At 66.0% G+C, this 113,933-nt stretch carries 102 protein-coding genes (1 of these 102 running past the window's edge); 59 read left to right on the forward strand and 43 right to left on the reverse strand.

Going from position 1 to position 113,933, the window contains the following annotated elements:
- The 7 genes from AC1DZY_RS18750 to AC1DZY_RS18780 all read right to left on the reverse strand — a co-directional run.
- Positions 1-167: helix-turn-helix domain-containing protein (locus AC1DZY_RS18750; RefSeq protein ID WP_476821786.1), on the reverse strand; the 167-nt coding region annotated here is incomplete at its 3' end.
- Positions 168-286: 119 nt separating this feature from the next.
- Entirely contained in the window at positions 287-1,027 is a 741-nt protein-coding gene (locus AC1DZY_RS18755) for an SDR family NAD(P)-dependent oxidoreductase (protein ID WP_476821660.1), read from the reverse strand.
- A gap of 16 nt (positions 1,028-1,043) precedes the next feature.
- Entirely contained in the window at positions 1,044-2,516 is a 1,473-nt protein-coding gene (gene purF / locus AC1DZY_RS18760) for an amidophosphoribosyltransferase (protein WP_476821661.1), read from the reverse strand.
- A gap of 44 nt (positions 2,517-2,560) precedes the next feature.
- Positions 2,561-3,247, reverse strand: a complete 687-nt coding sequence (locus AC1DZY_RS18765; protein WP_476821662.1) for a CvpA family protein — start codon at positions 3,245-3,247, stop codon at positions 2,561-2,563.
- A gap of 106 nt (positions 3,248-3,353) precedes the next feature.
- Positions 3,354-4,751: a DNA repair protein RadA gene (gene radA, locus AC1DZY_RS18770; protein WP_476821663.1), complete on the reverse strand. Its 1,398-nt coding sequence runs from the start codon at positions 4,749-4,751 to the stop codon at positions 3,354-3,356.
- A gap of 117 nt (positions 4,752-4,868) precedes the next feature.
- A complete protein-coding gene (gene alr / locus AC1DZY_RS18775) occupies positions 4,869-5,999 on the reverse strand; it encodes an alanine racemase (RefSeq protein WP_476821664.1) in 1,131 nt (376 codons plus the stop codon).
- The gene (locus AC1DZY_RS18780) at positions 5,996-7,483 is read right to left on the reverse strand and encodes a replicative DNA helicase (RefSeq protein ID WP_476821665.1); all 1,488 of its coding nucleotides are present in this window, start codon (positions 7,481-7,483) and stop codon (positions 5,996-5,998) included. Before AC1DZY_RS18780 ends, alr begins: the two co-directional genes overlap by 4 nt.
- Before the next feature lie 221 nt (positions 7,484-7,704).
- Between AC1DZY_RS18780 and AC1DZY_RS18785 the strand changes: the two genes are divergently transcribed.
- Positions 7,705-7,956, forward strand: coding sequence for a plasmid stabilization protein (locus AC1DZY_RS18785; RefSeq protein ID WP_476821666.1), 252 nt, complete (start codon positions 7,705-7,707; stop codon positions 7,954-7,956).
- Positions 7,953-8,366: a PIN domain-containing protein gene (locus AC1DZY_RS18790; protein ID WP_476821667.1), complete on the forward strand. Its 414-nt coding sequence runs from the start codon at positions 7,953-7,955 to the stop codon at positions 8,364-8,366. The genes AC1DZY_RS18785 and AC1DZY_RS18790 overlap by 4 nt, the downstream gene beginning before the upstream one ends.
- A gap of 64 nt (positions 8,367-8,430) precedes the next feature.
- Here the strand turns inward: AC1DZY_RS18790 and rplI are convergent, their stop codons facing one another.
- From rplI to rpsF, 4 genes are all read right to left on the reverse strand, one after another.
- Entirely contained in the window at positions 8,431-8,994 is a 564-nt protein-coding gene (gene rplI / locus AC1DZY_RS18795) for a 50S ribosomal protein L9 (RefSeq protein WP_476821668.1), read from the reverse strand.
- A gap of 31 nt (positions 8,995-9,025) precedes the next feature.
- On the reverse strand, positions 9,026-9,967 hold the full coding sequence (locus AC1DZY_RS18800; RefSeq protein WP_476821669.1) for a DUF2232 domain-containing protein: 942 nt from the start codon (positions 9,965-9,967) through the stop codon (positions 9,026-9,028).
- Positions 9,968-10,147: 180 nt separating this feature from the next.
- Positions 10,148-10,393, reverse strand: coding sequence for a 30S ribosomal protein S18 (gene rpsR / locus AC1DZY_RS18805; protein WP_038367644.1), 246 nt, complete (start codon positions 10,391-10,393; stop codon positions 10,148-10,150).
- A gap of 3 nt (positions 10,394-10,396) precedes the next feature.
- Positions 10,397-10,879, reverse strand: a complete 483-nt coding sequence (gene rpsF, locus AC1DZY_RS18810) for a 30S ribosomal protein S6 (RefSeq protein ID WP_476821670.1) — start codon at positions 10,877-10,879, stop codon at positions 10,397-10,399.
- Positions 10,880-11,207: 328 nt separating this feature from the next.
- Here rpsF and fabD point away from each other — a divergent pair, with 328 nt between their 5' ends.
- The 7 genes from fabD to gmk all read left to right on the forward strand — a co-directional run bounded on the left by fabD (position 11,208) and on the right by gmk (position 17,946).
- Positions 11,208-12,152, forward strand: a complete 945-nt coding sequence (fabD, locus tag AC1DZY_RS18815; protein ID WP_476821671.1) for an ACP S-malonyltransferase — start codon at positions 11,208-11,210, stop codon at positions 12,150-12,152.
- Between the two features lie 31 nt (positions 12,153-12,183).
- The gene (fabG, locus tag AC1DZY_RS18820; protein ID WP_476821672.1) at positions 12,184-12,921 is read left to right on the forward strand and encodes a 3-oxoacyl-[acyl-carrier-protein] reductase; all 738 of its coding nucleotides are present in this window, start codon (positions 12,184-12,186) and stop codon (positions 12,919-12,921) included.
- 258 nt (positions 12,922-13,179) lie between these two features.
- Positions 13,180-13,413 carry an acyl carrier protein gene (locus tag AC1DZY_RS18825; protein WP_476821673.1) on the forward strand — a complete coding sequence of 78 codons (234 nt, stop codon included), beginning with the start codon at positions 13,180-13,182 and terminating at the stop codon, positions 13,411-13,413.
- Between the two features lie 71 nt (positions 13,414-13,484).
- The gene (fabF, locus tag AC1DZY_RS18830) at positions 13,485-14,750 is read left to right on the forward strand and encodes a beta-ketoacyl-ACP synthase II (RefSeq protein ID WP_476821787.1); all 1,266 of its coding nucleotides are present in this window, start codon (positions 13,485-13,487) and stop codon (positions 14,748-14,750) included.
- 151 nt (positions 14,751-14,901) lie between these two features.
- A complete protein-coding gene (gene mltG, locus AC1DZY_RS18835) occupies positions 14,902-16,293 on the forward strand; it encodes an endolytic transglycosylase MltG (RefSeq protein ID WP_476821788.1) in 1,392 nt (463 codons plus the stop codon).
- A 117-nt stretch (positions 16,294-16,410) separates the two neighbouring features.
- Positions 16,411-17,292, forward strand: coding sequence for a YicC/YloC family endoribonuclease (locus AC1DZY_RS18840; protein ID WP_476821674.1), 882 nt, complete (start codon positions 16,411-16,413; stop codon positions 17,290-17,292).
- Positions 17,293-17,298: 6 nt separating this feature from the next.
- Positions 17,299-17,946: a guanylate kinase gene (gene gmk / locus AC1DZY_RS18845; RefSeq protein WP_476821675.1), complete on the forward strand. Its 648-nt coding sequence runs from the start codon at positions 17,299-17,301 to the stop codon at positions 17,944-17,946.
- Between the two features lie 9 nt (positions 17,947-17,955).
- On the opposite strand, the gene AC1DZY_RS18850 is transcribed toward gmk, so the two are convergent.
- The 6 genes from AC1DZY_RS18850 to lptF are packed head-to-tail and all read right to left on the reverse strand — an operon-like array spanning position 17,956 to position 25,757.
- On the reverse strand, positions 17,956-18,945 hold the full coding sequence (locus AC1DZY_RS18850; RefSeq protein WP_476821676.1) for a Bug family tripartite tricarboxylate transporter substrate binding protein: 990 nt from the start codon (positions 18,943-18,945) through the stop codon (positions 17,956-17,958).
- A gap of 56 nt (positions 18,946-19,001) precedes the next feature.
- Complete coding sequence (gene rsmA, locus AC1DZY_RS18855; protein ID WP_476821677.1) at positions 19,002-19,850, reverse strand: 16S rRNA (adenine(1518)-N(6)/adenine(1519)-N(6))-dimethyltransferase RsmA; 849 nt, start codon at positions 19,848-19,850, stop codon at positions 19,002-19,004.
- Positions 19,847-20,854 (reverse strand): 4-hydroxythreonine-4-phosphate dehydrogenase PdxA, encoded by a 1,008-nt coding sequence (gene pdxA, locus AC1DZY_RS18860; RefSeq protein ID WP_476821678.1) that lies wholly within the window; start codon positions 20,852-20,854, stop codon positions 19,847-19,849. Before pdxA ends, rsmA begins: the two co-directional genes overlap by 4 nt.
- A 34-nt stretch (positions 20,855-20,888) precedes the next feature.
- On the reverse strand, positions 20,889-23,420 hold the full coding sequence (locus tag AC1DZY_RS18865) for an LPS-assembly protein LptD (protein WP_476821679.1): 2,532 nt from the start codon (positions 23,418-23,420) through the stop codon (positions 20,889-20,891).
- Between the two features lie 58 nt (positions 23,421-23,478).
- Positions 23,479-24,567 (reverse strand): LPS export ABC transporter permease LptG, encoded by a 1,089-nt coding sequence (lptG, locus tag AC1DZY_RS18870; protein ID WP_476821680.1) that lies wholly within the window; start codon positions 24,565-24,567, stop codon positions 23,479-23,481.
- Positions 24,567-25,757: an LPS export ABC transporter permease LptF gene (gene lptF, locus AC1DZY_RS18875; RefSeq protein ID WP_476821681.1), complete on the reverse strand. Its 1,191-nt coding sequence runs from the start codon at positions 25,755-25,757 to the stop codon at positions 24,567-24,569. The genes lptG and lptF overlap by 1 nt, the downstream gene beginning before the upstream one ends.
- A 167-nt stretch (positions 25,758-25,924) precedes the next feature.
- Between lptF and AC1DZY_RS18880 the strand changes: the two genes are divergently transcribed.
- The 4 genes from AC1DZY_RS18880 (at position 25,925) to AC1DZY_RS18895 (ending at position 28,927) form a co-directional block, all read left to right on the forward strand.
- Positions 25,925-27,418, forward strand: coding sequence for a leucyl aminopeptidase (locus AC1DZY_RS18880; RefSeq protein ID WP_476821682.1), 1,494 nt, complete (start codon positions 25,925-25,927; stop codon positions 27,416-27,418).
- Positions 27,419-27,467: 49 nt separating this feature from the next.
- Positions 27,468-27,920 (forward strand): DNA polymerase III subunit chi, encoded by a 453-nt coding sequence (locus tag AC1DZY_RS18885; RefSeq protein WP_476821683.1) that lies wholly within the window; start codon positions 27,468-27,470, stop codon positions 27,918-27,920.
- Positions 27,917-28,327 (forward strand): hypothetical protein, encoded by a 411-nt coding sequence (locus AC1DZY_RS18890; RefSeq protein ID WP_476821684.1) that lies wholly within the window; start codon positions 27,917-27,919, stop codon positions 28,325-28,327. The genes AC1DZY_RS18885 and AC1DZY_RS18890 overlap by 4 nt, the downstream gene beginning before the upstream one ends.
- A gap of 111 nt (positions 28,328-28,438) precedes the next feature.
- Entirely contained in the window at positions 28,439-28,927 is a 489-nt protein-coding gene (locus AC1DZY_RS18895; RefSeq protein ID WP_476821685.1) for a nuclear transport factor 2 family protein, read from the forward strand.
- A gap of 14 nt (positions 28,928-28,941) precedes the next feature.
- On the opposite strand, the gene AC1DZY_RS18900 is transcribed toward AC1DZY_RS18895, so the two are convergent.
- Positions 28,942-30,810, reverse strand: coding sequence for an ABC-F family ATP-binding cassette domain-containing protein (locus tag AC1DZY_RS18900; RefSeq protein WP_476821686.1), 1,869 nt, complete (start codon positions 30,808-30,810; stop codon positions 28,942-28,944).
- A 362-nt stretch (positions 30,811-31,172) separates the two neighbouring features.
- On the opposite strand from AC1DZY_RS18900, the gene AC1DZY_RS18905 reads away from it, so the two are divergent.
- The 25 genes from AC1DZY_RS18905 (at position 31,173) to lpxB (ending at position 60,004) form a co-directional block, all read left to right on the forward strand.
- Positions 31,173-33,308, forward strand: a complete 2,136-nt coding sequence (locus tag AC1DZY_RS18905; protein WP_476821687.1) for a methyl-accepting chemotaxis protein — start codon at positions 31,173-31,175, stop codon at positions 33,306-33,308.
- Positions 33,309-33,355: 47 nt separating this feature from the next.
- Positions 33,356-33,856, forward strand: coding sequence for a pantetheine-phosphate adenylyltransferase (gene coaD / locus AC1DZY_RS18910; protein ID WP_476821688.1), 501 nt, complete (start codon positions 33,356-33,358; stop codon positions 33,854-33,856).
- A gap of 130 nt (positions 33,857-33,986) precedes the next feature.
- Complete coding sequence (gene proS / locus AC1DZY_RS18915) at positions 33,987-35,318, forward strand: proline--tRNA ligase (RefSeq protein ID WP_476821689.1); 1,332 nt, start codon at positions 33,987-33,989, stop codon at positions 35,316-35,318.
- Complete coding sequence (locus tag AC1DZY_RS18920; protein ID WP_476821690.1) at positions 35,315-36,619, forward strand: lipoprotein-releasing ABC transporter permease subunit; 1,305 nt, start codon at positions 35,315-35,317, stop codon at positions 36,617-36,619. Before proS ends, AC1DZY_RS18920 begins: the two co-directional genes overlap by 4 nt.
- A 7-nt stretch (positions 36,620-36,626) precedes the next feature.
- Positions 36,627-37,316 carry an ABC transporter ATP-binding protein gene (locus tag AC1DZY_RS18925; RefSeq protein ID WP_476821691.1) on the forward strand — a complete coding sequence of 230 codons (690 nt, stop codon included), beginning with the start codon at positions 36,627-36,629 and terminating at the stop codon, positions 37,314-37,316.
- A gap of 756 nt (positions 37,317-38,072) precedes the next feature.
- On the forward strand, positions 38,073-41,546 hold the full coding sequence (gene dnaE / locus AC1DZY_RS18930) for a DNA polymerase III subunit alpha (protein ID WP_476821692.1): 3,474 nt from the start codon (positions 38,073-38,075) through the stop codon (positions 41,544-41,546).
- Between the two features lie 114 nt (positions 41,547-41,660).
- Complete coding sequence (locus tag AC1DZY_RS18935; RefSeq protein WP_476821693.1) at positions 41,661-42,410, forward strand: FkbM family methyltransferase; 750 nt, start codon at positions 41,661-41,663, stop codon at positions 42,408-42,410.
- Positions 42,411-42,419: 9 nt separating this feature from the next.
- Positions 42,420-43,046: a bifunctional nicotinamidase/pyrazinamidase gene (gene pncA, locus AC1DZY_RS18940; protein ID WP_476821694.1), complete on the forward strand. Its 627-nt coding sequence runs from the start codon at positions 42,420-42,422 to the stop codon at positions 43,044-43,046.
- 22 nt (positions 43,047-43,068) lie between these two features.
- Positions 43,069-43,761, forward strand: a complete 693-nt coding sequence (locus tag AC1DZY_RS18945; protein ID WP_476821695.1) for a helix-turn-helix transcriptional regulator — start codon at positions 43,069-43,071, stop codon at positions 43,759-43,761.
- Between the two features lie 67 nt (positions 43,762-43,828).
- The gene (locus AC1DZY_RS18950; RefSeq protein ID WP_476821696.1) at positions 43,829-44,200 is read left to right on the forward strand and encodes a VOC family protein; all 372 of its coding nucleotides are present in this window, start codon (positions 43,829-43,831) and stop codon (positions 44,198-44,200) included.
- A gap of 10 nt (positions 44,201-44,210) precedes the next feature.
- Positions 44,211-44,654 carry an EVE domain-containing protein gene (locus AC1DZY_RS18955; protein WP_476821697.1) on the forward strand — a complete coding sequence of 148 codons (444 nt, stop codon included), beginning with the start codon at positions 44,211-44,213 and terminating at the stop codon, positions 44,652-44,654.
- Positions 44,655-44,910: 256 nt separating this feature from the next.
- Complete coding sequence (locus tag AC1DZY_RS18960) at positions 44,911-45,918, forward strand: 30S ribosomal protein S2 (protein WP_476821698.1); 1,008 nt, start codon at positions 44,911-44,913, stop codon at positions 45,916-45,918.
- Between the two features lie 179 nt (positions 45,919-46,097).
- Positions 46,098-47,021: a translation elongation factor Ts gene (tsf, locus tag AC1DZY_RS18965; protein WP_476821699.1), complete on the forward strand. Its 924-nt coding sequence runs from the start codon at positions 46,098-46,100 to the stop codon at positions 47,019-47,021.
- A gap of 124 nt (positions 47,022-47,145) precedes the next feature.
- Complete coding sequence (pyrH, locus tag AC1DZY_RS18970) at positions 47,146-47,853, forward strand: UMP kinase (protein WP_476821700.1); 708 nt, start codon at positions 47,146-47,148, stop codon at positions 47,851-47,853.
- Between the two features lie 151 nt (positions 47,854-48,004).
- Positions 48,005-48,568 (forward strand): ribosome recycling factor, encoded by a 564-nt coding sequence (frr, locus tag AC1DZY_RS18975; RefSeq protein ID WP_476821701.1) that lies wholly within the window; start codon positions 48,005-48,007, stop codon positions 48,566-48,568.
- 114 nt (positions 48,569-48,682) lie between these two features.
- Positions 48,683-49,444, forward strand: a complete 762-nt coding sequence (locus AC1DZY_RS18980) for an isoprenyl transferase (RefSeq protein WP_476821702.1) — start codon at positions 48,683-48,685, stop codon at positions 49,442-49,444.
- Positions 49,441-50,271, forward strand: coding sequence for a phosphatidate cytidylyltransferase (locus AC1DZY_RS18985; RefSeq protein ID WP_476821703.1), 831 nt, complete (start codon positions 49,441-49,443; stop codon positions 50,269-50,271). Before AC1DZY_RS18980 ends, AC1DZY_RS18985 begins: the two co-directional genes overlap by 4 nt.
- A gap of 6 nt (positions 50,272-50,277) precedes the next feature.
- On the forward strand, positions 50,278-51,456 hold the full coding sequence (gene dxr / locus AC1DZY_RS18990) for a 1-deoxy-D-xylulose-5-phosphate reductoisomerase (RefSeq protein WP_476821704.1): 1,179 nt from the start codon (positions 50,278-50,280) through the stop codon (positions 51,454-51,456).
- Between the two features lie 23 nt (positions 51,457-51,479).
- Positions 51,480-52,628 carry an RIP metalloprotease RseP gene (rseP, locus tag AC1DZY_RS18995; protein ID WP_476821705.1) on the forward strand — a complete coding sequence of 383 codons (1,149 nt, stop codon included), beginning with the start codon at positions 51,480-51,482 and terminating at the stop codon, positions 52,626-52,628.
- Positions 52,629-52,924: 296 nt separating this feature from the next.
- On the forward strand, positions 52,925-55,378 hold the full coding sequence (bamA, locus tag AC1DZY_RS19000) for an outer membrane protein assembly factor BamA (RefSeq protein WP_476821706.1): 2,454 nt from the start codon (positions 52,925-52,927) through the stop codon (positions 55,376-55,378).
- Between the two features lie 39 nt (positions 55,379-55,417).
- Entirely contained in the window at positions 55,418-56,479 is a 1,062-nt protein-coding gene (gene lpxD, locus AC1DZY_RS19005) for a UDP-3-O-(3-hydroxymyristoyl)glucosamine N-acyltransferase (protein WP_476821707.1), read from the forward strand.
- A gap of 181 nt (positions 56,480-56,660) precedes the next feature.
- Positions 56,661-57,134: a 3-hydroxyacyl-ACP dehydratase FabZ gene (fabZ, locus tag AC1DZY_RS19010; RefSeq protein WP_476821708.1), complete on the forward strand. Its 474-nt coding sequence runs from the start codon at positions 56,661-56,663 to the stop codon at positions 57,132-57,134.
- Positions 57,135-57,168: 34 nt separating this feature from the next.
- Complete coding sequence (gene lpxA, locus AC1DZY_RS19015) at positions 57,169-57,978, forward strand: acyl-ACP--UDP-N-acetylglucosamine O-acyltransferase (protein WP_476821709.1); 810 nt, start codon at positions 57,169-57,171, stop codon at positions 57,976-57,978.
- Positions 57,975-58,838: an LpxI family protein gene (locus tag AC1DZY_RS19020; protein ID WP_476821710.1), complete on the forward strand. Its 864-nt coding sequence runs from the start codon at positions 57,975-57,977 to the stop codon at positions 58,836-58,838. The genes lpxA and AC1DZY_RS19020 overlap by 4 nt, the downstream gene beginning before the upstream one ends.
- Positions 58,835-60,004: a lipid-A-disaccharide synthase gene (gene lpxB / locus AC1DZY_RS19025; RefSeq protein ID WP_476821711.1), complete on the forward strand. Its 1,170-nt coding sequence runs from the start codon at positions 58,835-58,837 to the stop codon at positions 60,002-60,004. Before AC1DZY_RS19020 ends, lpxB begins: the two co-directional genes overlap by 4 nt.
- A 54-nt stretch (positions 60,005-60,058) precedes the next feature.
- On the opposite strand, the gene gltA is transcribed toward lpxB, so the two are convergent.
- Complete coding sequence (gltA, locus tag AC1DZY_RS19030; protein ID WP_476821712.1) at positions 60,059-61,348, reverse strand: citrate synthase; 1,290 nt, start codon at positions 61,346-61,348, stop codon at positions 60,059-60,061.
- 298 nt (positions 61,349-61,646) lie between these two features.
- Complete coding sequence (gltX, locus tag AC1DZY_RS19035) at positions 61,647-63,065, reverse strand: glutamate--tRNA ligase (protein ID WP_476821713.1); 1,419 nt, start codon at positions 63,063-63,065, stop codon at positions 61,647-61,649.
- A gap of 184 nt (positions 63,066-63,249) precedes the next feature.
- Here gltX and AC1DZY_RS19040 point away from each other — a divergent pair, with 184 nt between their 5' ends.
- Positions 63,250-65,511 (forward strand): ComEC/Rec2 family competence protein, encoded by a 2,262-nt coding sequence (locus tag AC1DZY_RS19040; protein WP_476821714.1) that lies wholly within the window; start codon positions 63,250-63,252, stop codon positions 65,509-65,511.
- Here AC1DZY_RS19040 and lexA read toward each other — a convergent pair.
- From lexA to AC1DZY_RS19080, 8 genes are all read right to left on the reverse strand, one after another.
- Positions 65,505-66,209 (reverse strand): transcriptional repressor LexA, encoded by a 705-nt coding sequence (lexA, locus tag AC1DZY_RS19045; protein ID WP_476821715.1) that lies wholly within the window; start codon positions 66,207-66,209, stop codon positions 65,505-65,507. The two genes, AC1DZY_RS19040 and lexA, sit on opposite strands and share 7 nt — an antisense overlap.
- Before the next feature lie 103 nt (positions 66,210-66,312).
- Positions 66,313-67,524 carry a molybdopterin molybdotransferase MoeA gene (locus tag AC1DZY_RS19050; RefSeq protein ID WP_476821716.1) on the reverse strand — a complete coding sequence of 404 codons (1,212 nt, stop codon included), beginning with the start codon at positions 67,522-67,524 and terminating at the stop codon, positions 66,313-66,315.
- Positions 67,524-68,006, reverse strand: a complete 483-nt coding sequence (gene moaC, locus AC1DZY_RS19055; RefSeq protein WP_476821717.1) for a cyclic pyranopterin monophosphate synthase MoaC — start codon at positions 68,004-68,006, stop codon at positions 67,524-67,526. Before moaC ends, AC1DZY_RS19050 begins: the two co-directional genes overlap by 1 nt.
- Entirely contained in the window at positions 68,003-68,818 is an 816-nt protein-coding gene (gene trpC / locus AC1DZY_RS19060; protein WP_476821718.1) for an indole-3-glycerol phosphate synthase TrpC, read from the reverse strand. Before trpC ends, moaC begins: the two co-directional genes overlap by 4 nt.
- A 4-nt stretch (positions 68,819-68,822) precedes the next feature.
- Complete coding sequence (gene trpD / locus AC1DZY_RS19065; RefSeq protein ID WP_476821719.1) at positions 68,823-69,836, reverse strand: anthranilate phosphoribosyltransferase; 1,014 nt, start codon at positions 69,834-69,836, stop codon at positions 68,823-68,825.
- A gap of 16 nt (positions 69,837-69,852) precedes the next feature.
- Entirely contained in the window at positions 69,853-70,470 is a 618-nt protein-coding gene (locus AC1DZY_RS19070; RefSeq protein WP_476821720.1) for an anthranilate synthase component II, read from the reverse strand.
- 73 nt (positions 70,471-70,543) lie between these two features.
- Complete coding sequence (gene trpE / locus AC1DZY_RS19075) at positions 70,544-72,061, reverse strand: anthranilate synthase component I (RefSeq protein ID WP_476821721.1); 1,518 nt, start codon at positions 72,059-72,061, stop codon at positions 70,544-70,546.
- Between the two features lie 2 nt (positions 72,062-72,063).
- Positions 72,064-73,977: a peptidylprolyl isomerase gene (locus AC1DZY_RS19080; protein WP_476821722.1), complete on the reverse strand. Its 1,914-nt coding sequence runs from the start codon at positions 73,975-73,977 to the stop codon at positions 72,064-72,066.
- A 204-nt stretch (positions 73,978-74,181) separates the two neighbouring features.
- On the opposite strand from AC1DZY_RS19080, the gene tpiA reads away from it, so the two are divergent.
- The 3 genes from tpiA to AC1DZY_RS19095 all read left to right on the forward strand — a co-directional run bounded on the left by tpiA (position 74,182) and on the right by AC1DZY_RS19095 (position 77,341).
- Positions 74,182-74,943 carry a triose-phosphate isomerase gene (gene tpiA / locus AC1DZY_RS19085; protein WP_476821723.1) on the forward strand — a complete coding sequence of 254 codons (762 nt, stop codon included), beginning with the start codon at positions 74,182-74,184 and terminating at the stop codon, positions 74,941-74,943.
- Between the two features lie 141 nt (positions 74,944-75,084).
- Positions 75,085-75,483: a preprotein translocase subunit SecG gene (secG, locus tag AC1DZY_RS19090; RefSeq protein ID WP_476821724.1), complete on the forward strand. Its 399-nt coding sequence runs from the start codon at positions 75,085-75,087 to the stop codon at positions 75,481-75,483.
- Between the two features lie 229 nt (positions 75,484-75,712).
- Positions 75,713-77,341 (forward strand): CTP synthase, encoded by a 1,629-nt coding sequence (locus AC1DZY_RS19095; RefSeq protein WP_476821725.1) that lies wholly within the window; start codon positions 75,713-75,715, stop codon positions 77,339-77,341.
- 31 nt (positions 77,342-77,372) lie between these two features.
- On the opposite strand, the gene AC1DZY_RS19100 is transcribed toward AC1DZY_RS19095, so the two are convergent.
- Positions 77,373-77,828, reverse strand: coding sequence for a hypothetical protein (locus AC1DZY_RS19100; RefSeq protein ID WP_476821726.1), 456 nt, complete (start codon positions 77,826-77,828; stop codon positions 77,373-77,375).
- 209 nt (positions 77,829-78,037) lie between these two features.
- On the opposite strand from AC1DZY_RS19100, the gene AC1DZY_RS19105 reads away from it, so the two are divergent.
- From AC1DZY_RS19105 to AC1DZY_RS19125, 5 genes are all read left to right on the forward strand, one after another.
- Complete coding sequence (locus AC1DZY_RS19105) at positions 78,038-78,439, forward strand: DUF350 domain-containing protein (RefSeq protein ID WP_476821727.1); 402 nt, start codon at positions 78,038-78,040, stop codon at positions 78,437-78,439.
- Positions 78,440-78,452: 13 nt separating this feature from the next.
- Positions 78,453-79,073 (forward strand): DUF1190 domain-containing protein, encoded by a 621-nt coding sequence (locus tag AC1DZY_RS19110; protein ID WP_476821728.1) that lies wholly within the window; start codon positions 78,453-78,455, stop codon positions 79,071-79,073.
- A gap of 4 nt (positions 79,074-79,077) precedes the next feature.
- Positions 79,078-80,247, forward strand: coding sequence for a glutathionylspermidine synthase family protein (locus AC1DZY_RS19115; protein WP_476821729.1), 1,170 nt, complete (start codon positions 79,078-79,080; stop codon positions 80,245-80,247).
- A 94-nt stretch (positions 80,248-80,341) separates the two neighbouring features.
- Entirely contained in the window at positions 80,342-81,226 is an 885-nt protein-coding gene (locus AC1DZY_RS19120) for a VOC family protein (protein WP_476821730.1), read from the forward strand.
- Positions 81,227-81,270: 44 nt separating this feature from the next.
- Entirely contained in the window at positions 81,271-81,675 is a 405-nt protein-coding gene (locus tag AC1DZY_RS19125) for a DUF350 domain-containing protein (RefSeq protein WP_476821731.1), read from the forward strand.
- Positions 81,676-81,681: 6 nt separating this feature from the next.
- Here the strand turns inward: AC1DZY_RS19125 and mdoH are convergent, their stop codons facing one another.
- Both mdoH and AC1DZY_RS19135 read right to left on the reverse strand, forming a co-directional pair.
- Complete coding sequence (gene mdoH / locus AC1DZY_RS19130; protein WP_476821789.1) at positions 81,682-83,874, reverse strand: glucans biosynthesis glucosyltransferase MdoH; 2,193 nt, start codon at positions 83,872-83,874, stop codon at positions 81,682-81,684.
- Positions 83,862-85,409, reverse strand: coding sequence for an OpgD/OpgG family glucan biosynthesis protein (locus AC1DZY_RS19135; RefSeq protein ID WP_476821732.1), 1,548 nt, complete (start codon positions 85,407-85,409; stop codon positions 83,862-83,864). Before AC1DZY_RS19135 ends, mdoH begins: the two co-directional genes overlap by 13 nt.
- A gap of 291 nt (positions 85,410-85,700) precedes the next feature.
- Between AC1DZY_RS19135 and glmU the strand changes: the two genes are divergently transcribed.
- Both glmU and glmS read left to right on the forward strand, forming a co-directional pair.
- The gene (gene glmU, locus AC1DZY_RS19140; protein WP_476821790.1) at positions 85,701-87,074 is read left to right on the forward strand and encodes a bifunctional UDP-N-acetylglucosamine diphosphorylase/glucosamine-1-phosphate N-acetyltransferase GlmU; all 1,374 of its coding nucleotides are present in this window, start codon (positions 85,701-85,703) and stop codon (positions 87,072-87,074) included.
- Positions 87,075-87,194: 120 nt separating this feature from the next.
- On the forward strand, positions 87,195-89,021 hold the full coding sequence (gene glmS / locus AC1DZY_RS19145; RefSeq protein WP_476821733.1) for a glutamine--fructose-6-phosphate transaminase (isomerizing): 1,827 nt from the start codon (positions 87,195-87,197) through the stop codon (positions 89,019-89,021).
- A gap of 3 nt (positions 89,022-89,024) precedes the next feature.
- Here glmS and AC1DZY_RS19150 read toward each other — a convergent pair whose 3' ends face one another.
- The gene (locus AC1DZY_RS19150; RefSeq protein WP_476821734.1) at positions 89,025-89,417 is read right to left on the reverse strand and encodes a YbaN family protein; all 393 of its coding nucleotides are present in this window, start codon (positions 89,415-89,417) and stop codon (positions 89,025-89,027) included.
- Between the two features lie 138 nt (positions 89,418-89,555).
- Here AC1DZY_RS19150 and AC1DZY_RS19155 point away from each other — a divergent pair, with 138 nt between their 5' ends.
- Entirely contained in the window at positions 89,556-90,287 is a 732-nt protein-coding gene (locus AC1DZY_RS19155; RefSeq protein ID WP_476821735.1) for a DUF502 domain-containing protein, read from the forward strand.
- Here the strand turns inward: AC1DZY_RS19155 and recG are convergent.
- Positions 90,265-92,367, reverse strand: a complete 2,103-nt coding sequence (gene recG, locus AC1DZY_RS19160) for an ATP-dependent DNA helicase RecG (RefSeq protein WP_476821736.1) — start codon at positions 92,365-92,367, stop codon at positions 90,265-90,267. The genes AC1DZY_RS19155 and recG overlap by 23 nt on opposite strands.
- A gap of 150 nt (positions 92,368-92,517) precedes the next feature.
- Between recG and AC1DZY_RS19165 the strand changes: the two genes are divergently transcribed.
- The gene (locus tag AC1DZY_RS19165) at positions 92,518-92,814 is read left to right on the forward strand and encodes an FAD assembly factor SdhE (protein ID WP_476821737.1); all 297 of its coding nucleotides are present in this window, start codon (positions 92,518-92,520) and stop codon (positions 92,812-92,814) included.
- Between the two features lie 227 nt (positions 92,815-93,041).
- The gene (gene mfd, locus AC1DZY_RS19170; RefSeq protein ID WP_476821738.1) at positions 93,042-96,587 is read left to right on the forward strand and encodes a transcription-repair coupling factor; all 3,546 of its coding nucleotides are present in this window, start codon (positions 93,042-93,044) and stop codon (positions 96,585-96,587) included.
- Here the strand turns inward: mfd and AC1DZY_RS19175 are convergent, their stop codons facing one another.
- Entirely contained in the window at positions 96,588-97,607 is a 1,020-nt protein-coding gene (locus tag AC1DZY_RS19175; RefSeq protein WP_476821739.1) for an AMP-binding protein, read from the reverse strand.
- Positions 97,608-97,615: 8 nt separating this feature from the next.
- A complete protein-coding gene (locus AC1DZY_RS19180) occupies positions 97,616-99,454 on the reverse strand; it encodes an extracellular solute-binding protein (protein WP_476821740.1) in 1,839 nt (612 codons plus the stop codon).
- Positions 99,455-99,711: 257 nt separating this feature from the next.
- Here AC1DZY_RS19180 and AC1DZY_RS19185 point away from each other — a divergent pair, with 257 nt between their 5' ends.
- Positions 99,712-100,506 carry an invasion associated locus B family protein gene (locus AC1DZY_RS19185; RefSeq protein ID WP_476821741.1) on the forward strand — a complete coding sequence of 265 codons (795 nt, stop codon included), beginning with the start codon at positions 99,712-99,714 and terminating at the stop codon, positions 100,504-100,506.
- An 89-nt stretch (positions 100,507-100,595) separates the two neighbouring features.
- Here the strand turns inward: AC1DZY_RS19185 and hspQ are convergent, their stop codons facing one another.
- From hspQ to AC1DZY_RS19200, 3 genes are all read right to left on the reverse strand, one after another.
- Positions 100,596-100,925: a heat shock protein HspQ gene (hspQ, locus tag AC1DZY_RS19190; protein ID WP_476821742.1), complete on the reverse strand. Its 330-nt coding sequence runs from the start codon at positions 100,923-100,925 to the stop codon at positions 100,596-100,598.
- 126 nt (positions 100,926-101,051) lie between these two features.
- Positions 101,052-102,101, reverse strand: a complete 1,050-nt coding sequence (locus AC1DZY_RS19195) for an HpcH/HpaI aldolase/citrate lyase family protein (RefSeq protein ID WP_476821743.1) — start codon at positions 102,099-102,101, stop codon at positions 101,052-101,054.
- Between the two features lie 223 nt (positions 102,102-102,324).
- Entirely contained in the window at positions 102,325-103,179 is an 855-nt protein-coding gene (locus tag AC1DZY_RS19200) for a hypothetical protein (RefSeq protein WP_476821744.1), read from the reverse strand.
- 198 nt (positions 103,180-103,377) lie between these two features.
- On the opposite strand from AC1DZY_RS19200, the gene AC1DZY_RS19205 reads away from it, so the two are divergent.
- Both AC1DZY_RS19205 and AC1DZY_RS19210 read left to right on the forward strand, forming a co-directional pair.
- Entirely contained in the window at positions 103,378-104,349 is a 972-nt protein-coding gene (locus tag AC1DZY_RS19205; protein ID WP_476821745.1) for an AEC family transporter, read from the forward strand.
- A 44-nt stretch (positions 104,350-104,393) separates the two neighbouring features.
- Entirely contained in the window at positions 104,394-105,524 is a 1,131-nt protein-coding gene (locus AC1DZY_RS19210; RefSeq protein WP_476821746.1) for a CaiB/BaiF CoA transferase family protein, read from the forward strand.
- Between the two features lie 7 nt (positions 105,525-105,531).
- Here the strand turns inward: AC1DZY_RS19210 and AC1DZY_RS19215 are convergent, their stop codons facing one another.
- On the reverse strand, positions 105,532-106,704 hold the full coding sequence (locus AC1DZY_RS19215) for a UbiH/UbiF family hydroxylase (protein ID WP_476821747.1): 1,173 nt from the start codon (positions 106,702-106,704) through the stop codon (positions 105,532-105,534).
- A 168-nt stretch (positions 106,705-106,872) separates the two neighbouring features.
- Here AC1DZY_RS19215 and AC1DZY_RS19220 point away from each other — a divergent pair, with 168 nt between their 5' ends.
- The 3 genes from AC1DZY_RS19220 (at position 106,873) to AC1DZY_RS19230 (ending at position 109,491) form a co-directional block, all read left to right on the forward strand.
- Entirely contained in the window at positions 106,873-107,847 is a 975-nt protein-coding gene (locus AC1DZY_RS19220; RefSeq protein WP_476821748.1) for a quinone oxidoreductase family protein, read from the forward strand.
- 99 nt (positions 107,848-107,946) lie between these two features.
- Entirely contained in the window at positions 107,947-109,005 is a 1,059-nt protein-coding gene (locus AC1DZY_RS19225; protein ID WP_476821749.1) for a hypothetical protein, read from the forward strand.
- A gap of 99 nt (positions 109,006-109,104) precedes the next feature.
- Positions 109,105-109,491 carry a hypothetical protein gene (locus tag AC1DZY_RS19230; protein WP_476821750.1) on the forward strand — a complete coding sequence of 129 codons (387 nt, stop codon included), beginning with the start codon at positions 109,105-109,107 and terminating at the stop codon, positions 109,489-109,491.
- 5 nt (positions 109,492-109,496) lie between these two features.
- Here AC1DZY_RS19230 and rimO read toward each other — a convergent pair whose 3' ends face one another.
- On the reverse strand, positions 109,497-110,816 hold the full coding sequence (gene rimO / locus AC1DZY_RS19235; RefSeq protein WP_476821751.1) for a 30S ribosomal protein S12 methylthiotransferase RimO: 1,320 nt from the start codon (positions 110,814-110,816) through the stop codon (positions 109,497-109,499).
- Between the two features lie 219 nt (positions 110,817-111,035).
- Here rimO and AC1DZY_RS19240 point away from each other — a divergent pair, with 219 nt between their 5' ends.
- Positions 111,036-111,503, forward strand: a complete 468-nt coding sequence (locus AC1DZY_RS19240) for a hypothetical protein (RefSeq protein ID WP_476821752.1) — start codon at positions 111,036-111,038, stop codon at positions 111,501-111,503.
- A gap of 22 nt (positions 111,504-111,525) precedes the next feature.
- On the opposite strand, the gene AC1DZY_RS19245 is transcribed toward AC1DZY_RS19240, so the two are convergent.
- The 3 genes from AC1DZY_RS19245 to AC1DZY_RS19255 form a co-directional block, all read right to left on the reverse strand.
- Positions 111,526-112,392: a sulfurtransferase gene (locus AC1DZY_RS19245; protein WP_476821753.1), complete on the reverse strand. Its 867-nt coding sequence runs from the start codon at positions 112,390-112,392 to the stop codon at positions 111,526-111,528.
- Positions 112,389-112,826, reverse strand: a complete 438-nt coding sequence (locus AC1DZY_RS19250; protein ID WP_476821754.1) for an OsmC family protein — start codon at positions 112,824-112,826, stop codon at positions 112,389-112,391. The genes AC1DZY_RS19245 and AC1DZY_RS19250 overlap by 4 nt, the downstream gene beginning before the upstream one ends.
- 71 nt (positions 112,827-112,897) lie before the next feature.
- On the reverse strand, positions 112,898-113,933 hold the 3' portion of the coding sequence (locus AC1DZY_RS19255) for a sulfate/molybdate ABC transporter ATP-binding protein (protein ID WP_476821755.1). It continues 11 nt past the right edge of the window; only the last 1,036 of its 1,047 coding nucleotides appear in the window; its start codon lies beyond the right edge, outside the window; it ends in the stop codon at positions 112,898-112,900.

Consider the following 113,933-nt stretch of genomic DNA (forward strand, 5'->3'; position numbering starts at 1 on the left):
GCCGGGCCGTCTTGCCGGGCCGTCTTCAAACGCAAGACCCTTTGCAGCAGCTTGACCGCAAAGCTCTCGCTCACCCCGAAATGCCGGGCCGCAGCCCGACGCGAATGCCCTGCTTCGACAAAACCCACGACGCGCGCACGCAAATCATCCGAATAGCTGCGACCCATGATCCACCTCCAGAAACGGTGAATCACAAAGCAGCCCTCAAGGGAATCCCACGATTCCAGTTTTCAGTCCGACGCTCTAGGGCATCGCGCAGCGATGAACCTGAAACGCGCGACCGGGATCAGCCCGGCATCTGCGGCGTCAGCACTTTCCCTTGAGGGAAATCGAAAATCTTCCCCGTTTCGTTCCAGTCCGGCGACGAGAACCTGACCAGATGCGGCGCGAGGTCTTCCGGCGTGCGCAGCGTCTGCGGGTCTTCGCCGGGCATTGCCTCCGCCCGCATCTTGGTGCGCAGCGGCCCCGGATTGACCATCATGACCCGTGTCGGCGTCGTCACGGTCTCGGCCGCATAGGTCCGCGCCATCGCCTCGACGGCGGCTTTCGAGATCGAATACGGCCCCCAATAAGCCAGGCACCGATGTGCGGCGCCCGACGACATCAGGATCACGCGCGCCGCATCCGACGCCTGCAGGGCCGGCTCGACCGATTTCAGCAGCCGCCAGTTGGCCGTGACATTGGTGTCGAAGACGGTGGCCCACTCCTTCGGCGTGACATGGGTCAGCGGCGTCAGCGGGCCGAGCATCCCGGCATTGGCCAGCAGGATGTCGAGCTTGCCCCAGCGCGCCAGCAGCGCCGGTCCAAGCTTCTCGATCGCGGCGGCATCGCCGAGATCGACAGGCACGAGCGTTGCGGTGCTGCCGAGCGCCTGAATCTCGTCGTCGAGTTCCTCGAGCGCACCCGTGGTGCGCGCCAGCGCCACGACATGCGCGCCGGCTTCCGCATAGGCGAGCGCGGCAGCCCGGCCGATCCCGCGCGACGCGCCGGTGACGAGCGCGACGCGCCCTGCGAGAGGCTTGGTCATTGAGGGCCCTGAAGGCTCAGCCGGCTTCGGCCAGCAGCGAGATCTGCTGCTTGGCGCTCTCGCCGATCACGTCGGTCAGCGAGGTCGGATAGTCGCCGGTGAAGCAATGGTCTGTGAACTGCGGCCTAACCGGGTCGCGGCGCTCATGGCCCATGGCGCGATAGAGCCCATCGACCGACAGGAAGGCAAGCGAGTCGGCGCCGACGAACTGGCGCATCTCCTCGAGCGAATGCGTCGCCGCCAGCAGCTTTTCGCGATCGGGCGTATCGATGCCGTAATAATCGGGATGCGTGATCGGCGGCGAGGAGATGCGGAAATGCACCTCGCGAGCGCCGGCCTCGCGCATCATCTTGACGATCTTCAGCGACGTCGTGCCGCGCACGATCGAATCGTCGACCAGCACGATGCTCTTGCCCTCGACGACCGAGCGGTTGGCCGAGTGCTTCAGGCGCACGCCGAGTTCGCGAACCTTCTGCGTCGGCTCGATGAAGGTGCGCCCGACATAATGGTTGCGGATGATGCCGAGCTCGAAGGGGATGCCGCTCGCCTGGGCATATCCGAGCGCGGCGGGCACGCCGGAATCGGGCACGGGCACGATGACGTCGGCGTTCGCCGGAGCTTCGGCGGCGAGCTGTGCGCCCATGCGCTTGCGGCGCTCATAGATGCTCTGGCCCTTCACGATCGAATCGGGCCGGGCGAAATAGATGTATTCGAAGATGCAGGGCCGCTCGACCATCGGCGGGAACGGCTTGTGGCTCTCGATCCCGCTTTCCGAGATCACGACGACCTCGCCATTCTCGACCTCGCGGACGAATTTCGCGCCGATGATGTCGAGCGCGCAGGTTTCCGAGGTCAGGATCGGGCAACCGTCGAGCTCGCCCAGCACCAGCGGGCGGATCCCGAGCGGGTCGCGCGCGCCGATCAGCTTCTTGTTGGTCATGCCGACGAAGGCATAGGCGCCCTCGATCTGGCGGATCGCCTCGACGAAGCGCTCGATGAAGCGCGCCTTGCGGCTGCGCGCGACGAGTTGAAGAAGAACTTCGGTGTCGGAAGTCGACTGGTAGATCGCGCCGTCCCGCACGAGGTTGCGGCGTAGCGTCAGCCCGTTGGTCAGGTTGCCGTTATGGGCGACGGCGAAACCACCGCCATGCAGTTCGGCGAAGAGCGGCTGGACGTTGCGCAGGATGGTCTCGCCAGTCGTCGAATAGCGGACATGGCCGATCGCCTGCGTGCCCTTCAGCTTCTCGATGACCGAGACCTCGGAGAAGGCGTCGCCGACAAGGCCGAGCCGGCGCTCCGAGTGGAAACGCTTGCCGTCGAAGGTGACGATGCCGGCCGCCTCCTGTCCGCGATGCTGCAGGGCATGCAGACCCAGCGCCGTCAGAGCGGCGGCGTCGGCATGACCAAAGATGCCGAACACGCCGCATTCCTCCCGCAGCCGGTCGGCATTGGGATCGAAGGCGGTGTCAGGCTCTGACTGAAACGTCATCGCAGGCTCCAGGCGCTGGGACAGGCTTTGTCTCTACGCGCGAATTACGGACGGGTTTGGGCAGGCGTCGCGGGCTTGGTCGAATCGATCACGCGCTGAAGCGCCTGACGGTCGTTGGCGTTGGGCACCTGGGTGCGTTTTTGCGGGTCGGCGGTCGGGCTCACCGGGGGCGTCTTCGGCTCTTCGGCGGGCGCCTCGGTCGGCTCGTCGCCGGTCTTGGGCTTCAGCATCTTCTTGATGATGTCGGAGTTGATGTCCTGGGGCAGCATCGTCAAGAGCGAGCGGCCGGTTTCTTCCAGGATCGGTTTGGCCTTTGCCTCGCGCGCCCAGGCGGGCTGAAGCTTCTCGGGCACCAGGGCCGTGAAGAAGAGATAGCCGATCACGGCGAGCAGCAGCCCGCGGCCGGCGCCGAAGATGAAGCCGAGCGTGCGGTCGAGCGCGCCGATGCGCGAATCGAGCACGAAATCGGAAATCCGGGCCGTGATCAGCGAGACGATGATCAGGGTCACTAGGAACAAAACCGCGATAGCCGCGATCAGCGAAACCGTCTTGTTGGGGATGTACTGCTCGGCCAGCGGCAGAAGCTGCGGATGGAACACCCAGGCGACGGCCGCAGCCGCGACCCAGGAGGCGATCGCAAGAACCTCACGCGTCAATCCGCGCACGGCGGCCAGCAATGCCGAGATCAGAACCACGCCGACAACGACGAGATCGAGGATGGTGACTGGCATTGAAAGGCCGCTTCGCTAAGATCGCAGGAAGGCCGGCCCTAAATGGGTTGGCCGCATCGATTTTGCTATACGCGTTTGCAGGCGCGGCGTCACCCTCGCGACCGCGTCATTTCACATCTCTGCGAGGCGCGCGGGCGGCGATATCGGCAACAAGTTCCGTGACATGCCCGAATCGGCGCAGGGCCAGGCCGCCGCCATCGCCGAAATCCGCTCCGCCAGACGGCATCAGCGCCTGCTCGAAGCCGAGCTTGGAGGCTTCGCGCAGCCGCGCCGCCGAAACCGAGACCGGCCGAATCGCCCCCGATAGCGCGATCTCCCCGAAATAGACCGCCTCGGACGGCAGGATCGCGCCGCTCAGCGAGGAGACCAGTGCAGCGGCGACCGCAAGGTCCGCCGCCGGCTCGTTGACCCTCATGCCGCCGGCGACGTTGAGATAGACGTCATGCTGACCGAGCCTCAGACCACCATGCGATTCCAGCACCGCCAGCACCATGGCGAGGCGGCTGCTTTCCCAGCCGACGACGGCGCGGCGCGGCGTGCCCAGCGATGTGGCTGAAACCAGCGCCTGGATCTCGACCAGCACCGGCCGCGTGCCCTCGATGCCGGCAAACACCGCCGCACCCGGCGCAGCCTGATCGCGCCCCGCCAGGAACATCGCCGAGGGATTTGTGACCTCGGACAGACCCAAGCCAGTCATCTCGAACACGCCGATCTCGTCGGTCGGCCCGAAACGGTTCTTCTGGGCGCGCAAGATGCGGAAGGCGTGGACGCCTTCGCCCTCGAAGGAGAGCACGGCATCGACCATGTGCTCGACCACGCGGGGACCGGCGATCTGGCCGTCCTTGGTGACGTGCCCGACGAGGATCAGGCAGGCGCCGCTGGTCTTGGCGTAGCGGATCAGCGACTGGGCCGAACCGCGCACCTGCGTCACGGTGCCAGGCGCGCTCTCGACATCGCCCGACCACATCGTCTGGATCGAATCGATGATGACCAGCGCCGGGCGCTTGCCCTGGCTCAGCGTCGCGATGATGTCCTCGACATTGGTTTCGGCCGCAAGATCGACAGGCGCTTCGGCCAGCCCCATGCGCTCGGCCCGCAGACGGACCTGTCCGGTCGATTCCTCGCCCGAGACATAGACGACGCGCTGGCCCGACGAGGCCAGCGCCGCGCAGGCCTGCATCAGCAGCGTCGACTTGCCGATGCCGGGATTGCCGCCCATCAGCAGCACCGAACCCGGCACGAAGCCGCCGCCCGTCACCCGGTCGAGTTCGCCGATGCCGGCCTTGATGCGGGGCGCGTCCTGGGTGTCGCCCTTCAGCGTCTCTAGCGCGAAGACACGTCCTCTGGGTTTGCCGCCGGAAGCGCCTCGCGCACCGGGAACGGGCGCAGCCTGCGCCTCCTCGGACAGCGACGACCAGGTGCCGCATGAATCGCACTTGCCCTGCCAGCGATGATAGACCGCGCCGCAGGCTTGGCAGATATAGGTGGGGCCGCGCTTGGCCATCCTCGTATTTCCTCCCCCGCCGCCGCGGGCGTCATTCTCGGGCTCGCCCCGAGAATCTTATGACCAGCTAGCATGTGCGAGAGATGGCCGGGTCAAGCCCGACCATGACGGACCGGGTCAAAGCCCGACATGGCGGCGCGCATGCCGCCGGCCGAGGCTGGTCAGTATCTCGTAACCGCTGGTCTTTGCGCCCGCGCCGACCACGTCGAGATCGAGCGCGCCACCGATCAGCGTGACCGGCGCACCGCGCGCCACCGCGCTCGCCGGCGCGTCGCTGACATCGACGATGATGAGATCCATCGAGACGGTGCCGACGAAGGGGCAGATCACGCCACCCACCAGCGCCGAGCCGCCGGTGACCCTGTCGGTCCAGCTCGCATTGCGCGGATAGCCGTCGGCATAGCCAAGGCAGATCGTCGCGAGCTTGCGCTTTCCCTTCGCGGTCCAGCGGCCGTTATAGCCGACCTGTGTCCCGGCCTCGACCTCGCGCAACTGAATGATGCGGGCGTCCAGCCCGATGACGGCTTTCATCGGATTGGGCTTTCCCGGCGTCGGGTTGCCGCCATAGAGCGCATAGCCCGGCCGGGTCAGCTGATAGGACGGGCAGCCGCTCAGAAAATGCCCCGACGAGTTCTTCAGCGAAGCCGGCAGGTCGGGCAAGGCGGCGGCAATCTCGGCAAAGGCCGCGATCTGGCGGGCATTGGCCGGATCGGCCTCGTCCTCGGACGAGGTGAAATGGCTCATCACCAGCCCGATCCCGGCTGCCGCGATGGCGCTGCCGCGCTCGCGCGCCAGGCTCAGGCCTTCGCCGGGCCACAGGCCGAGCCGGTTCATCGCGGTATCGACATGCAGGGCCGCAGGCCGGACATTCGCGCCGCTCTGCCGGAAAGCGGCCCATTCCAGCAATTCCTCCTGCGAGCCCAGCACCGGGGACAAGGCATGAGCGGCATAGGCGCCACAGCTCCCCGGGAGCAGACCGTTCAGAACGTAGATCGTCGCGTCGGGAGCCACCGAGCGGGCGCGGACACCCTCCGACAGATGCGCGACGAAGAACGTCGTGCAGCCGGCGTGGCCGAGCGCCGTCACGGTTGGCTCGATGCCGGTGCCGTAGGCGTTCGCCTTGACGACCGCGCCGGCTTGCGTGCCCGCGCGCGCGCCAAGCGCACGCCAGTTGGCGACCAATGCGCCGAGATCGATCGTCAGGATCGAGCCGGCCGTCCCGGCGTCTGGCGTGTCGAAGGGGTTCACATGCGCTCCGGCAGATGGTCGTCCTGGGCCCGGTCGGAGAAGCGCGTGACCTCCGCGTCGAACTGCAACTGCACGGTCCCGGTCGGGCCGTGGCGCTGCTTGCCGATGATCAGCTCTGCCTGCCCGTGCGCCGCTTCCATCTCGACCTGCCACTTGTTGTGGTCCTCGGTTCCCGGCCGCGGCTCCTTGCCCTTCAGATAATATTCCTCGCGATAGACGAACATGACGACGTCGGCGTCCTGTTCGATCGATCCGGATTCACGCAGGTCCGAGAGCTGCGGGCGCTTGTCGTCGCGGCTTTCCACCTGTCGCGAAAGCTGCGAGAGCGCGATGATCGGCACGACGAGTTCCTTCGCCAACGCCTTGAGGCTGGTGGTAATTTCGGTCAGTTCCTGCACGCGGTTCTGGCCGTTCTTGTTCGAGCCCGACAACAGCTGCAGGTAGTCGATGAACAGGACGTCGAGCCCCTTCTGGCGCTTGAGCCGGCGCGCGCGCGCCATCAACTGCGCGATCGAGATGCCGCCGGTCTGGTCGATATAGAGCGGCAGCTTCTCGATCTGCGCCGCGACATCGGTCAGCCGGGCGAAATCGCCTTCGGTGATGCGACCCTGCCTGATCTTGTAGGACGAGATGCCCGACTGCTCGGCGACGATACGCGTCGCGAGCTGGTCGGACGACATTTCGAGCGAGAAGAAGCCGACGATGCCGCCATCGACCGACTTGATCGAACCATCCTCCTGCCGCTCGCCACGCCAGGCTTTTGCGATGTTGAAAGCGATGTTGGTGGCAAGCGAGGTCTTGCCCATGGCCGGACGGCCGGCGAGGATGATCAGGTCGGAACCCTGCAGGCCGCCCATGCGCTGGTCGAGATCGCGCAGACCCGATGATATGCCCGACAGACCGCCGGCGCGCTGATAGGCGTTGGCTGCCATATCGATCGCGGTGCGCAGCGCCCCGTCGAACTTCTGGAAGCCGCCTTCGTACCGACCCTTCTCCGCGAGTTCATAGAGCTTGCGCTCGGCCTCCTCGATCTGCTCGCGCGGCGGCATCTCGACTGGCGCGTCATAGGCGACGTTGACCAGCTCTTCGCCGACGCCGATCAGCTGACGGCGAATGGCAAGATCATAGACCGTGCGGCCATAGTCCTGCGCATTGATAACGGTCGTCGCCTCGGCTGCGAGGCGGGCGAGATATTGCGAGGCTGTGATGCCGCCCAGATCCATTTCGCCGACGAAGGTCTTCAGCGTGATCGGCGTCGCAATCTTGCCGGCCCTGACCAGGCTCGACATCAACTCGAAGACACGCTGGTGGATCGGCTCGAAGAAATGGTCCGGCAGCAGGAAGTCGGAGACGCGATAGAAAGCGTCGTTATTGACCAGGATCGCGCCGAGCAAAGCCTGCTCGGCCTCGATGTTGTGAGGCTGGACGCGATATTCCGCCTCGCGGTTGTCGAGACGGGCGACGAGGGCGGTTGCTGTGGCCATGGGCTCCGGCGCTCGGATCACATTGAGCATGTGTCAGTATCCAGATTCGACGGCGACGCGAGTCGGGAATCAGATTTGCACTGTAATCCACAAGGCTGGTCGAGATTGACAGGAGCGAATGGCGTTGTTTGCCATCTTGCCATCAACTGCCATCTTGATGGCAGGCGTTTCGCGGCCTATTGCTCTTTGCCCGGTGCCCCTGCTGTACCGAGGAGATCGACATGGCCGAACCACAACTCTCCGTTCGAAGCGCGCGCGCGCGCGATATCGCCCATAGGCTTGCGCAGCGCGAAAAACGCACCGTGGCGCAGATCGTAGAAAGGGCACTGGAGCGTTACGAGGCAAGCCAGGCCGTTCGTGAGCCTGCAGCGGAGTTTTATGCGCGGATGCGAGCGCCGAGCGACGAAGACGACATCGATCTGGAGGCGGTCATCCGAGAGAATCGGAAGCCGCATCGCGGCATCGATCTGTGATTTTCCTCGATACAAACGTCATGTCGGAAACGGGTCGGCGGCGGCCGGATGAAGCCGTCTTGGCTTGGCTGGATCGGCACGATGGCGACCTCGCGCTTTCGACGGTTGCCCTGGCCGAAACCGTTTTCGGAATTGAACGCATCAGGCCGGATCAACGCGCGCAACGGCTTGAGCGAGATCTCGACCAATGGCGCAGCCGCTTTGCGGGTAAAATTTTCAGTTTCACGGAGGACGCTGCTCTCGTCTACGGCTCGATCATGGGCGAAGCACTGCGTGAAGGGCGTTCGACGAGTGCGCCTGACGGCATGATTGCAGCGATCGCGCGCGTCAACGGAGGGCGACTCGCAACGCGAAACGTCAAGGATTTCCGAGGCTGCGGAATCGAACTTATCGATCCTTGGATCAGCTGAATGAGAAAGGGCGCCGCGATCCCTCGCGACGCCCTCGATCACTTTGGCCGAAGCCGGCTTTGTCTCAGCGATCGTCCTCGCCGGCTTCCGCCAGCGCCGCGCCGACTTCCAGGCCGAGATCGTCGAGGTCGAACTCCTCGCGGGCCGTGACGTTCTCGCCGCGAACCTGGCGCTCGGCCTCTTCCTTCGAGCGGGCGACGTTGACGGTGACCGTCACCGAAACTTCCGGATGCAGCACGACCGGAACGGTGTGCAGGCCCAGCGTCTTGATCGGGGCGTTCAGCGTGACCTGGCCACGCCCGACATGGAAGCCGTCGGCGGTCAGCGACTCGGCGATGTCGCGGGTCGAGACCGAGCCGTAGAGCACGCCGGATTCGCCCGACTGGCGCAGGATCACGATCGAGTGGCCGTTCAGCGTCTCGGCGACCTTGTCGGCCTCGGACTTGAGTTCGAGGTTGCGGGTCTCGAGCTCGATCTTCTGGCTCTCGAAGCGCTTGCGGTTTTCGTCGGTGGCGCGCAGCGCCTTGCCGCGAGCCAGCAGGTAGTTGCGGCCGAAGCCGTCGCGGACGCGGACGACTTCGCCCATCTGGCCGAGCTTGGCGACGCGTTCGAGCAGGATCACTTCCATGGTCTTCTCCTATCAGGTCAGGGTTTGATGGTCAGGCATTGGGTGGTGGAGGCAGCGCGGCCCGCTTGCGCAGGCCAAAAAGGGTGTCGAGGAGGCCAGCGAGCGCCAGCAGAGGCGTCAGCAGCGCCTGCATGATGACCAGCGCGACATAGACGGAGACCAGCATTGGCGTGCGCCAGGCTTTCCCGCGTGAGATGTCGTGCAGCATCGCCAGGCCGGTGAACATGAAGGCAGCGAGCAGTGCTCCGGTCATGGCCGCGCCGGCGACGCCGATGAAGCCGCCGAGCAGGGAGATGACGCCCGACAGCGCCAAAAGCACCAGCGCCTGACGCGGCAGCACCGTCGCGGGAATGGCGGGCCAGGGGCGCGGCAGACGGCCGGAAATCTTGACCGCCTTCGCGGCGAGCCAGAGATTGGCGGCGATGGTCGTCACGAAGGAAGCGCCGATGCCGACCGGCACGGCCGGGGCGAGGCTCTGGGCGAGTTCCGGAAGTCCGGTGTTGCCGGGCAGCGCCAGCAGCTTCGCCTTCACCATCTCCGAGAGCAGGTTTTCGATGATCCGGGCGATGACGGCGCGATAGGCGTCGTAATCGGTCGTCATCACCAGCGCGCTACCGACGGTGACGAGCGCTGCGGTCGCGGCGATCCAGAGCAGCAAGCGCCCGAGCGGATACCACTCGACGCCGGAGGTCTCCTCGCGCGCCAGCAGGGCGAGATAGGCGATCCACCACGCCGGCACCGCGATGATGACCGCAAAGCCGATGCCGGCGGTCGGGCTGAGCGCGGCGACGACGGCAAGTGTGCCGGCCGCGATGGCGACGAGCCCGGCGCGGTGGTTCCAGCCGAGCGCGGCGATGAAGATCGGGAGTGGGGCGGCCGAATACAGCAATGCCGACAGCGGCGATCCCATGATCACCACCGCGAAGAGCAGGGCCGATACCAGGCCCGCGCCGATGCCTACGATCGGAAGCATTCTCTCGTCCTGCTGTCCCGCTGCTCGCAGGCCTTTCGGGCCGGGCAGGGTGAGAGGCTCATCGCCTCAACGAACCCGGTGGAGTCTCACCATCGGGCGACTGTTAGATCCGGGACCGATTCGGCCTCGGGGTGGATTGTCCGGCGGCGATCGCTCGCCGCCGGACAATGTCAGATCCGCTCAGCGGATGACGTAGGGCAGCAGGCCGAGAAAGCGGGCGCGCTTGATCGCCTGGGCGAGCTCGCGCTGCTTCTTGGCGGAGACCGCCGTGATGCGCGACGGCACGATCTTGCCGCGCTCGGAGATGTAACGCGAGAGCAGGCGCACATCCTTGTAGTCGATCTTCGGAGCGCCCTCGCCCGAGAAGGGGCAGGACTTGCGACGGCGGAAGAAGGGGCGGCGAGCGCCGGCTGATGCAGTCGACATGGCTCAGGCCTCCGCGCCGGTTTGGGTTTCGGTGCCTTCGTCGTCGCGACGCGGACGATCGCGACGGGGAGCGCCGCGGTCGCCGCCACGGTCGAAGCGGTCACCACCGCCACCCGGGCCTCCACGGTCGAAGCGGTCGCCCCGCTCACCCCGGTCGTCGCGATCACGCTTCTGCAGCATGGCCGACTGGCCTTCCTCGAGTTCCTCGACGCGAACCGTCAGGAAACGCAGGACATCTTCGTTGATGCGCATCTGGCGCTCCATCTCCAGCACCGCGGCGGAGGGGGCGTTGATGTTCAGGAGCGAGTAATGGGCCTTGCGGTTCTTGTTGATGCGGTAGCCGAGCGACTTGACGCCCCAGTACTCCACCTTGGGAACCGAGCCGCCATTCGCCTCGATAATGCCCTTGAACTGCTCGACAAGGGCTTCGACCTGCTGAGCGCTGACGTCTTGTCGCGCGAGCAGGACATGCTCGTACAATGCCATGGATTGGCCTCTCTCTTTTCACCCTGCTTCACCCGGCGCGGAGCCCTCCGAGCCCTGGAAAGGCCCGACAGGATTTCATCGAAGGCGGAGACACGGGATGACGGTTCGACAAAGAACCTGCCGGGTTTGATCCCGGCCATCCGTTCAGCCTCCGGCCGAACAAGCAGGAGGCGGTCGTTACAGGCTCGAAGCTGTCCGCGCAACCAAAATCCGTGCAAGGAACCGGCCAGAACGCCAGAAATGTCGCTTCGCTCGCTTGACGTGACATCGCAAGCAATGTGACAGCGCCGTCGTGATCACCATGGCGTGACGATCGAGGTTTGCTGCAATGACCACCGCGTTCATCTTTCCCGGCCAGGGCTCGCAGTCCGTCGGCATGGGCAAGAGCCTGGCCGAAGCCTTTCCCGCCGCCCGCGCCGTCTTCGACGAAGTCGATGCCGCGCTCTCGCAGAAGCTCTCCACGCTGATGTGGGAAGGACCGGCCGAGGAACTGACACTGACCGCCAACGCCCAGCCGGCGCTGATGGCCGTGAGCCTCGCCGTCATCCGCGTGCTCGAGGCCGAAGCCGGGCTCGACCTGAAGCGCGACGCCGCCTTCGTCGCTGGGCATTCGCTTGGCGAATACTCGGCGCTCGCTGCGGCTGGCACCTTCAGCATCACGGATACGGCCCGCCTGTTGCGAATTCGTGGCGACGCCATGCAGCAGGCCGTGCCGGCGGGGCAGGGCGCTATGGCGGCCCTGCTTGGATCGGAACTCGACCTCGCGCGCTCGATCGCTTCTGATGCGGCTCAGGGCGAAATCTGCCAGGTCGCCAACGATAATGGTGGCGGCCAGGTCGTGCTGTCGGGCGCGAGAAGTGCGATCGAGCGGGCGATCGCCCTGTCGGCCGAACGCGGCGTCAAGCGCGCCATGCTGCTGCCCGTCTCCGCTCCGTTCCATTGCGCCCTGATGCAGCCGGCGGCCGAGGCGATGGGCGCGGCCCTCGCAGAGGTCGCGATGCAGGCTCCCGTCGTGCCTGTCATGGCCAATGTCGGCGCGGAGCCGCTGAGCGATGTCGAGGCCATCCGCGCCTCGCTGGTGGCGCAGGTCACCGGCACTGTGCGCTGGCGCGAATGCGTGCTCGCCATGGCCGCTGCCGGCGTCACGGACTTCGTCGAGGCTGGAAGCGGCAAGGTTCTCGCAGGCCTCGGCAAACGCATCGCCGCCGGCGCGACGACCATCTCGGTGGGAACGGCCGAGGACATCGCGAATTACAAGACCCGGAACGGGTGACACGGCAGAACGCCGAAAACGGGGAGACAGAATGTTTGATCTGACGGGCAAGAAAGCCTTGGTCACCGGCGCGACCGGCGGACTGGGTGGTGCAATCGCGCGCATGCTTCATCAGCAGGGGGCAAGCGTCGCCCTGTCGGGCACGCGCATCGAGGCGCTGGAGGCGCTGGCCGCCGAACTCGGCGAGCGCGCCGTCATCGCGCCCTGCAATCTTGCCGACCGGGACTCGGTCGAGGCTCTGGTGCCCTCGGCGGAAGAGAAGCTCGGCGGGCTCGACATCCTCGTCAACAATGCCGGCGTGACGAAGGACAACCTGTTCCTGCGCCTCAAGGACGAGGACTGGGACAGCGTCATCGCGGTCAACCTGACTGCCGCCTTCAGGCTCTCGCGCGCCGCCGTGAAGTCGATGATGCGCCGGCGCTATGGCCGCATCATCGCGATCGGTTCGGTGGTCGGCACGACCGGCAACCCCGGCCAGGGCAATTATGCCGCCTCAAAGGCCGGGCTCATCGGCATGTCAAAGGCGCTCGCGGCCGAGGTCGCCAGCCGCAACATCACCGTCAACGTCGTCGCGCCGGGCTTCATCGAATCCCCTATGACGCAGGCGCTGAACGAAAAGCAGCGCGAGGGCATCCTGTCGGACGTGCCGATGGGCCGGCTCGGCTCGGGCGCCGACGTTGCCGCGGCGGTTGCTTATCTGGCGAGTGCGGAAGCGGCCTACGTGACCGGGCAGACGCTCCACGTCAATGGCGGAATGACAATGATCTGAAAGGGTTACCAGGCTTTCAACGGAATGCTTCGCAACTGCGCCGCGCTCTCGCCAGCCCTTGTCGGCTGTGCTAACTAGCGCCGTGCGGTCAGGCTGCGGGTGCCGGGGGGACTTGACGCGACCCCGGTTGTTGCGTTTGTGCAGGCTTTGAGAGTTCCGGCTCGCTGGCGCCATTTCGGCATGGCGGGAAGCAGGAATGAGGTTCCATATACGCGTCGCGATCCAGCGGTGTGTTTTCAAGCTTTAAGGAAGAAACCCATGAGCGATGTCGCCGAGCGCGTGAAGAAGATCGTGGTCGAGCATCTCGGCGTCGAGCCGGAGAAGGTCGTCGACGGCGCGAACTTCATCGAGGACCTGGGTGCGGACAGCCTCGACACCGTCGAGCTGGTGATGGCCTTCGAGGAAGAGTTCAGCGTCGAGATCCCCGACGATGCGGCCGAGACGATCGTGACCGTGGGCGACGCCGTCAAATTCCTGTCCAAGGCCGCCTGAGCGGCCTTCGGTCGGCCGTCTCAGAAAGTCCCATGGCTTCACGCAGTCTTACGATGCCAAGCAGCCTTGCGATGCGACGCGTCGTCGTCACCGGCCTCGGCATGGTGACGCCGCTCGGCTGCGGCGTCGAGCCGACCTGGTCACGCATCCTGGCCGGCGACAGCGGGGCTGGCCCGATTACGAGCTTCGACGCGAGCGATCTGCCGGCGCGCATCGCCTGCAACATCGTTCGCGGCGACGGCTCCGCCGGCAGCTTCAATCCCGACGACTGGATGGAGCCCAAGGAGCAGCGCAAGGTCGACGACTTCATCGTCTTCGCGATGGCTGCAGCCAAGCAGGCGCTGACCGACGCGAACTGGGCGCCCGAAAGCTATGAAGACCAATGCGCGACCGGCGTCGCTATCGGCTCCGGCATCGGCGGCCTTGGCGGCATCTACGAAGCGTCGATTCTGCTCAAGGAGAGGGGGCCTCGCCGGCTCTCGCCCTTCTTCATTCCCGGCCGCCTCAGCAATCTCGCGGCCGGCTATGTCTCGATCGAGAATGGGCTGAAAGGCCCCAATCACGCCGTCGTCACGGCCTGCTCGACTGGCGCGCATGCCATCGGCGACGCCGCTCGCATGGTCGCGCTAGGCGACGCCGATGTGATGGTCGCGGGCGGCACCGAATCGGCGATCAATCGGCTCGGCATCGCCGGCTTCTGCGCTTGCCGCGCGCTATCCACAGGTTTCAACGACACGCCCGAGAAAGCTTCGCGGCCTTACGACAAGGACCGCGACGGCTTCGTCATGGGCGAGGGCGCCGGCGTCGTCGTACTGGAAGAGCTCGATCACGCCCTGGCTCGCGGCGCGCGCATCTATGCCGAGGTCGTCGGCTACGGCATGTCGGGCGACGCCTATCACATCACCTCTCCGGCCGAGGATGGCGACGGCGCCTATCGTTGCATGCAGGCCGCGCTGAACCGGGCCGGCCTGGCGGCGTCGGACCTCGACTACATCAATGCGCACGGCACCTCGACGCAGATGGGCGACGAGATCGAGCTGCGCGCGGTCGAGCGCCTGCTCGCCAATGCGCCCAAGCGTCCGGCCATGTCCTCGACCAAGTCGGCCACGGGCCATCTGCTCGGCGCGGCCGGCTCGATCGAGGCGATCTTCTCGATTCTCGCGATCCGCGACCAGATTGCTCCCCCGACCATCAATCTCGACAATCCCTCGGTCGAAACGGACATCGACCTCGTGCCGCATGTCGCCAGGAAGATGCCGATCGATATCGTGCTCTCGAACTCCTTCGGCTTCGGCGGCACCAATGCTTCACTGGTGCTGCGGCGTTTCGTGGCCTGAAAGCCTGCGGGAAAAGCGCGCTTTCGCCATAATTTTCGCTAGTCTGCCGGAGCAAATCGCGACAAGTTCGGCAGGCAAGTTCCGGCAGGCTTGTCGATCGACGGTCGGGCCGGCTGATGCGATCCCCGACGACCCAAAAAGTGCGAGTCCGATCTCCGTGAATCAACCGCCCCGCGTCGCACCGAAGAGCCCGAGGGAAGCGCTGAAGCCGGTCGCTCCCCCGGCTCCGCCGCCCAAGGCGCGCCGCCGCCGTCGCAGCCCGTTTATCGCCATGCTGAGCGGGCTTTTCACCGCGCTGCTCGTGTTGGCCGGCGTCGTGGGAGCCGGCATCGCCGTCGTCGGCAGCCAGAGCAAGGCTCCGGGTCCGCTTGCCAGCGACCGCGTCCTGATCATTCCCAAGGAGAGCGGGCTGACCGAGATTGCCGACCTGCTGCAGCGCGAAGGTCTGATCGAACACCCATGGGCTTTCCGGATCTCGGCGCTTGTGACCGGCAACTGGACCAAGCTCAAGGCCGGCGAATTCCTGTTCAAGGCGCGCGCCAGCCAGCAGGACATCCTCGAGATTATCGCCGACGGCAAGGCCGTCGAGCATTCGATCACGGTGCCCGAGGGCCTGACCAGCGAGCAGATCATCTCGCGGCTCAAGGACAACGACCTGCTCTCCGGGGACGTGATCCAGGTGCCGCGCGAGGGCTCGATCCTGCCCGACACCTACAAATTCCAGCGCGGCTCGACGCGTCAGGCCATCGTCGACAGAATGACGCGCGACCAGCGCATCGCGCTCAACGCGATCTGGGCCAAGCGCCCGGCCGACCTGCCGATCAAGACGCCGCAGGAACTGGTGACTTTGGCCTCGATCGTCGAGAAGGAGACCGGCCGCGCCGACGAGCGCCCGCGCGTCGCCGGCGTCTTCATCAATCGACTCAACCGCCGCATGAAGCTGCAATCGGATCCGACTATCGTCTACGGCATCGTCGGCGGGAAGGGCACGCTCGGCCGCTCGATCCAGCGCAACGAGATCACGCAGGCGACGCCCTATAACACCTATGTCATCGATGGCTTGCCGCCGGGACCCATCGCCAATCCCGGCCGGGCGGCGATGGAAGCCGTCGTCAACCATTCGCGGACCAAGGATCTTTATTTCGTCGCCGATGGCAGCGGTGGCCACGCCTTCGCGGAATCGCTTGAGCAGCACAACCGCAATGTCGGCCGCTGGCGCCAGATCGAGACGATCCGCCGCGAGCCGGGCAAGCCGCCCTCCGAGGCTTCGGTCGACAAGGTCGAGCCGCCGCCGGCGCCCGATACCCGCAGCGAAGCGCCAGCGCCGCAACGCGCCGTGACCGAAACCGGCGATGTCGAGAGCTTCCCGGTGCCGGCGAACCGCCGCGCCGGTGCGGCTGTCGCCCCGCCTGGTGGAGCCGTCCAGGCTGGCACGGTACGCGCGCGCGCCTTTGACGCCTCCGAGGGCACGACGAAAGATCCGCTGCTCAACCGCTCGTTTGATCTGAACTCGCCGAAGCAGGTGCCCGCGCTGCGGCCCTGAACCGACAGGCGCGACCATCCACATCCGCAGGCCGCGCACGTCGCGCACGCCCTTGCCCGTCGCTGCCGCCGTCACTACGGTCCCGCCGGGTTGCGCAGGTGGAGACGAAAGACAGCCATGGCCATCGAAAGCATGACCGGTTTTGCCCGCGCCACGGGCACATCGGGCGTTCACGCCTTCGCGTGGGAAATCCGCAGCGTCAATGGCCGCGGTCTCGATGTCCGCGTCCGCGTTCCGCCTGGCTTCGAGAGCGTGGCCGAGGCCGCCCGCAAGCGCATCACGGGTGCGTTTTCGCGCGGTACGCTTCATGTGAACCTGTCGGTATCAAGCGACGCCGGCCCGCCGCGCCTGCGCGTCAATGAAGCGGCGTTGTCGGCGCTGCTGGAGGCCGTCGCGCATCTGCCGGCCTCGCCGACGATCCGGCCGGTATCCTATGACGGCCTGCTCGGCCTTCGCGGCGTCGTCGAACTGGCCGACGAGACGCAGGATGCCTTCAGTGCGATCGAGACGCCCGTGCTGGCGGGACTGGAAGCCGTCGTCGTCGCGCTGAAGCAGGCGCGCGAGAGCGAGGGACGGGCGCTGGAGGCCATCATCGCCGGACATATGGACATGATCGCCCGGCTGGCGACGGAGGCCGAGCGCCACCCCGCCCGTAGTGCCGATGCGATTCGCGAGCGCCTTGCCGCCCAGGTCGGCGCGCTGCTGGAGGCAAGTGCCGCGCTCGATTCGCAACGGCTGCATCAGGAAGCGGCGCTGCTGGCGGTCAAGGCCGATATCCGCGAGGAACTCGACCGGCTGCATGCCCATGTCGCGGCTTTGCGTGCGCTCCTGGTGCAGGGCGGCGCGATCGGCCGCAAGCTCGATTTCCTGTCGCAGGAATTCGGCCGCGAAGCCTCGACGCTCTGCGCCAAGGCCGGCGATGCCGGGCTGTCGCGGATAGGGCTCGATCTGCGCACCGTCGTCGACCAGATGCGCGAGCAGGTCCAGAATGTGGAGTGAGCCCTGATGGCTGATGTCGTTCGCCCGGCGCGCCGCGGCCTGATGCTGATCCTGTCCTCGCCATCGGGCGCGGGCAAATCGACGCTGACCCGCAACCTGTCCCAGAGCGAGAACAATCTCGATTTGTCGATCTCGGTGACGACGCGGCCCAAGCGCCCCTCCGAGATCGACGGCGTGCATTATCGCTTCATCGACCGTGCCAGCTTCGACGCCATGCGCCTGCACAACGATTTGCTGGAATGGGCCGAGGTCCATGGCAACGGCTATGGCACGCCGCGCAAGGACGTCGAGGCGTCGCTGATCGAGGGTCGCGACGTGCTGTTCGACATCGACTGGCAGGGCACGCAGCAGATCGTCAAGAAGGCGCGCGAGGACGTCGTCACGATCTTCATTCTGCCGCCCTCGATGGCCGAACTGCGCTCCCGGCTCGTGCGGCGCGCGGAGGATGCGCCCGAGGTCATCGCCAAGCGCCTCGGCAACGCCCGCGACGAGATCGCCCGCTGGGAGAAATACGACTACGTCATCGTCAATGACGATCTTCAGGCGGCCTATGAATCGATCAGAGCGATTCTGACCGCCGAACGGCTCAAGCGCAGCCGCGCTACGGGCCTCAAGGATTTCGTCGACCGCCTGCTTGGCGAGACGCAAGCATAGCGTTCCGGCTCAGTTTGGCTGGATGCCGGCCTCCCGGACGACCTTGGCCCAGCGCGCACTGTCGGCGGCGATCACGGCGGCAAGTTCAGCCGGCGAATTGCCGATCGGCCTCGCCCCTTGCGCCTCCATCGCCGCAGCGACATCGGGTGCTCTGACCGCCTGCGCCACCGCCTCGTTGAGTTTTGTGACGACCGGCGCGGGCGTTCCGGCCGGAGCCATCAGCGCATACCAGGACACTGCCTCGAAGCCGGGCAGCGCCAGCGCTTCCGCGATCGTCGGCAGAGCCGGCATCACGGCGCTGCGCTGGCTGCTGGCGAGCCCCAGTGCCCGCAACTGACCGCCGTCGATCAGGGGCTTGGCCGTCGAAAGCTGCGCCACGATCAGGTCGACATCGCCCCGCATCACGTCGGTCAGAGCTGGCGCGACACCGCGATAGGGCACATGCGTCATGGCAAAGCCCGCCGAGCGCGCGAGCAGTTCGGCCGCCAGATGGGCAAGGCTGCCGGCGCCGGGCGAGGCATAGGTCAGCTTGTCCGTGCCGGCCCGCCCGCGCGCGACCAGATCCTGCAGCGAGGCGATCCGCGAAGAGGCAGCGACCACCAGCACGTTCTCGACGCTGGCAATCTGCGTGATCGGCGCGAAATCCTTGACCGGATCGTAGGGCAGGTTGGCGAAGAGCGCCGGATTGACGGCTGCATTGCCGACCGGCATCAGCGCCAGGGTGTATCCATCCGGCTCGGCCTTGGCGACGGCCGCCATCGCCGTGTTGCCTTGCGCGCCGACACGGTTCTCGACCACGACGCCCTGTCGCCAGCGCTGCGAGAGCTTCTCCGCTACGATGCGCGCCAATGCGTCGGGCGCGCCGCCAGCAGCAAAACCGACGACGATGCGGATCGGCTTTGCCGGAAACTCTGCGGTCTGAGCCAGCGCGGGTGAAGCTAACGCGAGATTTCCGGCAACGAGGAGCGCTCCGAGGACACGCAGACTGACACGAAGCATCGGATCGTTCTCCTGAAGTCGGCGCTGATGCCGCAAGCCGTCGCTATCCGGCCCGCTCAGCGGAGCGCGGCCAAGGCGTTGGCCAGACGCACAAATCCTGCCACGGACACCTCCTCGGCGCGCGCCGTCGGCGAAAGCTCGGCCGCTTCGATGATCGGCAGCGGATCGGAGAGTACGCCTTTGAGACTCTGGCGCAGCATCTTCCGGCGCTGGCCGAAGGCGGCGAGTGTGATCCGCTCCAGCAGCCGTCGGTCGCAAGGGTCCGGCGCGGCGCGCGGCACGAGATGGACGATCGAGGAGGTGATCTTTGGCTGCGGCACGAAAGCGGTGCGCGGCACATCGAACAGGATTTTCGCTTCGCTGCGCCAGCCGGCAAGGATGGCGAGCCGCCCGTAGTCGGCGCGCTGCTCGGGCGTCGCCACGATGCGTTCGGCGACCTCGCGCTGGAACATCAGCGTCAGCGAGGTCCACCAGGGCGGCCAAGGCTCGAGGCTGAGCCAGCCGACGAGCAGCGGCGTGCCGATGTTATAGGGGAGGTTTGCAACGATCCGCGCCGGCGCGCCGCCGAGATGCGGCGTCAGGTCGACCGCCAGCGCGTCGCCGTCGATCACCTCCAGCCGGCCGGGGTAATGCGCGGCGATTTCCGCCAGTGCCGGCAGGCAGCGCCGGTCGCGCTCGATCGCGATCACGCGCCCTGCGCCATTGGCGAGCAGCGCCCGCGTCAGCCCGCCCGGTCCCGGCCCGATCTCGACCACGGTCTCTCCTTCGAGCGGCCCGGCGGCGCGTGCGATGCGCCCGGTCAGGTTGAGATCGAACAGGAAATTCTGGCCGAGAGCCTTCTGCGCCATCAGGCCATGGCGCTCGACCACCTCGCGCAGAGGCGGCAGATCGTCGATCTGGCTCATATGGCGGCTCGCGCCGCCATTCGCGCCGCCAGGCGCAGGGCAGCGCACAGGCTGTCGGGCCGGGCTATACCTTGTCCAGCGATGTCGAAAGCCGTGCCGTGGTCTGGCGACGTCCGGATGAACGGCARGCCGAGCGTGACATTGACGCCCTCGTCGAAGGCGATCGTCTTGATCGGGATCAGCGCCTGATCGTGATACATCGCCAGCGCCGCGTCGTAGCCGGCTCGGGCCCGGGCATGGAACATGGTGTCGGCCGGGTAGGGGCCGCGCGCGTCGATGCCGAGTGCCTGTAGCGTCGCGATCGCTGGCGCGACGATGGCGTCGTCCTCGGCTCCCAGTGCGCCGCCCTCTCCGGCATGCGGATTGAGCCCGCTGAGCGCGAGCCTCGGCGCGGCCACGCCGAAATGGCGCTTTAGCCCGTCGGCCACGATCTGCGCGGTCCTGACGATCAGATCCTGCGTCAGCAGTTCCGGCACCGACTTGAGCGGCACGTGGATCGTCACCGGCACGACCGCGAGATCCTCGCACCAGAGCATCATCACCGGCAGCGGCGTCGTATTGCCGTCCTTCGCAAGATCGGCCAGGAATTCGGTGTGGCCCGGAAAGGCGAAGCCTGCCGCGTAAAGCACCGATTTCGCGATCGGGTTGGTGACGACCGCGCTGGCCTTGCCTTGTCGGACGGCAGCGACAGCAGACGTGATCGCCGCGATCGTGCCGCCGGCTGTCGCAGCGTCCGGTTTGCCGGGCGTCACATCGACCAGGTGGCCATGGCCGATGACAGGCAGGGCCTTGTCGAAGACCGCGTTCACATCGGCCCAGTCGCAGACGACCAACGGGACGTCGAGCCCGACCTGTTTGGCCACCCCGGCGAGATGGTCGATGTCGCAGATGCAGGCGAAGGGCTGCAATCCTCTGGCGTCGCGTTCCTGCCAAGCCTTCAGTGCCAGTTCGGGTCCGATTCCGGCCGGATCGCCCTGCGTCAGTGCGAGCGGCAGCATCGGCATCGTGTCCTCCGCCGGCGAAAGCTGTCGGTGCGCCTCAACGCGTCGAACTGACGCCGTCGCCGACCGCGGCTCCGTCCAGATTCTGCGAGTAGGTGATCTGGCCAAGCGTCTTCAGTTCCAGCCGGAACATCACCGTACGCGTATCTTTCGTCGCGCCGGCCTGCCTGTCGCCATAGCTCTGCGAATAGCTGACATCGAAGATGGTGCACTCGTCGGTGTAGTTGATCCCAAAACCGGTCGATGCGGTCTGGAACGGACCCGTGTTCGGGTAGACCGGGACCGGATAGCTCGCCGGATAAAGCAGGTAGTTGGAATAGGCATCGCGGTAGCGCTCGCGATCGTATTTGTATTTGTCGAGGTCGAAGAGCACGCTGGTACGAAGCTTCCAGCCCTGGGCCAGCTGGATCGTGCCGCCGACGGAAAGACCCTCGCGTCTGCGGGGAACGCCGAGATTCGGCTGCGGCTCGTAGCGGGCATAGCCGAGCGAGGTGGAAAAGATGCTGTTGCTGTAGGTCGCCGACGCATCGAGGCGTTGCGTCTCGAACGTCGTTTCGTTGAGACGGGTTGCGGCGGCCAGGACGAGCTGACTGAACGGCGAAACCTGCGCGCGCGCCACGAGATCGGAGCGCTTGGTCTCGAGACCTGAATCCAGTCCGGTATTGCCGAGGTCGCCGCTGGCGAAGGAATTGCGGCCTGCCAGATGGTAGGATTGCCCAAACAGCAGGTTGGCATAGCCTTCGCTGCCGAAGCGTCCGGTATAGCGGGCGCCCAGATTGGCGCGAGTTCCACCTTCGAGGCGGTCATAGCCCGAGAACTTGCCGCTCCACTCGAACAGATTGCTCTCGTCGAAGACCAGGCTCTGCGCATCTTCGTTCGCCACGCGCAGGCTGTTGGTCTCGTTGGGCCGCGCCACGATCTGCGCGATCGGCTCGATGATATGCGTGCCCCAGCCGGTCTTGGCGACGAACGGATATTTGTACATCAGGCCGATCGCAGGCATCGCCCGGCCGAACACCTCGTTCGAGGTGTCCACCAGCGAGGACAGATTGCCGTTTGCAAAGCCCGTCGTCGAAGGGCTGACGGCGAAAACATCGGCGCGTACCGATGCATACGGCGTCCAGACCTGTCCGATCGGATCGATGAAATTGCGCCGCCAGGACACTTCAGCGGTCGCACGCGCTACATTGCCGGCGATGCCGCGCACGAGGCACTTGTCTTTCGTGTAGACAGCGCAGCCATCATAGAGCGACACGGTCGGCGTGCTGATCAGGTAGTTCTGCTGGAGCGGAAGCTGCTTGTAGGCCGCGGCGTCGCGCTGCAGGCTCGTCACATTGGCGTTGAAGGTCAACTCACCGCCAAGAAAGGACGGCTTGCTGACGCGCTTGTCGTAGTCGATGACCGGCAGCACGACCGGCTGCTGCTTTTGCCAGTCCGAAGCCGTCAGCGGCTGGAAGTAATAACCTCGCGCATCGAACCATGCGGTCGAACTCTGGCCATTGAGATAGACCGTCGAGATCGATTCCTGCAGATAGGTCGTCGATGCGATGCTCTCGTTGAGGATCCGGTAGTTCTTGTAGAAGAACCGGTCGGTCGACATCGACACGTTCCAGCCGAAGTTCCAGCGCGGGTTGAGATAGAACTTGCCATTCGACTCGATCGAACCGCGGAACTCCTTGTCGCCGGCGCCGTAGGGCGCTTTCAGAAACGCATCCTGATCCTGCTGGAAAATGCCCGAGGCGCGGATCTTGTAGGAACCGTTGACGAGCCGCTGTCGCCACTCGACCTGGCCGAGCAGCCCCTGTCGCGTCAGATAGGTCGGCGTGATCGTCAGGTCGTAGTTCGGCGCCAGGTTGAGGAAGTACGGCAAGCCGACGCCATAGCCGAGAGGCCCGGTATTGAGGAATTTCGGCGCCAGGAAGCCGGACTTGCGCTTCACTGTCGAATCCGGGCCCGACATGAACGGCAGGTAGGCCAGCGGCACGCCGAAGAATTCGAGCCGCGCATCCTCGTAATAGATCGTCTGCTCGGACTTCTTGTGAATGATCCGCGCGGCGCGGACCTGCCACAGCGGCGGCCGTTCAGGATTGTCCTTGCACGGCTCGCAGGCAGTGTAGATGCCCTGGTCGAAGACGAAGGTCTCGCCATCGGTGCGCTCGGCGCGTGGCGCGGTGAAGCGCGTCTTATCGGGGTTCACGACGCGCAGCGAATCGATGAAGCCGTCGCGGAAGTCGTCGGTCAGGTTGAAGCGGTCGCCGTTGATCACCGTGCCGTTGCTCTCGGTGATGCGGGCGTTGCCGATCGCGATCACGCGTTTGGCGGCGCGGTCATAAATAACCTTGTCGGCCTCGATCGTCCGGCCCTGATACAGGATCTGGACTTCGCCGACGGCCGAAACGGTGTTGTTGTCCTTGTCGTAGACGAGCTCGCGCGCATCAACGACCATCCGCTCCTGCGGCTTGGCCGGGGTCGTCGCAGCGCCTGGCGCCTGGGCAAGCGCAATCCCGCCCGCCGCGAGCACATAGGCCAGGCTCGAGGCGAGCGCGGTCGCTGCAGCAAAGCGCGCCATGCGTCTCACGCCGAAAGCCATACGCTAAATCCTAAATTAACCATAGGCACAGTAAGATTTACCCGTCTTCCTGATGAAGGAGGGCCAAGGCTCCCAACATGGCCCCGATGATGGCGGGGAGCCAGGCAGCTATGGCCGGATTGACGATTCCTGACGACCCGAGTTCCTCCGACAGCTGCGTCGCAACATACAGCACGAAGCCGGCTGCCACGCCACCTATCACCAGTTTGGTCACTCCACCAAACCTGAAAAATCTTAAGGAAACGGATGCTGCCACCAAAACCATGGCGATCAGCAGCAGCGGTCGCGCTTTGAGCGATTGATAGCGCAATTCATAGCGTGTCGCGTCCAGCCCTGCCTTCTGCGTCCGTTCGATCACCGTCGGCATTGACCAGAATCCGACAGCGTCCGGGGGCGTGAAACTTTGCCGCATCTGCTCCGGCTCCAGGGTCGTTGCGAGCAGATAGGTCTTGTAGGTCTGTGGCTCTTCCGTGGCGGAGATCACGCGCGCGTCGGTCAGCTCCCAATGGCCGGGATGGAGCACCGCCTGCCTGGCGTCGATTCGCTCGCTGAAGCCGCCGCCGGGGCCGAAGTTGAAGATCGCGACCTGCGACAGCCCGTTGCCGTCGGGCAATGCGCCGGCGGCGCGGATGATCGCCTGTCCATCGACGCTGCGCTGCCTCAGCCAGATGTCCTGCGCATTGATCGACTGGCCGCTTCGCGCGAACAGCCGCAGTTCGAGCGCGGTCGCCTTGCGCTTCAGCTCTGCAGCGCCGGGATTGTAGATCAGGATCGAGACCAGCCCGATCGTGCCCGCCACCAGCGCCGCCGGCTGCAGGAACTGCCAGGCCGATACGCCGACGGAGCGCGCCACCACGAGTTCGAGTTTTCGGCTCAGCGTCAGCAGCGCGAACATGCCGCCAAACAGCGCCGCGAACGGAAAGATCTGCTCGGCGACGGCCGGCGCTCGATAAAGCGCCAACTGCACGATCAGCGGCGTGGTGGCGACGGGGGAATCGCCGGCGCGGCGCATTAACTCGACGAAATCGAGCGTCCCGATCAAGAAGAAGAACGTGCTGAACACGCCGATGATCGCGCGCGCGAACCGCTTCGTGAGATAGCGGCCGAAAGTCGAGGTCAGCAGCATCAGGCGCCCCGGAGCCGCGCGCTCAGGACCCCGAGCGGCGCGAAGACGGGCGCCAGCAGTCGCGCCAGCGCCGGCCGCAGCCGCTCGCCGAAGACGATCAGCGAAACGGAGATCACGATGGCGACAATCGGCAGGATATAAAGCAGCCAGACTGCGAAGCTCGATCTGACGCTGGCGGTCCAGGCGGCGTAGGCGCMGATCCGCGTCGCGCTGACGATCAGCACCGCGGCCTGGATCGAGACCGCGCGGCCCTGCCTCGTGGTCCGCGCCTCGCCGATCGCCGCGAAGGCGATCAGCATAAATGCGATCGGATAGAGTGGCGCCGAGAGACGGTTGTGCAGTTCGGCGCGAAAGCGGCCCTCCTGCAGCTTGTAGTAGCCTTCGTTCTGGTCCTGGTTCAGCAGCGCCCAGGTCGAACGTTCGCGCGGCTTGTAGATCACCTTGTCGCCGTCGCCTTCACCGGCCCCGCCGGTCGGATCGCCAGAAAGCGCCGAGAGGTTCAGCGCATAGCGCTCGAACGAGATGATCGAGGTCGTATCCTGCTTGTTCTCGCGCTGGATCGTGCCCCTCTCCAGCATCAGGAAGCTGTTGCCATCGACATCGACGGTGCGGCCGCGCTCGGCGATGTAGATCGAGGGCTGGTTCACGTCGCGCCGGTCCTGCATGAAGATACCGACCAGCGCATCGCCCGACTTCTCGCGGTAGTGGAAGGTCACGCCCGAATCGAGCGCGACGAACTGGCCTTCCTTGACGACGTTGGCAACGAAATCGGCCCGGATCAGGGTGATCAGGTCGCGCAGCGCGCGAAAGCCCGCAGGCATCACCGACAGCGTCATCCAGCTCACGATCAATGCCGTCGCAACCGTCAGCACGATGAACGGGCGGGTCAGGCGGTGCGGCGCGACGCCCGCCGCATTCATCACGATCAGCTCGGAATCGCTGTTGAGACGGTTCAGCGTGTAGAGCGTCGCCATGAACAAAGCGACGGGCGCGATACCCGCCACCAGCGCCGGCAGCGAGAGCAGCGTGACGGTGAAGAAGATCAGGATCGTCTGACCCTTGCCGGTGACCAGATCGATCTCGCGCAGGGCCTGGGTGACCCAGATCACGCTCGTCAGCCCGACGAGGAGAACGATGGCCGCGACCGTCGCGATCTTCAGGATGTAGCGGTCGAGGCGTTGCAGCAACACGCGTGGACTTCCGTTGCGAGGGGCGGGAGGCGCATGGGCTCCCCTTGGACGGTTCGACCACTCACCCTATGGTATAGGCGCAATCATGGCGCAAACGGGAATCGTTTGTGTTCGTCCCGTTTCCTTCCAGCCTCTCCGGCCTTCAATCCGAAAATCGTGAGCCCATCATGTCGCAGCGCCTTAAGCTCGAGGTCAAAGCCCTGAACGCCATCGGCAGCCAGGATCTCGTGATCCTTGTCTCCGATGCGCTTGCACCCGCCAAGGCGGCGGAGGAATGGCTCGGCCAAGGCGCCCATGGCCTGCTCGCCCGCGCTGCCGCGGCCGAACGCTTCAAGGGCAAGGCCCTGTCGGGCCTGACGCTGCTGGCGCCGGATGGGGCGGGCTATGAACGCCTGCTTGCCGTCGGCGTCGGCCCCGAATCCGAGCGCGGCAAACTCGATTTCGCCAAGCTCGGCGGCGCCATCGCCGGTCGTCTCGGCCATGGCCGCAGCGCCGATGTGATCCTGGCGCTGCCCGATGGCGAGATCACCGCCGATCAGGTCGGCGAGATCGCGCTTGGCATGAGGCTGCGCGCTTACGCCTTCGACCAGTACAAGACCAAGAGCAAGGAGCCCGAAGAGGCCGAGCCCTTCGTCGTCACGCTGCGCGTCGCCGACCCCTCCGTCGTCAAGAAGGCGCTCAAGACGCGTGACGCCATCGCGTCCGGCGTCGAGCTCGCTCGCGACCTCGTGAACGAGCCGCCCAATGTGCTCTACCCCGAGGAATTCGCCGACCGCGCCGCAAAACTCGCCAAGCTCGGTGTCGAGATCGAAGTGCTCGACGAAAAGCAGCTCAAGAAGATCGGCATGCGCGCATTGCTCGCGGTCGGGCAGGGCTCGCGCCGCGAAAGCCGGGTCGTGGTGATGCGCTGGAACGGCGCCAAGTCCAGCGTCCAGCCGGTCGCCTTCATCGGCAAGGGCGTCACCTTCGACACCGGCGGCATTTCGCTCAAGCCCGGCGGCGGCATGGAGGACATGAAGGGCGACATGGCCGGCGCCGCCTGCGTGACCGGGCTGATGCACGCGCTCAGCCAGCGCAAGGCCAAGGTCAACGCCATCGGTGTGATCGGCATCGTCGAGAACATGCCCGACGGCAACGCCCAGCGGCCGGGCGACATCGTCACCTCGCTCTCGGGCCAGACCATCGAGATCATCAACACGGATGCGGAAGGCCGCCTCGTGCTGGCCGACGTGCTCTGGTACACGCAGGATCGCTTCAAGCCAAAATTCATGATCAATCTGGCGACGCTGACCGGGGCGATCCTGGTCGCGCTGGCGCAGGAGCACGCCGGCCTGTTCTCCAACAATGACGAACTCTCGGAGCGACTCGCCACCGCCGGCAAGGCCACCGGCGAGGCGGTCTGGCGCATGCCGCTCGGACCGGCCTACGACAAGATGATCGATTCCCGCTTTGCCGACATGAAGAACTCGGCCGGCCGCTATGGCGGCTCGATCACGGCGGCCCAGTTCCTGCAGCGCCATGTCAACGATACGCCATGGGTTCATCTCGACATCGCCGGCACCGGCATGGGCTCGCCGAACAGCGAGACGAATCGGTCCTGGGGCTCGGGTTGGGGCGTGCGCCTGCTCGACCGGCTGGTTGCCGATCACTATGAGAGCTGATTCGATTTGGCAGATTTTTGCCGCAGCGATCTGAAAGAAAAGGGTTTCCGTGGCCGAAATCCTGTTCTTCCATCTCCAGTCGCGCCCGCTCGAACAGGTCCTGCCGACCATTCTCGATCGGGCGCTGTCGCGCGGCCAGAAGGTCGTGGTGGAGGTGTCGAGCGCCGAGCGTCTGCGCACGCTCGACGACCATCTCTGGAGCTTTTCGGACGAGAGCTTCCTGCCCCATGTCACCGCGGCCGAGGCCGATGCCGCCGGCAACCCGGTCGTGCTGACGATGGATGCGCACAACCCCAACGCCGCCAGCGTGCGCATCTGCGCCGAGGGCGTCCGTATTCCCGACGCAATGGGCGACTACGAGCGCGTCGTCCTGATATTCGATGGTGACGATCCCGACGCGCTTTCAGCCGCGCGCGAGGATTGGAAGAAGGTCAAGGCCTCGGGCGAAAGCGCCAGCTACTGGCAGCAGGACGAGGCCGGCCGCTGGGAGAAAAAAGCGTGAGATTGCCCGTTCTGTTCGCCTGCGCCGTCGCACTCGGCGGCTGCTCCGTCGATATCGGCGGGTTTTCCTTCATGTCGGACAGCAAGGACGGCAAGACCACCACGACGACCAGCACCGTCTCGGCCCGCGCCTCGACCCAGGAAGCGCGCCTCACCTCCGAAGGCGAATGCGAGGCCGGCGCCTCGCTCGACCCCTCGATCCGCCCGCTGCCGCCCCAGATCGCCGAAGGCATCACCGAATGCGAACTGGTCAAGCTCAAGGGCACGAGGCCGACCGACGTCCTGATCGGCGAAAGCGGCAAGGGCCAGCGCGAGACGCAGGTGCTCTACGCCGAGCCCGGCGGCCGTGAGATCTACCTGTTCACCGACAACCGGCTGAGCCGCATCGTCAAGCCTGGGCAGGGGTAGCCGCGCTATCGCAACACGACCTCGCGAGAGCCGATTGACGCACGCTCACGCCTTTGTCACCCCTGCCCAACGCGCGCTACCGGGAGCGCGACAAAGGCGGGAAAAGTCAGAATGCGATCATCACCTCTGGCGCGGCGGGCTTGCTTCGCGCTGATCGGACTTGGGCTCCTCGTCGCATTTCCGCGTGCCGGTCTGGCACAAGCGCCGGCCCAGCTTTCGCAGGTCGAGGCCGCCAACAAGGCGCTGGTGCTCGAATTCTGGTCGAAGGTCTTCGATGCGCAGGACTGGACCAAGGCGAAGGACTATCTCTCCGCCGACTACATCCAGCACAACCCCAACGTCGCCGGCGGCATCGACGGTTTCGACGCCTATTTCTCGAAAATCTGGCCGAGTCCGAAGCAGGCGACCGCGATTATCGCCACGGAATTCGCCGCGGTGGTGACGCAGGGCGATCTGGTGCAACTTGTGATGCGCCGCACGCGCCCCGAACCGGGCGACGCCACCAAGACCTACGACAGCTACTGGTTCGACCTGTTCCGGGTCAGGAACGGCAAGATCGTCGAGCATTGGGACCCGGCACTGAAGCCGGTGCGGCCCTGACGATTCTCAAGCAGTCAAGCGCTCTCCAGTTCCTCGCTCAACCCCAGCCATTCCTCCTCGGCCGAGGCTAGCGCTTCCGCGAGTTCCGCGCGCTGGCGTGACAGGATGCGCGCCTTGTCGGGGTCGCGGGCGAAGGCTGCGCCGTTGCCGAGCACCTCGTCGACCTTGCCGATGAGTCCGGTCAGCTTGGCGATGCGCGCTTCCGCCAGATTGAGCTTCTGTCGCAGCGGCCCCTGCGCGACGCGCTTGGCGGCAGCGTCCTTGCGGTCCTCCGACTTGGCTGGCGCGTCGGGCGCGGGCTTGTCGCGCTTGTTAGCCTTGGCGGTGCCGAGCACGAGGCTGCGATAGTCCTCCATGTCGCCGTCGAAGTTCTTCACCGTGCCGTCGCCGACGATCCAGAGCCGGTCGGCGCAGGATTCGATCAGGAAGCGGTCGTGGCTGACGAGGATGACGGCGCCGGGATAATCGTTGATCGCGTTGACCAGCGCGGTGCGGCTGTCGATGTCGAGATGGTTGGTCGGCTCGTCGAGGATCAGGAGATGCGGGCCGCCAAAAGCCGCGAGCCCCAGCATCAGCCGCGCCTTCTCGCCGCCCGACAGGTTCTTGACCGGCGTCTCGGCCTTCTGCGCCGGAAAGCCGATCTGCGCCGCCTTCGAGCGCACCTTGGCCTCGGGCGCGTCCGGCATCAGGTCGCGCAGATGCGCCACCGGCGTATCGTCGAGGCGGAGTTCGTCGAGCTGGTGCTGGGCGAAATAGGCCGTCTCCAGCTTCGAGGATTTGCGCATCTCGCCCGACAGCGGGCTGAGCCTGCCGCCAATCAATTTGCAGAAGGTCGATTTGCCGTTGCCGTTCGAACCGAGCAGGGCGATGCGATCGTCGGGTAAAAGCGTCAGATTGAGCTTCGAGAGCACCTTGCGCTCGCCATAGCCGGCGCTGGCGTCGTTCAGCACGATCATCGGCGGCGCCAGCGGCCGCTCGGGTCCGGGCAGGCTGAAGGGCTGCACGTCGCGATCGACGATGGTCGCGATCGATTCCATCTTCTCCAGCCGCTTGACGCGCGACTGGGCCTGGCGTGCCTTCGACGCCTTGGCCTTGAAGCGGTCGACGAAGGCCTGGAGATGCTTGCGCTCGGCGTCCTGCTTCTCCTTGGCCTTGGAGAGCTGCATCTGCTTTTCGGCGCGCTGTTTCGCGAAGGAGGTGTAGCCGCCGCGATAGATCGTCAGCTTGCCGCCATCGAGATGCAGGATGTGGTCGACGCAGGTGTCGAGCAGTTCGCGGTCATGGCTGACGACCAGCACCGTATGCGGATAGCGCTCGAGATAGTCGTAGAGCCACAGTGTGCCTTCGAGGTCGAGATAATTGGTCGGCTCGTCGAGCAGCAGCAGATCGGGTTCCGAGAACAGCACGGCCGCGAGCGCCACGCGCATGCGCCAGCCGCCGGAGAAATCGGAACAGGGCCGCTGTTGCGCCTCCTCATTGAAGCCCAGGCCATGCAGCACGGTCGCCGCGCGCGCAGGCGCCGAATGCGCGTTGATATCGGCGAGCCGGGTCTCGATCTCGGCGATGCGATGGGGATCTTTGGCGGTCTCCGATTCCGTCATCAGAGCAGCGCGCTCGGTGTCGGCGGCGAGCACGACCTCAATCAGCGATTCCGGGCCGCCCGGCGCCTCCTGCGCGACGCCGCCGATACGCCGGCCCTTGGGCAGGCTGACGATGCCGCCCTCTGGCGAGAGATCGCCGGTGATGATGTTGAACAGGGTGGTCTTGCCGGTGCCGTTGCGACCGACCAGTCCGACGCGCGAACCATCCGGCAGCGACGCGCTGGCGTGGTCGAGCAGGAGCCGTTCGCCGAGACGATATGTGATGTCGCTGATCGTGAGCATGCGGCGGTTTAGGCGGGAAAAGCTCTTTTGTGCAATCGCGAAACCACACGAAACCGTTCGTCACGATTTCGACACGGTCCCGCCCTTTCGCGGCCGGCTGGTGAACTCACGCAGGGTCAGTCAGGTCTTCCACTGATTCGCCGAGGGCACTTCATGCCGATCTCCCCGCGCTTCGCCAGTCAAAGCCGTTTTTCGGCGGCTGCGGTGCTGCTCGCTTTCGTCTCGGTCATCATCGGCAGCGCGACAGCGGTCGCAACCTTGCTGCCGCTATAGCGATCGCGCCGTCCTTCAACGAACGTTAACGCTGAAAGGCTTTACTGGCAGCTTGGGAATTGTTCGACCCGCGCCGGGAGCCGGAGTTCTTGTTCAGCCTTCGAATCAGGCTTCCAGCGGCCATGCTGGCGCTGGCGTGTCTTGCCGCGGTCGCGGTGGGCGCGTCCGCCTATTACGCCGTGTCGGCCTGGACGAGGGAGGCCGTCCACGAGCGCCTGACCGTTCTCGCCGAAAGTCATGCCAGGGCGATCGAACGCCGCTGGATGCAGATTCGTTCGGAACTCGCGGTCCAGGCCCGCAGCGCCTACACGGTCAGCGCCGTGGACGAGGTCGCCAAATGGATGGAGCTCGGATCCCATGATCTGAACGAAATCATCTCCTATTATCAGGGCGATGGCTCCGTTTCGACAGAGGAGCGCAGCGCCCGGACGGGGCGCGGCCACCGACACGGCTACTCGTGGCGGCATATCCCGATCCACGAAACCTATGCCTCGGCGATGAAGCAGTTCGGCTATGCCGACATCTATCTCGTCTCCGCCAAAGGCCGCGTCGTCTACAGCGTCACCAAGGGTCCGGAATTCGGCCGTCTGGTCAGTGAGACCGATCTTGCGGATTCGAGCCTGGGGAAGGCCGTCGCGGACGCGACAAAGCTGCCGCTCGGACAGCAGGCCGTCGTCGATTTCGCACCCTATGACCCGGTCGGCGGAGAATCGCGCGCTTTCCTGGCCCAGCGCTTCGTCAGTTCCGAGACGGACGCGCCGAGCGCGGGCGGTGTGCTCGTCTTCGCCATCAATGCCTCGATGATCGACGGTATCCTGGCGACGAGCGCCAGCGCCTCGCGTCACACCGGAGTTCACGTCGTCGGCGTCGACGGCTTCATGCGCTCCGATCCCGCCGCGCGCAGGGCGGGAACCGCCCCCGTCGAGACGCTCGACCGGAAGCGGCTCGCGACCTCGAATGGCGAGGTGCTGCCGATGACCAGCCGCGACGGCGCTCCGCTGGTCGCCATCGGCCGCGAGATCAAGGTCGACGGCTGGACCTGGCTTCTTTGGCTGACGGAACCACAGGGCGAAGCCTTCGCCGTAATCGGCAAGCTCAAGCGCGCGATCATCGTCACCGGCCTGATCGTGCTCGGACCCGTACTGGTGGTCGCGCTGCTGCTCGGTCTCTCGGTCGCGCGACCGATCGGCGGGCTGGCGGAGGCGCTGGCCGCAATCGCGGCGGGCCGCACGAATCTGCGGATTCCCGGCGCGCATCGCAAGGATGAGATCGGCGCGATTGCAGCCTCGGTGCAGCAGATTCGCGAGACGATGGAGCGGGACGGGGAAGAACGGCTGCGCGAGCGCGAAGACCGCGACGACGAGGCTCAGCGCCAGCGCGCGGCCCTGCTCGCCGATCTCGCGACCGACCTCGAACGCTCTGTCCTGGGCGTGACCAGCACGGTGTCTTCGGCAGCGCAGGCCCTGGGCGTCACCGCCCATGAACTGTCGGAAGGCGCGCGCGAAACGCAGGCCAATGCCGGCACGGTGCATGATTCGACCTCGCGGGCGATCCTCCGGATGAGTTCGATCGAAGGGGCGGCCCGCGATCTGCGGCTCGCCATCGATCGTCTCGACGGCGACGTCCAGGCGTCCGACCGCAGCGCCCGCTCGGCGCGCGACCACGCCGACGAGATGGGCATGGTGGTTGAGCAACTGGCGACAGGCGCGGCGCGCGTGTCGGACGTGATCGGCATGATCTCGAACATCGCCGCCCAGACCAATCTGCTTGCGCTCAACGCCACGATCGAAGCCGCGCGCGCTGGCGAGGCGGGCAAGGGCTTTGCTGTCGTCGCCTCCGAGGTGAAAGGGCTCTCGGGTCAGACGGCGCGCGCCATCGAGGATATTTCACGCCAGATCTCGACCATGAACCAGGCCACGGGCGCGACTGTCGACGCCATCGCCGGCATCCGCGGCATGATTGCGGATTTGAGCGACACCGTTCGGCGCACGGCCGAAACCATGCGCCATCAACACGGCGTCACCCATGCGATCGTTGCCGATGTCGGCGCGGCGACAGACGAGTTCAGCCGTATCGGCGATGCTACCAGCCTCGTCTCGAGCGCCTCCCAGCAGACATCGGAAGCCGCCGCGGCGGTGCTGGGCGCCTCGACTGAACTCACCGGGCTCGCCGCCTCGCTGAAGAGCCGGATCGACCAGTTCATCACCCAGGTCCGGGCGGCTTGACGCGTCGCGCGCTTGTCGCCGGGGCAGGGCCGGGCTAACCCTTCCTCATGAGCCGCACCGCCTTCTACACAGGGTCGTTCGACCCCGTCACCAATGGCCATCTCGACGTCATCGCAGGCGCGAGCCGGATCTGCGACAGGCTCGTGCTGGCGATTGGCATCCATCCCGGCAAGACGCCGGTCTTCCCCGTCGAGGAGCGCGCCGAACTGCTGCGCGAGGTCACGGCCCCGATCGCCACAGCGGCGGGGATCGCCATCGAAGTCGTGACCTTCGACAGGCTCGCCGTTTCTGCCGCGCGCCAGGCCGGCGCGACCATCGTCGTTCGAGGCCTGCGCGATGGCTCGGACCTCGACTATGAGATGCAGATGGCCGGAATGAACCAGGCCATGGATCAAGGGCTGCAGACCGTTTTCCTGCCGGCGTCGCCAGCGGTGCGCCACATCACCGCGACGCTGGTGCGCCAGATCGCGAGCATGGGCGGGGATGTCTCGGCCTTCGTCCCGCCCGCCGTCAACGCCCGGCTAAAGCAGAAGTTCGGCGCGCGCTGAGGCTTTAGCCTGCCGCCGCGCGAGATGCGCCGCTGGCTTCTGCTTGCAATTTCACCGCCGCAATGATGTCTCTGGCAGGACTGACTCGCGTCGTACAGACCTTGAGTCCACCCGTTCCACGAGTTCTTCCATGCGCCTTTCCCGCTATTTCCTGCCGCTGCTGCGCGACACGCCGAAAGAGGCCGAAATCGTCTCGCATCGTTTGATGCTGCGCGCCGGAATGGTGCGCCAGCAATCGGCCGGCATTTACTCCTGGCTGCCGCTGGGCCTGCGCGTGCTCGACAAGATCAACAGAATCGTGCGCGAGGAGCAGAACCGCTCGGGCGCGATCGAGATCCTGATGCCGACGATCCAGTCGGCCGATCTCTGGCGCGAAAGCGGTCGCTACGAGGCCTATGGCAAGGAGATGCTGCGGATCAAGGACCGGCATGACCGCGATATGCTGTACGGCCCGACCAATGAGGAGATGGTTACCGACATCTTCCGCTCTTATGTGAAGTCCTACAAGGACTTGCCGCTGAACCTGTACCACATCCAGTGGAAGTTCCGCGACGAGGTCCGGCCGCGCTTCGGCGTGATGCGCGGGCGCGAATTCCTGATGAAGGACGCCTATTCCTTCGACATCGACCAGGCCGGCGCGCGCCACGCCTACAACCGCATGTTCACGGCCTACTTGCGCACCTTTGCCCGTCTCGGACTAAAGGCGATCCCGATGCGCGCCGATACCGGGCCGATCGGTGGCGACCTCAGCCATGAATTCATCGTGCTCGCCTCGACCGGTGAGAGCGAGGTGTTCTGCCACAAGGATTTCCTCGATTTCGAGACGCCCGCGATCGACACCGATTTCGACAGCGTCGAGGGGCTGCAGGCCCTCGTCGACAAATGGACGAGCCTCTATGCGGCGACGTCGGAGATGCACGACGCTTCGGCCTATGACGCGATCCCCGCCGACAGCCAGCTCTCGGCGCGCGGCATCGAGGTCGGCCACATCTTCTATTTCGGCACGAAATACTCAGACCCGATGGGTGCGACCGTCGCAGGGCCAGACGGCGTTCAGACGCCGGTCCATATGGGCTCCTACGGCATCGGCCCGAGCCGGCTGGTCGCGGCGCTGATCGAAGCCGGCCATGACGATAACGGCATCATCTGGCCTGACGAGATCGCGCCCTTCGACGTCGCCGTGCTCAACCTCAAGCAGGGCGACGCCGCGACAGACGCCGCCTGCGAGCAACTCTACAAGGCGCTGCTGGCCAAGGGTTATGACGCACTCTACGACGACACGGACGGCCGTCCCGGTGCGAAATTCGCCACCGCCGACCTGATCGGCGTGCCCTGGCAGATCATCGTCGGCCCCAAGGGGCTGACTGACGGCAAGGTCGAGCTCAAGCGCCGGGCCGGGGGCGATCGCGAGATCGTCGCGCTTGACGCGGCTCTCGACCGCTTCAAGGGGCGCGCGACATGAACGTCGCCGTGGATACGCCCGTCGCGGCCGGGGGCAATCAGCCGACCGGAACGGCGCCCTTTGCAGGCTTCGAATGGCTGCTGGCGGGACGCTATCTGCGCACGCGCCGACGCGAGGGCTTTGTCTCGGTCATCGCGGGCTTCTCGTTTCTCGGCATCTTGCTCGGCGTCGCGACTCTGATCATCGTGATGTCGGTGATGAACGGCTTCCGAAAGGAACTGCTCGAGAAGATCGTCGGCGTGAACGGCCATATCTTCGCAACGCCGATCGACCGCCCGCTCGACGATTACGTTGCGGTGGCCGAGCGGCTGCGCAAGATCCAGGGCATCAAGCTCGCGATTCCGCTGGTCGAGGGCCAGGCGCTGGCCTCCTCGCAATACGCCAATGGCGGCGTGCTGGTGCGCGGCATTGCCGAGGCCGACATCAAGTCGATCCCCTTCGTCGGCGGCAACATCAGGCGCGGCACGCTCGACGGCTTCGACACGGCCGGCGGCGTCGCGATCGGCAAGCGGTTGGCCGACCAGCTTTCGCTGCAGGCCGGCGATTCCATCACCATCGTGACGCCGCGCGGCGCATCCACGCCTTTCGGCACCGCACCGCGCATAAAAGCCTATCCGGTGCAGGCCGTCTTCGAGATCGGCATGACAGAGTTCGACGGTTCCTTCGTCTTCATGCCGCTGAACGAGGCGCAGGCCTATTTCAATCGCGACGGCGACGTGAACGTCATCGAGATCTTCGTCGACAACCCGGACCGGACGCAGGCCGTGCGCGACGCGATCGAGGCCGACGCGCCACGCCCGCTGGTGTTGTCGGACTGGCGGCAGCGCAACAGGACCTTCTTCAATGCGCTGGAAGTCGAGCGCAACGTCATGTTCATCATCCTGACGCTGATCGTGCTGGTGGCGGCGCTGAACATCGTCTCAGGGCTCATCATGCTGGTGAAGGACAAGACCGCCGACATCGCGATCATGCGCACCATGGGCGCGTCGCGCGGCACGGTGCTACGGGTCTTCCTGATCACGGGCGCCGCGATCGGCGTCTTCGGCACGCTGGCGGGTCTTGGACTGGGCGTCGCCTTCGCGAAGAACATCAAGTCGATCACGGCCGGGCTCAACTGGCTGTTCGGCGCCAATCTCTGGGACCCGACGGTGCGCTTCCTCAGCGACATTCCCTCGGTGATCGACTGGCGCGAGGTCGCGACCGTCGTGATGATGGCGCTTATCCTCTCGCTGCTGGCGACGCTCTACCCGGCCTGGAAGGCGGCGCGCCTCGACCCCGTTCAAGCCTTGCGGATGGGCTGAAGCGATCATGGCAGTCGAAACGCCCGCGCTCTTCCTCTCGCAGGTCGAACGCTTCTACCCCCAGACCGATGCGCCGCTCGAAATCCTGCGCAAGGCCGATTTCGCGCTCTGGCCGGGCGAGCTTGTCGCGCTCGTGGCGCCGAGCGGAACCGGCAAATCGACGCTGCTCCATGTCGCGGGTCTGCTGGAGCGGCCCGATTCCGGCGAGGTCTTCGTCGGCGGAATGGCGACGACCAAGCTCGACGACAAAGGGCGCACGCGGCTGCGCCGGACCGAGATCGGCTTCGTCTACCAGTTCCATCATCTGCTGCCGGAGTTCACGGCGCTGGAAAATGTCGTCCTGCCGCAGCGGATCAGGGGGCTGAACCGCGTCCTGGCGGAGGAGCGTGCCGCGGAACTCCTGACCTTCCTCGGGCTTGGTGAACGTCTCGACCATCTGCCGGGCGAACTCTCGGGCGGCGAACAGCAGCGCGTCGCGATCGGGCGCGCCATGGCCAACACGCCGCGCCTGCTGCTGGCCGACGAGCCGACCGGCAATCTCGATCCGCAGACCTCGCTGCACGTCTTCTCGACGCTGGTCGCGCTGGCGCGCGCCTCGGGGCTCGCCGCGCTGATCGCGACGCACAATCTCGACCTCGCCCGGCGCATGGACCGCCAGGTCACGATCCGCGACGGGCTGGTGGTGCCTTTGGGTTGAATGGGGCTTACGCATGGCGACTGCGGATGTCTTGTTCAGAGCCATCGTTTGGATCGCGGTCGTTTGGGCTGTCCTATACGCTCTTCTTCTGACATTTCGACGATGCGCCCATGAGATAGGCACCTCAACATGGTCAGTCATCGAAGCCCACTACCAGTCCATCTACGGGCGATTCGCGGACCGCAACAGTTCCAAGAATGGCATCCGGGCAAAGATGCGCGAGACGATGTGGCTTCCGATTTTATGGGCCCTGAATGCTTCAATCGGCCTGCTTGTTTATGCCATGCCGTGGTTCGTCCTTCCGTGATCGCGACCCATAATCTCGATCTCGCCCGGCGCATGGACTGCCAGGTCACGATCCGCGACGGGCTGGTGGCGCCGCTCTGACAGCCGGCGCAATCTCGCCTTAACACGCCGTTAACTGCCATTTATATGCGCAGGATGGAACTAACCTATAGGCATTGACGAGAACATATCATGAACTAAACTGGACATACCAGAAACATCAGGAGGCGGACATGATCGTAGCGCGCAAGCTCGTTGCAGGGCTCACCGAAATCCTCTCGCTCGGCCTCTTCCTCGGCATGATCTGGCTCTGGGCAGCGCTGGCATCGGGCCCCGGCGTCTGAACCGTCCACAGGCCGGTCGCGGATGCCTTCGTAAAATTGCTCGACTGGTCCGCGACGACCTCGCCATATGAAGCCACGGCGCGGCGACGAGTCGTGTCAGGGGCGTGTTCGGCAGGCGAGGAACGAGATGGCGCGGGCAGTCGGCGAGACGCGTATCCTGTCCGAGGTCGGCTTCGTCCATCTCCATGTCCATTCGAGCTATTCGCTGCTCGAAGGCGCCATGACGGTGGCGACCATCGCCAAGATGGCCGTGGCCGACGGACAGCCGGCGCTGGCCCTGACCGACACCAACAACCTATTTGGTGCGCTCGAATTCTCCGAGAAGCTGGCCAGTTCGGGACTCCAGCCGATCGCGGGCGTGCAGCTTTGCGTCGATTTCGCCGACGAGGCCGAGACCGGTCGGCGCGTGCTCCAGCAGGAGACCCCCCATATCGTCCTGCTCGCCATGACCGAGGCCGGCTATGGCAACCTGATGAAGCTCGTCACCGAGGCCTGCCTGGCGGCCGGCGGCTCCGGTGAACCCGTCTCGACGCTGGAGCGGCTCGCTGCCCATCATGACGGGCTGATCGCGCTGACCGGCGGCCATGGCGGCCCGCTCGACATGGCCCTGCGGGCAGGGCAGGTGGCGCAGGCGCAGGCGCGTCTTTCCAGTCTCTCGGCGATCTTCGGCGACCGGCTCTATGTCGAGATCCAGCGTCATGAGCGCGAAGGCGAGAGCGCCGTCGAGGCGCATCTGCTGCGGCTCGCCTATGATGCCGACATCGCCATCGTCGCCACCAACGAGCCCTTCTTCGCCAAGGCAGGCGACTACGATTCCCATGATGCGCTGCTGGCGGTCGCGGCCGGCCGGCTGGTCTCCGACGGCGAACGCAGGCGCGTCACGCCGACCCATCATTTCGCCAGCCGGGCCGAGATGAAGCGGCGCTTTTCCGACCTGCCGGAGGCGCTCGCCGCGACCGTCGAGATCGCGATGCGCTGCACCTGGCGCGTCGGCCTGCGCAAGCCGATCCTGCCGCGCTTCGGCGAGGAAGGCCGCGACGAGGCGGAGGAACTGGAGACGCAGGCGAAGGCCGGCCTTGCCGAGCGCCTCGCCAAGCATGGTCCCTCAGCGGGCTTCGACGTGAAGACCTATGAGGAGCGGCTCGATTTCGAGCTCTCGGTCATCGCCCGGATGAAATATCCCGGCTACTTCCTGATCGTCGCCGACTTCATCAAATGGGCGAAGGACCACGACATTCCAGTCGGGCCCGGCCGTGGTTCGGGCGCGGGATCGCTCGTCGCCTATGCGCTGACGATCACCGATGTCGATCCGCTGCGCTTCGGCCTGCTGTTCGAACGCTTCCTCAATCCCGACCGCGTCTCGATGCCGGATTTCGACATCGACTTCTGCCAGAACCGGCGCGAGGAGGTGATCGACTACGTACAGCAGCGCTATGGCAAGGAGCGCGTCGCGCAGATCATCACCTTCGGCACGCTGCAGGCGCGCGGCGTGCTGCGCGACGTCGGCCGTGTGCTGGAGATGCCCTATGGCCAGGTCGACAAGCTGACCAAGCTCGTGCCGCAGAACCCGGCCAAGCCGATCTCGCTGGCGGATGCGATCAAGGGCGAGCCCAAGCTGCAGCAGGCGGCCGAGGAAGAGCCCGTCGTCGCCCGCCTGCTCGAAATCGCCCAGAAGCTGGAGGGACTGCACCGCCACGCCTCGACCCATGCCGCCGGCGTCGTCATCGGCGACAGGCCGCTGGAGGAATTGGTCGCGCTGTCGGTCGACCCGCGCACCGGCATGCGCGTCACCCAGTTCAACATGAAATGGGTCGAGCAGGCCGGCCTGGTGAAGTTCGACTTCCTTGGCCTGAAGACGCTGACCACGCTGACCACGGCAGTGAAACTCATCGCCCAGCGCGGCATCGCGGTCGATCTGGCGAGCCTGCCCTTCGACGATCCCAAGAGCTACGAGATGCTGGCGCGCGGCGAGGTGGTCGGCGTGTTCCAGGTGGAAAGCGCCGGCATGCGCAAGGCCCTGGTCGAGATGAAGGCCGACCGGATCGAGGACCTGATCGCACTGGTCGCGCTCTATCGGCCGGGTCCGATGGACAACATCCCGAGCTATTGCCGCCGCAAGCTCGGGCTGGAGGAACCGACCTATCTGCATCCGAAGATGGCGGAGATCCTGGCCGAGACGCATGGCATCATCGTCTACCAGGAGCAGGTGATGCAGGTCGCGCAGGTGCTGTCGGGCTATTCGCTCGGCGAGGCCGACCTGCTGCGTCGCGCCATGGGCAAGAAGATCAAGGCGGAGATGGACGCCCAGCGCGACCGCTTCGTGAAGGGCGCGATCGACGGCGGCATCAAGAAGGATACCGCGTCGGAGATCTTCGACCTGCTGGCGAAGTTCGCCGATTACGGCTTCAACAAGAGCCATGCGGCGGCCTACGCCGTCGTCGCCTTCCAGACCGCCTATCTCAAGGCCAACTTTCCGGTCGAGTTCCTCGCAGCCTCGATGACGCTCGACATCGGCAACACCGACAAGCTCTCGGAATTCCGCCGCGACTGCGAGCGCATGGGCATCAAGGTCGAGCGCCCGGCCATCAACCGTTCCGGCGTCGAGTTCGACGTCGCCGACGGCAAGATCTTCTACGCGCTCGGCGCAATCAAGGGCGTCGGAAGCACAGCGGTCGAATCGATCGTCGCCGCGCGCAAGACCGGCGGCGACTTCAGGGACCTCGCCGATTTCGCCCGCCGGATCGACACCAAGCTGGTCAACCGCCGCACCATCGAGGCGCTGATCGCGGCCGGCGCGCTCGACGATCTCGAACCGGAGCGCGCCCGTGCGATGGCGGCGATCGACGGTATGCTGGCTCTCTCCAACCGGACGCGGGACGAGGTCGCGGCTGGCCAGTCCGAGCTTTTTGGCGGCGGCATGGTGCAGGAGGCTTTCCGCATTCCGCCTGTCGAGCCCTGGGCTCCAGCAGAGCGGCTGCGGCGCGAGCACGACGCGGTCGGCTTCTTCCTCTCGGGTCATCCGCTCGACGACTACGAGCACATCCTCAAGCGCCTGCGCGTGCAGCGCTATGCCGATTTCGCCCAGACCGTGCGTGCCAACGGCACCTCGGTCGCCAAGGTCGCGGCCTCCGTCATCGACAAATCCGAGCGCCGGACGCGCTCGGGCTCCAAGATGGGCATCGTCAACCTGTCCGACGCCAGCGGCCAGTTCGAGGCGATCCTGTTCTCGGAAGGTCTGCAGCGTTATCGCGATCTGCTTGAGCCGGGCAGGGCGCTGGTGCTGCGGCTCTCGGCCGTGCTCGACGGCGACGATGTCCGCCCGCGCATCGAGGATGTCGAGGTGCTCGACGATCTTGCCGCGCGCCAGAAGCAGGATCTGCTGGTCTATCTGCGCGACGACAAGGCGCTGGCCTCGATCGCCGAGCGCGTCCGGCCGCGCAGCGACGGCATCAAGGCCGAGGGCAAGATCGCGCTGGTGATGATCCTCGACGACGGCGCGCAGGAGGTCGAGATCGAACTGCCCGGCAAGTATCCGGTCAACCAGCAGATCGCCAATGCGGTCCGGGCGGCGCCGGGCGTGGTCAGCGTCGAATTGCGCTGATATCCGCGCTCTCGTGGCCACTCACGGTCTTGTGAAAACTGTTGTGCAGTGCTCCAGATGACGTTGGGAGCCGCTGCGATCGCGAGCGTGAATTCGTCACCTCGGGAGACGGTGGTGGCGCACCGCTGCCGGGGGGCCGAGGTGAAGCACTACATCGCGCGAATTCCGATGAGCCTCGTCGCGCCCGACGCGATGTACTGGGCCATCAAGGACGTGCTGGAAGGCGAATACGAATCTGGCTTCGACGGCGTCGGCCTCGATATCCTCGATATCGGGGCGAATGTCGGCTCGTTTGCGCTCTGGGCGACGGCGCGCTGGCCGGGCAGTGTCGTCACCTCCTACGAACCACATCCGGGCACCTTTGAACTGCTGAAGCGCAACACGCATCTGCGCCGCGACATCGTCCCGGTGAACGCAGCGCTGTTTCCAGGAGTTGGGAAGACCGCGACCTTCGTCAGCCGGTTCGCCGGAGACGGCGAGTCCGGGCTCGCCTCCTATGCCGGCGATACCTTCGTCGACGGCGCCATGGTCGAACGCTACGAAGTCGCGGTCGTCGATCCGGCGAGCCTGCCGTCTGCCGATGTCGTCAAGATCGACATCGAAGGCGGCGAGGGCGACGTGCTGGACCGGATCGACCTGTCGAAGACCTCGCTGGTCTTGCTGGAGTACCAGAACCGCAAGAACCGGCTTCAGATCGAGGCGCGCCTGCGCGCCGATTTCGACGTGGTCGATACGCTTGAATATGACTGGGAACCGATGCTCGACCAGACCTGCTACCGGCCCGATCTGGCTGGTGACGTCTACGGGCGCATGTTCGCCGCCCGCAAGGGCGTGACGCGCATGCAGCGCGCGGCCGGGAGATGAGATGAACTCATGATCGACGTCAGGACGGTTCTTATCGTCGTCGATGTTCAGAATGACTTCTGCCCGGGCGGCAAACTGGCTGTCGCCAAGGGCGACGAAGTCGTTCCCGTCATCAATGCGCTCGGCCAGCGCTTCGCCAACATCGTCCTGACGCAGGACTGGCATCCTCCCGGCCACGCCTCTTTCGCCAGCAGCCATCCGGGCAAAGCGCCCTTCGATCTGATCGGGATGCCCTATGGTACCCAGGTGCTCTGGCCCGACCACTGCATCCAGGGCACGATGGGCGCCGGGTTGCGCGCCGATCTCGACCTGCCCCATACGCAGGCGATCATTCGCAAGGGCTTCCGGCGTGAGATCGACAGCTATTCCGGCTTCATGGAGGCCGACCGCATAACCCCGACCGGCCTTGGCGGCTATTTGGCAGAGCGCGGCGTGACACGTGCGGTGGTTGTCGGGCTCGCTACCGATTTCTGCGTCGGCTGGACGGCGCAGGACGCAGCCAAGGCAGGGCTCGAGACGTTGGTGGTCGAGGAGGCCTGCCGCGCCATCGACCTCAATGGTTCGCTGGCCAAGGCCTGGACCGACATGACCGCGCTCGGCGTCAAGCGGAGCAAGCCGGGCGACCTGCCGGTCTGACAACCAGCTGAATTGAAGAACGATGTCGCGCTCGCAACGTCTGCTCGATCTGGTTCAGGTTCTGCGTCGCCATCGCCGGCCGGTCAGCGGCCGCACGCTGGCCGAAGAGACCAGCGTCAGCATTCGCACGCTCTATCGCGACATCGCAACGCTGCAGGGGCAGGGCGCTCCGATCGAAGGCGAACCCGGAGTGGGCTATGTGCTCAAGCCCGGCTTCATGCTGCCACCGCTGATGTTCAGCGAGGACGAGATCGAGGCGCTGGTGCTGGGCTCGCGCTGGGTCACCGAGCGCGCCGATGATCGTCTCGGCGCGGCCGCGCGCGACGCGATGGCCAAGATCGTCGCCGTGCTGCCCGCCGATCTGCGCGAGCGCGCCGACGCCTCGGCGCTGCTCGTCGGCCCGGGTTCCGCGATCACCGAAGGCGCCATCGATCTCGGGATGGTACGCAAGGCCATCCGCGCCGAGCGCAAGCTCGCCATCAGCTACCACGACGGCAAGGCCGCATCTTCACAGCGCGTGATCTGGCCGTTTGCATTGAGCTTCTTCGACCATGTCCGCGTCGTCGTCGCGTGGTGCGAGTTGCGCCAGGGCTTCCGCCATTTCCGTGCCGACCGGATCGCGGAGCTGTCGGCGCTGGACATCCGCTATCCGCGCCGCCGGCTGGCTCTGCTGAAGGAGTGGCGCGAGAGCGAAGGCATCCCGCCGCCGGCTTGAGCGACACTGCCGGAAATTGGCAGCATCGGCATCTAGCCTCTCCGGAGTTCAAACCGGAGCCAGCCCCATGATCGATGCCAATTTCATCCTGCTTTATGTCGACAGCCCCGCCGCCAGCGCGCGCTTCTATGCGCAACTGCTCGGCGCGGACCCGATCGAAGCGTCGCCGACATTTGCGATGTTCGCGCTACCCTCGGGCGCCATGCTCGGCCTGTGGTCGCACCACGAGGTCGAACCGGCGGCGACAGCGGCCGGCGGCGGCGGTGAGATCGCCACCACGGTCGCCGATGCCGCCGCGGTCGACGCCACTCATGCCGACTGGCAGGCGCGCGGCCTGACCATCCTGCAAGCCCCGACCGACCTCGATTTCGGCCGCACCTTCGTGGCGCTCGATCCCGACGGCCATCGCCTGCGCGTCTTCGCGCCCGGTCGGGCGTAAGGTCGCGACGATGAGGGCGCATTGGGTCGCGGTCGCGTCTGCCGAGCATGTCCTTCGCGGGCTGGCTGGCGGTTTCATGCAGGTCTGTCACGGCAAGGGTGGGCCGCTGCGGCGCATCAGACCGGGCGACGGCGTTGTCTACTACTCGCCGACCGTTACCTTGGGTGGCGCGGAGCGCTGCCAGACTTTCACCGCGATCGGCGTCGTGCAAGACGCGGCGCCCCATCGCGTCGATATGGGCGGCGGCTTCCAGCCGTTTCGGCGCGATGTCGCGTGGTGGCCCGCGGAGGACGCCGCCGTCAGGCCCTTGCTCGACGACCTCGCATTCACCGCGGGAAAGGCGAACTGGGGCTACCAGTTCCGCTTTGGCCTGCTGGCGATCGGCGCGCCCGATTTTGGGATCATCGCTTCTGCGATGAATGCGAGTGACAGATACGTCATGGCAGCTGCCTGATCCGATCGCCTCGCGTTGCGCTGATGGCGTGCGCCCCCGCCGAGATCGCCMGAGCGCATGGCTGGCGACACCAAGGGGCTCAATATAGCCGTCAAAGCGGGCTGACCACCTTGCATTCGCGCGCCATCCCTTGTATGGCGCAGCCCATCCCACATGGGGAGCACAACCTCTCGAATGAGAGGCGTCCCGGTGGCCAGGCAGCTCATGCCCGGATCATTCGCTCCCCAGAGGCTAAACCGGAAGGACGTTACAGACCATGGCTCTGCCAGATTTCTCTATGCGCCAGCTCCTCGAGGCCGGCGCGCATTTCGGCCACCAGTCGCATCGCTGGAACCCGAAAATGTCGCCGTTCATCTTCGGAACGCGCAACAACATCCACATTCTCGATCTCTCGCAGTCGGTGCCGATGCTGTCGCGCGCCCTGCAGGCGGTCAGCGACACCGTCGCCCGCGGCGGCCGCGTCCTCTTCGTCGGCACCAAGCGCCAGGCGCAGGATTCGATCGCCGACGCCGCCAAGCGTTCGGCCCAGTATTATGTGAATTCGCGTTGGCTCGGCGGCATGCTGACCAACTGGAAGACCATCTCGGCCTCGATCCAGCGCCTGCGCAAGGTCGACGAGCTGCTTTCGGGCGGCGGCACCGGTCTGACCAAGAAGGAGCGCCTGATGCTGGCGCGCGAGCGCGACAAGCTTGAGAAGGCGCTCGGCGGCATCAAGGACATGGGCGGCACGCCCGACATGATCTTCGTCATCGACACCAACAAGGAAGCGCTCGCGATCAAGGAAGCCCAGCGCCTCGGCATCCCGGTCGCCGCGATCATCGATTCGAACTCCGATCCCGATGGCATCACCTTCCCGGTTCCCGCCAATGACGACGCCGGCCGCGCCATCGCGCTCTATTGCGATCTCGTCGCGCGCTCTGCCATCGACGGCATCTCGCGTGCCTCGGGCGACCACGGCATCGATGTCGGCGCGTCCGTCGCGCCGGTCGTCGAAGAGGTTCTGGCTGCCGAACCGGCGGCTGATGCCGGTCCGGCCTTCGAGCTCCTGACCGCTCCGCGCGGTGCGCCCGACGACCTGATGAAGCTGTCGGGCATGGGCCCCGAGCTGGTGCAGAAGCTCAACGATGGCGGCCTGTTCCACTTCTGGCAGCTCGCCGCGATGAGCCCGGCCGATGTGACCAAGGTCGATCACGACCTGAAGCTCGCCGGCCGCATCGAGCGTGATGGCTGGGTCGCCCAGGCGCGCGAACTCGCCGACGCCTGATCGACCTGATCCCTGCGGCGCGTCATCGACGTGTCGCGGAGCGCATTCTCTACATGATGCGAAACGAGCGCCGGCGACCGGAAACGGAGCGTCGGCGTTCCTCCTTCAAAACGATGTTTTGAGACGTTTTTTGGCAGGCGCCGCGATTGGCCGCCGGCATGGCAATAAGGACAAGGCAAATGGCTGCGATCACCGCCGCAATGGTGAAGGAACTCCGCGACAAGACCGGCGCGGGCATGATGGACTGCAAGACCGCGCTTTCGTCCGTCGACGGCGACATGGAAGCCGCGATCGACTGGCTGCGCACCAAGGGCCTCGCCAAGGCCGCCAAGAAGGCCGGCCGCATCGCCGCCGAGGGCCTCGTCGCCGTGGCGGTGTCGGGCCATGACGGCGTCGTCGTCGAGCTGAACTCCGAGACCGACTTCGTCGCGCGCAACCTCGAATTCCAGGGCCTGGCCCATGGCATCGCCAATGTCGCGCTGGAGCGCGGCGGCGATGCGGAGGCCGTGCTCGCCCATCACTATCCCGGCGGCGGCACTGTCGCCGACGCGATCGCCAACGCGATCTCGACGATCGGCGAGAACATGACGCTGCGCCGCGTCGCCTCGCTCAAGGTCTCGGCCGGCTTGATCGGCCAGTATGTTCATGGTGCGGTCGCCGACGGCCTCGGCAAGATCGGCGTGATCGTCGCGCTGGAATCGACCGGCAAGGTCGAGGAACTGACCCTGCTCGGCCGCCAGCTCGCCATGCATGTCGCCGCGACCAACCCGGTCGCGCTCGACCTGGCTTCGATCGACCCCGAGGTTCTGGCGCGCGAGAAGGCGATCCTGGCCGAGAAGAACGCCGGCAAGCCCGCCCATGTGCTCGAAAAGATCACCGAGAGCGGCCTGAAGAGCTACGCCAAGGAATATTGCCTGCTCGAGCAGGCCTATATCCACGACGGCTCGAAGTCGGTCGCCCAGGTGCTCAAGGAAATCGAGGGCAAGGTCGGCGCCCCGGTCGCGCTCAAGGGCTTCGCCCGTTTCGCGCTCGGCGAGGGCATCGAAAAGGAAGAGCAGGATTTCGCAGCCGAAGTAGCCGCCGCCGGCGGCACTACGGGCTGAATGGCTCGGGGCTGACTTTCCTGTCGAAAGAATTATCAAAGGGCTGCGCTCAGCGCGGCCCTTTTTTGTATGTAGACCTGCCCGGTTTCGAATCACGGCGGGCGCCAGCCACGGAGTTCAGCCGGTGAGACCCAAACGCGTCCTCGTGAAGTTGTCCGGCGAAGCCCTTGCAGGACAAGCAGGATCCGGGCTCGATGGCGCAACGTTGACGGCGCTCGCGGCCGATATTGCCCATGCCTCGCATGAGGGCGTCGAGATCGCCATCGTCGTCGGCGGCGGCAATTTCTTCCGGGGCGTCCAGGGCCTGAACAAGGGCCTCGACCGCACCAGCGCCGACTCGATCGGCATGCTCGGCACGGTCATGAACGCGCTCGCGCTCGAACATGCGATCGAAAGCGCCGGTGCTCCCGCACGCGCCATGTCGGCGGTGCCGATGCCCTCGCTTTGCGAGAGTTATGCCCGCAAGCGCGCCCTCGACCATCTCAGCCATGGCAAGGTCGTGGTGCTYGGCGGCGGGACCGGCAACCCGTATTTTACCACGGACACGGGCGCTGCCCTGCGCGCTGCCGAACTTGGCTGCAGCCATCTGCTCAAGGGCACGCAGGTCGATGGCGTCTACACCGCCGACCCCAAGAAGGATCCGACCGCGACCCGCTACGAGACGCTGACCCATGCCGAGGCGATCGCGCGCGATCTCAAGGTCATGGACACCGCAGCCTTCGCTCTGGCGCGCGACGCAGGCCTGACCATCGTCGTCTTCTCGATCGCCGAGAAAGGCGCGCTCGCAGCCGTCCTGCGCGGCGAGGGCAGGGCGACCTATGTGACGCCTTAGCGCTTGGGTTCCATGATGAAGTCCTTGACCCTGCGCAGGCCCGCCGCCATGGTCGCGCCGGTTTCGTGATTGCTTTTCTGACGCATTGCTGTTGCGGAAAACCGGCTCCCACTCTTTCCGCGCGATGCTCTCGTGCAAGGTCTATAAGACGATGGCCCAGACGACATTTGATCTCGCCGACGTAAAGCGCCGCATGGATGGCGCGGTGCAGTCCTTCAAGGGCGATCTCGCTTCCCTCCGCTCCGGCCGCGCCTCGGCCAACATGCTCGATCCGATCATGGTCGAGGCCTATGGCGCGAGAACCCCTCTCTCCCAGCTCGCCACCGTCAGCGTGCCCGAGGCGCGCCTGCTCTCGGTCCAGGTCTGGGACCGCGGCATGGTCAACGCCGTCGACAAGGCGATCCGCGAATCCGATCTCGGCCTCAACCCGCAGACCGAAGGCGCGGTGCTGCGCATCCGCATCCCCGAGCTGAACGAGCAGCGCCGCAAGGAGATGGTCAAGGTCGCCCATAAATACGCCGAGGAATCGAAGATCGCGGTGCGCCATGTCCGCCGCGATGCGATCGACATCATCAAGAAGGTCGAAAAGGACGGCGCCTTCACCAAGGACGACGTGACCCGCCAGTCCGACCAGGTGCAGAAAACCACCGACCAGCACATCACCGAGATCGATCAGGCGCTGGCCGCCAAGGAAAAGGAAATCCTGCAAGTCTGATCGAGGCAAGTCTGATCAAAGCAGGTCCGATCGAGGCGAGTCTGATCGAGCCGCTCGCGCGGGATTACCTTTTCGCCCCGCCGATTCCGGCGCGGCGTGCAACGAGGCACGGGAATGTCAGCAGACCAGCGTCAGGGCGATCAGGCGGCGTGCCCTGCCCATGTCGCCATCATCATGGATGGCAACGGGCGCTGGGCGCAGATGCGCGGCCTGCCCCGGCAGGAGGGGCATCGGCGTGGGCTCGAGGCGCTGCGCCGCACGGTCAAGAACGCCGGAGAGCTCGGCGTCGAGATCCTGACGCTCTACAGCTTTTCGACAGAGAACTGGCGCCGGCCCCAGGCGGAAGTCTCGTTCCTGATGGGCCTGCTCAGGCGGTTCGTCGAGAAGGATCTCGCCGAACTCGATGCCTCCGGGGTCAAGGTGCGCATCATCGGCGGTCGCGACGACCTCGCGCCCGACCTGCGCCGGCTGGTCGAGCATGCCGAAACGGTGACCCGCCACAACACAAGGATGACGCTGGTCGTCGCCTTCAACTACGGTTCGCGCGACGAGATCGCCCGCGCGGCGAAGCGTCTGGCGGTCGACGCCGCGGCTGGCCGCATCGACCCCAACGCGATCGACGAGGCGATGATCTCGACCCATCTCGACACCGCCGACCTGCCCGATCCCGAACTGGTGATCCGGACATCCGGAGAAACCCGCATCTCGAATTTCCTGCTCTGGCAGGCCGCCTATGCCGAATTCATCTTCACCCCGGTGCTTTGGCCCGATTTCGACCGCGCCGCGCTCGAAGAAGCGCTGGCCGAGTACCGTCGACGCGAACGCCGTTTCGGCGGACTGTCGGCCGCCGTCGACCGCAATGTGGGCGTCGCGTGAATGAACCGGCGCCCAGCGCTGTGTCGGCCGGCCCGGGCGAGCTGAAGCTCAGGGTCGTCTCGGCGCTGGTACTGGCGGCCGGCGTGCTCGCCACGACGTTCTGGGGCGGCTGGCCTTTTAAAATCGTCTGGACGCTGGTCGCCGGCCTGGTCGCCTATGAGTGGCTCTCGATCGTGAGCCAGCGCAATGCCGTCGCGGGTGGCATTGGCGTCGTGCTGGCGGGCCTGATGCTCGGCTTTTCGCCTGCGAGCGCTCCAGCTCTTGCAGGCGTCGCGGCGCTGGCGGCTCTGATCGGGGCGGTGCTGACGCCACTTTCGCGCGACAAGCTCGCATTGGAAGCCTGCGGCGTCGCCTATGCGCTTGCCTTCGCGCTGGTGACTCCGGCCTTGCGCGCCTTACCCGATTTGGGTCTTGCGATCATCATCTGGAGCTTCGCCGTGGTCTGGTTGACCGACATCGCGGCTTATTTCACGGGGCGAGCGCTGGGCGGCCCCAAATTGATGCCGCGCTTCAGCCCAAAAAAGACATGGTCCGGCGCAATCGGTGGCGTGGCCGCTGGCATGCTGGGGGGCTATGCCGTCTGGAGTCTGACGCCGCAGGCTCCGGCAGTCTTGGGGCCTGGCCTCGTGCTCGCGCTCTCGCTCGCCGGATCCGTCGTCAGCCAGGCGGGAGACCTCTTCGAATCGGCGATCAAGCGCCGCTTCGGCGCCAAGGATTCGAGCCGCCTGATCCCCGGCCATGGCGGCTTTCTTGATCGTCTCGACGGCTATTGGGCTGTGCTGGTGCTCGCCGGCATGCTGCTCTTCCTGGTCAGCCTCGGATTTTGAAGGCTCATGCGTCGCACCGTCACCCTGCTTGGAGCCACCGGCTCGATTGGCCGCTCGACCCGTGACGTCGTCGCCGAAAATCCCGACCGCCTTGCGATCGCAGCCGTCGTCGGCGGCAGCGACGCTCAAGCCCTCGCCCGCGTCGCCATCGAGACAGGCGCGCGCTTCGCCGCGCTCGCCGACGAGGCTGGCGGGGCGGCGCTGGCCGAGGCGCTGGCCGGCAGCGGCATCGGCCATGGGGCAGGGCGCTCGGCCGTGTTCGACGCCGTTGCCATGCCCAGCGACATTGTCGTCAGTGCGATCTCGGGTGCGGCGGGGCTGGAGGCGACCTTCGCCGCGCTGACGCCGGGGCGTGTCGTCGCGCTCGCCAACAAGGAGAGTCTCGTCTGCGCTGGGGGCGCCGTGATGGCGCGGGCGCAGGCTGTCGGCGCACACATCCTGCCGCTAGATTCCGAGCATAACGCCCTGTTCCAGGTGCTTGGCCGGGAGCCGATCTCGGCGATCCACAGCATGACGCTGACGGCGTCGGGCGGGCCGTTCCGGACCTGGAGCGCGGAACGGATTGCGGCGGCGAGGCCGGAGGAGGCTTTGGCGCATCCGAACTATGCCATGGGCGCGAAGATCACGATCGATTCGGCCAGCATGATGAACAAGGGGCTGGAGCTGATCGAGGCCTGCTTCCTGTTCGGCCTGCGTCACGACCAGCTCGAGGTGCTCGTCCACCCCCAGCAGATCGTCCATGGCCTGGTGACCTTCCGCGACGGCTCGGTCAGCGCCGGCATGGCGTTACCGGACATGCGCGTGGCCGCAGCCCATTGCCTCGGCGTCGATGGGCGGCTCGATGCGCCAAAGGCGCGCTTCCTCGATCTGGCGAAGGCCGAACCGTTGACTTTCACGCCGCCCGATCTCGCGCGCTTTCCGGCGCTTGGACTGGCGATGGCTGCTCTGGCGCAGGGCGGCGCCATGCCGGCGATCCTCAACGCCGCCAACGAGATCGCGGTCGCGGCATATCTTGCCGGTGCAATCCCGTTTCCGGGCATCGCCGCCCTCGTCGACGCGGTCTGCAGCCAGAATGTGATCGAGATGGCTGCTCCCGTCGATGTCGAAGCCGCGCTCGCCATTGACCACGATGCCAGAAAGCGCGCGCGTGCACTCTTGTCGCGCGCCGCGTTCGCTGCCACCTAAGGGCATAGAATCGGGAGTTTTCGATGGAATTCGCAGCGACAATCTGGAATGCCGGCTCGTCCACGCTGGGCTATGTCGTCCCGTTCCTGTTCGTCCTGACCATCGTCGTGTTCGTGCACGAACTCGGGCATTTCCTTGTCGGCCGCTGGTGCGGCGTCGATGTAAAGGTGTTCTCGATCGGCTTCGGACGCGAGCTCTTCGGCTTCAACGACAGGCACGGAACGCGCTGGCGCTTCGCGCTGATTCCACTCGGCGGCTACGTCAAGTTTTCTGGCGACGCCGACGCCTCCAGTGCTCCTGACGCGGCCGGGGTCGCCGGCATGACGGCAGAGGAGCGCGCACGTTCCTTCCCGGCCCAGTCGATCGCCGAACGCGCTGCCGTCGTCGCGGCCGGGCCGATCGCCAATTTCCTGCTCGCCATCGCGATCTTCGCAGCCACCGTCTTCTTCTTCGGCAAACAGATCCTGATTCCACGGATCGACCAGGTCGTCGCCGGCAGCGCGGCCGAGCGGGCGGGGTTGCGCTCGGGCGACCTCGTCACGGCGGTCGATGGCCAGCCGATCGGCAGCTTCAGCGACATGCAGCGCGTCATCTCGGTGCGCCCCAATGAGGTTGTCTCAGTCACGATCGAACGCGCGGGCGCCATTCTGACCGTGCCGGTGACGCCGGCGCTGGTGGAAAACAGCACACCGCTGGGCAAGCAGCGGCTCGGCGTGATCGGCGTGCAGGCCTCGCGCAAGGCCGAGGACTGGACGACGAAGCAGTTCGGCCTGGTCGAATCGCTCCAGAACGGCGTCCACGAGACCTGGTATGTGGTCGAGCGCACCTATGACTACATCGGCAAGCTGATCAGCGGCCGCGAATCGACCGACCAGCTCTCTGGCCCGATCCGGATCGCTCAGGTCTCCGGCATGGTGGCCTCGAATGGCGGCCTGCTCGCCCTGATCAACCTTGCGGCGATCCTGTCTGTCTCGATCGGCCTGATGAACCTCCTGCCGGTGCCGATGCTCGATGGCGGGCACCTCATGTTCTATCTGATCGAGGCGTTGCGCGGCCGGCCGCTGAGCGAAAGGGCGCAGGAAATCGGATTCCGCGTCGGGCTCGGCCTCGTGCTGATGTTAATGTTGTTCGTAACCTGGAACGATCTCGTTCACGTTCGCTCACTGCTCTGAGGCACGGGATCAGCCGCGAAATCTCGTCGCTTTGCGGCAAAATAGCGGCAAGACGCGTGGCCCGGCGGCAACGAGGGGGCTAAAAATATTTTGTTAACGACAATGCCGGTTTGCACCCTGCGGGAAACTTTGTAGAAGCGATTGGACTGCAATGTCTCCGTGCTGCTGCTCAAACGCGGCAGTCCCCGTTTGGGGTGGCGACCTGAGAAAATGGAATAGGCGACCCGATGACGTCGACCCAAAAGAGCCTGTCATTCAAAACGCGGCTCTCTCGATCAGTCGGACTTACGGCCTTTATGGTGGCCGTGAGCGGTGGCGTGGCGTTTGCGCAGGCCGTGATTGTCCAGGGCAATCGAAGCGTTGATGCGGAAACGATCCGCACCTATGCCGCCGGGCAGGGCGGCCAGCAGGACATTCGCCAGAATCTGATGGCGACCGGCCTGTTCTCCAGCGTCCAGGTGAGCCGCCGCGGCTCCCAGACCGTGATTTCGGTGCGTGAGAACGACACGATCAATCGCGTCGCGTTCGAGGGTAACCGCCGCCTGAAGAGCGAGGTTCTGCTCCAGCAGGTTCAGTCCAAGGCCCAGGGCCCGATGAGCCAGACACTCATCGACGCAGACGTCGTGCGCCTGAAGGATGCCTATCGTCGCGCCGGCTATGGCCTGACCTCCGTGAGCGGGCGCATCGCGCCGCTGCCCAACGGCCGTTCCGACGTGGTCTTCACCGTCGTCGAGGCCGGCAAGACCGGCATCAAGTCGATCAATTTCTCCGGCAACGGCGCATATTCGTCGGGTCGCCTGCGCGATCTGATGACCTCGACGGAGTCGAACTTCCTCAGCTTCGTCAAGACCTCGGACGTCTATGACGCCGAGCGTATCGCCTCCGACCTCGAGTTGATCCGCCGCTTCTATCTGAAGAACGGCTATGCCGACTTCCAGATCGCGTCGAACAACGCCCGCTTCGATGATGCGCAGGGCGGCTGGATTCTCGACATCGCGATCGATGAAGGCCCGCAATACCGCGTCGGCAACGTCTCGGTCGATTCGCGGCTTCGCGACATCGATCCTGCCTCGCTCCAGCGCCTGCTGGCGACTTCGTCGGGCGATACCTACAACGCCGAAGCCGTCGAGAAGTCGCTGCTCGTCCTGACCACGGAAGTTTCGCGGCGCGGCTATGCCTTCGCGCAGGTCCGTCCGCGCGGTGATCGTGACGCCGCGGGCCGGCTGATCGGCATCACCTATGTCGTCGACGAAGGCCCGCGGGTCTATGTCGAGCGCATCAATGTGCGCGGCAACACCCGCACGCGCGACTATGTCGTGCGCCGCGAGGTCGATCTCGGCGAGGGCGACGCCTATAACAAGGTGCTGGTTGATCGTGCCGAGCGCCGTCTGAACAATCTCGGCTTCTTCAGCAAGGTCCGCATCACCAACGAGCCGGGCTCCACGCCTGACCGGGTCATCGTCAACATCGATGTCGAGGACAAGGCGACGGGCTCGTTCTCGATCGCGGGCGGCTACTCGACCACCGATGGTGTTATCGGCGAGGTCTCGCTATCTGAATCGAACTTCCTCGGCCGTGGCCAGTTCGTCCGCATTGCCGGCACGCTCGGACAGCGCACGCAGGGCGTCGATTTCTCCTTCACCGAGCCTTACTTCCTCGGCCGGCGCATCGGTGCAGGTTTCGACCTGTTCTCGAAGTACAACGACAATTACAACACCGGCCGTTTCGAGAGCCGCGTGAACGGTGGCCAGGTCCGCCTGACCTTCCCGATCACGGAAGAGTTTTCGATCACGCCGCGCTATTCGCTCTACACGACCGAGATCAAGGTCCCGAACACCACCGAACGGCCGTATAATGACTGCGCTATTCCGGTGCAGGGTGTCACGCCGGGAACGCTGGGGACGTTTGCATCCACTCCGCTGTTGAACTGCCTGACCAATGGCGAAGCCACGATCGCGGTGAAGGAAGCCGCGGGCACGACGCTGACCTCGCTTGTCGGCGTGAATTTCAATTACAACTCGCTCGACAACTACCAGAACCCGCGCAATGGCGTTCTGATGGAACTGAAGCCGGAGTTCGCCGGTGTCGGCGGTGATTCGAAGTTCCTCCGTGTCGCAGCCGATGCGCGCTACTACCGCGAGATTTTCGACGACGTCGTCGGCTTCGCCCGCCTCCAGGGCGGCCATGTCCAGTCGACCAGCGGCGAACTGCGCATGATCGACCACTACTTCCTCGGACCGACGCTGGTGCGCGGCTTCGCGCCGTCCGGCATTGGCCCGCGCGACGTGCTGAACGACCCGACGGCCAACGCACTGGGCGGCACGACCTATTTCGGCGGTTCGCTCGAAATGCAGTTCCCGCTGTTCGGCTTGCCGCGTGATCTCGGCCTGCGCGGCGCGGTCTTCGCCGATGCCGGCACGCTGTTCAACTACGACGGCGGCTCCAACGCCATCACGACGGGTGGCTTTGCCGGTTGCCCGGCGGGTGCGACGCCGCGTCAGTTCAAGGTCGCGACGACCTCGATCTACCAGTCGAACGTGGCTTGCGTACGCGACAAGAACGTTATCCGTTCGTCGGTCGGCGTGTCGCTGCTCTGGCAGTCGCCGCTCGGTCCGATCCGGTTCGACTATGCCTACGCCCTCTCGAAGGACGATGGCCAGATCGGCATCAACCCGGCGAACGGCCTTGCCGGCCGTTACGGTGGCGACCGGCTCCAGGCGTTCCGCTTCTCGGGCGGCACCCGCTTCTGACGCAGCGGGGCGTTCCTCGCCCCGCTCCGGACCTTTTTCATGTCAGAACCACAGTTCTTTCCCGTCGCGACCTCGCTTGATTTCAGCGAGGTCGCTGTCATTTCGGGCGCATCGCTACCCGAAGGCGTCGACCCGGCGCGGCAAGTCACGGGGGCTGCGGCTCTCGAGGCCGCCGGCCCGTCCGATATCGCCTATATGGACAACCCGAAATACACCGACGCGCTCGCGGCGACCGCCGCAGGCTTGTGCCTCGTCTCACCTCGCTTTGCCGCGCGCGTGCCCGCCGGCACGGTAGCGCTGGTGTCGCCGGCCCCCTACCACGCCTTCGCCCGCATTCTGTCCCGCTTCTTCCCGGCGGCCCTGAAACCGGGTTCGATGTTCGGCGCGCAGGGTGTCGCGCCCGGCGCGTTCGTTCACGCCACCGCGGTGATCGAGGCCGGCGTCACGATCGACCCGGGCGCGGTCGTCGGCCCCGGCGCCGAGATCGGTTCGGGGACCGTCGTTGGCTCCCATGCCGTCATCGGCCCGCAGGTTCGCATCGGCCGCGACTGCGCGGTCGGCTCGGGCAGCACGCTGCAATCGACGCTGATCGGCAACCGCGTCATTATCCATCCCGGCGTCCGCATCGGCCAGGACGGCTTCGGCTTCGCCATGAGCCCCAAAGGCCATATGAAGGTGCCGCAAATTGGCCGCGTCATCATCCAGGACGATGTCGAGATCGGCGCCAACACCTGCATCGACAGGGGCGCCAGCCGCGACACGGTGATTGGCGAAGGCACCAAGATCGATAACCTCGTCCAGATCGGCCATAACTGCGTCATTGGTCGCCATTGCGTCATCGTCTCGCAGGTCGGTATCGCCGGCTCCTCGACGCTCGAGGATTTCGTGGTGCTCGGCGGTCAGGTTGGTCTCGCCGGACATCTGACGATCGGCATGGGCGCGCAGGTTGCGGCGCAGAGCGGCGTCGCCGGCGATATTCCGCGCGGCGCCAAATATGGCGGCTATCCCGCGCAACCGGCACTTGCCTGGGCGCGCGAGAGCGCCTTCATCAGAATGCTCGTCGCAAAGCGGGGCAAGGCCTCCGGCAAATCCGACGCTTGAGGCATTGGCGACAACACTTTGCGCCAGCAGACGGATTCGGCTTGCTGCCGTCTGAGCTTGCCCGGCAAATCACCATCGCGATTGCGACGAAAACGGGTGGTTGGCCTCGCCGACCGAGATGGATAAAACAAATCGAGAGTGCGACGCCCGGCAAGAGGCTCGCATCGACAATGGAAGCGCCATGACCGAACCCGCCATGACCGAACCGACGAAAATCCTGGGCGTCGCCGACATCCAGAAGATCATGGCCTGCATTCCGCACCGCTATCCGTTCCTGCTGGTCGATCGCGTCGTCGATATCGATGGCGATGAATCCGGCATCGGCATCAAGAACGTGACGATGAACGAGCCCCAGTTCACCGGGCACTTTCCCGGCCGCCCGGTCTTCCCCGGCGTGCTGATGATCGAGGCGATGGCGCAGACGGCCGGCGTGCTCGTCGTCAACGCGCGCGGCATCGACGACGCGGCGGTCACCAGCGTGCTCTTCACCACGATCGACAAGGCCAAGTTCCGCAAGCCGGTCATCCCCGGCGACACGCTGCGCTTTCACCTGACCAAGATCACCCGCAAGCGCAACCTCTACTTCTATCGCGGCGAGGCCCGGGTCGATGGAGTGCTGGTGGCCGAGGCCGATCTCTCGGCCATGGTCGTTTGAGCCGCATGATCTGCAAGTTCAGGGCAATGAATCAATGAGCGCGACCATCCATCCGATGTCGGTCGTCGAACCGGGCGCGCGTCTCGGCGACGGCGTCCGCATCGGCCCCTTCTGCACCGTTGGTCCCGACGTGACGCTGGCTGCTGGCGTAGAACTCATCAGCCATGTCGCCGTGGCCGGCCACACATCGATCGGCGAACGCACGAAGATCTATCCCTTCGCCTCGATCGGCCATCCGCCGCAGGATCTGAAGTATCATGGCGAAGCCTCGACGCTAACGATCGGCGCCGATTGCATGATCCGCGAGGGCGTCACCATGAATCCCGGCACAGAGGGTGGCGGGATGAAGACGGTGATCGGCGACAAGTGCTTCTTTCTCGCCAACTCCCATGTCGCCCATGACACCCAGATCGGCGACAGCGTCATCTTCTCCAACAACGTCATGTGCGCGGGCCATGTGAAGGTCGGCAACTTCGTCATCGTCGGCGGCGGCACCGGCCTGCACCAGTTCATCCGGGTCGGCGACCACGCCTTCATCGGCGGCGGCGCGGGCGTGATGCACGACGTCATCCCCTTCGGGATGGTCCGCGACAACCCCGCCCATCTCGCCGGACTGAACCTGGTCGGCCTGCGCCGGCGCGGTTTTTCGCGCGAGCACATCCATGAACTGCGCCGCGCCTACCGTCTGCTTTTCGCCGACGAAGGCACCCTGTCGGAGCGCGTCGAGGATGTCGCCAGCGAATTCGCCTCGCATCCGCTGATCCACGAGATCCTCGACTTCATCCGCAGCGGCGGCGAGCGCGCAATCTGCGTGCCCCATGACGTCAACGCGCCGGATCGGTGACCGCCGACGTCCCAGACGCCGCGACGCTGCGCGGGCCGCTCGCGATCATAGCCGGCGGCGGCGACTATCCACCCGAACTGGCGCGGATTGTGGCCGGCCGTGGCGAGCGCCTCTTCGTGGCGGCGCTGGATGGCGCGGCTGATCCAACGGCGTTCGGGCAGGTCGATATCGCAAGCTATCGGCTTGGGCAGCTCGGACGCCTGCTTGAGGATTTAAAGCGCCGCGAAGTTTCCGACCTCGTACTGATCGGCTCGCTGCCACGACCAAGTTTCGGCGCGCTTCGGCCGGAAGCTTCGACGCTGAAATACCTGCCCCACTTCGCCCGAGCCTTTAAGGGCGGCGACGACCATCTGCTGCGCGGCGTCGTCAGCTTCTTCGAGGCACAGGGCTTTCGCGTTCATGGCCCTGCCGAAATCGCTCCCGGTCTGACTGCCGCTCAGGGGCCGCTCGGCCGCAAGCGCGCCACGCCTGCTCAGCACGAGCTGATTGCGCGCGGGTTTGCCTTGCTTTCGGCCTTGTCACCCTTCGATGTCGGGCAGGCGGCGATCATGGCCGATCACCGCGTCATCGCGATCGAAGCCGCGGAAGGCACGGACGCAACGATCGCGCGCGTCGCGGATCTGATCGCAAGCGGGCGGCTCAAGCTTGGCAAGGGTGATGGCGTCCTGGTCAAGGCACCCAAGGAAACCCAGGATCTGCGCGTCGACATGCCCGCGATCGGTCCCGAGACCTTGCGTAGAGCTGCCGAAGCGGGCCTCGCCGGAATCGCGCTCAAAGCCGGTCGCGTGCTTATCGGCGACAACGCCAGGCTCGGCCGCCTTGCAGATCAACTCGGTCTCTTTGTGGAAGGCGTTCCATGAGCCGGCCTTTCCGGCTTGCCATCATCGCCGGCGAGGCCTCGGGCGATGCATTGGCGCTGCGCTTCCTTGCGGCTCTTCGCGAACGGCTGGGAGCGCGCCAGCTGGAGCTTGCCGGGGTCGGCGGGCAGGCCCTGATCGAGCAAGGGCTGACGCCGCTCTTCGCACAGGCCGATATCGCTGTGATGGGCTTTGGGCCGGTCATCGCGCGGTTGCCGCTGCTCCTGCGCAGGATGGAGGATGCCGCCAGGGGCGTCGCCGCCTTCGCGCCCGACCTGCTGCTGACCATCGATGCGCCGGACTTCACCCTGCGCGTCGCGAAGAAGGTCCGCGCCCGCGCGCCCGCCATCCCGATCGTCCACTGGGTCTGCCCCAGCGTCTGGGCCTGGCGTTCGGGCCGGGCCCGCCGCATGGCTCCCCACGTCGACCGGATCCTGGCGCTGCTGCCCTTCGAGCCGGCCGCGCTGGAACGATTGCACGGCCCCAGAACGGTCTATGTCGGGCATCCTTTGATGGAGCGGCTGGGCGAGATGCGCCCCGATGCAGCCGAGGCAGTCATCCGCGCCGAAGCGGAGCGGCCGGTCATCCTCGTGCTGCCGGGCAGCCGTCGTTCCGAAATCAATCATCTGATGCCGGCTTTCGGCGGCGCGGTCGAACAGATTGCGGTGGTGTTGCCGAAGGCTCGCTTCCTGTTGCCGGCGGTGCCGCGGCTGCAGGCCCCGATCGAAGAGCAGATCGCCTCGTGGCCGGTCAAGCCGGAGATCGTGCTTGGCGAGGCCGCGAAATACGCCGCCTTCCGGCAGGCGCGCGCCGCGCTCGCGGCTTCTGGCACCGTGACCCTGGAACTGGCCTTGGCGCAGGTGCCGACGGTCGCCGCCTACCGTGGCGCAGCCTGGGAGGCTGCGATCGCCAAGCGCCTGATCAAGCTGCCGAGCGTGATCCTGCCGAACCTCATTCTCGGCCGCAGCGTCGTGCCCGAGTTCATCCAGGAGACCGCAACGCCCGAAGCCTTGAGCCGGCATATGCTCGACGCCGTCGCGGAAGGACCGGCGCGACGACTTCAGTTGGACGGCTTCGCCGAGGTCGAGACCATCATGTCAGCGGCTGGAGCCAGCCCTGCCGCCAACGCCGTCGAGGCCACCCTGGCCCTCGTGAACGCGCATCGCTGAACGAAAAAGGGCGCACCGACCAGCGGCGCGCCCTTCTGCTACGGACTGGATCGTTCAGCGCCGGCCGATCGGCGAGTATTCGCGCTGCGGCGCGCCGGTGTAGAGCTGGCGCGGACGGCCGATCCTCTGGGACGGATCCTCGATCATTTCCTTCCACTGCGCGATCCAGCCGACGGTCCGGGCCAGCGTGAACAGCACCGTGAACATCGAGGTCGGGAAACCCATCGCCTTGAGCGTGATGCCCGAATAGAAATCGATGTTCGGATAGAGCTTCTTTTCGATGAAGTAGGGGTCGGACAGCGCGATACGTTCGAGTTCGATGGCGACATCGAGCAGCGGGTCGTCCTTGATGCCGAGTTCGTTCAGGACCTCATGCGTGGTCTTCTGCATGATCTTGGCGCGCGGGTCGTAGTTCTTGTAGACGCGGTGCCCGAAGCCCATCAGGCGGAACGGATCGTTCTTGTCCTTGGCCTTGGCGATGTATTTCGGGATGTTCTCGACGGTCCCGATCTCCTCCAGCATCTTCAGCGCAGCCTCGTTGGCGCCGCCATGGGCGGGGCCCCACAGGCAGGCCGCACCGGCCGCGATGCAGGCGAAGGGGTTTGCGCCCGACGAGCCCGCGAGGCGGACCGTCGAGGTCGAGGCGTTCTGCTCGTGGTCGGCATGCAGGATGAAGATACGGTCGAGCGCGCGCGAGAGCACCGGATTGACCTTGTAGTCCTCGGCCGGCACGGCAAAGCACATGCGCAGGAAATTCGAGGTGTAGTCGAGCGAGTTGAGCGGATACACGAAGGGCTGGCCGACCGTGTATTTATACGCCATGGCGGCGAGCGTCGGCACCTTGGCGATCATCCGCATCGATGCGATCATGCGCTGATACGGATCGGAGATGTCGGTCGAGTCATGATAGAAAGCCGAGAGCGCACCGATCGAACCGACCATCACCGCCATCGGATGCGCGTCGCGCCGGAAGCCCTGGAAGAAGCGGGCCATCTGCTCGTGCACCATGGTGTGGCGCGTCACGCGGTAGTCGAAATCGGCCTTCTGCGACGCGGTCGGCAACTCGCCTTCGAGCAGCAGGTAGCAGGTCTCGAGAAAGTCGCCATGCTCGGCAAGCTGCTCGATCGGGTAGCCGCGATAGAGCAGGATGCCCTCGTCGCCGTCGATATAGGTGATCTGGGATTCACAGCTCGCCGTCGAAGTGAAGCCGGGGTCAAAGGTGAACATCCCGGTCTGGGCGTAGAGCTTGGCGATGTCGATGACGGAGGGGCCGATCGAGCCCTTCTTGATCGCCATGTCGAGCGTTTTCCCGTCGACCTGGAGCTGGCTGCTGTTTCCGCTCATCGATACCGATCCTTTCAGGCTCGCTGCTGTTCAACCGACGTGCCGCCCGGTCCAGCTCCGACCTGTTTCGCACGAGACATATTCATCATCGGAACGTCTCGAGGTGACGGGCCTGTGACGGAACGGCAAATGCGGATCGGGGTGGTATGCGCGGTTCATCCGACTGATATTCAAGCAATATTTGTGCCCCTCCCGCCGGGCGGCGGAACCGGCCACATGGCGCGTCACTAGACCATTTGCATGAGGGGTTCAACCGAGCCGAAAGACGGTCGGAGCCCTGCCGAACACATGCCGGATTTCAGGCCTGGTCGGCCAGCCGCGCAAGAGTCTCCTCGCGCCCGAGCACCGCCATCACGTCGAACAGGCCAGGCGACATCGCCCGCCCCGTCAACGCTGCCCGCAGCGGCTGCGCCGCCTGACCGAGCTTCAGGCCATGCTCCTCGGCAAAGCCGCGCACCGCGCCTTCCAGCGCCTCCGTCGACCAGTCGTTGATCGCCGAAAGCTTGTCCGCGAGGCCTGGCAGGCGCTGCTTGCCGGCATCGTCGAGCAGGGTAGCGGCCTTGGCGTCGAGCTTCAGGGGCCGCTTGGCGTAGAGATAATAGGCGCTGTCGACGAGCTCGATCAGGGTCTTGGCGCGCTCCTTCAGCCCGGGCATGGCGGCAAGGAAGCTCGCCTCAAGCTCAGGCGACAGCACCGCCGGCAGACCGCGCTCGGGTCCGATCTCGGGAAGGATCGTCTTCAGGGCCTCAAGCAGGTCGTGATCGTCGGACTGGCGCATATAGAGCCCGTTCAGGCTCTCCAGCTTGGCATAATCGAACCGCGCTGCGGAACGCCCGATCGAGGAGAGGTTGAACAGGTCGATCATCTCCTGCGTCGAGAAAATCTCCTGGTCGCCATGGCTCCAGCCCAGCCGCAGCAAATAGTTGCGCAGCGCGATCGGCAGGTAGCCCATCGCGCGATAGGCGTCGACGCCGAGTGCGCCATGGCGCTTGGAGAGCTTGGCTCCATCGGCGCCATGGATCAGCGGGATGTGCGACATGCTCGGCACGCTCCAGCCCATCGCCTGATAGATCTGCGTCTGCCGCGCGGCGTTGGTCAGATGGTCGTCGCCACGGATGACGTGGGTCACGCCCATGTCGTGATCGTCCACGACGACCGCGAGCATGTAGGTCGGGTTGCCGTCGGAGCGCAGCAGCACCAGATCGTCGAGGTTCTCGTTTTGCCAGACGACGCGGCCCTGAACCTCGTCCATCACCACGGTCTCGCCGGTCTGCGGCGCCCGCAGGCGGATCACCGGCTTGACGCCGGCGGGCGCGGTCGCGGGATCACGATCGCGCCAGCGGCCGTCGTAACGCATCGGCTTGCCGGCGGCCTTGGCCTGCTCGCGCATCTCGTCGAGCTCGGCAGGCGTCGCATAGCAGTAATAAGCGTTACCTGCGGCCAGCATCGCCTGCGCGACCTCGCGATGCCGCTCGGCGCGGGCGAACTGGTAGACGGTGTCGCCGTCCCAATCGAGCCCGAGCCAGGCCAGCCCGTCGAGGATCGCCGCGATCGCCGGCTCGGTCGAGCGCTCGCGATCGGTGTCCTCGATGCGCAGCAGCATCTTGCCGCCATGCCGGCGGGCATAGAGCCAGTTGAACAGCGCCGTCCGCGCCCCGCCGATATGTAGGAAGCCGGTGGGCGAGGGGGCAAAGCGCGTAACGACGGCGTCGCTCATGAAAACAAGGCTCCAGCCGGGCCAGATCAACGGCAGCCCGGGGCAAACAGGGAATTTCCGCCGGAGCAGCATGACAACCGGCGCGGCCGCTGTAACATGGGCGAGCCGTCCGCGTTAAGCGCAAGATCGCGGGCGGTTTGTCCTCGTTGCGCTGGCTCCCGCACCCGCCGGAGGCACCAAGCCGATGCAGTCGGCCTTGCCCGAGCTGACCACGCCGCGCGGCGCGCAGGTTCGCGTCCTGCGTCCGCGCCTGCCGGTCATCAGGCTGGACGGGGCAGGGCTTGCGCTCGCGGCCCGGGACTGGGGCCGACGTCTGAATGCCGCCCTGGCTGCCGAGGCCGAACGCCGCCGGCTTTTCCTTTGGCTGCCGGTGATGATGGGCGTCGGCATCCTGCTCTATTTCGCCGCCGACCGGGAACCTGCGCTCTGGGCGTCTCTGGCGGGATTTTCGATCGCCGGCGTGGCGGCGCTGCTGATGCGACACAAGCTACCGGCGCTGTATCTGTGCTTGGGCGTCGCCGCCGCCTTCGTCGGCTTTGCCGCCGCGACCTGGCGCACGGCCTCGATCGCGACACCGATCCTCGACCGGCCGCGCATCGGCCAGCTCAGCGGCTATGTCGAATCGGTCGAGGCGCGCGACGTCGGCGCCAGGTTGGTTGTGCTCGTCACCGGCATCGCCGGCGTCGAGCCGGAGCGGCAGCCCCGACGCGTCCGCGTCAACATTAAAGCGGGTTCGGTATCGCCCGGCGACCACATTTCGGCCAATGCCCGCCTGCTGCCGCCACCGGGACCGGCACGGCCGGGCGGTTATGATTTCGGCCGCGATGCGTTCTTCAAGGGCATCGGCGCGGTCGGCAACATTCCCGGCAAGATCGTCCTGTCTCCACCGCAGCGTCCGCCGCCGCCCGAACTTGCACTCGCCGTGATGATCGATCGCGCCCGCAACGCCCTGACGCAACGCATCGCCAGTGTCGGCGGCGGACAGGCAGGCGCGATGGCGGCAGCGCTTGTCACCGGCAAGCGCGGGCTGATCACGGAGACGACCAACACCGACCTGCGCGCGGCCGGCATCTACCACATCGTCTCGATCTCCGGCCTGCACATGGTGCTGGCGGCGGGCACCATCTTCGGCATCGTGCGCGCGCTGCTCGCCTTGTCGCAAACGCTCGCCTTGTGCTGGCCGATCAAGAAGATCGCGGCCTGCGCGGCGATGCTTGGGGCCTTCGGCTATTGCGTCTTCTCCGGCTCCGACGTCGCGACGGTGCGCTCGCTGATCATGACGCTGGTCATGCTCGGTGCGATCCTGGTCGACCGGCCGGCGCTGAGCATGCGCAACCTCGCGCTTGCCGCCATCATCGTCCTGCTGCGGGAACCCGATGCATTGCTCGGGCCGAGCTTTCAGATGTCATTTGGCGCGGTCGCGGCGCTCATCGCCTTCGCCGAACGCTGGGAGGAGCGCGAACGATCCGCGCCGCCTTCACCCTGGCCCTGGCCGCTGCGCCCACTCTGGATTGCCGCCAGCGGGATCGTCGTCACGACATTGCTCGCCACGGCGGCGACAGCGCCGTTCGGCGCCTATCACTTCCAGACCTTCAACCCATTCGGCCTCCTCGGCAATGCGCTCGCCTTGCCCTTCGTCTCGCTGATCGTGATGCCCGCAGCGGTCTTCGGCGTGCTCGCCTATCCGCTCGGCCTAGACTGGCCGGCCTGGGCGGCGATGGGCTTTGCATCGGACCTCGTCCTGAAGCTCGCCCATTGGGTCGCGACGATCGACCATTCGACGCTGATCATCCCGGCCTTCGGCACGGTGGCGCTCGGCTGCTTTTCGGCCTGCCTGCTCTGGGCGACGCTGTGGAGCACGAAGCTGCGCCTGCTCGCCATCCTGCCGCTGGCGACAGGCGTCGCGGTTGCTGCCAAGCCCGAACGGCCCGACATCCTGATCGAGCGCGATGGCTCCGGCATCGCCGTGCGCGGTCCCGACGGCCGCCTGCTTCTTGCCGGCCGCCCCAGCGCCTTCGTCGTCCAGCAATGGCTGACCGCCGATGGCGACAGCCGCCCGCCCACGGACGCATCGCTGCGTCAGGGCGTTGCCTGCGACACGCTCGGCTGCGTCATTCGCGGCAAGGATGGCCGCAGCATCGTCTATGCTCGCGAGCGCATCGCGAGCATCGAGGATTGTCGACGCGCCGACCTCGTGGTGACGCCGATCCCGTGGTCGGCAGTCTGCGACGCGAAACTGATCGACCGCATGGCGCTCGGCCGTGATGGTGCGACCTCACTGGTCAGCCGCGTCGGGGGCTGGCGAACACTGCAATCGGAACGCCCGGATGCCGAGCGCCCATGGACAAGACGGGCAGCCTCAGCGGCGCGTCCCGTCCAGCAGCAAACCCCGGCGCCGGCTGTTGCCGACGAAGCCAGCGGTGCGGAGACCGACAGCCTTCAGTAGCGCCGCATCAGGTTGACGAGTCGGCCCTGAATCTTGACCCGGTCGGGCCCGAGCACGCGGGTCTCGTAGGCGGGGTTGGCAGCCTCCAGCGCGATCGACGACCCACGCTTGCGCAGGCGCTTCAGCGTCGCTTCCTCGTCGTCGATCAGCGCCACGATGATGTCGCCGGTATTGGCGGTGTCCTGCCTGCGGATGACGACGGTATCGCCGTCGAGAATGCCGGCCTCGACCATCGAATCGCCGCGCACCTCCAGCGCGTAATGCTCGCCGGCTCCAAGCATGTCGGCGGGCATAGAGACATTGTGGCTGCGGCTCTGGATCGCCGAGATCGGCGTGCCGGCCGCGATCCGCCCCATGACCGGAATGGCGATGGTCGAGCGGATATCCTCATCGGGCGTCGAGGACGCTGGCCTGACCTTGCCGAGACCACCCTGTACGACCGAAGGACTGAAGCGTCCGCGCGGGCTCTGCGCACCGGCCACGCCATCGGGCAGCTTGATCACCTCGAGCGCGCGCGCGCGGTTCGGCAGCCTGCGGATGAAGCCGCGCTCCTCGAGCGCCATGATCAGGCGATGGATGCCCGATTTCGATTTCAGGTCGAGCGCATCCTTCATCTCGTCGAAGGAGGGAGGTACGCCGCTTTCACGCAGGCGCTCCTGGATAAAGCGAAGCAGTTCGAACTGTTTGCGTGTCAGCATGGTCCCCGCCGGCGCGATGATCGACGTTCTGGCCAAGGCTTGGCGCAGAATCGAAACAAATCACGAACACCATACACGTTCGTGTTGTGTTCCACAAGCAGGCCTAGCGCAGGCGGATGATCCGGCAGGGATCGCCCTGCCTTGCAGCCGGGGCAAAGGCGGGGCGGATCGCCAGAGCCTGCGCGCGCGCCAGCGTCCCCAGCATCGAGGAATCCTGCCTGGTGAAAGGCGTGACCTGCCAGCCGGCCGCGATCGGTGCGAGGTCGGAGCGCAGATAATCCTCGCGCTCGTCATTGGCCGGCATGTCACTGCCGAGGAAGGCCGGCTCGCTCCTGTCGCGCTCGGGTGCATCCATGCCGAGCAGCGCCTCGATCAGCGGCACGACGAAGAGATGCCCGCAGACGATCGACGCCACCGGATTTCCCGGCAGACCGACGGCGACCATCGCTCCGAGCCGGCCCATCATCATCGGCTTACCAGGCCGCATTGCGATCTTCCAGAAACCGAGAGCCATCCCTTGCGCCTTCAGCGCCGACTGGACGAGATCGTGCTCTCCGACAGATGCGCCCCCCAACGTGATCAGGACATCCGCGCCGGAGGCTTTCGCCGCCTCGATCTTGGCGGCGAGGTCGGGGTGGTTGTCGCGCGCGATGCCGAGATCGAGGACGATGCCTCCCGCAGCCTCGACGATCGCGGCCAGCGAAAAGCTGTTGGATGCGACGATCTGGTCGGGCCCGACAGGCTCGCCGGGCAGGACGAGTTCGTCGCCGGTGGCCAGGATCGCGACCAGCGGCTTGCGCCGCAGCGTCAGCGCAGGATGACCGCCGGCGGCGGCGAGGCCGAGCGCCGCGCTGTCGAGGACGCGCCCGGCTGGCAGCAAGACGTCGCCGTCGCGGAAGTCGAGCCCGGCCGGGCGCACGAAGCGGCCCCTGCTTGTGGTCTCGCGCACCCGGATTGTCGCTGTCCCGACGCCATCGGCGTTCTCCTGGATCAGGATCGCATCGGCGCCGGCGGGGATCGGCGCGCCGGTGAAGATGCGCACGGCCTCGCCCGCACCAAGCGCCCTCGCGAAGGCGCGCCCGGCGGCGGATTCTCCGATGACAGCGAGTTCTTGCCCCGCCGCGCAATCCTCGGCGCGGACCGCATAGCCGTCCATCGCCGAATTGGCGAAAGGCGGCTGCGTCCTGAGCGCGATAATGTCGGCGGCGAGCACCCGGCCGGCGCATTGCGCAAGCGGCAGGCTCTCGCCCGGCGTCGGGCCGGGAACGCTGTCGAGCAGCGCGCGCAGAGCCACCTTGACCGGCGTCAGCGCCATCAGACCGCCTTGGCCTCGTAGACGCCTGACTTGCCGCCGGATTTATGGATGAGTCGTATGCCTTCGATCCGCATGGCGCGGTCGACCGCCTTGACCATGTCGTAGACCGTCAGGCAGGCGACCGAGACCGCCGTCAGCGCCTCCATCTCGACGCCGGTCTGGCCTTTCATTCTCACCTCCGCCGTCACGCGCACACCCGGCAGCGCTTCGTCGATGACGAGATCGACCGCGATCTTGCTGATCAGCAGCGGGTGGCAGAGTGGGATCAGCTCATGGGTCCGCTTGGCCGCCATGATGCCGGCGAGACGGGCCGTGCCGAGCACGTCGCCCTTTTTGGCGTCGCCGCGCCGCACGATCGCGAGCGTTTCCGGCAGCATCACGACGCAGCCCTCGGCCACCGCCATGCGCACGGTCTCGGCCTTGTCGCCGACATCGACCATATGGGCCTGGCCCAGCGCGTCGAGATGGCTGAGCCCGGTCACGCGGCGGCCTCGGCGCCGGAGCCGGTCAGCAGATCGCGTGTGGCTGCCGCGACATCGGCCTGCCGCATCAGGCTTTCGCCGACGAGGAAGGTTTCGACGCCGCATCGTTTCAGCCGCAGGATCTCGGCATGGCTGAAGATGCCGCTTTCGCCCACGATGATCCGATCGGCCGGAACACGCGGCGCGAGGCGCTCGGTCACGGCGAGATCGACATGGAAGCTGCGCAGGTCGCGGTTGTTGATGCCGAGCATTTTGCTGCCCAGCACCAGCCCGCGATCGAGCTCGGCCTCGTTATGGACCTCGACCAGCACGTCCATGCCCAAGGCCGTCGCCGTCTCGTTCAGGGCGCGCGCCGTCGCGTCATCGACGCCGGCCATGATGATCAAAATGCAGTCCGCCCCCCAGGCGCGAGCCTCGAACACCTGATAGGGCTCGTAGAGGAAATCCTTGCGCAGCGCCGGCAAGCGCGACGCCTCACGCGCCTGCGTCAGGAACTCCGGCCGCCCCTGGAAGGAGGGCGCGTCGGTCAGCACGGACAGGCAGGCCGCGCCGCCCTCAGCATAGGCGCGCGCCAGTGCAGGCGGATCGAAATCGGCCCGGATCAACCCCTTGGAGGGACTAGCCTTCTTGATCTCTGCGATAAGGGCGGGGTTGCCGGCTTGATGCTTTGCCGTTAGCGCCGCCGCAAAGCCGCGCACGGGCGAGGCCGCCAGCGCCCGCCGCTCGATCTCGGCTTGCGGGATTGCGGCTTTGGCCGCCGCAATCTCCTTGCGCTTGTAGGCTTCGATGGTCGCGAGAATATCGGTCACCACCGCCTCACAGGTTCGAGCTGGCGATCAGCGCAGCCAGCGTCGCCTTCGCCTGGCCGGAATCGATCACGCCGACGGCGCGCGACAAGCCATCGCGCAGATCGCCGGCCTTGCCGGCGACGACGAGCGCAGCGGCGGCGTTGAACGCGGCGATATCGCGAAAAGCCGTATTCTGGCCGTCGAGCACGGCGCGCAGCGCCTGCGCATTCTGGGCCGGCTCGCCGCCGCGCAGATCCTCGGGCCTGGCGCGCGCCAGTCCGACATCCTCGGGGCTGATGCTGAAGCTTTCGACCTTGCCGCCATCGAGCGAAACGACGCGCGTCGGTCCCGTCGTGGTGAGCTCGTCGAGCCCGTCGGAACCATGCACGGCCCAGATGCGCCGGGAACCCAGCGAGGCCAGCACGCGCACCATCGGCTCCAGCCAGGTCTCGGAGAAGGCGCCGACCAGTTGCGTCTTCACCCCGGCGGGATTCGAGAGCGGGCCGAGCAGGTTGAAGATCGTGCGCGTGCCGAGTTCGGTGCGGACGGGGCCGACATGGCGCATCGAGGCATGATGCGTCGGTGCAAACATGAAACCGACGCCGGCCTCCCTGATGCAGCGCTCGGTTGCAGCAGGTTCGAGCCCGACCTTGACGCCAAGCGCGGTCAACACATCGGCCGCGCCGGAACGTGACGACGCCGCGCGATTGCCATGCTTGGCGACCGGCACGCCGCACGCAGCGGTGATGATCGCGGCCAGCGTCGAGACATTGTATGAGCCCGACGCATCGCCGCCGGTGCCGACGATGTCGATCGCATCAGCGGGGGCCGCGACCCTCAGCATCTTGCCGCGCATGGCGCCGACGGCACCTGCGATCTCGTCGGTGGTTTCGCCGCGCACGCGCAGCGCCATCAGGAAGGCCGCCGCCTGCGCGTTGGTCACTTCGCCCGAGAGCATGGCGTCGAAGGCGTCGCGCGCCTCGTCGCGCGAGAGCGTGGCGCCGGTCGCGACCTTGGCGATGAAGGGTTTGAAATCGTCCATGGGAACTCTTGAAGTCTCAGGCTGTCTGGAGAGGGGCGGCGTCGGCGCGTTGGCGCGACCATCGCTCGGCCGACCCGAGAAAATTCCGCATGATCGTCGCGCCATGCTCGGACGCGATGCTCTCGGGATGGAACTGCACGCCATGGACCGGAAGCGCCTTGTGCGAAAGCGCCATGATCAGCCCGTCATCACTCGTCGCTTCGATCTCGAAGGCGGGGGGGCAGCTTTCCCGGGCCACGACCAGCGAGTGATAGCGCGTCGCCTGCAGCGGCCCGTTGATGCCGTAAAAGAGCCCGCGCGACTGGTGCCGGATCGCCGAGATCTTGCCGTGCATCGGCAAGGGCGCGCGCACGACCTCGCCACCGAAAGCCTGCCCGATGGTCTGAAGGCCGAGGCAAACGCCGAAGATCGGCTTCCGCGCCGCGCCCTGCCTCACCAGATCGAGGCAGATGCCGGCCTCGTTTGGCGTGCAGGGGCCAGGCGACAGCACGATCGCGGCATGCTCGCCGCCAAGCGCCTCCTCGACCGAAAGCGTATCGTTGCGACGGACATCGACCTGCGCGCCCAGTCCGCCGATGAGGTGGACGAGGTTCCAAGTGAAGCTGTCGTAGTTGTCGATCAGCAGGATGCGCATGAATTGGGCCGTGATTTCGGGCGAAGGTCATGCACGGTCGAGGGCAGGGCGGTCAAGTTCGCCGCCCCGCGGACTACTGGCCCCGCCGCGCGCCGGCTGCAAACCTGATCGCCTCTTCCGCCGCCTTGAACAGCGCCTTGGCCTTGTTGACGCATTCGGCCTGTTCGGAAGCCGGGTTGGAATCATAGACGATACCGGCGCCGGCCTGGACATGCATGCGGCCGTCCTTGACCACAGCGGTGCGCAGCACGATGCAGGTGTCCATCTCGCCATTGGCGCCGAAATAGCCGATGCAGCCGCCATAGGCGCCGCGCGCATCGTGCTCGAGTTCGTCGATGATCTCCATGGCGCGCACCTTCGGCGCGCCCGAGACCGTTCCGGCCGGAAAACCGGCCGAGAGCGCCGCCAGCGCATCATGCCGCGGATCGATCGCACCCTCGACATTCGAGACGATGTGCATAACCTGGCTGTAGCGCTCAACGAAGAAGGAGTCGGTCACCTTGACCGTGCCGATCTGCGCGACGCGGCCGACATCGTTGCGGCCGAGATCGAGCAGCATCAGATGCTCGGCTCGCTCCTTGGGGTCGGCGAGCAGTTCGACGCCCAGCGCCTCGTCCTCGGCCGGCGTCGCGCCGCGAGGGCGGGTGCCGGCGATCGGGCGGATGGTCACGGTGTCGTCGCGCAGGCGCACCAGGATTTCCGGGCTGGAGCAGACGATCTGGAAGCCGACGAAGTCGAGATAGCACAGGAAGGGCGCGGGATTGACCCGGCGCAGCGCCCGGTAGAGCGCAAACGGCGGCAGCGCGAAGGGCGCCTCGAAACGCTGCGACAGCACGACCTGGAAGATGTCGCCGGCGCGGATATAGTCCTGCGCTGTCGCGACCATCGCGTGGAACGCGGCCTCGCTGGTGTTCGAGACGATCGCCGGCTCCGGCAGATTGGCGATGTCGATGGCGGCATCGGTGGGCAGGGGGCCCTCCAGCGCCATTACCACGGCGTCGAGCCGCTCCAGCGCGTGCTCATAGGCTGCGCGCGCCGGCACGCCCGATTGCGGCCGCACGGGCGTGACGACATGAATCTCGTCGCGCACCGCGTCGAACACCACCATCAGCGTCGGCCGGATCAGGATGGCGTCTGGCACGCCGGTGCCGGTCTCCTTCGGCTCCGGCAGGCGCTCCATCAGCCTGACCATGTCGTAGCCGAGATAACCGAAGACGCCGGCCGCCATCGGCGGCAAGGCGAGATCGTCGTCGGCGATCGCGCTTTCGTCGAGCAAGGCGCGCAGGCTCTCGAAGGCCGGGCGCGGATCGTCCAGAAAGCTCTCGCCCAGCGCCGGGCGGCAGGTGGCAGCCTGCCCGTGATGGCAGCGCCAGATCAGGTCGGGCTCCAGCCCGATCATCGAGTAACGCCCGCGCACGGCGCCGCCCTCGACTGATTCGAGTAGGAAGGCCGGCCCGATGGTGGCGTGGCGCAGCTTCAGGAAAGCGGCGACCGGCGTCTCGCAATCGCCGACCAGCACCTGCCGCAGCACTTGCGGTTGACCGGCCTCGAAGCCTTCCGCGAAGCGGGAAAAATCCGGCTGCGACGGCATGGTCAGTTCTGCGCGCCGCCGGTGGCGTTGCGGAAGGCCGCCTCGTTGATGCTAACGCCGAGATCGGCCTGCCGCTTGCCGACATATTGCGCCAGCATGTCCTCGCTGATGCTGGAGCCGAGCAGGCGGGCGAAGTTCTCGGCCTCCTGCGTCGTGCGCGCATAGGGACCGATGCTGGCGGCGTCGACCTTGAACAGGATGCGCCCGCCATCGGCGCTGGCCGACGAGCCGCTCTTGCCGACGACGGTGCCGAAGATCAGGCTGACGACGTTGACGGGCAGTTCCGGCCGCTGCTCCTGACGGCCGAGATCGGCCGCCTGTTCGGTCGTCAGACCCGCGCCCGAGGCAACCGCGTCGAACGCCTCGCCCTTGTCGAGCCGCGCAACGAGGTCGCGCGTCGCCGTCGCGAGCTTGCTCGCGACTTCATCGGCGCGCCATTGCGCCTCGACGGTCGCTTTGACCTCGTCGAAGGTCCGCTCGCGCGCCGCATCGATCTTGACGACGTCGAACCAGATATAGCCGGTGTCGCGCGGCAGCCTGACCGCCTCGTTGTCGACGCCGATATCGGAGCGGAAGATCGCCTGCACCGTGGCGTCTCCGCCGGGAACCGCAGCCTCGGCCGAGCCATCGGCCTTGCGCAGGCCGGGATCGACCGGCCCGAGCGTACGCAGCGGCAGGCTGAATTCCTTGGCGATCTCCGCCAGCGGCTTGGCGGCGGCGCGCTGATCCTCGATCTTGTCGTGGAGCTCGGTGATCTGGCTTGCGGCTTTGCTGGTCGCGAGCTCCGTCTTGATCTCGGCGGCGACCTCCTCATAGGGGCGCACCCGCTCCGGGACGATCGCGGTCACGCGCAGCAGCACCGTTCCGAAACCGCCAGCGACGGGCGCGCTGACGACGCCCTCGCCAAGTGCGAAGGCGGCGTCGCGCACGGCGGCGTCGAAAAGCTGCGCCTTGGTGAAGGTGCCGAGCACAAGATCCTTTTCGAGGATGTTGCGCGCGAAGGCTGCCGCCTCGAAGGTCTCGCCCTCGTCGATCCGGGTCCTGGCGGCCTGCGCCTCCTCGGCGGTCGGGAAGGCGATCTGCTGGATGGTGCGGGTCTCGGGCGTCGAAAAACGCTGGCCCTTGATTTGCTCGTAGCGCGCCTTGGCCTCGTCATCACCGATGCGGCCGGGATCGGCCAGCGTCTCGGCCGAGATCGCCAGCAGATTGGCGGTGCGGTATTCCGGCGCGCGGAAGCCGGCCTTGCGCTCGTCGTAGAACGTCTTGAGCTGTGCTTCCGTCGGCGCGGCGATCTCGCCGGCGACGCTCGCCGGCACGCGGGCAAAGGTCACGTTGCGCTTCTCGTTGCGCAGGCGATGGCCGATCTCCTGCAGCGCGACGGGTGCGGACACCGCGCCGACCACCATTTCGGCGATCTGCTGGCGCACGATCGTGTTGCGCTGCTCGCGGACGTAGCTCTGCTCGCTATAGCCGTTATTGCGCAGCAACTCGTTGAAGCGGGCCGGCGCGAACTTGCCCGACGCGTCGCGGAAGGTCGGGTCGTCGAAGATCAGGTTGCGGATAGTGTCGTCGGAGACGGCAAGCCGCATGCCCTGCGCCGTCTGGTCGAGCACCGCCTCGGTGACGAGCCGCGACAGCACCTGCCGGTCGAGCCCGAGCGCGCGCGCCATATCGGGCGTGATCTGCCGGCGCTGCTGGCGCGTCAGGTTCTGGATTTCGGTCTGGTAGGCGGTGCGCATCTGCTCGAGGCCGATCTCGGTCTTGCCGACGCGCGCGACCTCGTTGCGGCCATAGCCGCGAAAGATGTCGCCGATGCCCCAGATCGCGAAGGACAGGATCAGGAAGCCGAACATGACGGTGATGATGAGCTTGCCGAGAAAGCCCTGACCCGCCTTGCGGATGCCCTGCATCATCATGTCGTCGATCTTTCCTCAAACATCCCGGCCGAAAATCTCTCGGTCCATGCCGCGATTTCCCGCGCGCACCGGTCTTTCGTCGGCGCTGCTTATAGGAACCGCAGCGCCGGGCCGCAATCATTCCCGCGCGTCTTCGGCCATGGCTGGCGATTGCGGCGGCGGCTTGTCGTTGCTAGAGCCGGCACGACAATCTGGAGACGAAACGTGACGCGCAGCATCAGGCCGCTGGTGGCCGGCAACTGGAAGATGAACGGGCTGAAGGCCGATCTCGCCATCGCAGCCGAGGTCGCCAAGGGATATGGCGCGGATGTGAAGGCGGCCGTCGATCTTGCGATCTGCCCGCCGGCGACCTTGCTGTTCACCGCAAGCGCCGCGCTGATCGGTTCTCGCATCGCCACCGGCGGGCAGGATTGCAGCATGCAGGGCTCGGGCGCCTTCACTGGTGAGGTCTCGGCGCAGATGCTTGCGGACGCCGGGGCGAGCTACGCCATCGTCGGTCATTCGGAGCGTCGCACGCTCCATGGCGAGACCAGCGCCACGGTCAAGGCCAAGGCGCAGGCCGCGCAGAAGGCGCTTCTGGTGCCGATCGTCTGCGTCGGCGAGACCAAGGACGAGCGCGAGGCCGGCAAGGCGCTGGCGGTCGTCAGGAAGCAGTTGCGCGGGTCCGTGCCCGAAGCCTCGACGCCTGCGACCCTGGTCGTGGCCTATGAGCCGGTCTGGGCCATCGGCACCGGCCTGACCCCGACGCCGGCGGATGTGGCGGAGATGCATGAGGCGATCCGCGCCGAACTCGGCAAGCTGCTGGGCAAGGCGCAGGCTGCCGGCGTGCGCCTGCTCTATGGCGGTTCGGTCAAGCCCTCCAACGCGGGCGAGCTGATGAACGTCGCCCATGTCGACGGCGCGCTCGTCGGCGGGGCCAGCCTCAAGGCCGAGGACTTTCTGGCGATTGCCCGCGCCTGCGTTTGACGATCCCTGATCCGGCAGCGATTTGCCGGGTGGTGCGGCCGGCGGGCGCATGCTATGTGCCGCGCCGAGTTCGCTGCAAGCGAGCAGTCGAAGCGGGACGCCCTTGGCGGCGGCCGGCTTCATACCCATTTTCGTGAGACCATGCAGAACGTCCTCATCGTCGTCCATCTGATCATCGTCGTCGCGCTCGTCGGCGTCGTCCTGTTGCAGCGCTCCGAAGGCGGCGGGCTTGGCATGGGCTCGGGCGGCGGCGGAGCGGGCGGCTTCATGACCGGCCGCGGCCAGGCCAACGCCCTGACGCGTGCGACGGCGATCCTGGCGGGGGCGTTCTTCCTGACCTCGATCATCCTGGCGGTGATGGCGACGCATGGCCGCGTCCAGCGCTCGATCATCGACGGCGCTCCCGGCGCCAGCGCGCCGGCGACGCCCGGTGGCCCGAGTGCACCCAATGCGGGCGGCGTTCTCGACCAGCTCAGGCAGCTTCAGGGCCCGGCCGGCGGTTCGCAACCGCCGACGCCGCCGGCAGCGCCGCAGCAGTGACGAAGACAGGGCAGGGGCCGGGCAACCGGCCCTTCTCTTTTGATGAGAGTGCGCCGGGCAACCGGCCCTTCTCTTTTGATAAGAGTGCGCCGGGCAACCGGCCCTTCTCTTTTGAGGGGAGAGGGCCGGGCAACCGACCGTTCTCTTTTGTGGACAAGCGCGGGGCGCGGGGTCGGCCTGCACGGAAGCGCTTAGCGAATCGAAACCCTGGCGTTAAAGGTCACCTCCCATGACGCGGTATGTTTTCATCACCGGCGGCGTGGTGTCTTCGCTGGGCAAGGGCCTGGCGTCGGCGGCACTGGCCGCCCTCCTGCAGGCTCGTGGCCACAGTGTCCGCCTGCGCAAGCTCGACCCCTATCTGAATGTCGATCCGGGCACGATGAGCCCGTATCAGCATGGCGAGGTGTTCGTGACCGATGACGGGGCCGAGACCGATCTCGACCTCGGCCACTACGAGCGCTTCACCGGGCGGCCCTGCAACAGGGGCGACAACATCACGACCGGCCGCATCTACGTGGACATCCTGACCAAGGAGCGTCGCGGCGACTATCTCGGCGCGACGATCCAGATCGTCCCGCACGTCACCAACGCCATCAAGGAGTTCATTCTCGACGGCAATGACGGCTATGACTTCGTGCTGATGGAGATCGGCGGCACCGTCGGCGACATCGAGAGCCTGCCCTTCCTCGAGTCGATCCGGCAGGTCAATCAGCAATTGCCGCGCGGGCAATGCATCTTCATCCACCTGACATTGCTGCCCTATATCCCGACCGCCGGCGAACTCAAGACCAAGCCGACGCAGCATTCAGTCGCCGAACTGCGCTCGATCGGCATCCAGCCCGATATCCTGCTCTGCCGCACCGACCGCGAAATCCCGCGCGAGGAGCGCCGCAAGCTCGCTTTGTTCTGCAATGTCCGTGAGACCGCGGTCATCGAGGCGCGCGACGCCGCTTCGATCTACGACGTGCCGCTGTCCTATCATGCCGAGGGGCTCGACAACGAGGTGCTGGCAGCGTTCGGCATGGACCACTCGGAAGAGCCCGACATCAGCGGCTGGAAGCGGATATCCGAGCGCGTGAAGAACCCCGAGGGCGAGGTCACAATCGCCATCGTCGGCAAATATACCGGCATGAAGGATGCCTACAAATCGCTGATCGAGGCGCTGACGCATGGCGGCATCGCCAATCGGGTCAAGGTCAATCTCGACTGGATCGAATCGGAAGTCTTCGAGAAAGAAGACCCGACGCCATTCCTGGAGCATGTCCACGGCATCCTGGTGCCCGGAGGCTTCGGCCATCGCGGCGCCGAGGGCAAGATCAAGGCCGCGACCTTCGCCAGGCAGCGCAAGGTGCCGTATTTCGGCATCTGCTTTGGCATGCAGATGGCGGTGATCGAGGCGGCGCGTTCGCTGGCCAGGATCGAGAACGCCAATTCGAGCGAGTTTGGCCCCACGGACGAGCCCGTCGTCGGCCTGATGACCGAATGGATGCGTGGCAATGAACTGGAGCAGCGCGCGGCGAACGGCAATCTCGGCGGTACGATGCGGCTGGGCGCTTATGCCTCGACCCTTGCGGAGGGCTCGAAGATCGCCAAGATCTACGGCACGACAGAGATTTCCGAGCGCCACCGCCACCGCTACGAGGTCAATATGGGCTATCGCGAGCGGCTTGAAGCACAGGGCATGAGCTTCTGCGGGCTTTCGCCGGACGGGCTCCTGCCCGAGACCGTCGAATACTCCGACCATCCCTGGTTCATCGGCGTGCAGTATCATCCGGAGCTGAAGTCGCGGCCGTTCGAGCCGCATCCTCTGTTTGCGAGCTTCGTCGAGGCGGCGGTCGTGCAGAGCCGGTTGGTTTAGGATCGCTGCGGCGCTTGTCCGGAGGCGATGGTCAGCACGTCTTCAGCTTTGCAACCAACGGCTTGATGTGGCCGATGTCGATATCCTCGCGTTCGACCCMGCCGCCGACGATGACTGAGTCCACACGCAACCGTCTGCCTTTCATGATGCGGTCGAATCCGTCGCCCTCGAAGATAGCGCTCTTGAAATACGGCCCTGTCGGCGTCGGATTGCCGTAGAAGTTCATCTCCCTGTCGTCGATCTTGTATTGACCGTTCTGCGAACGGTTTTCGCCCCGGTAGTAGATATAAAGCTTGCCGTTGATGACGATGATGCGGCCGTCCGGGCTGCGGACCTCACAACGTGGCTTGCGCCCGTTCTCGATCGGCACCTGCACGAGTTCCCAGCCTTTGCTCGTCCGTTCGACAAGGGTCGTGTTCTGGCCGTCCCCGGCAGCTGCAATCGTTGCCACGGCCGTAAGGACGAGCGCCTGAAAAGCGAAGATCATGCACTTCATCGCAGCGCCCGCTTTCTCTTTCTGCACATGGCCTGTGCCGATGCCGCAGCATGCGGTCGCCGGTCATCGACGGCAACTCCCGCAGCCCCGCCTTGAATAGCCTGATGGGCGGCATGAGAGCGAGACCTCTGGCGCGCGCAGATCACTGACGTATAGTGACCCTCGCGACCGATCCTTCTGGCAGCTTGGGGGCAAGCGGCATGACGATATCGATGGCGGGACTGCCTGCTTTTCTGCTGTATTTCTGTGTCGGAGCCGCATTGATTGCGGCCTTCACAGTGATCTATCTCAAGCTCACCGCCCATGACGAGATCGCGCTGATCCGTGCCGGCAACCTGTCGGCAGCGATTGCGCTCGGCGGCAACGTCGCGGGTTTCTCGATCCCCCTGGAGAAGGCGATCTCGCAGGCGAGCAGCATTCCAGACTGCGTGCTCTGGGCCGTCGCCGCGATGCTGGTCCAGTTCGCCGCCTACGCCGTCGCCCGCGTCCTGATCCCCGAGCTCTCGCGAAAGATCGAGGAGGATCGGCTACCCTCGGCGGCGATGCTTGCCGTGATCGCCGTAATCTCGGGCACGCTGGCGGGCGCCAGCATGACGGGTTGAGAGGAGGCGGGCCATGAAACGCTCGACCCAGATCGGATTGGCCGCCGCCGGCGTCGTGCTGGTCGCAACGGTATGGTCGCTCTCGGGTGACGACGAGCAGGACAGCCTGATTTACAGCTCGCTGGCCGATTGCCGTGCCGGCGGCCAGATGAGCGCGAGCCAGTGCGAGCAGCGTTTCAACGAAGCCTCCGCGGACCATGTCCGCGACGCCAAGAAATTCGACAGCAACAGCAGTTGCGAAACCGAATACGGCGCTGGCTCCTGCCGCGCCACCACCTGGAACAACGCGACGGTCTTTATTCCGGCGCTGGCCGGCATCATGCTGGCGCGCAGTCTCGCCAATGGCGGGGGGACGGCGCAGCCCTTGCTGCCGCCGACGCAAGCTACCTGCCCGCCGGGCAGCCCGACGCAGGAATGCCAGCAGGCCCGCTCCTCTTCCTCGTCGTCGACCAGCCGCAGCAGCGGGTCCAGCAGCGGCGGCTGGTCGCGGGCGTATTCGACCACGTCGGGACAGGCTCTGGTCGCGCGCTCCGGCGGCGGCGCGTCCAGCGGCGTCGCCGGTGTGTCGAGCGTCGCGTCGCGCGGCGGCTTCGGCTCGACCTCGCATTCCTTCAGTTCCTCGTCATCGTCCTGACCCGATGCGCCGCGTCACGCTCGCACCGCGCCGGGACTGGGAAGCTCAGGTCGAGCGTCTCGGCTTCTCCTTCCACACCATCGACGACGCGACCTACTGGGACGAGAGCGCGGCCTATGAATTCACGCTCGAGCAGATCGAGCGCGACATCGAGGGGCCGACCGAGGAGATCGAGCAGCTCTGCTTCGCCTTCATCGAGAAGGCCATCGCCGACGACGCCACGCTGACGCGGCTGGCGATCCCGCAGGCGCAATGGTCCTTCATTCGCGACTCATGGCAGCGAGGCGACCGCAACCTCTATGGCCGGCTCGACCTCTCCTATGACGGCAAGGGCCCAGCAAAGCTGCTGGAATACAACGCCGATACGCCCACGGGCCTGTTCGAATCGAGCGTCGTACAGTGGGACTGGCTCGAACAGGCGATGGCCAACGGCACGATCCCGCCGGGCTGCGACCAATTCAACTCCCTGCATGAACGTCTGATCGCCGCCTTCAAGGGGCTGCGTTCGCCGCTGCCGGAACGCATGCACCTGACCTGCGTCAAGGACAGCAACGAGGACAAGGGCACCGTCGACTATCTGCTCGATTGCGCCAGGCAGGCCGGCATCGATGCGCGCTTCGGCTTCATCGAGGAAATCGGCCTGCTCAACGATGGCCGCTTCTGCGACGGCTCGAACGTCCCAATCGAGATGATGTTCAAGCTCTACCCTTGGGAGTGGCTGTTCCGCGAGCGCTACGCCGATGCGCTCGGCGGTTCGCGCTGCCAGTTCGTCGAGCCTCCCTGGAAGGCGATCATCTCCAACAAGGGCCTGCTCGCCTGTCTCTGGGAAATGGCGCCCGGCCATCCCAATCTGCTGCCGGCCTTTTTCGAGGGCGATCCCCGCTGCGAGACCCTGTCGCCGCGCCGGGTGCGCAAGCCGCTTTATTCGCGCGAGGGCGCCAATGTCACGCTGACCGAGAGGGGCAAGGTTCTCGACAGTGACGACGGACCCTATGGCGCGGAAGGCTTCGTCCTGCAGGACGCCGCGCTGAACCTGTTCGAGCAGGGCGGAAACTACGCCGTCATCGGTTCTTGGCTCGTCGCCTCGCAGGCCTGTGGCCTGTGCATCCGTGAAGACGCGACGCCGATCACCAAGAACACCTCGCGCTTCGTGCCGCACTACATCGCGCCATGAGCCTCGCGAGCGCCGGTTCGCGTTACAACCTTGACGCCATGACCTCGGAGGCATGACCTGCTAGAGATTGCTGCCGCCTTTTGCGAGATGTGCCATGCCTGATTCCCCGTCCAGCCCCGGCCCGCGCGGTCTCGACCATCTCGTCATCGGGGTTCAGGATCTCGATGCCGCCGGCGCTCTCTACGAGAAGCTCGGCTTTCGGGTCGGCGCGCGCAACCGCCACCCCTGGGGCACGGAGAACCGGATCGTTCAGTTTCCCGGCGCGTTCCTCGAACTGATCACGATCGGCGACGCCGGCGCGATCCCCGATCCCGCGCCCAGTCGATTCTCTTTTGGCGCCTTCGTGCGCGACGCGCTGGCGCGCGGCGAGGGCATGTCGATGCTGGTGCTCGAAAGCAGCGACGCTCAGGCAGACAACGCCGCCTTCAAGGATGCCGGCATCGGCGCCTTCGAGCCGTTCTTCTTCGAACGCCAGGCGAAACGCCCTGACGGGACAGAGGTCAGGGTCGCGTTCTCGCTCGCCTTCGCCGACGATTCCGCAGCGCCCGAATGCGGCTTCTTCGTCTGCCAGCAGCACGAGCCGCAGAATTTCTGGAACCCGGCCTTCCAGCAGCACGCCAACGGCGCGAGCGGACTTTCGGCTGCGATCCTCGTCACCGACGCGCCGGAGAACCATCGCGCCTTCCTGAGCGCCTTTAGCGGCGGCGCGGAGATTTTCGAGGGCAACGAGGATTTCGTTCTCGATCTGCCGCGCGGCCGCATCGACGTCCTGGATTTCGAGGCAGCGAGCGCGATCTACCATGTCGCGCCCGACCCGACCCCGGCGCGCTTCCTCGGCTTCTGCGTGACGGTTCCGAATCTCGATGCCATCGCCACGCTACTGACGGCGGCGGAGATGACATTCGCCCAAGGGGAGGAGCGCATCGTGGTGCCGGCCGAGGCCGCACTCGGCTGCGTCATCGCCTTCGAGCAGGGTTGAGACTTGAAGATCGAATCGGTGGGAAGCGGGGAGCGGGATCGCGGATGATGGCTCAGGTCCTGCTCAAGATTCCCGACTTCGCGCTGTTTTTCGCGGTCTCACTCGGGCTCGTCGGCCTCTATCTGCTGATCTACACAGTCGCGACCTCGCATAACGAATTCGGTCTGATCCGGCAGAATAACGTCGCCGCCGCGCTCTCGTTGGGACTGAGCCTGATCGGTTTCGCGTTACCGCTTTCCAGCGCCGTCATCCACGCGACATCGATCGTTGATCTCGTGGTCTGGGGCATCGTCGCGATCGTCGTGCAGTTGGTGGTCTACATGCTGGTGCGGCTCGTGCTGCCGAACCTGTCGTCACGCATCGCCTCCGGCGAACTCGCCGCGGCGCTCTTTCTCGGCGCGGCCTCGCTTGCAGCCGGCGTCGTCAACGCCGCCGCGATGAGCTTCTGAAAGCTCTCAGGCCGCCGCTTCGGTCCGTTCCTTCGCCAGCGAGGCGAGCAGCCCGATCAGCGCCCGGTCATGCAACACGACCATGCGCTCCTTCGGCTTCAGCCAGATCATCGCGTCGTCGATCGTCTCGGCGTCGACGAGCTTGGCCTGCGCCACCGCGCGGTCGGGCTCGATCTCGCCGCGACGACGCGACTGGCCCTCCGGCAGCATGAGTTCATGGGCCTGGCGCAGGGAGATATCGCCATGCAGCGCCTTGAGGCCATCTGCGTCATCGAAGCCGGCTTGCGCGAACTCGGCCTGCAACGCGTTGGCCCGGAGCGCGATCGCCGGCGGATCGCCCTCTTCGGGCGTGACCAGCAGCTTGTGGCGCTTCAGCCAAAGCCCGAGCGCCAGCTGTCCCGAAGCCCATGATAGCGGGATCGCCAGCAACAGACCGACGATCGTCGGCGACATCCAGGCGAACAGCGAGGTTGCGATCATGAAGGCCGAGACACCGGCGATCGCCCCGAGCGCGGTATGGGTGCGGTGGCGGCGGATGATGTCCTTGAGCGGGATCGAGCCGTCGTCACGCCGCTGGGGGTTCCAGCCCGTGTCGCGGCCGAGCAGGATCTGGAAGACGGAACCCGACTGGATCAGCATCATGATCGGCGCAAAGAAGGCCGAGAACAGGATTTCGAGCAGCGCCGACAGGATCAGCCTGAACGTACCGCCGCCGGCCCGGCGCATCTTGCCGTCCATCAGCGTCAGAATCAGGCCAAAACCCTTCGGTGCGAGCAGGATCGCCATGGTCAGCGCAAACAGGTTCAAGGCGCGCTCGGGGTCGAAGCGCGGCCAGACGGGGAACAGCGTGAACTCCTGCGTGAAATATTCAGGCCGCGCGTAATTGACCTGCAGCACGATCAGGATGCCGACCACGAGTTGCATCAGCCAGAACGGCGAGGCGAGATAACCCATGATGCCGGTGGCGAAATGCTGCCGCGTCGACCAGACGAAGCCCTTCGCGCCGAGGATGCGCGAATGCTGCAGGTTGCCCTGGCACCAGCGCCGGTCGCGCACGGAGATGTCGATCAGCGAGGGCGGGCTCTCTTCATAGGAGCCCGTCAGCTCTGGCAGCATGTAGACCGACCAGCCGGCGCGCCTCATCAGCGCCGCCTCGACGAAATCGTGGGAGAGCACATGCCCGCCGAAGGGCGGCTTGCCCTTGAGATCCGGCAGGCCGCAATGATCGGCGAAGGCCTTGGTGCGGATGATCGCGTTATGGCCCCAGTAATTGCCGTCGCGGCCCGACCACATGGCGAGCCCCGTCGCGATGACGGGTCCGTAGACCCGCGCCGCAAACTGCTGAAGCCGCGCAAAGAAGGTGTTGCGGTTGATGATCAGCGGCAGCGACTGGATGATGCCGGAATCGGGATCGGCCTCCATTGCGGCGGCCAGCCGGACGATGCAGGTGCCGGTCATCAGGCTGTCGGCGTCGAGCACGACCATATGCTCGTAATGCCCGCCCCAGCGCGTGACGAAATCGGCGATGTTGCCGGCCTTGCGGTGGTGGTTCTTCGGCCTGTGGCGGTAATAGACGCGGGCATCGGGCCCCAGCCGCTCGCGCAGGGCGAGGAAAGCGCGCTCCTCGGCGACCCAGACGTCGGGATTGGTCGTGTCGGAGACGATGAAATAGTCGAAATGCGCGCCGAGGCCCGTTGCCTCGACGGATTCGCGGATCGCGGTCAGCGCCGCAAAGGTGCGCGCCGTGGATTCGTTGTAGATCGGCATCACCACGACGGTGGGATGCTGCAGGCTCTCGACCCTCCCGGTCAGACCCTTGCCAAATAGCAGGCCGAAGAAGCCGAGCAATGCGCTGGTGAAGGCAAGCGCGATCCACGAGAAATTCACCGTGAACAGCACCAGCAACGCGTACTGCAGCGAGGTCGTGCGGCTGACCGACACGACGCTGTACATTTCCCAGGCGCCGTATCCGGTCAGCGCCATGCCGCCGCCGAAGACGAAGAGGCGCTTCAGCCAGGGCGTCGTCCAGTCGCGCGGCCGCGTGGGCTTGCGCCTGTCGGAGGCCTTCCACGACCGGAACGATTGCACCGGCATGACAAGCCGGCTTTCGGGCGGCGTCGCTGGATCTTCGGAGGCAATATAGGGACTTGCCTCGCTCCCCGCGGCGGCTCCGGTGCGCGCGGCAGTCACCACGTCCATCGATTCAACCATGTTTCCGAGACCGGCTGCCCGCCGGACTGCAGCACGAGCCGGAGCTCGCTGAGATTGTCCGTGCCGGGATCGACCTCGAACCCGACGCGCATCAGCTTGCGCTCGGGATAGGGCCAGATCCTGACGTTCTGGATCGTGCCGGGCGTCGCCGTGATGTTGGCGCGCGTCGAGGTGACGACACCCGCATCTGCCAGTCTGTCGCCGGTGAAGTCGACGATGAAGCGGCGGCGGCGGCCTTGCGAGCCGCGCCCCTGCCTGACCCGGCCGGCGATCGCCAGCGCGGGGCGATCAGGCGGCTGCCAGCACCAGGCCTGCCGGTAGGCCAGCGTCGTCTCGCTGCCGGGCGCCAGCACCTGCCGGGGCCGCCAGTACAGGATGACGTTCTTGTTCACGTCGGAATCGCTGGGAATTTCGATGAGCTGGACTGAGCCCGCGCCCCATTCGCCGAGCGGCTCGACCCAGACGCTCGGCCTGAGCTCGAAGCGCTGGTCGTCGTCCTGAAAGGCGGACGGATCGCGCTCGCGCTCGACCAGCCCAAAGCCACGCGGATTTGAGTCCATGAAGGACGAAACTTGCAAGGTCGCCGGATTGTTCACCGGGCGGTAGATCCATTCGCCCGCGCCGCTGAGCATCTGGACGCCAGAGACCTCGTGAACGGCCGGGCGCAGGTCGTCGAAAGTCCGCCGGCTTTGCGGTCCCGACATGAACGTGCCCATCGCACAGCCGAAGCCGACATGGTCGAGCGCCTGACGCGCGAACAGCGTCATCTCGACATCGATCAGCGTCACGTCGCCCGGGCGCAGCGTCATCCTGACCGCGCCGGTCAGACTCTCGGAATCGAGCAGGGCGTGGATCACGAGCAGCCCAGAGGCCGGTGTCGGCCGCTCGATCCAGAAGGCGCGGAAGAACGGGATTTCCTCGCCGCGCGTTTCGCCCGGCCGCAGAATCAGCGCGCGCGCCGTGGCGCCGTAATTCTGGCCGCGTGCCAGCGAGCGGAAGAAGGTTGCACCCTGGAAGATCGCGACCTCGTAGGGACGCTCCAGCCCCGTTGCGATGCGCATACCCGAGAACTGCAGATCGACATTGGCGGGCGGCGGCGTGACGCGGCCGTAGTCGAACTTGCCGCGATCGAAGGCGACGCGGCGCACCACCTCGTCCTCGATCGTGAACAGGCTGACAGGGCTCGAGAAGACATAGCCACGATGCAGCGGTTCGACCGTGAAGCCGCGATTCTCACCAGCCCAGATCAGGCCCCCGGGCTGCGCGCGGATGCCGGAATACTGGTCATAGGGCAGGGCGGTGTAGCCGTCGGGCAGGTCGTTCGTTACGGCCGGCACGAGTGGGCGACGCGCCAGTTGCCGCGCGGTCTCGACCACAAGCGCCGGGTCGAATTTCTGGCCCTCGGCGATCACGGACTGAACGAGGCTCGACCAACTGCTCTGGGCCGCGGCCGGCGTGGAGCCAATCAGCGGAGCAGAAGCGATGCCGAGCGCCGCGCCTTCAAGAAACTGCCGACGATTCAAGGATTTCGCCATCATATCCAACATAGACGGGCGACGCCCTCGCCCTATCGCGCTTCTAGAGCATTTTTCGTCGACCTGAAAAGCGTTTGCATCGGGAAAATGCAGATGATCGGACTTCTCGGTTAGCGGTGCGCCATCCACGATGGCAGTTCGACTTTGGCAAATATCGGCCGGATCGGCTATCCACGGCCTTTGCACGGCCACCATGCGCCGGTTCGCCGCCAATCCTGCATTGGATCGTGGCGTTCCACGCCGATCTGCTTCGCTAGGGAAACGATAATCATGACCGAAATGCAGTCCCGGCGGTCCTGCCTCGCGATCATCCTGGCGGCCGGTGAGGGCACGCGGATGAAATCGCAAAGGCCCAAGGTGCTGCATGAACTCGCCGGGCGCTCGCTGCTCGGCCATGCCCTGGCTGCCGTGGGCAAGGCTGGAGCCGACGCCGTCGTGGTGGTGATCGGCCCGGACCGACAGGACGTCGCAGCCGAAGTCTCGGCCGTGCTGCCCTCGGCGACCATCGCCATCCAGGTCGAGCGGCGCGGCACCGCCCATGCCGTGCTGGCGGCGCGCGAAGCGCTTGCTTCCGGTCACGACGATATCCTGATCGCCTTCGCCGACACGCCGCTGGTCCGGCCCGAAACCTTCCTCGCCCTGCGCGCGGCGTTGGCCGAAGGTGCAGGCGTCGCTGCTCTCGGCTTCGAGGCGCGAGATCCGACCGGCTATGGCCGCCTCGTCACACGCGACGACGCGCTGGAGGCGATCGTCGAGCACAAGGACGCAAGCGAGGACGAGCGCGCCATTCGCTTCTGCAATGCGGGCCTGATGGCACTCGACGGCCGGCATGCGCTCGCGATCCTGGACGCCATCGGCAGCGCCAATGCCCAAAGCGAGTTCTATCTCACGGATGCTGTCGCCGTCGCACGCTCGCAGGGCTTGCGCGCGGTGGCGCTCGAAGCCCCCGAGAGCGAAGTGCAGGGCGTCAACGATCGCGTGCAACTGTCTGCTGCGGAAGCGGAATTCCAGCGGCGCAAGCGGATCGCGGTCATGATGGCCGGCGCAACGCTGATCGCACCGGAAACCGTGTTCTTCAGCCATGACACGCAAATCGGCCGCGACGTGCTGATCGAGCCCAACGTCGTGTTTGGACCCGGCGTCAATGTCGCCGATGGCGCGGTCATTCACGCCTTCTCGCATCTGGAGGGAGCCGATGTCGGCCCAGAAGCCAATGTCGGCCCCTACGCCCGGCTGCGCCCGGGCGCGAAGCTCGCAAGCCGGGCCAAGGTCGGCAATTTCGTCGAGGTCAAGGCCGCCGATATCGGCGAAGGCGCAAAGGTCAGCCACCTGACCTATATTGGCGACGCCAGCATCGGGGCGGACGCCAATATCGGCGCGGGCACGATCACCTGCAACTATGACGGTTTCTCGAAATACCGCACGACGATCGGGGCTGGCGCCTTCGTGGGCTCGAACTCCTCGCTGGTCGCGCCGGTCACCATCGGCGCGGGCGCCTTCGTAGGCTCCGGCTCGGTCGTCACGCGCGACGTTGCGCCCGACTCATTGGCGGTCGGACGGGCACGGCAGATCGAGCGCGCCGGCTGGGCCGTGAGCTTCCGAGAGAAGGGCGCGGAAAAGAAGGCAGCAGCGAAGTCCAAACCGCCAAAATAGCGCGGAAACCCGGCGAACGCTGCAAGCCGCCGTTCATAGTTCGACATTTAGAGTGATTTTGCACGGTCGCCGTTCGCCGCTATGCGGAGTCGCGACGGCAACGGCTCGAGAGGTTTTGGCATGTGCGGCATCGTTGGCATTCTGGGCAAGGAAGCGGTCGCGACCCAGGTCGTGGAAGCGCTGCGGCGGCTCGAATATCGCGGCTATGATTCGGCTGGCGTCGCCACCCTCGAAAACGGCCTGCTCACCCGCAGGCGCGCCGAGGGCAAGCTCAGGAACCTCGAGGTCCGTCTCTCCAACGAACCGCTCGAAGGCCTGATCGGCATCGGCCACACCCGCTGGGCGACGCACGGCAAGCCCAACGAGACCAACGCCCATCCTCATGCGACGGGCAAGCTCGCCGTCGTCCATAATGGCATCATCGAGAATTTCCGTGATCTGCGCGCCGAACTCGAAGCCGACGGCTACGTCTTCGCGACGGAGACCGACACCGAGATTGTCGCCCATCTCGTCACCCGCGAGCTCGACCGGGGGCTCGATCCCGTAGCCGCGGTCGCGGCTTCTCTGCCGCGTCTGCGCGGCGCGTTTGCGCTCGCCTTCCTGTTTCAGGGCGAGGACGACCTGCTGATCGGCGCGCGCAAGGGCTCGCCGCTGGCCGTCGGTATCGGCGATGGCGAGATGTATCTGGGTTCCGATGCGCTGGCGCTCGCACCCTTCACCAATCTCATCGCCTATCTGGAAGAGGGCGACTGGGTCGTGCTCCACCGCAAGGGCGCGACCTTCTACGACAGGGCCAACAACCCGGTGCAGCGCCGCGCCCAGCGCGTGGCGGCCGGCGCATTCCTCGTCGAGAAGGGCAATCACCGCCACTTCATGGCCAAGGAAATCTACGAGCAGCCCGAGGTCGTCGGCCATACCCTGACGCAGTATATCGACATGATCGCCGGGCGGGTCTCGCTGCCCTTCGCCGACAAGATCGACTGGAAGGCGCTGACGCGGCTCTCCATTTCGGCCTGCGGCACGGCCTATTATTCCGGTCTGATCGCGAAATACTGGTTCGAGAAGCTCGCCCGCCTGCCGGTCGAGATCGATGTCGCCTCGGAGTTCCGCTATCGCGAAGCCCCGCTTCCGGAAAACGGTCTTGCGCTGTTCATCTCGCAATCGGGCGAAACCGCCGACACGCTCGCCTGCCTGCGTTATGCGCAGCAGGAAAAGCAGACGATCCTGTCGGTGGTGAACGTGCCGACCTCGACCATCGCCCGCGAAAGCGACGCGGTCGCGCCGACGCTGGCGGGCCCCGAGATTGGCGTCGCCTCGACGAAGGCCTTCACCTGCCAGTTGACGACGCTGGCCTGTCTGGCGCTGGCGGCGGCCCGCGCGCGCGGCACGCTGTCTGTCGAAGACGAGGCGCGCCACGTCCAGAGCCTGATCGCATTGCCCGGCCTGCTCGCCAAAGCGCTTGAGCTGGAGCCCGAGATCGAGAAGCTGGCGCGGGAGCTCTCGAAGGCCAAGGATGTGCTTTATTTGGGCCGCGGCACGAGCTTTCCGCTGGCGCTGGAAGGCGCACTGAAGCTCAAGGAAATCAGCTACATCCATGCGGAAGGTTATCCGGCCGGCGAGCTCAAGCATGGCCCGATCGCGTTGATCGACGAGACCATGCCCGTCATCGTCATCGCCCCGCATGACGCGCTGTTCGAGAAGACCGCATCGAACATGCAGGAGGTCGCGGCGCGCGGCGGGCGCATCATCCTGATCACCGACGCCAAGGGCGCGGCCGAATGCGGCATCGAGCCCGAAACCACCATCATCATGCCGGACATGGACCCGGAGTTCGCGGCGATCGCCTATGCGCTGCCGATCCAGATGATCGCCTATCAGACGGCGGTTTTCATGGGCAAGGACGTCGACCAGCCACGCAATCTGGCAAAATCGGTCACGGTCGAGTGAGTTCTAGTCGCGTGCCGGCTCGGGCCGGCTCGCGACATAGCTGCCCGCCGCGAGCAGACCGGCTCCGGCGGTCCAGAGCGCGATCGGCGGAGCATCGGTCACGGCCAAGATCGCGAAGCTGAAGCTCATCGATCCGCAGGCGAGATATTTCGCCTTGCGGCTGATCGCGCCGGTATCGCGCCATTGCCGCACATGCCGGCCGAGGCGCGGATGGTCCAGCAGCCAGGTCTCGAAGCGCGGCGAGGATTGCGAGAAGCACCATGCCGCGAGGATCAGGAACACGGTGCCGGGCATCAGCGGCAGCACAAGGCCGATCACGCCCAGCGCCGTGAAGACCCAGCCTGCCACGAGCAAGAGCGGGCGACGGAGGCCGTAAGTCGGTCGGCGCTTGTCCAAGCCTTTTCCCGTCCTTGCCCAAGATCGAAGGCGAAGCTGGTATCGGCCGCGATCTTGCCTATCTTGAGCGTATTGCGACGCAGCGTCGCGGACAAAATACAGGCCGCTCCGCTGGAGATCGCCTCGTCGGGGATATAAATGACGCCAACGCCGCCCGATCCCCGCCTTGTCATCTCCAACAGCCCGCTGCGCCCGTCGCTTGGAACGCGTTTGCGGCGCTATTTCCTGACTGGACTGGTGATCGCGGCCCCGCTGGCGATCACGGCCTCGGTCACCTGGTGGTTCATCAACCTGATCGACGGGATGGTGAAGCCGCTGATCCCGAATTCCTATCTCCCCGATTCGTATCTGCCGTTTCCGATTCCGGGCCTCGGCATCATCATCGGCCTGATCGGCCTGACATTGCTCGGCTTCCTAACCGCCAACCTCGTCGGCCGCACGCTGATCGAGGCTGGCGAGGCGTTGCTCAACCGGATGCCGGTGGTGCGCAGCCTCTACAAGGGCGTGAAGCAGGTCTTCGAGACGATCTTCTCGCAGAGCGGCACCTCGTTCCGGAAGGTCGGGATGGTTCAGTTCCCGCAGCCGGGCATGTGGTCGATCGTGTTCATCGCGCAGGAAGCGGCGCCCGAGATCGCCGGCAAGCTGCCAGATGGCCAGGAACCGGGCGACGAGCAGATCGGCGTCTTCCTGCCCTGCACGCCCAATCCGACGACGGGCTTCTTCTTCTACCTGCCGCGCAAAGAGGTAATCGAGCTTTCGATCTCCGTCGAGGACGGGGCGAAGCTGATCATGTCCGCCGGGCTGATCCAGCCGGGCGAGGCCGCGCCCAAACTGATGGCGGGCGCAACTATCCCGCCCGCAGCAACCTGATCGCGACATCGCGCTCGAACAGATAAAGCAGCGTCCTGACGGCTTCTCCGCGCGGTCCCTCAAGCTGCGGATCGCGCTCGATGAGGAGACGCGCATCGTCGCGCGCGGCCGCAAGCAGGTCGCCATCGGTTTCGGGCCGGGCGATACGCCAATCCGGCGAGCCCGATTGCTTGGTGCCCAGCACCTCGCCCTCGCCACGCAGGCGCAGATCCTCCTCCGCGATTCGAAATCCGTCCTCGGTCTCGCGCATGATCGTGAGCCTGGCCTCCGCGACCGGGCCGAGCGGCCCTTTGTAGAGCAGCAGGCAGGTCGAGGCGGCCGAGCCGCGCCCGATTCGCCCGCGCAACTGGTGAAGCTGGGCGAGCCCGAAGCGTTCGGCATGCTCGATCACCATGACGCTGGCATTGGGCACGTCGACGCCGACCTCGATCACCGTGGTCGAGATCAGAACGCGCGTTGCGCCCGCGACGAAGGCCGCCATCGCCGCATCCTTGTCGCGACCGGGCATCTGCCCATGCAGCAGCCCCACCTTGTCGCCGAAGATGTCGCGAAGCGCGTCGAACCGCTCTTGCGCGGCGGCGACGTCGAGCAAGTCGGATTCCTGCACCAGCGGACAGACCCAATAGACCTGCGCCCCGGCCTCGACCGCGCGGCCGACGCCGGCGACGACCTCGTCATAGCGATCGAGCGAGAGCGCCTTGGTCGCGATCGGCTTGCGGCCAGCCGGCTTCTCGGCCAGCACGGAGATATCCATATCGCCGAACCAGGTCAGCGAGAGCGTGCGCGGGATCGGCGTCGCGGTCATCACCAGAATATCGACCGCCTCGCCCTTGGAGCCCAGCAGCAGGCGCTGATGCACGCCGAAACGGTGCTGCTCGTCGACGATGGCAAGCGCGAGATCGCGAAAGGCGACACCTTCCTGAAAAAGCGCATGCGTGCCGACCGCGATATCGATCTCGCCGCTTGCCAGCCCCTCCAGCACGCGCGCCCGTCCCGGCCCTTTTTCACGCCCCGTCAGCAAAGCGAGCTTCAGCCCTGCCGTTTCGGCCAGCGGAGCCAGCCGTTCGGCATGCTGGCGCGCCAATATCTCGGTCGGGGCCATCAGCACCGATTGCCGCCCGGCCTCGGCGGCGGCCGCCATGGCGAGCAGCGCCACCACCGTCTTGCCCGAGCCGACATCGCCCTGCAGCAGCCGCAGCATGCGTTCGGGTTTCTCCATGTCGTCATGGATGTCGACGAGCGCCTGCCGCTGGCCGTCCGTCAGCGTGAAGGGCAGGGTGGCCTCGATCCTCTGCCGGATCGCCCCATCGCCGGCAGTCGCGCGCCCGGCCGCTTTCTTCTGCTGCCGGCGCACGAGCGCCAGTGCGATTTGGCTCGCCAATAGCTCGTCATAGGCGACGCGCCGGCGCGCGATTGTATCGCCCTCGATCGCCTTGAGATCATCAGGGTGATGCAGCGCCTGCAGCGCCGCAAGGAATGACGGGAAGCCGCTTCTGGCAAGGAAGCCGGAATCCTGCCACTCGGCGAGGTCGGGACATTTCTCGGCGGCGGCGGCGGCGCTGCGGGCCATCACGCGCGCGCCGATGCCCTCGGTCAGGCCGTAGACCGGCTCGATCGCGGGCATGGTCGCCGCAAGCTTCGGGTCGAGCAGCCGGTCGGGATGCACCATCTGGCGCATACCATCCCAGAGTTCGAGCTTGCCCGAGATCAGCCGGTAAGCCCCGATCGGCATGGTCTGGAGCAGATGGCGGACATCGGCGTGGAAAAAGACCAGCGTCACGTCGCCGGTCTCATCCTCGACGATGATGCGGTAGGGCGCCTTGGCCTTGGTCGCAGGCGGCGGACGGTGTTCAGTCACCCGCGCATTGAACGTTGCGACATCGCCGATCGGCGCGTCGGCGATCGTGGGGCTCGGCCGCCGGTCGATCGCCCCGCCGGGCAGGCGAAACAAAAGGTCGATGACGCGCGCCGGACGCGTCTCGTCGCCGAGAAGCTTGTCGAACAGCTTGCCGAGCTTTGGCCCGACGCCAGACAGCGTCGTAACAGGGGCAAACAGGGGATCGAGCAACGAGGGACGCAAGAAATCGGCTCTCAGGGCTTGTGTCAGGAGTGCGCGTATCGCAGCGCTTTGACCACTGACTTCGCGGCACGGCAACGCTATATAGGCCGCGACGGCAGGCTCCGCGACGGGGCCGGCCCCGTTTCCATTTCGTGATCCCGAGGTTTCTCGATGTCCGGCTCGACCCGCTCCAGCGCCGATCTCGACCCGCGCCGGCGAAAAATCCTGTTCCGCTCCTGGCATCGCGGCATGCGCGAGAACGACCTGATCATGGGCCGCTTCGCCGACGCCGAGATCGGCAACCTGAGCGAAGCGGAACTCGACGAGTTCGAACGCCTGATCGAAGTGCTTGACCGCGATCTGATATCCTGGATCACGGGGGAGGCGCAGGTGCCGGAGAACTACAACACGGATGTGTTCCGGCGGCTGAAGGCGTTCCACCACCACGGCAAGCCAATCCATGTCTAGTGATTGCTGAAGCGTATGTACGACGTCGATGCCACCCACGCCGCCTCTTCCCTTCTCCCGGATGGGAGAAGGTGGCCCGGAGGGCCGGATGAGGGCCTGCCGTTGGGGCTTGAAGCGCAGCGGCTCCGTTGCCTCCTCAACAGCCGGCGGCGGGCCCTCACCCCTGTCCCTCTCCCAACCGGGAGAGGGGTTCTTCCAGCGCCAGCTTCTCTTGACGATTGCCGATCATGATCGCGCCTCCCGCCCAACTCGCTAAACTCCAGATCGAGCGCATCCTCGATGCGCTCGATCGTGGCGACAAGCCGACCCTCGCGAGCGTTCCCGACGGTTTCGACGCCGTCATCCTCGCCGATCTCGTCCGCGCCCGAGCCAAGAAATCCGAAGGCGCGGCGATGCTCGTCTTCGTCGCGCGGGATGGCCAGCGCCTGCAGGTGCTGGAGAACGCGCTCCAGTTCGTCGCGCCCGATCTCGAGGTGATGTCGTTTCCGGCCTGGGACTGCCAGCCCTATGACCGCGTCTCGCCGGCGCCCTCCATCGTCGCGCACCGCATGACGACGCTGTCGCGGCTCGCCAAGACCAGGTCCGGCGACAAGCCGCGCCTGCTGCTGACCACCGTCAACGCCGCGCTCCAGCGCGTGCCGGCCTTCTCCAAGGTCGCATCGGAGAGCTTCTCGGCCGCGCCCGGCAACATGGTCGATACGGACCAGTTGGCGCGCTGGCTCGACATGAACGGGTATCTGCGCACCTCGACCGTGCGCGAGACCGGCGAATTCGCCGTGCGCGGCGGCATCGTCGATCTCTATCCGCCGGGCATGCCGGCCCCGATCCGGCTCGACTTCTTCGGCGACGCGCTGGAATCGATCCGCACCTTCGATCCGGAGACGCAGCGCACCACCGGTCAGATGCGGGGCCTCGACCTCGTGCCGATGTCCGAGGCGCAGATGACCAGCGAAAGCATCAAACGCTTTCGCCAGAGCTACATTACGACTTTCGGCACGCCCGGCCGCGACGACACGCTCTACGAGGCGGTCAGCGAAGGCAGGCGTCCGGCCGGGCTCGAACACTGGCTGCCGCTGCTGGCAGACAAGCTCGACACACTCTTCACCTATCTGCCCGACGTGCCGCTGATGCTCGACCATCAGGCCGAGGATGCGGTCGGCGAACGCATCAGCCTGATCAAGGACTATTACGACGCCCGCAAGGCCGCGATGGATCAGCCGAGCGCCGGCGGCGCGCCCTATAAGCCGCTGAAGCCCGACGCACTCTATCTCTCGCCGGTCGACTGGCGCGGCATCGTCGACCAGGCCGGCGTCGCGTCGATGACGCCCTTCCAGCTGCCCGACAGCGACGGCAAGCTGATCGTCGATCTTGGCGCAAGACAGGGTCGCAGCTTCGCCGCCGAGCGCGCCGACAATGCCGGCAGCGTCTTCGATGCCGCCGTCGCGCATGTGAAGGCGCTGCAGGCCGATGGTCGCCGCGTCATCCTCGCCGCCTGGTCGGAAGGTTCGCGGGAGAGGCTGGCGCATGTGCTGGCGGATCATGGCCTGAAGACCGTCCAGACAACGGGTTCGCTGCGCGCCGCATTCGACCTCAAGCCCGGCACGACGGCGCTCGCCGTCTGGGGTTTCGAGACCGGCTTCGAGGCCGGCAAGCTCGCGGTCATCGGTGAACAGGACATCCTGGGCGACCGTCTCGTGCGCCCGCGCAAGAAATCGCGGCGGCCGCAGGATTTCATCAATGAGCTGTCTTCGCTCAGCCCCGGCGATCTTGTCGTTCATGTCGATCATGGCATCGGCCGCTTCATCGGCCTGCGCACGATCACGGCCGCCGGCGCGCCGCATGACTGCCTCGAAATCCACTATGCGCTCGCGGCCAAGCTTTTCCTGCCGGTCGAGAACATCGAACTGCTCTCGCGCTACGGCTCCGAGGATACAGAGGTCCCGCTCGACCGATTGGGCGGCGGCGGCTGGCAGGCCCGCAAGGCCAAACTGAAGCAGCGCATCCGCGAGATGGCCGGCAAGCTGATCGCCATCGCGGCCGCCCGCGCGCTCAAGGAAGCTCCGCGTCTGATCCCGCAGGAGGGGCTCTATGACGAGTTCTGCGCGCGCTTCCCTTATGAGGAGACCGAGGACCAGCAGGCCACGATCGACGCCGTGCTCGACGACATGGCGGCGGGGCGGCCGATGGATCGCCTCGTCTGCGGCGATGTCGGCTTCGGCAAGACGGAAGTGGCGCTGCGCGCCGCTTTCGCCTGTGCGCTGAACGGCAAGCAGGTCGCTGTCGTGGTGCCGACGACGCTGCTGGCGCGCCAGCACTACCGCAACTTCGCCGAGCGCTTTTCGGGGCTGCCGGTGAATGTCGGCCAGGCCTCGCGTTTCGTCGGCGCGCAGGATCTGAAGGCGGTCAAGGCGGGCGTCAGGGACGGCACGATGGACATCGTCGTCGGCACACATGCGCTGCTTGGCAAGGCGATCGAGTTCAAGGATCTTGGCCTCGTCATCGTCGATGAGGAGCAGCATTTCGGCGTCAACCACAAGGAACGGCTGAAGGAGTTCCGCGCCGAGGTTCACATGCTGACGCTGACCGCGACGCCGATCCCGCGCACGCTACAGCTCGCGATGACCGGCGTCCGCGAACTCTCGATCATCGCGACTCCGCCGGTCGATCGACTGGCGGTGCGCACGTTCGTCACGCCGTTCGACCCGCTGATCGTGCGCGAGGCGCTGCTGCGTGAACGCTATCGCGGCGGCCGCAGCTTCTATGTCGTGCCGCGCATCGAGGATATCTCCGACGTCAAGGACTTCCTCGACAAGCAGGTGCCCGAGGCCAAGGTCGGCATCGCCCATGGCCAGATGGCGGCGGGCCAGCTCGAGGACGTGATGACGGCGTTCTATAACGGCCAGTACGACATCCTGCTCTCGACCACGATCGTCGAATCCGGTCTCGATATCCCCAGCGCCAACACGCTGATCGTCCACCGCGCCGACATGTTCGGCCTCGCCCAGCTCTACCAGCTCCGGGGCCGCGTCGGCCGCTCGAAGGTCCGCGCCTACGCACTCTTCACCATGCCGGCCAACCGCAAGCTGACCGAGCAGGCCGAACGGCGACTCAAGGTTCTGCAATCGCTCGATACGCTTGGCGCGGGCTTCCAGCTCGCCAGCCACGACCTCGACATCAGGGGCGCGGGCAACCTCCTGGGAGACGAGCAGTCCGGCCATATCAAGGAGGTCGGCTACGAGCTCTACCAGCAGATGCTTGAGGAGGCCGTCGCGGCGCTGAAGTCGGGCATCGACTTCGAGAGCACCACGCAATGGTCGCCGGCTATCCAGATCGGCGCGCCGGTCATGATCCCCGAGCACTACGTCACCGATCTGACGCTGCGCCTGACCCTCTACAAGCGCCTCTCGACGCTGGACGACGACGGCGACATCCAGTCTTTTGCCGCCGAACTCGTCGACCGCTTCGGGCCGCTGCCGGAGGAGGTCCAGCAGTTGCTCGAGATCGTCGCGATCAAGGCTTTGTGCAAGCGCGCCAATGTCGAGAAGGTCGAGGCCGGCCCCAAGGGCATCATCGTCGCCTTCCGCGACAACGAGTTCGCCAACCCCGAGGGGCTCGTCTCCTATGTCGCGAAGATCGGCACCCTGGCGAAGGTCCGTCCCGACATGCGTGTCGTCTTCATCGACGATTTCGAGACGGCGGAAGCGCGCTTGAAGGGCACACGGCGATTGCTGACGGATCTCGCGCGGATCGCGGAGCGCAAAAAGGTGGGGTGATCAGCGCCGGCTGACCGCGATCTCGACAGGGCTCGCGACGTCGATATCGACGATCGCCACGTCGGGCCGGCCGAGCGCCGGCAGGGCTCGCGGCTCGCCGCCGCGCTGCACGAAGACGAGGCTGGCGAGCGCGGCATCCTCGGCGAGCCTGGATCGGGCCACGGCCGGCTCCATCGCGCCCGGAAGCACGAGATGGACGTTGCGGCCGCCAGCGACGCAAGCCTGCAGATCGCCGAGATTGAACAGGCCCAGCGGGAGCAATTCGACGCCGGTCAGCATCGCCATGCCAGGCCCGCTGGCGAGAGCAGCGAGATCGCCGCCGACCAGCGTGGTGACGATCCGCGACGATGACAGCGGCTTGAGCAGCCGCGAGATCTCCAGCGCCTTGCCGAGCACGTCGCGCTCGGACATCCGCATCGGCCCGGCCTGCGTGGAAGCATCGACCGCCTGCAGCGTCGGGCGTTCGTCCTGCACCGGCAGCGGGTGGAGCCCTGCGGTCGCCATCAGCGTGTCCAGCGGCGCGACGCCATCAGGCACGTCCTGCCCGAAACCACCGACGAAACGCATCCCGAAGGAGCGCACCGCGAGATCGCGCAGTGTGACGAGCGGCTTCATCGGTCCGAGCCGGCCGACGCCGAGGGCCATCACCGCGCCCGAACGCTCGATCAACCGCAGCAATTCGTCGTCGCTGGCATGGAGCGGCAGCATCAGTGGCGACAGCCCGGCCCGGAGCGAGGCGAGCACGCTGACGATCGCCTCCGGGCCGAGCGGCGCGAGGATGGCGACGGTCGCGCCGGCCTGCGCGCGGTTTATCGCGAGCAACCGCGCCAACTGATCGATGCGCTCATCGAGCTGCGCGAAGCTCAGCGAGGTCGGAATGACGTCGCTCCAGCCGCGCCGCCCCGGCGGATCGCGCAGCGCCGCCTCGTAACCGCGTCCGCGCGTCAGCGCCTTGAGCAGCGTGTCGAGGCTGAGCCCGTCGAGCAGGGCGGAGGCGGCGTCGTCCTGGTCGGCGCGCATCTGAGCCCTTAATTGGCTGGTGCTGGCGGCGCTGGACGGCGCGCCAGGACTTCGGTTGCGAGGAAATAGGCCGGCTTTCGCGCCGGCAGGACGACATCGCGCGAATGTGCCAGCCACGTCTCCGGCAGGTAATAGAGCGGCACGACATAAAAGCCCGAGAGCAGGAGCCGGTCGAGCGCGCGAACCGCGGCGACGAAATCCTCGCGTGCCCGTGCGCCCAGGATGGCCTGCAAGGCGGCGTCGACCGCGGGTGATTTCACGCCGGCATAGTTCAGCGCGCCCTTGCGGTCGGCATTGGCCGAACCCCAGCGGCCGATCTGCTCGTTGCCGGGCGAGGCCGAGGCCGGCCAGGTCCACTGGATCATGTCGAAATCGAAGGCCGCGAGCCGGCGCCAATACTGGACGTCGTCGATCAGCCTGACCGAAACCACAATGCCGAGCCGCCCGAGCGATGAAGCATAGTTCAGCGCCAGCCGTTCCTGCGGCCGGCTGGTCACTGTGATCTCGAAGGCGAGTGGGTCGCCGCCCTTCATATTGCGCAGGACGCCATCGACCATGCCGAATCCGGCCTGATTGAGCAGCGCGAGCGCCCGGCGCGCCTGGTCCCTGTCGCGGCCCGAACCGTCGGTCGAGGGGGGCGACCAGCGCCCGGACAGCATGTCCTCGCGAACGCTGCCGGGAAAGCCGGCGAGCAGCGCCTGCTCACGCGCATCGGCGGCCACGCCCAGCGCCGACAGCTCCGAATCCGAGAAGAAACTGCCAGCCCGCTTGTAGACGCCATGGAACAGGTTGCGATTGACCCATTCGAAATCGAACAGGATGCCGAGCGCCTCGCGCACCCGGATATCGGAAAAGAGCGGCCGGCGCGTGTTGAAGACGAGACCGGTCATACCCTTGGGCGACTGGAAGTGAAGCGCTTCACGGACGATGCGGCCGTCGCGCACCGCCGGGACGTCGTAGCCGGTCATCCAGCGCGTCGGCTCGCCTTCGAGACGGACATCGTAGAGCCCGGCCTTGAACGCCTCGAACAGCGCGTTGGCGTCTCGATAAAAATCGTAGCGGATCTCGTCGGCATTGAAGAGCCCGCGTGTCAGCGGATGGTTTTCGGCCCAGAAATCGGCTCGCCGCTTCAGGGTCAGGGCCTCGCCGGGCCGGACCTCGCTGACGAGATAGGGGCCCGAGCCGAGAGCCGGCTTGAAGCTGGTCTCGCCGAAGCGCTCGGCATCCGTCGCATGGCGCGCGAAGATCGGCATCGCGCCGATCACTAGCGGCAGTTCTCGGTTGGAGCCGTCGCCGAGTTCGAACACGATCCGGCGCGGGGAGGGCGTCTCGACCTTCGTCACGCGGCCGAGACTCGAGCGATGGAACGGCTTGCCCTTGCTCTTGAGCATCTCGAAGGTGAAGAGCACATCGTCGGCGGTGACGGGCGTGCCGTCCGAGAAGGTCGCGCGCTCGTCGATCTCGAAGGCGAGCCGCGTGCGCTCCTCGTTCAGTTCGACGCCGGAGGCGAGCAGGCCGTAGGCCGTGAACGGCTCGTCGGCCGAACGGACGAGCAGGCTCTGCTGGACGTAGCGCGGCACGGCGTCAGGCGCGACGCCCAGCACGACGAGCGGGTTCAGGCTGTCGAAAGTGCCTTGCAGCCCGAAGATGATCCGCCCGCCCTTGGGTGCGTCGGGATCGGCATAGGGCAGATGCGTGAAACCGCGCGGCAAGGCCGGCTCGCCATGCATGGCGATCGCTGCGCGCGGAGCCGGTGATTCGGCGCKCGCGATTGCGCCCGGCGCAAGGATCAGCGCCAGACTAAGCAGTGTCGTCCTTGCGGCAGCACGGAAGGCTGCTGGGGTCACGCGAAGCAAATCCGTCTTCCGAGCTGATTCCCGAACCCTAGAATAACACGGTGCAGACGCTGCGATGCAGCTATTCGGACTGGAGTCCGCCAGCGGAACTGGTTAAAGGGCGTGGCGAGTTGTCATTCAAACGCCTCAATCGCCCCTGATGTGCACGGCTTGCGGCAGCCGGCATTCATATGCGATGGGGCTGTCGCGGGTGACGCGCGCGGCTTGCGAAGTCGTGGTCCCGAATTCGCAGATTTAAGGAAAGAACAATGTCCGCTTCGTTTCGCCTGCCTTCCCGCGCTCTGGGCGTAGCCCTCAGCGCCGCGCTCGGCTTTGCTCCCGCCGCCGCCTTCGCCCAGGCGCAGCGTCCGGCACAGCGGCCTGCCGCGCCCGCTCCGGCTGCTCCCGCCGCCCCGGCGCAGCCGCAGGCCGGAACCGGTCCGACCGTCGTGCAGGTGAAGCCGGAGCCGTCCCAGACCACATGGACCAAGGTCTGCGGCAAGGACCAGGCCGCCAACAAGGAGATCTGCTACACCACGCGCGATTTCGTCTCCGACCAGGGCCAGCCCGTGCTTGCGGTCGCGGTCTATGACGTGAAGGGCGACCCCAACAAGATCGTGCGTTTCCTGATGCCGCTCGGCCTGCTGCTGTCGCCGGGTATCCGCTTCGGCGTCGACACCGCCCAGCCGACGCCGGGCCGTTACGCCATCTGCTTCCCGAACGGCTGCTTCGCCGAGGCGACCGTCAAGGACGACTTCATCAACGCGATGAAGAAGGGCGCGACGCTGAGCGTCAGTGTCCAGAACCAGGGCGCCCGCGAGGTCTCATTCGCCATTCCGCTCGCCGATTTCGGCAAGGGCTTCGACGGCGCGGCGATTGATCCCAAGGTTCTGGAAGATCAGCAGAAGGCCCTGCAGGACGAACTCGCCAAACGCCAGGAAGAGCTTCGCCAGCGTCTCGGCGCCGGCGGCGCCAATGCCGCTCCTGGCGCGCCGGCAGTTCCCGGCGCAGCGCCGGCTCCGGCCATCCCCGCGCCTGCGCCGGCCGTCCCGCCCAAGCCCTGATCGATGCTGCTGGCTCCAAACTGAAAAGGCCGGTCCCTCGGGACCGGCCTTTTTCATGTCTTGATGCCTCTTGGGGAAAAGCCGTCGGCTCAGTTCAGCCCGGCCCGGTCGATGGTGTAGCGGCCCTTGCGGTCGCGTCGGAAGAATTCCTTGGCCTGCGGATGGCGGATCGGCCGCCCGGATTCATCGACGACCAGATTCTGCTCTGAGACATAGGCGACGTACTCGGTCTCCTCGTTCTCGGCGAAGAGGTGATAAAATGGCTGGTCCTTCGACGGCCGGAGGTGCTCCGGAATCGCCAGCCACCATTCGTCCGTGTTGGAAAAGGTCGGATCGACGTCGAAGATCACGCCCCGGAACGGATAGACGCGGTGTTTCACCACCTGTCCGATCCTGAATTTCGCCGAACGTGCTTCCATGATCCCACTCGTTCACACTAGGACAAGGCAGGCCACCTCATCCGCCTTCGCCGCGCGATCTCGCGCTTGCGTTAGGATTGCGTCGCAAATACGTCAAAATCAACTGGTTCCGGGCGGAACCACCGATCACATCCCGTAGCGCACAGCCAGTTCGGGATCGCGCCCGGCGACTTGCCGCGCCAGATCGACGATGACCTTCGCCTGTTTCCAGGTCGCGTCGTCCTGCATCTTGCCGTCGATCATCACCGCGCCGGAACCATCGGGCATCGCCGCGATGATACGCTGGGCAAAGACCACCTCGCCGGGGTCGGGGCTGAAGACGCGCTTGGCAATGGCGATCTGGGACGGGTGCAGCGTCCATGCTCCCGAGCAGCCGAGCAGGAAGGCGTTGCGGAACTGGGCTTCGCAGGCGTCCATGTCCGAGAAATCGCCGAACGGACCATAGAAGGGCTTGATTCCGGCCGCGGCGCAGGCATCGACCATCTTCGCCAGCGTGTAGTGCCAGAGATCCTGCTGCGCCACGGCGCGCGCAGCCCCATCCGATGAAGGGTCGGCGATGACCTTGTACTCGGGATGCCCGCCGCCGACACGAGTCGTCTTCATGGCGCGCGAGGCTGCGAGGTCGGCCGGCCCCAGGCTCATCCCGTGCATGCGCGGCGAGGCGGTCGCGATCGTGTCGACGTTCTTGACGCCTTCGGCCGTCTCCAGGATGGCGTGGATCATGATCGGCTTGGGCAACTGGTGCCTGGCCTCGAACTGCGCCAGCAGCTGGTCGACATAGTGGATATCCCACGGACCCTCGACCTTCGGCACCATCACGACGTCGAGCTTGCCTCCGATCTCGGCCATGATTGCAGTGATGTCGTCGAGGAACCACGGCGAGTTCAGCGCATTGACCCGCGTCCACAGGCCGGTCTTGCCGAAATCCACCGCCTTGCCCATCGCGATTAAGCCGTCTCGCGCCGCCTGCTTGGCCTCGACCGGAATTGCGTCCTCCAGATTGCCGAGCACGATGTCGACCTGACCGGCGAGCTCACCGACCTTGGCGCGCACCTTCTCCAGATGCGGCGGCACGAAATGGATCATTCGCTCCAGCCTGAGCGGCAGTTCGCGAAATGGCTCGGGCGCGCCGATCGCAAGCGGGCGGAAGAACTGGCGCGGCGTCTTGGTCGTCATGGGAAAGCTCCATGCTGCATTGCGGCGAATGTGCCGGAGCTTGCTGGCGACGTCCATCGGACATTCGCCCAAGGAGACTCCATGCCTAGGAAGGTAAACCTAATGAAATTATAGGTTATAATTCCTAGTATTTTTATCCTAACCTGCAGTGCGACCGACGAGCTTCGGCGCCTTGTCCGGAATTTGTCCCGCTAGCGCGCGATTGGACTCAGCCGTAGTTCGCTCAGGACCAGCCGAGCGGGTCGTTCATGACGGGGCGCGTGAAGATCGACCGATATGTCGGTGGATTGCCCGCGAGATTGCTGGTCGTCGTCCAGCCGACGCCGACCTGGTCCTCGAAGCTGCGCGCGATGGGGACGGTGAAGGTCGAATAATGCGCATCCTCGTCGCCTGCCTTGCCCCATTCGGCCACGCTGACTTCCGCCAGGTTGCCGGGCTTGACCTGCCAGCCGTCGATCAGGCCGATGTGCTCGTAGGGATGGAGATTGCAATGCGTCACAACGACATCGCCGATCTGGACCCTGGTCGGATCGAGGCGCCGACGCTCCTTCGCCGCGTAATATTTGATATCGTTGACGGCGGCTCCGCAGAAATTCCTGACGAGCCCGTTGCAGTCCAGCGTCATGAACCTGTCGGCATATTGCTGCGCAGTCGGAAAGGCGCGCGGCGCGCCCGCGACGTCGGTACCCTCGAGCTTGATGCGGCCGATCGCCATCGCCAGCCGCAGCGTATCGGTGATCTCGTCGGGGCTGCCCTTGCCGAGAAATGCGTTGAAAATGGTCACGGCGTAGAATTCCTCGGTTGGGAAGATCCAGCCGAGCGGCACCTGATCGAAGACGAAACGCTCGCCGCAGGGGGTCTTCGTATTGCCGTGATGGGCCATGCGTAACGCGGCGGTGAAGATTTCATACTCTTTCTTGACCGGGTCGGCTGGGAAGCTCTTGTTGCCCTGGCCAGGATATTTCCGCGAGCCCCAATACGATCCGTACGCGGTTACGCCAGCGCTTTCGGTCCGCAGGGTGAGCGGGTTCTCGACTTCGAGATAGGTGTAAAGGTCGAGATACTCTTTCGGCGTCATGGCAATTCTCCCGAAAAACCTGTGCAGCTCAGCGGCAAATCTTTGACAGGATGAGAACCTGTTGTCGCAGCGTCAAGCCCGCATCGGCCGGAAATCATTCCGAAACGCCACTCGGGATCGTGCTTGCGCGCGTCGGGAAAGACGGTATTGCGACACGATGATGCGATGCATGCCGCTGTCGCCGCCTGATGCGTCCCGATGTCCGATCTCACTGCCATCTTCAATCTGGTCGCTCCGTTCTTCGGGCTGATCCTGCTCGGCTACGCCATCGGCCGCTACAAGCAGTTGCCGGAGGCTGGGCTCGCCTGGCTGCAGTTCTTCCTGATCTATGTCGCGCTGCCGCCGCTGTTCTACCGGCTGATCGCCGACAAGCCGCTCAGCGAACTGAGCAACTGGCGCTTCGTCATCGCCACCACGCTCTCGACCTTCTGCGCCTTCGCGCTGTCCTTCGCGATCGGGATGAAGTTCACCGGTCGCGACGTGCCGCAATCGGTGATGCAGGGCGTCGCCGGCTCCTATTCCAACATCGGCTATATGGGTCCGCCGCTGATCCTGGCGGCGCTGGGGCCGGCGTCGAGTGCGCCGCTCGTGCTGGTCTTCGTCTTCGACAGCATCCTGCTGTTCTCGCTCGTCCCCTTCCTGATGGCGATCGCCGGCGTCGAGAAGAAGAGCCTGCTGGCGACGACCGGCGAAATCATCTGGAAGGTGCTGACCCACCCCTTCAACATCGCAACCGCGGCGGGCGTGATCGCGGCTTTCACCCATCTGGAACTGCCCTCGGCGCTCGACAAGATGACGCTCTGGCTTTCGCAGGCGGCCGCGCCCTGCGCGCTCTTCCTGCTCGGCGTCACCGTCGCGCTGCGGCCGCTGAAGCGCATGCCGGTCGAGGTGCCGCTGCTCGTCGCAACCAAGCTGGTGCTGCATCCGCTCCTGGTCTGGGTCCTGCTCTCGCTGATCGCCGATGTACCCGATCACTGGATCTTCACGGCCGTCATCATGGCGGCGCTGCCGCCGGCGCTGAACATCTTCGTCATCTCGACGCAGTACCGGATCGGCATCGAACGCGCCTCGGCCTGCATCCTCGTCGGCACCATCGTCTCGATGGGCACGCTGACGGGCTTCCTGTGGCTGGTGAAGACGGGCAGGATGGCGGCCGACCTCTTCCCCTGAGCCAACGGCCGTCTTGCGCGGCCAGATCCGCGAGACCCTGTCGAATGCTGCCGCTCGACGACCTGATCGTGCTGGATTTCTCGACCCTGCTGCCGGGTCCGCTCGCCAGCCTGTTTCTCGCCGAGGCCGGGGCCGAGATCATCCGGATCGAGCGTCCGGGCGGCGAGGACATGCGCCGGTTTCCGCCACGCTTCGGCGAGACCTCGGCGCCCTTCGCCGTGCTCAACCGCGGTAAGGCCAGCATCGAGATCGACCTGAAAGAGAGCGACGCGCTGGCGCGGCTGACGCCGCTGATCGCGCGCGCCGACATCCTGATCGAACAGTTCCGGCCCGGTGTGATGGAGCGACTTGGCTTCGGCTATGCGGCGCTGAAGGCGCTCAACCCCCGACTGATCTATTGCTCGATCAGCGGCTATGGCCAGACCGGGCCGCGCGCCCACGAGGCCGGCCACGACATCAACTACCAGGCGATCGGCGGCCTGCTCGGCCAGTCGCTCAAGCGCGGCGAGCCGCCGCCGCTGCCGCCCGCGCTCGTAGCCGACATCGGCGGCGGCACGATGCCGGCCGTGCTCAACATCCTCCTCGCTTTGCGCCAGCGCGAACGCAGCGGGGCAGGCTGTCATCTCGACATCGCGATGAGCGACGCGATGCCGGCCTTCTGCTGGTACGGATTGGCTCAGGGACAGGCGAAGGGGCGCTATCCGCTGGGCGGGGAGGGCGAACTCACCGGCGCGACGCCGCGCTACGGCCTCTACACCACGCAGGACGGCTGGTTTCTCGCCGTGGGGGCGCTCGAACCGAAATTCTGGGAGACATTCTGCGACGCCATCGCGCTCGATCCCGCCTTGCGCCGCGACCGCGACGATCCCGACGCGACGCGCACCGCGATCGCCGCGATCATCCTGACGAGGCCGGCTGAACACTGGCGCGCGCTGCTCGAGCCGCGCGACTGTTGCTGCACTGTCGTGCGAACCTTGGAAGAGGCGATGGCCGACCCGCATTTGACCGCGCGCGGCCTGCTCGATGCACAGGCCGAAGAGCCAGGCGGCATGCGGCTGGTCTCGACGCCGCTGCCGCTCGCACCGGTCTTTCGCGAGAAGGCCGAGGCGCTGCGACGGGTGGCGGCCGTCGGGGCCGACACAGTGCGGCTGCTTGGCCGATCCGAAACGGATTGAGCGGCCCTCAGCCCGTCATGCCGCCAGCTAGCCCCTGCCGCATCACGAGCCTCCGCAACGGCGCAATCCGCGACAGGGCCAGCAGGCCTGCGCCACGCACGAGGTCGGCCGGCATCAGATCGGTCAGGAGGGTCCGGTTCAGCGCATCAACCGCTCCAGTGCGCAGGCGCACATCGGTCTGACGCGCCTTGTCATAGACCGTCATCGCCGGCGCGGAACCCGGATCGGCCTCGCCACGCAGCGCCTCCCGCAACGCCGCGACATCGCGCAGCCCGAGATTGAGCCCCTGCGCGCCGATCGGCGGAAACACATGCGCGGCTTCGCCAATCAACGCCATCCGGCCGGCGGCAAAGCGGTCCACGGAAAGACCGCCCATCGGAACCCGGCCGCGCGGCCCGTCGAGCGCCATAGCGCCGAGCAGCGAATGCGTCTGCGTCTCGACACGGCGCGCGAACGCGATGTCGTCAAGCGCCGCGACCTGATCCGCCTCGGCTGGATCGAGCATCCAGACCAGCGACGAACGCCGGCCGGGCAGGGGCACCAGTGTGCACGGACCCTTGCGCGTATGGAATTCCGTCGAGGTCTCGCGGTGGTCGCGGCGATGCGACAGGATCGCCGTCAGCGCGACCTGCGGATAAAGCCAGTCGCGTGCGACGATGCCCGCCGCCTGCCGCACGCGCGACTGCCGGCCATCGGCCCCGATGACGAGACGGGCGCTCGCCGGTGCAAAGCCTTCACCCGAGACGATCGCGCAATTATCGTCGGCCTCGATGCCCGAGACGAGGCCCGGCACCAGCGTGATCGCATCATGGTCTGCCAACCGCGCCGCCAGCGCCGCGACCAGTTCGGCATTCTCGATATTCCAGCCGAAGGCTTCGAGCCCGACCTCGGAGGCGCGAAACTCGACCGGCGGCTGGCGAAACAGGCTGCCGGTATCATCGACGAGCCGCATCACGGCCAGCGGCGCGGCCTTGTCGAAGAGTGCGGTGGTAACGTCGAGCGTCTGCAGCAGGCGCCACGAAGCGTCGAGCAGGGCAACTGTACGGCCATCGCGCGGCGCGGCTGGATTACCCATGACGCTCACGCGCCAGCCATCCTGAGCCAGCGCGAGCGCCGCAACCAGGCCGACCGCACCTGCACCGACGATGGCGATATCGCTGTCTGGAGAAATCGAACCCATGGCTTTGGCTAGCGCAAGATCGCAAACTTGGCCATTGACCGACTTGCCGCAGGAACGCGCTTCCCAAGACGACTTGCGAATTCACCAGACCGGCAAGGCGTCGCGCGACGTTGCAACAACCGCAGCCTGACCCATATGGTCCGCCATCAACGACAGGGAGTTCAACTCATGGTCAAGGCCATCCGCGTTCACAAGGTCGGCGGACCCGAAGTGCTGCAATGGGAGGATATCACGCTGCCTGCGCCGGGCGCCGGCGAGATGCTGGTCAAGAACCGCGCCATCGGCCTGAACTTCATCGACACCTATTTCCGAACCGGGCTTTACCCGGTCGCGCAGATGCCCTTCGTTCCCGGCAATGAGGCGGCAGGCGAGGTCTTGAGTGTTGGGCCTGGCGTCACCGAGTTCAAGGCCGGCGACCGCGTGGCCTATGTCGCGGGTCTCGGCTCCTATGCCGAGGAGCGCATCGTCACGGTCAACACCGCCGTCGCGCTGCCTGACGCCGTGTCCTTCGAGGCCGCCGCCAGCATGATGCTCAAGGGGCTGACGGCCGAGTACCTGCTGCACCGCACCTACAAGGTGAAGCCGGGCGATACGATCCTGGTCCATGCCGCCGCCGGTGGCACCGGGCTGATCCTGTGCCAGTGGGGCAAGGCGCTGGGCGCGACCGTGATCGGCACCACCGGTTCCCAGCAAAAAGCGGATCTCGCCAAGGCGCACGGGGCCGACCACATCATCCTCTATCGCGAAGAGGATTTCCCCGCCCGCGTCAAGGAAATCACCGGCGGCAAGCTTTGCGCCGTCGTCTATGACGGCGTCGGCAAGGATACCTTCCTGCCGTCGCTCGACTGCCTGCAGCCCTTCGGCCTGCTGGCGAGCTTCGGCAATGCGTCGGGCCCGGTTGAGCCGTTCAATCTCGGACTGCTCGGACCCAAGGGCTCGCTTTACGTCGCGCGCCCGACGCTGTTCACCCACATCGCCAAGCGCGAGACCATGGTCGAGATGGCGGCGAACCTGTTCGGCGCCGTCGCCTCCGGCAAGGTCACCGTGCCGGTCAACGCGACGTTTGCGCTGCAGGATGCAGCCAACGCCCATCGCGCGCTCGAAAGCCGCGGGACCACGGGTTCGACGGTGCTGCTGCCCTGAGGATGACGCAGCGGCGAAATCTCGCCGCGTTTTGCGGCTAGGCCAAGACCTTGCCCGGCGGCGCGTCGGGCAAGGCACGGCAGGGAGCGGAACGTCGGGATGAAGTGGCTTGCGCTGATGCTGGCGGCGATCCTGGCGCTTGGCGGCGGCGCGACGGTCGCCCCGCAAGGTGTCCGGCACTGGCAGCTTCTCGATGCGGCCGACGACCCCGTCGCGCTGTCTCGCCTGCGGCTCGACGAGACGCTGACCGCGCAGCGCGTCGCCGCCGAAATCGAGACGGCGCTCGCGGCACGCGATATCGAGCTCGCCGAGAGCTTCGTCGCGCTTGCGACGGAGCGCGACCTTGCCGTTGCGCCCCAACAGCGTGAGCGTATTGCCAAGCTCAACGACGCTGGCATCGCCAACGCGATCGAGGATTTCGGGCACGGTTTCCTGAATGGTGACCGCGAAGGCGGCGCGGCCTTCGCCGGAGCGCTGGCGGGCGACATCGCAGGCGTCGGCGACCTGCGCGATCTCGCCAGCGAAGGTCGCAAATGGCTCGGCGGCGAGGTCGCCGACCCGACCGTTCTGGCGCTCGCGGCAGCGGGCCTCGCGCTCAGCGCCGCGACCTGGATCAGTCTCGGCGGCGCGCTGCCGGCCCGCAATGGCCTGAGCCTCGTCAAATCCGCGAGCAAGGCGAGGCTCTTGTCGCCCGCTCTGACCGCAAGCCTGACACGCGCCGCCGTCCAGGCCGTCGATCGCCCGGCCTTGAGCGCGAGCATGGCTGCCGCCTCGCGTCTCGACATCGCCGCCGCGCGCGCCGCGGCTGGCGGCGTCGTCAGGCCGGTCGCGATGGCGCGCCTGACCGCACTCGGGCAGGATGCCGGCGCACTTTATGCCCGCACCGGCCAGCGCGGTCTGCGTCAGGTGCTCAGCATCGCCGACGACGCCGGCGATATTCGTCGCGCCGCGACGCTCGCCACCGCCAAAGGCTCGACCCTGCGGGCCACGCTGAAGGTGCTCGGCCGGGGCGCGCTGGTGCTGGGCGCATTCAGCCTGACGGCCTTCGGCTGGATCGTCGCCCTGATCGGCTATGCGCTGGCGCTCGCCATGCTGGCGCAGCGCCTCGGCTGGTGGCTCGGCCGCGCTGTCGCCCCCCGGCGCATCGCCGTCGCCTGACCCTGCAAAAATTTCGCACGGGGCTTTGAACCCGCCGCCCCGTCCCCGCGACCAATGGGGGTCAGCACATGCTGATCCTCATTTTCAGGGAGACAGGTCATGAACCGGACCATTCGTTTCACGGGGCTCATCCTGGCCTCGCTCACCATTTCGACAGTCGCCATGGCCCAGCAGGGCGGCGGCAATGGCGGTGGCCGTGGCGGCGATGGCGGCAACGGTGGTGGTGGCAATGCCGGTGGCGGCGATCCGTCGATCCTTCAGGTGCTGCGCGAGAACGAAGTGTCGAAGGCGCGCCTGACCCGGGCGGTCGAGCGTCGCGCCAGCCCCAACTGCATCACCCATGTCTGCGCCGAGCCGCCGCCGCGTCAGCCGCCGGTCATCCGGCGCCATATGGCTTCCGCCGATGCCGCCTGCGCCGGTGGCGAGGTCTTCGCGGTACGCAGCCGCAGCGGCGAGATCATCCGCTACTTCTGCGAGACGCCCTGAGGCCTTCAGACCGCGATGCCGTGCAGGTCATAGGCGTCGGCGCGCTCGATCTTCACCGTGACGATGTCGCCGGCCCTGAGCGGCCGGCGGCTCGCGACGTGAACCGAGCCGTCGATCTCGGGCGCATCCCATTTCGAGCGGCCCTTAGCGACCGTTGGGCCGACCTCGTCGATGATGACTTGAATGCGCTTGCCAACGCGATTCTTGATGATCCGAGTGCTGATCTCGGCCTGCGCCTTCATGAACCGGTGCCAGCGCGCCTCTTTCTCCTCCTCCGGGACCAGCGGGAGGCCGAGATCGTTGGCGGGCGCACCTTTGACCGGCTCGTATTTGAAGCAACCGACGCGCTCGAGCTTCGCTTCCTTCAGCCATTCCAGCAGAAACCGCACGTCCTCCTCGGTCTCGCCGGGGAAGCCGACGATGAAGGTCGAGCGGATCGCCAGATCGGGACAGATCGAGCGCCATTTCGCGATCCGGTCGAGCGTCCTGTCCTGATGAGCCGGGCGTTTCATCGCTTTGAGAACGCTGGGAGAAGCGTGCTGGAAGGGGATGTCGAGATAAGGCAGGATCAGGCCTTCCTGCATCAGCGGGATGACCTCGTCGACATGCGGGTAGGGGTAGACGTAATGCATGCGCACCCACACCCCCATCTGCCCGAGCTCGCGCGCAAGCTCGAAGAAGCGCGTGCGGACCTCGCGATCCTGCCACATCGACGGCTGGTATTTGATGTCGAGGCCGTAGGCGCTGGTGTCCTGCGAGATCACCAGCAGCTCCTTGACGCCGGCCTTGACCAGCTTCTCTGCCTCGCGCAGCACCTCGCCGATCGGCCTTGAGACCAGATCGCCACGCAGCTTGGGGATAATGCAGAAGCTACAGCGGTTGTTGCAGCCCTCTGAAATCTTCAGATAGGCGTAGTGGCGCGGCGTCAGCTTGATGCCCTGCTCGGGCACGAGATCGACGAAGGGATCGTGGCGCGGCGGCACAGCCTGATGCACCGCCGAGACGACGCTCTCATAGGCCTGCGGACCGGTGATCGCGAGCAGGTTGGGGAAGCGGTCGCGGATCTGCTCGGGCTCGGCGCCCATGCAGCCGGTAACGATGACCTTGCCGTTTTCCGACATCGCCGCACCGATCGCCTCCAGCGATTCAGCCTTGGCGGAGTCGAGGAAGCCGCAGGTGTTGACGATCACCAGGTCGGCGCCCGCATGGCTCTTGCTGAGCTCATAGCCCTCCGAGCGCAGCGAGGTGATGATGCGCTCGGAATCAACCAGCGCCTTCGGGCAGCCCAACGAAACGAACGAGATTTTCGGCGCGACGGCGTTCATCGGCGATCAGACTCTGGAACGGAAAGGAATGGGTGCGGCAAGGCCGGCACGATCGCGCCTCTTTGATCCTTTTCCGTCGGATTTGCAAATTCGACGAGGCTCGCGCGGAAGGCGCGAAATAAAATGAACGGCAGATGAACCTGTTTCGGGTCCGGCGCGACCAATCGAGGTCAGCAACCGCTCGGGCGCAGCGCCCGGCACAAAAAACAGGAGCCCATCATGTTCGCCACGACGACGTTGAAGATCGCCAGCATCGCTTTCCTCGCCCTCGCTGCGGCGAGCGCCGCCAGAGCCGAAGGCGGCGGTGGCAACGGCGGCGGTGGTGGCAATGACCGCATCAAGGAATACGAGCAGCGGGCGCGGATGAACAGAATGGCGCTGCTGCGCGCCAATGGGGCCGGGAGCTACGCCGAAGGCATTCTGCCGGATGGCACCCGCATCCGCTCGACCAGCATCGGCGATGGCGACCGCGTCGTCCGGACGACGACGCCGGACGGCCTCGTCACAGAAGGTATCCGTCCGAAGGGCCAGAAAGCCAACGCCAGGGGCGCTTCCAGCCGCACCGTCTACAATCCCGATACCGGGATCACGAGCACCTTCACCCGCTACGAGGATGGCTCCACCATCGGCGTCCACGTCGACCGCTACGGCAACCGCGCAACCTCGACCAGCATGCGGCCCAACTGATATGGGCCGGCCCGGAGCGGGTTCAGCCCGCTCCGGTCGCCACGGGCCGTTCGGGATCCTGCGTCCAGTCGGTCATCGAGCCGTCATAGAGCGCAACCTCGTCGCGCCCCAGAACCTCCGACAGAGCAAACCAGTTCAGCGCCGCCGTGTGGCCGGTGTTGCAATAGGAGATTACCGGCCCGTTCGGCACACCGCTGAACAATGCAGTGAGTTCGCTTGGGGGCCTGAGCCTGCCGGTCGCTGGATCGAAACCTTGCGTATAATCGCGTGAGATCGCACCCGGGATATGGCCCGCCCGCGTCGCTTCGGCAGCCTTTTCCGCTCCTTCAAAATAGCTCTTCGAGCGCGCATCGACCAATGTCGCAAGCTTGCTGCGCGAAGCGACGAAGGTCGCGTCTGTGTTGCTGCGCAGACGCTGCTGCATCACGATCGGATACGAGCCTGCCGATTTCGGCGCGGAGGCGCCAGCCTCCACCGGGCGCGATGCGTCGGCGGTCCATGCCCTGAAGCCGCCATCGAGAATAGCCTGCTGGCCATGGCCGATCAGCTTCAGCGTCCAGTAGACGCGCGCTGCCGCCGCGAAATCGGTCGCGCTGACACCGGCGGGCACGATCACCACATCGTCATTCGGCCTGATGCCGAGGCGTCCCGCCAGTTCGCCGAGATGCGCGAGCGGCGGCAGCATGCCCGGCGCATTGCCGACCTTGGCGCGCCAGCCATCCGCGACATAGTCGGAATGTACAGCACCGGGAATATGGCCGGCTTCATAGGCCGCCTCGCCGCCGCCATCGACCGAGGAGCGGATATCGATGATGACCAGATTGTCGTCGCCGAGCCGGGCGGCGAGCGCGTCGGGCGAGATCAATCCTGAGAATTCGGTTTCGCTCATTCGGCTGCTGCCTTCTGCACATCGTCGATCAAATCGATCGCGTAGGTCATCTCGGCCGTCGCGCCGAGCATGATCGAAGCCGAACAGTATTTTTCCTTCGACAATGTGACGGCCCGCTCCGCCTTGGCCAGCGAGAGCCCGCGTCCGGTGATGCGATAGGTGAGATGGATTTTGGTGAACACCTTCGGGACTTCGGTCGCGCGCTCCGCCTCGACCTCGACATCGCAGCCGGTGACCGGCTCGCGGCCCTTCTGCAGAATCTGGACGACGTCGAAGCCGGTGCAGCCGGCGAGCCCGATCAGCAGCATCTCGAGCGGCCGGATGCCGATATTGCGCCCGCCATATTCGGGCGCGCCGTCCATGATCACGGAATGGCCGCTGCCGGCCTCGCCCATGAAGGCCATGCCCTCGACCCAACGCGCGCGCGCTTTCATCTCTCACTCCCATGCAAATCAGTTGCAGGCAGGCTAGCGGCTCGGCGTCGCGCAGGCGAGGGGGCCGCGCTCTACGCCGCCGCGAACAGGCTGCCATGCGTGATCCGCAGCCGGATGCGCTCGCCGATCGCCGGTGAAACCTGGCTCGCCAGATCGACGTCGAGCCGCTTCGCCAGTCCCTGCACCGCGACCTCGGCCCGGCGCAGCGGACCGTTGCGACGCACATGCTCGACCACGCCGGGCAAGGCCAGAGGCATGTCGTCGACGATGCGCAGATGCTGCGGCCGGACATAGAGCGAAGCCTTTCCGCTCTGGTTCTGCAAGAGGCCGCCGAGCACCGGCCGGTCGCCGAAGAAGGCCTGGCTGCCGACGACCTTGACCGGCAGCTTGTTCACCTCGCCGAGGAATTCGCAGACGAAGGGTGTCGCCGGGTGGTCGTAGACATCGTCGGGCGAACCGACCTGCTCGAGCTTGCCGTCGTTCAGGATGGCGACCCGGTCGGCGAGTTCGAGCGCCTCTTCCTGATCATGCGTCACGAACACGGTGGTGTGGCCGGTACGCCGGTGCAAATCGCGCAGCCAGGCGCGCAGATCCTTGCGAACCTTGGCGTCAAGCGCCCCGAAGGGCTCGTCGAGCAGGAGCACGCGCGGCTCGATCGCCAGCGCCCGCGCCAAGGCGACGCGCTGGCGCTGGCCGCCCGAAAGCTGACTCGGATAACGCTTCTGCAGACCCGGCAACTGCACGAGTTCGAGCAGTTCGCCGACGCGCCTGCGGATGTCGGTGGCGTCGGGCCGGTCATGGCGCGGCCGCGACTTCAACCCAAAGGCGACATTCTCGGCGACGCTCATCGTCCTGAACAGCGCATAGTGCTGGAAGACGAAGCCGATCCGCCGGTCTCGCAGCGTGAGATCGCGCATATCGGTCTCGCCGAAGAGGACACGGCCATTGTCGGCCTGTTCGAGCCCGGCGATCAGCCGCAGCAGCGTCGTCTTGCCCGAGCCGGAGGGGCCAAGCAGCGCGACGAGTTCGCCGGGCTGGATGTCGAGCGAGACGCCGCGCAAGGCCGCAAAGGCCTCGAAGCGCTTCTCGATGCTCTCGATGGTGACG

The sequence above is a fragment of the Allobosea sp. P2_A10 genome, assembly GCF_056405115.1.

Excerpts from the sequence above, each read along its gene's own strand:
- AC1DZY_RS19080 (WP_476821722.1), bottom strand. The coding sequence starts at position 73,977 with ATGATGATGCAGGGCATCCGCAAGGCGGGTCAGGGCTTTCTCGGCAAG.
- AC1DZY_RS18920 (WP_476821690.1), top strand. The coding sequence starts at position 35,315 with ATGAACGTCGCCGTGGATACGCCCGTCGCGGCCGGGGGCAATCAGCCG.
- AC1DZY_RS19125 (WP_476821731.1), top strand. The coding sequence starts at position 81,271 with ATGATGGCTCAGGTCCTGCTCAAGATTCCCGACTTCGCGCTGTTTTTC.
- AC1DZY_RS18780 (WP_476821665.1), bottom strand. The coding sequence starts at position 7,483 with ATGGCCACAGCAACCGCCCTCGTCGCCCGTCTCGACAACCGCGAGGCG.
- pncA (WP_476821694.1), top strand. The coding sequence starts at position 42,420 with ATGATCGACGTCAGGACGGTTCTTATCGTCGTCGATGTTCAGAATGAC.
- AC1DZY_RS19155 (WP_476821735.1), top strand. The coding sequence starts at position 89,556 with ATGACGCCAACGCCGCCCGATCCCCGCCTTGTCATCTCCAACAGCCCG.
- AC1DZY_RS19175 (WP_476821739.1), bottom strand. The coding sequence starts at position 97,607 with ATGCGCGCCGACCAGGACGACGCCGCCTCCGCCCTGCTCGACGGGCTC.
- fabZ (WP_476821708.1), top strand. The coding sequence starts at position 56,661 with ATGACCGAACCCGCCATGACCGAACCGACGAAAATCCTGGGCGTCGCC.
- AC1DZY_RS19095 (WP_476821725.1), top strand. The coding sequence starts at position 75,713 with ATGACGCGGTATGTTTTCATCACCGGCGGCGTGGTGTCTTCGCTGGGC.
- AC1DZY_RS19225 (WP_476821749.1), top strand. The coding sequence starts at position 107,947 with ATGAAGTGGCTTGCGCTGATGCTGGCGGCGATCCTGGCGCTTGGCGGC.
- AC1DZY_RS19110 (WP_476821728.1), top strand. The coding sequence starts at position 78,453 with ATGAAACGCTCGACCCAGATCGGATTGGCCGCCGCCGGCGTCGTGCTG.
- gmk (WP_476821675.1), top strand. The coding sequence starts at position 17,299 with ATGGCTGATGTCGTTCGCCCGGCGCGCCGCGGCCTGATGCTGATCCTG.
- coaD (WP_476821688.1), top strand. The coding sequence starts at position 33,356 with ATGAGCCGCACCGCCTTCTACACAGGGTCGTTCGACCCCGTCACCAAT.
- gltX (WP_476821713.1), bottom strand. The coding sequence starts at position 63,065 with ATGAGCGACGCCGTCGTTACGCGCTTTGCCCCCTCGCCCACCGGCTTC.
- AC1DZY_RS19070 (WP_476821720.1), bottom strand. The coding sequence starts at position 70,470 with ATGCGCATCCTGCTGATCGACAACTACGACAGCTTCACTTGGAACCTC.
- AC1DZY_RS18960 (WP_476821698.1), top strand. The coding sequence starts at position 44,911 with ATGGCTCTGCCAGATTTCTCTATGCGCCAGCTCCTCGAGGCCGGCGCG.
- hspQ (WP_476821742.1), bottom strand. The coding sequence starts at position 100,925 with ATGGAAGCACGTTCGGCGAAATTCAGGATCGGACAGGTGGTGAAACAC.
- AC1DZY_RS18945 (WP_476821695.1), top strand. The coding sequence starts at position 43,069 with ATGTCGCGCTCGCAACGTCTGCTCGATCTGGTTCAGGTTCTGCGTCGC.
- trpE (WP_476821721.1), bottom strand. The coding sequence starts at position 72,061 with ATGCCGTCGCAGCCGGATTTTTCCCGCTTCGCGGAAGGCTTCGAGGCC.
- frr (WP_476821701.1), top strand. The coding sequence starts at position 48,005 with ATGGCCCAGACGACATTTGATCTCGCCGACGTAAAGCGCCGCATGGAT.
- trpD (WP_476821719.1), bottom strand. The coding sequence starts at position 69,836 with ATGGACGATTTCAAACCCTTCATCGCCAAGGTCGCGACCGGCGCCACG.
- lexA (WP_476821715.1), bottom strand. The coding sequence starts at position 66,209 with ATGCTGACACGCAAACAGTTCGAACTGCTTCGCTTTATCCAGGAGCGC.
- AC1DZY_RS18800 (WP_476821669.1), bottom strand. The coding sequence starts at position 9,967 with ATGCTTCCGATCGTAGGCATCGGCGCGGGCCTGGTATCGGCCCTGCTC.
- AC1DZY_RS19200 (WP_476821744.1), bottom strand. The coding sequence starts at position 103,179 with ATGACGCCGAAAGAGTATCTCGACCTTTACACCTATCTCGAAGTCGAG.
- AC1DZY_RS19215 (WP_476821747.1), bottom strand. The coding sequence starts at position 106,704 with ATGGGTTCGATTTCTCCAGACAGCGATATCGCCATCGTCGGTGCAGGT.
- rimO (WP_476821751.1), bottom strand. The coding sequence starts at position 110,816 with ATGAACGCCGTCGCGCCGAAAATCTCGTTCGTTTCGTTGGGCTGCCCG.
- lpxA (WP_476821709.1), top strand. The coding sequence starts at position 57,169 with ATGAGCGCGACCATCCATCCGATGTCGGTCGTCGAACCGGGCGCGCGT.
- AC1DZY_RS19105 (WP_476821727.1), top strand. The coding sequence starts at position 78,038 with ATGACGATATCGATGGCGGGACTGCCTGCTTTTCTGCTGTATTTCTGT.
- radA (WP_476821663.1), bottom strand. The coding sequence starts at position 4,751 with ATGGCCAAGCGCGGCCCCACCTATATCTGCCAAGCCTGCGGCGCGGTC.
- fabD (WP_476821671.1), top strand. The coding sequence starts at position 11,208 with ATGACCACCGCGTTCATCTTTCCCGGCCAGGGCTCGCAGTCCGTCGGC.
- AC1DZY_RS19165 (WP_476821737.1), top strand. The coding sequence starts at position 92,518 with ATGTCCGGCTCGACCCGCTCCAGCGCCGATCTCGACCCGCGCCGGCGA.
- gltA (WP_476821712.1), bottom strand. The coding sequence starts at position 61,348 with ATGAGCGGAAACAGCAGCCAGCTCCAGGTCGACGGGAAAACGCTCGAC.
- AC1DZY_RS18755 (WP_476821660.1), bottom strand. The coding sequence starts at position 1,027 with ATGACCAAGCCTCTCGCAGGGCGCGTCGCGCTCGTCACCGGCGCGTCG.
- AC1DZY_RS18765 (WP_476821662.1), bottom strand. The coding sequence starts at position 3,247 with ATGCCAGTCACCATCCTCGATCTCGTCGTTGTCGGCGTGGTTCTGATC.
- mfd (WP_476821738.1), top strand. The coding sequence starts at position 93,042 with ATGATCGCGCCTCCCGCCCAACTCGCTAAACTCCAGATCGAGCGCATC.
- AC1DZY_RS18840 (WP_476821674.1), top strand. The coding sequence starts at position 16,411 with ATGGCCATCGAAAGCATGACCGGTTTTGCCCGCGCCACGGGCACATCG.
- rpsF (WP_476821670.1), bottom strand. The coding sequence starts at position 10,879 with ATGGCATTGTACGAGCATGTCCTGCTCGCGCGACAAGACGTCAGCGCT.
- rplI (WP_476821668.1), bottom strand. The coding sequence starts at position 8,994 with ATGGAAGTGATCCTGCTCGAACGCGTCGCCAAGCTCGGCCAGATGGGC.
- glmU (WP_476821790.1), top strand. The coding sequence starts at position 85,701 with ATGCAGTCCCGGCGGTCCTGCCTCGCGATCATCCTGGCGGCCGGTGAG.
- rseP (WP_476821705.1), top strand. The coding sequence starts at position 51,480 with ATGGAATTCGCAGCGACAATCTGGAATGCCGGCTCGTCCACGCTGGGC.
- fabF (WP_476821787.1), top strand. The coding sequence starts at position 13,485 with ATGCGACGCGTCGTCGTCACCGGCCTCGGCATGGTGACGCCGCTCGGC.
- lpxD (WP_476821707.1), top strand. The coding sequence starts at position 55,418 with ATGTCAGAACCACAGTTCTTTCCCGTCGCGACCTCGCTTGATTTCAGC.
- AC1DZY_RS18865 (WP_476821679.1), bottom strand. The coding sequence starts at position 23,420 with ATGGCGCGCTTTGCTGCAGCGACCGCGCTCGCCTCGAGCCTGGCCTAT.
- tsf (WP_476821699.1), top strand. The coding sequence starts at position 46,098 with ATGGCTGCGATCACCGCCGCAATGGTGAAGGAACTCCGCGACAAGACC.
- secG (WP_476821724.1), top strand. The coding sequence starts at position 75,085 with ATGCAGAACGTCCTCATCGTCGTCCATCTGATCATCGTCGTCGCGCTC.
- AC1DZY_RS19040 (WP_476821714.1), top strand. The coding sequence starts at position 63,250 with ATGCAGTCGGCCTTGCCCGAGCTGACCACGCCGCGCGGCGCGCAGGTT.
- AC1DZY_RS18850 (WP_476821676.1), bottom strand. The coding sequence starts at position 18,945 with ATGCTTCGTGTCAGTCTGCGTGTCCTCGGAGCGCTCCTCGTTGCCGGA.
- AC1DZY_RS18825 (WP_476821673.1), top strand. The coding sequence starts at position 13,180 with ATGAGCGATGTCGCCGAGCGCGTGAAGAAGATCGTGGTCGAGCATCTC.
- dxr (WP_476821704.1), top strand. The coding sequence starts at position 50,278 with ATGCGTCGCACCGTCACCCTGCTTGGAGCCACCGGCTCGATTGGCCGC.
- AC1DZY_RS19250 (WP_476821754.1), bottom strand. The coding sequence starts at position 112,826 with ATGAAAGCGCGCGCGCGTTGGGTCGAGGGCATGGCCTTCATGGGCGAG.
- AC1DZY_RS18980 (WP_476821702.1), top strand. The coding sequence starts at position 48,683 with ATGTCAGCAGACCAGCGTCAGGGCGATCAGGCGGCGTGCCCTGCCCAT.
- AC1DZY_RS18895 (WP_476821685.1), top strand. The coding sequence starts at position 28,439 with ATGCGATCATCACCTCTGGCGCGGCGGGCTTGCTTCGCGCTGATCGGA.
- AC1DZY_RS19120 (WP_476821730.1), top strand. The coding sequence starts at position 80,342 with ATGCCTGATTCCCCGTCCAGCCCCGGCCCGCGCGGTCTCGACCATCTC.
- AC1DZY_RS18950 (WP_476821696.1), top strand. The coding sequence starts at position 43,829 with ATGATCGATGCCAATTTCATCCTGCTTTATGTCGACAGCCCCGCCGCC.
- lptG (WP_476821680.1), bottom strand. The coding sequence starts at position 24,567 with ATGCTGCTGACCTCGACTTTCGGCCGCTATCTCACGAAGCGGTTCGCG.
- AC1DZY_RS19205 (WP_476821745.1), top strand. The coding sequence starts at position 103,378 with ATGTCCGATCTCACTGCCATCTTCAATCTGGTCGCTCCGTTCTTCGGG.
- fabG (WP_476821672.1), top strand. The coding sequence starts at position 12,184 with ATGTTTGATCTGACGGGCAAGAAAGCCTTGGTCACCGGCGCGACCGGC.
- AC1DZY_RS19245 (WP_476821753.1), bottom strand. The coding sequence starts at position 112,392 with ATGAGCGAAACCGAATTCTCAGGATTGATCTCGCCCGACGCGCTCGCC.
- AC1DZY_RS18925 (WP_476821691.1), top strand. The coding sequence starts at position 36,627 with ATGGCAGTCGAAACGCCCGCGCTCTTCCTCTCGCAGGTCGAACGCTTC.
- AC1DZY_RS19115 (WP_476821729.1), top strand. The coding sequence starts at position 79,078 with ATGCGCCGCGTCACGCTCGCACCGCGCCGGGACTGGGAAGCTCAGGTC.
- rsmA (WP_476821677.1), bottom strand. The coding sequence starts at position 19,850 with ATGAGCCAGATCGACGATCTGCCGCCTCTGCGCGAGGTGGTCGAGCGC.
- purF (WP_476821661.1), bottom strand. The coding sequence starts at position 2,516 with ATGACGTTTCAGTCAGAGCCTGACACCGCCTTCGATCCCAATGCCGAC.
- mdoH (WP_476821789.1), bottom strand. The coding sequence starts at position 83,874 with ATGGACGTGGTGACTGCCGCGCGCACCGGAGCCGCCGCGGGGAGCGAG.
- AC1DZY_RS18955 (WP_476821697.1), top strand. The coding sequence starts at position 44,211 with ATGAGGGCGCATTGGGTCGCGGTCGCGTCTGCCGAGCATGTCCTTCGC.
- AC1DZY_RS19210 (WP_476821746.1), top strand. The coding sequence starts at position 104,394 with ATGCTGCCGCTCGACGACCTGATCGTGCTGGATTTCTCGACCCTGCTG.
- bamA (WP_476821706.1), top strand. The coding sequence starts at position 52,925 with ATGGTGGCCGTGAGCGGTGGCGTGGCGTTTGCGCAGGCCGTGATTGTC.
- AC1DZY_RS19230 (WP_476821750.1), top strand. The coding sequence starts at position 109,105 with ATGAACCGGACCATTCGTTTCACGGGGCTCATCCTGGCCTCGCTCACC.
- AC1DZY_RS18880 (WP_476821682.1), top strand. The coding sequence starts at position 25,925 with ATGTCGCAGCGCCTTAAGCTCGAGGTCAAAGCCCTGAACGCCATCGGC.
- AC1DZY_RS19195 (WP_476821743.1), bottom strand. The coding sequence starts at position 102,101 with ATGACGACCAAGACGCCGCGCCAGTTCTTCCGCCCGCTTGCGATCGGC.
- lpxB (WP_476821711.1), top strand. The coding sequence starts at position 58,835 with ATGAGCCGGCCTTTCCGGCTTGCCATCATCGCCGGCGAGGCCTCGGGC.
- glmS (WP_476821733.1), top strand. The coding sequence starts at position 87,195 with ATGTGCGGCATCGTTGGCATTCTGGGCAAGGAAGCGGTCGCGACCCAG.
- AC1DZY_RS19185 (WP_476821741.1), top strand. The coding sequence starts at position 99,712 with ATGTCCGCTTCGTTTCGCCTGCCTTCCCGCGCTCTGGGCGTAGCCCTC.
- AC1DZY_RS19220 (WP_476821748.1), top strand. The coding sequence starts at position 106,873 with ATGGTCAAGGCCATCCGCGTTCACAAGGTCGGCGGACCCGAAGTGCTG.
- rpsR (WP_038367644.1), bottom strand. The coding sequence starts at position 10,393 with ATGTCGACTGCATCAGCCGGCGCTCGCCGCCCCTTCTTCCGCCGTCGC.
- AC1DZY_RS19050 (WP_476821716.1), bottom strand. The coding sequence starts at position 67,524 with ATGGCGCTGACGCCGGTCAAGGTGGCTCTGCGCGCGCTGCTCGACAGC.
- proS (WP_476821689.1), top strand. The coding sequence starts at position 33,987 with ATGCGCCTTTCCCGCTATTTCCTGCCGCTGCTGCGCGACACGCCGAAA.
- dnaE (WP_476821692.1), top strand. The coding sequence starts at position 38,073 with ATGGCGCGGGCAGTCGGCGAGACGCGTATCCTGTCCGAGGTCGGCTTC.
- AC1DZY_RS18900 (WP_476821686.1), bottom strand. The coding sequence starts at position 30,810 with ATGCTCACGATCAGCGACATCACATATCGTCTCGGCGAACGGCTCCTG.
- AC1DZY_RS19240 (WP_476821752.1), top strand. The coding sequence starts at position 111,036 with ATGTTCGCCACGACGACGTTGAAGATCGCCAGCATCGCTTTCCTCGCC.
- AC1DZY_RS18785 (WP_476821666.1), top strand. The coding sequence starts at position 7,705 with ATGGCCGAACCACAACTCTCCGTTCGAAGCGCGCGCGCGCGCGATATC.